This is a genomic window from Acidimicrobiales bacterium, assembly GCA_040219515.1.
In the GTDB taxonomy this organism is placed as follows: domain Bacteria; phylum Actinomycetota; class Acidimicrobiia; order Acidimicrobiales; family Aldehydirespiratoraceae; genus JAJRXC01.
In genome coordinates, this window is record JAVJSI010000004.1 from 170,429 (window position 1) to 281,049 (window position 110,621).

Annotated in this window: 112 protein-coding genes, 3 tRNA genes, 3 rRNA genes and 1 pseudogene (1 of these 119 cut by a window edge); 84 read left to right on the forward strand and 35 right to left on the reverse strand. The window is 71.2% G+C overall.

Annotation, left to right across the window (positions count from 1 at the left end):
* Positions 1-84 carry the final stretch of a hypothetical protein gene (locus tag RIB98_01925; protein ID MEQ8839714.1) on the forward strand. 138 nt of this gene lie to the left of the window's left edge, so only the last 84 of its 222 coding nucleotides appear in the window; the start codon falls outside the window, past its left edge; it ends in the stop codon at positions 82-84.
* Between the two features lie 3 nt (positions 85-87).
* Positions 88-885 carry a hypothetical protein gene (locus tag RIB98_01930; protein MEQ8839715.1) on the forward strand — a complete coding sequence of 266 codons (798 nt, stop codon included), beginning with the start codon at positions 88-90 and terminating at the stop codon, positions 883-885.
* Positions 886-913: 28 nt separating this feature from the next.
* On the opposite strand, the gene RIB98_01935 is transcribed toward RIB98_01930, so the two are convergent.
* On the reverse strand, positions 914-2,578 hold the full coding sequence (locus RIB98_01935) for an HD domain-containing phosphohydrolase (GenBank protein MEQ8839716.1): 1,665 nt from the start codon (positions 2,576-2,578) through the stop codon (positions 914-916).
* A 156-nt stretch (positions 2,579-2,734) separates the two neighbouring features.
* Positions 2,735-3,193, reverse strand: a complete 459-nt coding sequence (locus RIB98_01940; protein ID MEQ8839717.1) for a hypothetical protein — start codon at positions 3,191-3,193, stop codon at positions 2,735-2,737.
* 94 nt (positions 3,194-3,287) lie between these two features.
* Here RIB98_01940 and infC point away from each other — a divergent pair, with 94 nt between their 5' ends.
* The 4 genes from infC (at position 3,288) to RIB98_01960 (ending at position 5,512) form a co-directional block, all read left to right on the forward strand.
* Positions 3,288-4,061, forward strand: a complete 774-nt coding sequence (infC, locus tag RIB98_01945; protein ID MEQ8839718.1) for a translation initiation factor IF-3 — start codon at positions 3,288-3,290, stop codon at positions 4,059-4,061.
* A 13-nt stretch (positions 4,062-4,074) separates the two neighbouring features.
* Positions 4,075-4,266 (forward strand): 50S ribosomal protein L35, encoded by a 192-nt coding sequence (gene rpmI, locus RIB98_01950; protein MEQ8839719.1) that lies wholly within the window; start codon positions 4,075-4,077, stop codon positions 4,264-4,266.
* A gap of 101 nt (positions 4,267-4,367) precedes the next feature.
* Positions 4,368-4,730: a 50S ribosomal protein L20 gene (gene rplT, locus RIB98_01955; GenBank protein ID MEQ8839720.1), complete on the forward strand. Its 363-nt coding sequence runs from the start codon at positions 4,368-4,370 to the stop codon at positions 4,728-4,730.
* Positions 4,730-5,512 carry an RNA methyltransferase gene (locus RIB98_01960; GenBank protein MEQ8839721.1) on the forward strand — a complete coding sequence of 261 codons (783 nt, stop codon included), beginning with the start codon at positions 4,730-4,732 and terminating at the stop codon, positions 5,510-5,512. The genes rplT and RIB98_01960 overlap by 1 nt, the downstream gene beginning before the upstream one ends.
* 39 nt (positions 5,513-5,551) lie before the next feature.
* Here the strand turns inward: RIB98_01960 and RIB98_01965 are convergent, their stop codons facing one another.
* From RIB98_01965 to RIB98_01975, 3 genes are all read right to left on the reverse strand, one after another.
* Positions 5,552-6,643 (reverse strand): hypothetical protein, encoded by a 1,092-nt coding sequence (locus tag RIB98_01965; GenBank protein ID MEQ8839722.1) that lies wholly within the window; start codon positions 6,641-6,643, stop codon positions 5,552-5,554.
* Positions 6,644-6,737: 94 nt separating this feature from the next.
* Positions 6,738-7,037, reverse strand: coding sequence for a GNAT family N-acetyltransferase (locus RIB98_01970; protein ID MEQ8839723.1), 300 nt, complete (start codon positions 7,035-7,037; stop codon positions 6,738-6,740).
* Positions 7,038-7,061: 24 nt separating this feature from the next.
* On the reverse strand, positions 7,062-9,116 hold the full coding sequence (locus RIB98_01975) for an acyltransferase family protein (GenBank protein ID MEQ8839724.1): 2,055 nt from the start codon (positions 9,114-9,116) through the stop codon (positions 7,062-7,064).
* 66 nt (positions 9,117-9,182) lie between these two features.
* Between RIB98_01975 and pheS the strand changes: the two genes are divergently transcribed.
* Together pheS and pheT are read left to right on the forward strand one after the other, a co-directional pair.
* Positions 9,183-10,181, forward strand: coding sequence for a phenylalanine--tRNA ligase subunit alpha (gene pheS / locus RIB98_01980; protein MEQ8839725.1), 999 nt, complete (start codon positions 9,183-9,185; stop codon positions 10,179-10,181).
* Positions 10,181-12,565 carry a phenylalanine--tRNA ligase subunit beta gene (gene pheT, locus RIB98_01985; protein ID MEQ8839726.1) on the forward strand — a complete coding sequence of 795 codons (2,385 nt, stop codon included), beginning with the start codon at positions 10,181-10,183 and terminating at the stop codon, positions 12,563-12,565. Before pheS ends, pheT begins: the two co-directional genes overlap by 1 nt.
* Before the next feature lie 6 nt (positions 12,566-12,571).
* On the opposite strand, the gene RIB98_01990 is transcribed toward pheT, so the two are convergent.
* Complete coding sequence (locus RIB98_01990) at positions 12,572-13,198, reverse strand: GNAT family N-acetyltransferase (GenBank protein ID MEQ8839727.1); 627 nt, start codon at positions 13,196-13,198, stop codon at positions 12,572-12,574.
* A gap of 55 nt (positions 13,199-13,253) precedes the next feature.
* Between RIB98_01990 and RIB98_01995 the strand changes: the two genes are divergently transcribed.
* The 13 genes from RIB98_01995 (at position 13,254) to RIB98_02055 (ending at position 25,538) form a co-directional block, all read left to right on the forward strand.
* A complete protein-coding gene (locus tag RIB98_01995; GenBank protein ID MEQ8839728.1) occupies positions 13,254-14,225 on the forward strand; it encodes an NADPH:quinone oxidoreductase family protein in 972 nt (323 codons plus the stop codon).
* A 33-nt stretch (positions 14,226-14,258) separates the two neighbouring features.
* Positions 14,259-15,488 (forward strand): Ca2+-dependent phosphoinositide-specific phospholipase C, encoded by a 1,230-nt coding sequence (locus RIB98_02000; protein ID MEQ8839729.1) that lies wholly within the window; start codon positions 14,259-14,261, stop codon positions 15,486-15,488.
* A gap of 81 nt (positions 15,489-15,569) precedes the next feature.
* The gene (argC, locus tag RIB98_02005) at positions 15,570-16,604 is read left to right on the forward strand and encodes an N-acetyl-gamma-glutamyl-phosphate reductase (protein ID MEQ8839730.1); all 1,035 of its coding nucleotides are present in this window, start codon (positions 15,570-15,572) and stop codon (positions 16,602-16,604) included.
* Positions 16,605-16,612: 8 nt separating this feature from the next.
* On the forward strand, positions 16,613-17,851 hold the full coding sequence (gene argJ, locus RIB98_02010) for a bifunctional glutamate N-acetyltransferase/amino-acid acetyltransferase ArgJ (GenBank protein ID MEQ8839731.1): 1,239 nt from the start codon (positions 16,613-16,615) through the stop codon (positions 17,849-17,851).
* Positions 17,848-18,753, forward strand: coding sequence for an acetylglutamate kinase (gene argB, locus RIB98_02015; GenBank protein ID MEQ8839732.1), 906 nt, complete (start codon positions 17,848-17,850; stop codon positions 18,751-18,753). The genes argJ and argB overlap by 4 nt, the downstream gene beginning before the upstream one ends.
* Complete coding sequence (locus RIB98_02020; GenBank protein ID MEQ8839733.1) at positions 18,750-19,964, forward strand: acetylornithine transaminase; 1,215 nt, start codon at positions 18,750-18,752, stop codon at positions 19,962-19,964. The genes argB and RIB98_02020 overlap by 4 nt, the downstream gene beginning before the upstream one ends.
* Positions 19,964-20,857 (forward strand): ornithine carbamoyltransferase, encoded by an 894-nt coding sequence (gene argF, locus RIB98_02025; GenBank protein ID MEQ8839734.1) that lies wholly within the window; start codon positions 19,964-19,966, stop codon positions 20,855-20,857. The genes RIB98_02020 and argF overlap by 1 nt, the downstream gene beginning before the upstream one ends.
* Before the next feature lie 28 nt (positions 20,858-20,885).
* On the forward strand, positions 20,886-21,347 hold the full coding sequence (argR, locus tag RIB98_02030) for an arginine repressor (GenBank protein MEQ8839735.1): 462 nt from the start codon (positions 20,886-20,888) through the stop codon (positions 21,345-21,347).
* 38 nt (positions 21,348-21,385) lie between these two features.
* Positions 21,386-22,588: an argininosuccinate synthase gene (locus RIB98_02035; GenBank protein MEQ8839736.1), complete on the forward strand. Its 1,203-nt coding sequence runs from the start codon at positions 21,386-21,388 to the stop codon at positions 22,586-22,588.
* 2 nt (positions 22,589-22,590) lie between these two features.
* Positions 22,591-23,955 carry an argininosuccinate lyase gene (gene argH / locus RIB98_02040; protein ID MEQ8839737.1) on the forward strand — a complete coding sequence of 455 codons (1,365 nt, stop codon included), beginning with the start codon at positions 22,591-22,593 and terminating at the stop codon, positions 23,953-23,955.
* Positions 23,955-24,335 carry a thioesterase family protein gene (locus RIB98_02045; protein ID MEQ8839738.1) on the forward strand — a complete coding sequence of 127 codons (381 nt, stop codon included), beginning with the start codon at positions 23,955-23,957 and terminating at the stop codon, positions 24,333-24,335. Before argH ends, RIB98_02045 begins: the two co-directional genes overlap by 1 nt.
* Complete coding sequence (locus RIB98_02050) at positions 24,335-24,928, forward strand: DNA-3-methyladenine glycosylase (GenBank protein MEQ8839739.1); 594 nt, start codon at positions 24,335-24,337, stop codon at positions 24,926-24,928. The genes RIB98_02045 and RIB98_02050 overlap by 1 nt, the downstream gene beginning before the upstream one ends.
* Before the next feature lie 10 nt (positions 24,929-24,938).
* Positions 24,939-25,538, forward strand: a complete 600-nt coding sequence (locus tag RIB98_02055) for an NUDIX hydrolase (GenBank protein MEQ8839740.1) — start codon at positions 24,939-24,941, stop codon at positions 25,536-25,538.
* Here the strand turns inward: RIB98_02055 and RIB98_02060 are convergent.
* Positions 25,535-26,098, reverse strand: coding sequence for a hypothetical protein (locus RIB98_02060; GenBank protein MEQ8839741.1), 564 nt, complete (start codon positions 26,096-26,098; stop codon positions 25,535-25,537). The genes RIB98_02055 and RIB98_02060 overlap by 4 nt on opposite strands.
* A gap of 3 nt (positions 26,099-26,101) precedes the next feature.
* The gene (locus tag RIB98_02065) at positions 26,102-28,528 is read right to left on the reverse strand and encodes a transglycosylase domain-containing protein (GenBank protein MEQ8839742.1); all 2,427 of its coding nucleotides are present in this window, start codon (positions 28,526-28,528) and stop codon (positions 26,102-26,104) included.
* A gap of 101 nt (positions 28,529-28,629) precedes the next feature.
* Here RIB98_02065 and tyrS point away from each other — a divergent pair, with 101 nt between their 5' ends.
* From tyrS to RIB98_02145, 16 genes are all read left to right on the forward strand, one after another.
* Positions 28,630-29,904, forward strand: coding sequence for a tyrosine--tRNA ligase (tyrS, locus tag RIB98_02070; GenBank protein ID MEQ8839743.1), 1,275 nt, complete (start codon positions 28,630-28,632; stop codon positions 29,902-29,904).
* A gap of 604 nt (positions 29,905-30,508) precedes the next feature.
* Positions 30,509-32,028 (forward strand): 16S ribosomal RNA (locus tag RIB98_02075).
* A 310-nt stretch (positions 32,029-32,338) separates the two neighbouring features.
* A 23S ribosomal RNA gene (locus RIB98_02080) occupies positions 32,339-35,327 on the forward strand.
* A 53-nt stretch (positions 35,328-35,380) separates the two neighbouring features.
* Positions 35,381-35,497, forward strand: a 5S ribosomal RNA gene (gene rrf, locus RIB98_02085).
* Together the 16S, 23S and 5S rRNA genes form the textbook arrangement of a ribosomal RNA operon.
* Before the next feature lie 90 nt (positions 35,498-35,587).
* Positions 35,588-36,844, forward strand: a complete 1,257-nt coding sequence (xseA, locus tag RIB98_02090) for an exodeoxyribonuclease VII large subunit (protein ID MEQ8839744.1) — start codon at positions 35,588-35,590, stop codon at positions 36,842-36,844.
* Positions 36,841-37,101, forward strand: a complete 261-nt coding sequence (xseB, locus tag RIB98_02095) for an exodeoxyribonuclease VII small subunit (GenBank protein MEQ8839745.1) — start codon at positions 36,841-36,843, stop codon at positions 37,099-37,101. Before xseA ends, xseB begins: the two co-directional genes overlap by 4 nt.
* Complete coding sequence (locus tag RIB98_02100; GenBank protein MEQ8839746.1) at positions 37,098-38,273, forward strand: aminotransferase class V-fold PLP-dependent enzyme; 1,176 nt, start codon at positions 37,098-37,100, stop codon at positions 38,271-38,273. The genes xseB and RIB98_02100 overlap by 4 nt, the downstream gene beginning before the upstream one ends.
* Positions 38,274-38,436: 163 nt before the next feature.
* Positions 38,437-39,723: a UDP-N-acetylglucosamine 1-carboxyvinyltransferase gene (murA, locus tag RIB98_02105; GenBank protein ID MEQ8839747.1), complete on the forward strand. Its 1,287-nt coding sequence runs from the start codon at positions 38,437-38,439 to the stop codon at positions 39,721-39,723.
* A gap of 10 nt (positions 39,724-39,733) precedes the next feature.
* On the forward strand, positions 39,734-40,960 hold the full coding sequence (gene hisZ, locus RIB98_02110) for an ATP phosphoribosyltransferase regulatory subunit (GenBank protein MEQ8839748.1): 1,227 nt from the start codon (positions 39,734-39,736) through the stop codon (positions 40,958-40,960).
* An 8-nt stretch (positions 40,961-40,968) separates the two neighbouring features.
* Positions 40,969-41,589, forward strand: coding sequence for an ATP phosphoribosyltransferase (gene hisG / locus RIB98_02115; GenBank protein MEQ8839749.1), 621 nt, complete (start codon positions 40,969-40,971; stop codon positions 41,587-41,589).
* The gene (gene hisD, locus RIB98_02120) at positions 41,586-42,860 is read left to right on the forward strand and encodes a histidinol dehydrogenase (GenBank protein MEQ8839750.1); all 1,275 of its coding nucleotides are present in this window, start codon (positions 41,586-41,588) and stop codon (positions 42,858-42,860) included. The genes hisG and hisD overlap by 4 nt, the downstream gene beginning before the upstream one ends.
* A complete protein-coding gene (gene hisB, locus RIB98_02125; GenBank protein ID MEQ8839751.1) occupies positions 42,857-43,444 on the forward strand; it encodes an imidazoleglycerol-phosphate dehydratase HisB in 588 nt (195 codons plus the stop codon). Before hisD ends, hisB begins: the two co-directional genes overlap by 4 nt.
* Positions 43,445-43,458: 14 nt before the next feature.
* A complete protein-coding gene (gene hisH, locus RIB98_02130) occupies positions 43,459-44,085 on the forward strand; it encodes an imidazole glycerol phosphate synthase subunit HisH (protein ID MEQ8839752.1) in 627 nt (208 codons plus the stop codon).
* Positions 44,082-44,822, forward strand: a complete 741-nt coding sequence (hisA, locus tag RIB98_02135) for a 1-(5-phosphoribosyl)-5-[(5-phosphoribosylamino)methylideneamino]imidazole-4-carboxamide isomerase (GenBank protein ID MEQ8839753.1) — start codon at positions 44,082-44,084, stop codon at positions 44,820-44,822. The genes hisH and hisA overlap by 4 nt, the downstream gene beginning before the upstream one ends.
* A gap of 8 nt (positions 44,823-44,830) precedes the next feature.
* Positions 44,831-45,574 carry an imidazole glycerol phosphate synthase subunit HisF gene (gene hisF, locus RIB98_02140; GenBank protein MEQ8839754.1) on the forward strand — a complete coding sequence of 248 codons (744 nt, stop codon included), beginning with the start codon at positions 44,831-44,833 and terminating at the stop codon, positions 45,572-45,574.
* A gap of 13 nt (positions 45,575-45,587) precedes the next feature.
* Positions 45,588-45,986, forward strand: coding sequence for a Rid family detoxifying hydrolase (locus tag RIB98_02145; protein ID MEQ8839755.1), 399 nt, complete (start codon positions 45,588-45,590; stop codon positions 45,984-45,986).
* A gap of 26 nt (positions 45,987-46,012) precedes the next feature.
* On the opposite strand, the gene RIB98_02150 is transcribed toward RIB98_02145, so the two are convergent.
* A complete protein-coding gene (locus RIB98_02150) occupies positions 46,013-46,264 on the reverse strand; it encodes a hypothetical protein (GenBank protein ID MEQ8839756.1) in 252 nt (83 codons plus the stop codon).
* 37 nt (positions 46,265-46,301) lie between these two features.
* On the opposite strand from RIB98_02150, the gene RIB98_02155 reads away from it, so the two are divergent.
* The 9 genes from RIB98_02155 (at position 46,302) to RIB98_02195 (ending at position 54,722) form a co-directional block, all read left to right on the forward strand.
* Positions 46,302-47,483 (forward strand): hypothetical protein, encoded by a 1,182-nt coding sequence (locus RIB98_02155; GenBank protein MEQ8839757.1) that lies wholly within the window; start codon positions 46,302-46,304, stop codon positions 47,481-47,483.
* Positions 47,480-48,214, forward strand: a complete 735-nt coding sequence (gene pgeF / locus RIB98_02160) for a peptidoglycan editing factor PgeF (protein MEQ8839758.1) — start codon at positions 47,480-47,482, stop codon at positions 48,212-48,214. The genes RIB98_02155 and pgeF overlap by 4 nt, the downstream gene beginning before the upstream one ends.
* Positions 48,211-48,942, forward strand: a complete 732-nt coding sequence (locus tag RIB98_02165) for a YggS family pyridoxal phosphate-dependent enzyme (protein MEQ8839759.1) — start codon at positions 48,211-48,213, stop codon at positions 48,940-48,942. Before pgeF ends, RIB98_02165 begins: the two co-directional genes overlap by 4 nt.
* The gene (locus tag RIB98_02170) at positions 48,943-49,533 is read left to right on the forward strand and encodes a cell division protein SepF (protein ID MEQ8839760.1); all 591 of its coding nucleotides are present in this window, start codon (positions 48,943-48,945) and stop codon (positions 49,531-49,533) included.
* Positions 49,530-50,327 carry a pyrroline-5-carboxylate reductase gene (gene proC / locus RIB98_02175; GenBank protein ID MEQ8839761.1) on the forward strand — a complete coding sequence of 266 codons (798 nt, stop codon included), beginning with the start codon at positions 49,530-49,532 and terminating at the stop codon, positions 50,325-50,327. Before RIB98_02170 ends, proC begins: the two co-directional genes overlap by 4 nt.
* Before the next feature lie 36 nt (positions 50,328-50,363).
* Entirely contained in the window at positions 50,364-50,627 is a 264-nt protein-coding gene (locus RIB98_02180) for a YggT family protein (GenBank protein MEQ8839762.1), read from the forward strand.
* A gap of 352 nt (positions 50,628-50,979) precedes the next feature.
* Positions 50,980-51,513 carry a signal peptidase II gene (lspA, locus tag RIB98_02185; GenBank protein MEQ8839763.1) on the forward strand — a complete coding sequence of 178 codons (534 nt, stop codon included), beginning with the start codon at positions 50,980-50,982 and terminating at the stop codon, positions 51,511-51,513.
* Positions 51,510-52,481 (forward strand): RluA family pseudouridine synthase, encoded by a 972-nt coding sequence (locus RIB98_02190; GenBank protein ID MEQ8839764.1) that lies wholly within the window; start codon positions 51,510-51,512, stop codon positions 52,479-52,481. The genes lspA and RIB98_02190 overlap by 4 nt, the downstream gene beginning before the upstream one ends.
* 144 nt (positions 52,482-52,625) lie before the next feature.
* Positions 52,626-54,722, forward strand: a complete 2,097-nt coding sequence (locus RIB98_02195) for a BTAD domain-containing putative transcriptional regulator (GenBank protein ID MEQ8839765.1) — start codon at positions 52,626-52,628, stop codon at positions 54,720-54,722.
* Positions 54,723-54,740: 18 nt separating this feature from the next.
* Here RIB98_02195 and RIB98_02200 read toward each other — a convergent pair whose 3' ends face one another.
* The gene (locus RIB98_02200) at positions 54,741-55,031 is read right to left on the reverse strand and encodes a DUF4242 domain-containing protein (protein MEQ8839766.1); all 291 of its coding nucleotides are present in this window, start codon (positions 55,029-55,031) and stop codon (positions 54,741-54,743) included.
* A 32-nt stretch (positions 55,032-55,063) separates the two neighbouring features.
* Positions 55,064-55,354, reverse strand: a complete 291-nt coding sequence (locus tag RIB98_02205) for a DUF4242 domain-containing protein (protein ID MEQ8839767.1) — start codon at positions 55,352-55,354, stop codon at positions 55,064-55,066.
* A gap of 298 nt (positions 55,355-55,652) precedes the next feature.
* On the opposite strand from RIB98_02205, the pseudogene rpsB reads away from it, so the two are divergent.
* The 13 genes and pseudogenes from rpsB (at position 55,653) to RIB98_02270 (ending at position 70,243) form a co-directional block, all read left to right on the forward strand.
* Positions 55,653-56,381, forward strand: a pseudogene (gene rpsB, locus RIB98_02210) (30S ribosomal protein S2).
* A 119-nt stretch (positions 56,382-56,500) separates the two neighbouring features.
* On the forward strand, positions 56,501-57,106 hold the full coding sequence (tsf, locus tag RIB98_02215; GenBank protein MEQ8839768.1) for a translation elongation factor Ts: 606 nt from the start codon (positions 56,501-56,503) through the stop codon (positions 57,104-57,106).
* 58 nt (positions 57,107-57,164) lie between these two features.
* Entirely contained in the window at positions 57,165-57,887 is a 723-nt protein-coding gene (gene pyrH, locus RIB98_02220) for a UMP kinase (GenBank protein MEQ8839769.1), read from the forward strand.
* Positions 57,888-58,442 (forward strand): ribosome recycling factor, encoded by a 555-nt coding sequence (frr, locus tag RIB98_02225; protein ID MEQ8839770.1) that lies wholly within the window; start codon positions 57,888-57,890, stop codon positions 58,440-58,442. It abuts the gene before it with no gap.
* 24 nt (positions 58,443-58,466) lie between these two features.
* Positions 58,467-59,240 (forward strand): polyprenyl diphosphate synthase, encoded by a 774-nt coding sequence (uppS, locus tag RIB98_02230; GenBank protein ID MEQ8839771.1) that lies wholly within the window; start codon positions 58,467-58,469, stop codon positions 59,238-59,240.
* Positions 59,241-59,254: 14 nt separating this feature from the next.
* Positions 59,255-60,025, forward strand: coding sequence for a phosphatidate cytidylyltransferase (locus RIB98_02235; GenBank protein MEQ8839772.1), 771 nt, complete (start codon positions 59,255-59,257; stop codon positions 60,023-60,025).
* Positions 60,026-60,049: 24 nt separating this feature from the next.
* A complete protein-coding gene (locus RIB98_02240; GenBank protein ID MEQ8839773.1) occupies positions 60,050-61,084 on the forward strand; it encodes a M42 family metallopeptidase in 1,035 nt (344 codons plus the stop codon).
* Positions 61,085-61,130: 46 nt separating this feature from the next.
* The gene (dxr, locus tag RIB98_02245; GenBank protein ID MEQ8839774.1) at positions 61,131-62,249 is read left to right on the forward strand and encodes a 1-deoxy-D-xylulose-5-phosphate reductoisomerase; all 1,119 of its coding nucleotides are present in this window, start codon (positions 61,131-61,133) and stop codon (positions 62,247-62,249) included.
* The gene (locus RIB98_02250; GenBank protein ID MEQ8839775.1) at positions 62,237-63,358 is read left to right on the forward strand and encodes an RIP metalloprotease; all 1,122 of its coding nucleotides are present in this window, start codon (positions 62,237-62,239) and stop codon (positions 63,356-63,358) included. Before dxr ends, RIB98_02250 begins: the two co-directional genes overlap by 13 nt.
* 52 nt (positions 63,359-63,410) lie before the next feature.
* Positions 63,411-64,649, forward strand: a complete 1,239-nt coding sequence (gene ispG / locus RIB98_02255; protein ID MEQ8839776.1) for a flavodoxin-dependent (E)-4-hydroxy-3-methylbut-2-enyl-diphosphate synthase — start codon at positions 63,411-63,413, stop codon at positions 64,647-64,649.
* Positions 64,650-64,695: 46 nt separating this feature from the next.
* A complete protein-coding gene (locus RIB98_02260; GenBank protein ID MEQ8839777.1) occupies positions 64,696-66,468 on the forward strand; it encodes a proline--tRNA ligase in 1,773 nt (590 codons plus the stop codon).
* A 15-nt stretch (positions 66,469-66,483) separates the two neighbouring features.
* A tRNA-Pro gene (locus RIB98_02265) sits at positions 66,484-66,557 on the forward strand.
* A gap of 176 nt (positions 66,558-66,733) precedes the next feature.
* Positions 66,734-70,243, forward strand: coding sequence for an SIR2 family protein (locus RIB98_02270; GenBank protein MEQ8839778.1), 3,510 nt, complete (start codon positions 66,734-66,736; stop codon positions 70,241-70,243).
* 198 nt (positions 70,244-70,441) lie between these two features.
* Here RIB98_02270 and RIB98_02275 read toward each other — a convergent pair whose 3' ends face one another.
* Positions 70,442-71,239: a ferritin-like domain-containing protein gene (locus RIB98_02275; protein MEQ8839779.1), complete on the reverse strand. Its 798-nt coding sequence runs from the start codon at positions 71,237-71,239 to the stop codon at positions 70,442-70,444.
* 227 nt (positions 71,240-71,466) lie between these two features.
* Here RIB98_02275 and RIB98_02280 point away from each other — a divergent pair, with 227 nt between their 5' ends.
* From RIB98_02280 to RIB98_02305, 6 genes are read left to right on the forward strand one after another with little or no spacing between them, the layout of a single operon-like run.
* Entirely contained in the window at positions 71,467-72,003 is a 537-nt protein-coding gene (locus RIB98_02280; GenBank protein MEQ8839780.1) for a CDP-alcohol phosphatidyltransferase family protein, read from the forward strand.
* 55 nt (positions 72,004-72,058) lie between these two features.
* Positions 72,059-72,319 (forward strand): hypothetical protein, encoded by a 261-nt coding sequence (locus RIB98_02285; GenBank protein ID MEQ8839781.1) that lies wholly within the window; start codon positions 72,059-72,061, stop codon positions 72,317-72,319.
* Between the two features lie 11 nt (positions 72,320-72,330).
* Positions 72,331-72,789, forward strand: coding sequence for an FHA domain-containing protein (locus RIB98_02290; GenBank protein ID MEQ8839782.1), 459 nt, complete (start codon positions 72,331-72,333; stop codon positions 72,787-72,789).
* On the forward strand, positions 72,786-73,511 hold the full coding sequence (locus RIB98_02295; GenBank protein ID MEQ8839783.1) for a MerR family transcriptional regulator: 726 nt from the start codon (positions 72,786-72,788) through the stop codon (positions 73,509-73,511). Before RIB98_02290 ends, RIB98_02295 begins: the two co-directional genes overlap by 4 nt.
* On the forward strand, positions 73,508-74,041 hold the full coding sequence (locus RIB98_02300; protein MEQ8839784.1) for an adenine phosphoribosyltransferase: 534 nt from the start codon (positions 73,508-73,510) through the stop codon (positions 74,039-74,041). Before RIB98_02295 ends, RIB98_02300 begins: the two co-directional genes overlap by 4 nt.
* A gap of 3 nt (positions 74,042-74,044) precedes the next feature.
* Positions 74,045-74,809: an ROK family protein gene (locus RIB98_02305; protein MEQ8839785.1), complete on the forward strand. Its 765-nt coding sequence runs from the start codon at positions 74,045-74,047 to the stop codon at positions 74,807-74,809.
* Between the two features lie 18 nt (positions 74,810-74,827).
* On the opposite strand, the gene RIB98_02310 is transcribed toward RIB98_02305, so the two are convergent.
* Both RIB98_02310 and RIB98_02315 read right to left on the reverse strand, forming a co-directional pair.
* Positions 74,828-75,460: a type 1 glutamine amidotransferase gene (locus RIB98_02310; GenBank protein MEQ8839786.1), complete on the reverse strand. Its 633-nt coding sequence runs from the start codon at positions 75,458-75,460 to the stop codon at positions 74,828-74,830.
* Between the two features lie 107 nt (positions 75,461-75,567).
* Complete coding sequence (locus RIB98_02315; GenBank protein MEQ8839787.1) at positions 75,568-77,061, reverse strand: carboxypeptidase M32; 1,494 nt, start codon at positions 77,059-77,061, stop codon at positions 75,568-75,570.
* 38 nt (positions 77,062-77,099) lie between these two features.
* Here RIB98_02315 and RIB98_02320 point away from each other — a divergent pair, with 38 nt between their 5' ends.
* Entirely contained in the window at positions 77,100-77,366 is a 267-nt protein-coding gene (locus tag RIB98_02320) for a hypothetical protein (protein ID MEQ8839788.1), read from the forward strand.
* Between the two features lie 24 nt (positions 77,367-77,390).
* Here the strand turns inward: RIB98_02320 and RIB98_02325 are convergent, their stop codons facing one another.
* Positions 77,391-78,329, reverse strand: coding sequence for a hypothetical protein (locus tag RIB98_02325; GenBank protein MEQ8839789.1), 939 nt, complete (start codon positions 78,327-78,329; stop codon positions 77,391-77,393).
* Between the two features lie 172 nt (positions 78,330-78,501).
* Between RIB98_02325 and RIB98_02330 the strand changes: the two genes are divergently transcribed.
* From RIB98_02330 to RIB98_02340, 3 genes are read left to right on the forward strand one after another with little or no spacing between them, the layout of a single operon-like run.
* On the forward strand, positions 78,502-79,005 hold the full coding sequence (locus RIB98_02330; GenBank protein ID MEQ8839790.1) for a ferritin: 504 nt from the start codon (positions 78,502-78,504) through the stop codon (positions 79,003-79,005).
* Positions 79,006-79,023: 18 nt separating this feature from the next.
* The gene (locus RIB98_02335) at positions 79,024-79,515 is read left to right on the forward strand and encodes a GNAT family N-acetyltransferase (protein ID MEQ8839791.1); all 492 of its coding nucleotides are present in this window, start codon (positions 79,024-79,026) and stop codon (positions 79,513-79,515) included.
* Positions 79,516-79,566: 51 nt separating this feature from the next.
* On the forward strand, positions 79,567-79,914 hold the full coding sequence (locus tag RIB98_02340) for a PilZ domain-containing protein (protein ID MEQ8839792.1): 348 nt from the start codon (positions 79,567-79,569) through the stop codon (positions 79,912-79,914).
* 32 nt (positions 79,915-79,946) lie between these two features.
* On the opposite strand, the gene RIB98_02345 is transcribed toward RIB98_02340, so the two are convergent.
* Positions 79,947-80,225 carry a hypothetical protein gene (locus tag RIB98_02345; protein MEQ8839793.1) on the reverse strand — a complete coding sequence of 93 codons (279 nt, stop codon included), beginning with the start codon at positions 80,223-80,225 and terminating at the stop codon, positions 79,947-79,949.
* An 80-nt stretch (positions 80,226-80,305) separates the two neighbouring features.
* On the reverse strand, positions 80,306-80,926 hold the full coding sequence (locus tag RIB98_02350; GenBank protein ID MEQ8839794.1) for a J domain-containing protein: 621 nt from the start codon (positions 80,924-80,926) through the stop codon (positions 80,306-80,308).
* Positions 80,927-81,018: 92 nt separating this feature from the next.
* Between RIB98_02350 and RIB98_02355 the strand changes: the two genes are divergently transcribed.
* Entirely contained in the window at positions 81,019-81,444 is a 426-nt protein-coding gene (locus RIB98_02355) for a helix-turn-helix domain-containing protein (GenBank protein ID MEQ8839795.1), read from the forward strand.
* A gap of 25 nt (positions 81,445-81,469) precedes the next feature.
* Here the strand turns inward: RIB98_02355 and RIB98_02360 are convergent, their stop codons facing one another.
* Both RIB98_02360 and RIB98_02365 read right to left on the reverse strand, forming a co-directional pair.
* Positions 81,470-81,667 (reverse strand): hypothetical protein, encoded by a 198-nt coding sequence (locus tag RIB98_02360; protein MEQ8839796.1) that lies wholly within the window; start codon positions 81,665-81,667, stop codon positions 81,470-81,472.
* Positions 81,664-81,903, reverse strand: a complete 240-nt coding sequence (locus RIB98_02365; protein MEQ8839797.1) for a hypothetical protein — start codon at positions 81,901-81,903, stop codon at positions 81,664-81,666. Before RIB98_02365 ends, RIB98_02360 begins: the two co-directional genes overlap by 4 nt.
* Before the next feature lie 163 nt (positions 81,904-82,066).
* Here RIB98_02365 and RIB98_02370 point away from each other — a divergent pair, with 163 nt between their 5' ends.
* From RIB98_02370 to RIB98_02395, 6 genes are all read left to right on the forward strand, one after another.
* Entirely contained in the window at positions 82,067-82,423 is a 357-nt protein-coding gene (locus RIB98_02370) for a DUF202 domain-containing protein (protein MEQ8839798.1), read from the forward strand.
* A gap of 208 nt (positions 82,424-82,631) precedes the next feature.
* Positions 82,632-83,960 carry a DUF839 domain-containing protein gene (locus tag RIB98_02375; protein MEQ8839799.1) on the forward strand — a complete coding sequence of 443 codons (1,329 nt, stop codon included), beginning with the start codon at positions 82,632-82,634 and terminating at the stop codon, positions 83,958-83,960.
* Positions 83,961-83,965: 5 nt separating this feature from the next.
* Positions 83,966-84,232 (forward strand): twin-arginine translocase TatA/TatE family subunit, encoded by a 267-nt coding sequence (locus tag RIB98_02380; protein MEQ8839800.1) that lies wholly within the window; start codon positions 83,966-83,968, stop codon positions 84,230-84,232.
* Positions 84,233-84,372: 140 nt separating this feature from the next.
* On the forward strand, positions 84,373-85,332 hold the full coding sequence (locus tag RIB98_02385) for a YihY/virulence factor BrkB family protein (protein ID MEQ8839801.1): 960 nt from the start codon (positions 84,373-84,375) through the stop codon (positions 85,330-85,332).
* A 101-nt stretch (positions 85,333-85,433) separates the two neighbouring features.
* Positions 85,434-86,615, forward strand: a complete 1,182-nt coding sequence (locus RIB98_02390; GenBank protein ID MEQ8839802.1) for an acyl-CoA dehydrogenase family protein — start codon at positions 85,434-85,436, stop codon at positions 86,613-86,615.
* Between the two features lie 79 nt (positions 86,616-86,694).
* The gene (locus RIB98_02395) at positions 86,695-87,504 is read left to right on the forward strand and encodes a VIT1/CCC1 transporter family protein (GenBank protein MEQ8839803.1); all 810 of its coding nucleotides are present in this window, start codon (positions 86,695-86,697) and stop codon (positions 87,502-87,504) included.
* A gap of 42 nt (positions 87,505-87,546) precedes the next feature.
* Here RIB98_02395 and RIB98_02400 read toward each other — a convergent pair whose 3' ends face one another.
* From RIB98_02400 to RIB98_02435, 8 genes are all read right to left on the reverse strand, one after another.
* Positions 87,547-87,951, reverse strand: a complete 405-nt coding sequence (locus tag RIB98_02400; GenBank protein MEQ8839804.1) for a DUF427 domain-containing protein — start codon at positions 87,949-87,951, stop codon at positions 87,547-87,549.
* A 525-nt stretch (positions 87,952-88,476) separates the two neighbouring features.
* Positions 88,477-89,685, reverse strand: coding sequence for a site-specific integrase (locus tag RIB98_02405; protein MEQ8839805.1), 1,209 nt, complete (start codon positions 89,683-89,685; stop codon positions 88,477-88,479).
* A gap of 11 nt (positions 89,686-89,696) precedes the next feature.
* A complete protein-coding gene (locus RIB98_02410) occupies positions 89,697-89,918 on the reverse strand; it encodes a helix-turn-helix domain-containing protein (protein MEQ8839806.1) in 222 nt (73 codons plus the stop codon).
* Between the two features lie 119 nt (positions 89,919-90,037).
* Positions 90,038-91,153, reverse strand: coding sequence for an AAA family ATPase (locus RIB98_02415; protein MEQ8839807.1), 1,116 nt, complete (start codon positions 91,151-91,153; stop codon positions 90,038-90,040).
* A complete protein-coding gene (locus RIB98_02420; protein ID MEQ8839808.1) occupies positions 91,150-92,049 on the reverse strand; it encodes a bifunctional DNA primase/polymerase in 900 nt (299 codons plus the stop codon). Before RIB98_02420 ends, RIB98_02415 begins: the two co-directional genes overlap by 4 nt.
* On the reverse strand, positions 92,042-92,287 hold the full coding sequence (locus tag RIB98_02425) for a hypothetical protein (protein ID MEQ8839809.1): 246 nt from the start codon (positions 92,285-92,287) through the stop codon (positions 92,042-92,044). The genes RIB98_02420 and RIB98_02425 overlap by 8 nt, the downstream gene beginning before the upstream one ends.
* Positions 92,284-92,682 (reverse strand): hypothetical protein, encoded by a 399-nt coding sequence (locus RIB98_02430; protein MEQ8839810.1) that lies wholly within the window; start codon positions 92,680-92,682, stop codon positions 92,284-92,286. Before RIB98_02430 ends, RIB98_02425 begins: the two co-directional genes overlap by 4 nt.
* A 206-nt stretch (positions 92,683-92,888) precedes the next feature.
* On the reverse strand, positions 92,889-93,281 hold the full coding sequence (locus RIB98_02435; GenBank protein MEQ8839811.1) for a hypothetical protein: 393 nt from the start codon (positions 93,279-93,281) through the stop codon (positions 92,889-92,891).
* A gap of 57 nt (positions 93,282-93,338) precedes the next feature.
* Between RIB98_02435 and RIB98_02440 the strand changes: the two genes are divergently transcribed.
* Positions 93,339-93,875 (forward strand): hypothetical protein, encoded by a 537-nt coding sequence (locus tag RIB98_02440; GenBank protein MEQ8839812.1) that lies wholly within the window; start codon positions 93,339-93,341, stop codon positions 93,873-93,875.
* Positions 93,876-94,070: 195 nt separating this feature from the next.
* Positions 94,071-95,477: a phage major capsid protein gene (locus RIB98_02445; protein MEQ8839813.1), complete on the forward strand. Its 1,407-nt coding sequence runs from the start codon at positions 94,071-94,073 to the stop codon at positions 95,475-95,477.
* A gap of 131 nt (positions 95,478-95,608) precedes the next feature.
* Here the strand turns inward: RIB98_02445 and RIB98_02450 are convergent, their stop codons facing one another.
* From RIB98_02450 to RIB98_02470, 5 genes are all read right to left on the reverse strand, one after another.
* The gene (locus tag RIB98_02450; protein MEQ8839814.1) at positions 95,609-96,679 is read right to left on the reverse strand and encodes a hypothetical protein; all 1,071 of its coding nucleotides are present in this window, start codon (positions 96,677-96,679) and stop codon (positions 95,609-95,611) included.
* A gap of 234 nt (positions 96,680-96,913) precedes the next feature.
* Positions 96,914-96,986: transfer RNA gene (locus RIB98_02455), tRNA-Glu, on the reverse strand.
* 30 nt (positions 96,987-97,016) lie between these two features.
* Positions 97,017-97,087, reverse strand: a tRNA-Gln gene (locus RIB98_02460).
* 44 nt (positions 97,088-97,131) lie between these two features.
* Positions 97,132-98,919 (reverse strand): ABC transporter ATP-binding protein, encoded by a 1,788-nt coding sequence (locus RIB98_02465; GenBank protein ID MEQ8839815.1) that lies wholly within the window; start codon positions 98,917-98,919, stop codon positions 97,132-97,134.
* A gap of 50 nt (positions 98,920-98,969) precedes the next feature.
* Positions 98,970-100,709, reverse strand: coding sequence for an ABC transporter ATP-binding protein (locus tag RIB98_02470; protein MEQ8839816.1), 1,740 nt, complete (start codon positions 100,707-100,709; stop codon positions 98,970-98,972).
* Between the two features lie 11 nt (positions 100,710-100,720).
* Between RIB98_02470 and ftcD the strand changes: the two genes are divergently transcribed.
* From ftcD to aspS, 4 genes are read left to right on the forward strand one after another with little or no spacing between them, the layout of a single operon-like run.
* The gene (ftcD, locus tag RIB98_02475; protein MEQ8839817.1) at positions 100,721-101,722 is read left to right on the forward strand and encodes a glutamate formimidoyltransferase; all 1,002 of its coding nucleotides are present in this window, start codon (positions 100,721-100,723) and stop codon (positions 101,720-101,722) included.
* On the forward strand, positions 101,709-102,131 hold the full coding sequence (locus tag RIB98_02480) for a hypothetical protein (protein ID MEQ8839818.1): 423 nt from the start codon (positions 101,709-101,711) through the stop codon (positions 102,129-102,131). Before ftcD ends, RIB98_02480 begins: the two co-directional genes overlap by 14 nt.
* The gene (hisS, locus tag RIB98_02485; protein ID MEQ8839819.1) at positions 102,128-103,381 is read left to right on the forward strand and encodes a histidine--tRNA ligase; all 1,254 of its coding nucleotides are present in this window, start codon (positions 102,128-102,130) and stop codon (positions 103,379-103,381) included. The genes RIB98_02480 and hisS overlap by 4 nt, the downstream gene beginning before the upstream one ends.
* The gene (gene aspS, locus RIB98_02490; protein MEQ8839820.1) at positions 103,378-105,174 is read left to right on the forward strand and encodes an aspartate--tRNA ligase; all 1,797 of its coding nucleotides are present in this window, start codon (positions 103,378-103,380) and stop codon (positions 105,172-105,174) included. The genes hisS and aspS overlap by 4 nt, the downstream gene beginning before the upstream one ends.
* Before the next feature lie 27 nt (positions 105,175-105,201).
* Here aspS and RIB98_02495 read toward each other — a convergent pair whose 3' ends face one another.
* From RIB98_02495 to RIB98_02505, 3 genes are all read right to left on the reverse strand, one after another.
* Positions 105,202-105,942: a class I SAM-dependent methyltransferase gene (locus RIB98_02495; protein MEQ8839821.1), complete on the reverse strand. Its 741-nt coding sequence runs from the start codon at positions 105,940-105,942 to the stop codon at positions 105,202-105,204.
* A gap of 67 nt (positions 105,943-106,009) precedes the next feature.
* On the reverse strand, positions 106,010-106,309 hold the full coding sequence (locus RIB98_02500; GenBank protein MEQ8839822.1) for a hypothetical protein: 300 nt from the start codon (positions 106,307-106,309) through the stop codon (positions 106,010-106,012).
* Positions 106,310-106,318: 9 nt separating this feature from the next.
* On the reverse strand, positions 106,319-107,188 hold the full coding sequence (locus RIB98_02505) for a LysR family transcriptional regulator (protein MEQ8839823.1): 870 nt from the start codon (positions 107,186-107,188) through the stop codon (positions 106,319-106,321).
* A gap of 121 nt (positions 107,189-107,309) precedes the next feature.
* Between RIB98_02505 and RIB98_02510 the strand changes: the two genes are divergently transcribed.
* Complete coding sequence (locus RIB98_02510) at positions 107,310-108,950, forward strand: AMP-binding protein (protein ID MEQ8839824.1); 1,641 nt, start codon at positions 107,310-107,312, stop codon at positions 108,948-108,950.
* Positions 108,947-110,338, forward strand: a complete 1,392-nt coding sequence (locus RIB98_02515; protein ID MEQ8839825.1) for an aldehyde dehydrogenase family protein — start codon at positions 108,947-108,949, stop codon at positions 110,336-110,338. The genes RIB98_02510 and RIB98_02515 overlap by 4 nt, the downstream gene beginning before the upstream one ends.
* Positions 110,339-110,621 lie beyond the last annotated feature (283 nt).

Here is a 110,621-nt window from a genome sequence, read left to right on the forward strand (position 1 = left end):
ATCGCGCCCGGGGCCGAGGTCGACTTCCTGCTGGTCCCTGGGCATCTCGGGCGATGGGAGGGGCGAGACATCCGTCTCGCCTAGGTGGTGAACGGCGTCGCGGTCGCGCTGGTCCTCAGCTCGGCGTTCTTCCACGCCATCTGGAACGCCAGAGCGAATCGCGGCGACGACCGAGCGGTCGAGTTGGCCATCGCCTACGCCACCGGCGCGGTCGTCCTGCTGCCCTGGCTGGTCATGGACCCCCCGACCGAGGTGCTCGGATGGATGGTGCTCAGCGGGCTGGCCCATGGCGGCTACATCGGCTTCCTCGCGCAGGCGTATCGACGCGGTGGGTTGGCGACGACCTACCCGATCGCTCGCGGGGCTGCGCCGCTGTTCGTGGCGGCAGCGGGCATCTGGCTGCTCGACCAGACCCCGGCGGTCACGACGGTCGCAGGGGCAATCGTGGTCGGCGTGGGCATGTCGGTCATCGGCGGGGTGGCGTGGGGTCAGGGCGAACGCGCCGCAGTGGCGATGGCGCTCGTCACCGGTGGCTTCATCGCCTCCTACACGCTCCTCGACGCCCGCGGAGTGGAGTCCACCGGTGAACTCGGCTACTTCGCCGGTGCCTCGATGGTGGCGGCGGCGGTCGTGCTGTTGACCGAACGGGCCTCGCTCGCGCGGGTTCGAGCCTCGCTGTACGAGGGTCTGCGGATCGGTGCCTTCGCCGTGGTGGCCTACGGTCTCGTGCTGCTCGCCTACACCCGGGCCGACGCGGCTGACATCGCGACCCTTCGGGGGACCTCGATCCTGTTCGGGCTGGTTCTCGTGCGCCGCACGGTCACCGCCCGCTTGCTCACCGGCACGCTGGCGGTCGTGCTCGGGGCAGTGCTCGTCGTGGTGTGAGCCGGACGTGGTCTGAGCCGGCGGCGAGCTACACGACGATGTTGATCGTGACCATGGCAGTGTCGCAGCTGCCGGCCATCGAGCAGATTCGGTAGACGAAACTGTCGGACCCGCCGATCGGGAGGCCGGTGGGGGACCAGGTGATCTCCCCCGTCGCCTGGTTGACGCTCGTCGTGCCCCGCGACGGCCCGGCGACGACCGCCAGCGTCGTGGTGTTCGCACTCGACGTGCCGAAGTCGTCGTTGGCCAGCACAGCAACCGTGCGGCCCACTCCGAGGAGCACGGTCGTGCTGTCGTCGTTCGCCTCGGTGACTGCGGGCGCCAGTGTGGTGGTCGTCGTCGTGGTCGTCGTCGTACCGGTGCTGGCGGTGGTTGTGGTCGTCGCATCGGTGCCGGCGGTCGCTGTGGTCGTCGTACCGGTGCCGGCGGTCGTTGTGGTCGCCGGACTCGCCGTGGTGGTCGGTGTCGGGTCGCTCGGGTCTCGGGTCGTGGCCGGCGCCAAGGGGTCCGCGGCGGTCGTCGTCGGCGTCGGGTCGCCGGCGGTCGTGGTGGCGCGGGGCGTGGTGGTCGTCGGCGCCGGTGCGAGGTCCGTCGGGTCATCCGGAACGGTGGATCCAGGAGCTTCGTCGTCCTCCACCGCCCGTTCGACGGCGAACGAGACCTCCTCCTCCGGGAGCTCGGTGAGAGGCGTGGCGATCACGGCTGCTGCAGTGATGGTGCCGGCGGCCACGACACCGCCGACCGACTGGACGGCGGCGGGGATGGCGGGCAGGCGCAGCATGGTCGGCAGGTGGGCGAGCCAGCCGAGCCAACCCGTGATCATCCGTTGGCGGGGTATCGAGATCTGGAGAAACGATCGGACGAGGGCCGCGTCGAACTGGGTGCCGGCATTGCGAAGCAGTTCGGCGCGAGCCTGGGACGCGGGCTGCGGTCGCTTGTAGGAGCGGGTGGCCGTCATGACATCGAACGCATCGGCGATCGAGACGATCCGGCCCGAGAGCGAGATCTCCTCGCCGGCCAGCCCGTCGGGGTAGCCCTTGCCGTCGATGCGCTCGTGATGCTGGGTCGCACAATCGACCCAGTCTCCGAGCCAGGGCCGCAACGAGCGGACGTACTTCTCTGCGTGGCCGGGGTGTGACTTGAGCACCGTCCACTCGTCGTCGCTCGGTCGACCGTTCTTGTTCAACACCGACTCGGGCACGTGAAGCTTGCCGACGTCGTGGGCGAGCGACGCCCAGTTGAGCTTGATCAGGTCGTTCTTGTTCAACCCGATCTCTTCACCGAGCATCACGGAGAATGCTCGGACCCGCTCGGAGTGGCCGCGGGTCAGTCGGTCGTGGGCGCTGAGGCGCGCCAGCAGCTCGACGAGGTGCTCGGCCGCGGCCTGGTTCGACTCGAACGTCGCAGGGATGGCGACCGAGCGTCCGAGGTCACGACCGGTGTGGGCGCGAAGCGCGGCGCCGAACCTCGACGGTGCGGCGTCCGGGAACACGAGCGACATCTGGAACAGGGCGCGAAGCGGGGCAAGGCGCCGGGTGGCGAAGTTGGCCACCCGCATCCCCGCGAAGGCAGCGGCGACCATGAGCGCGAGCCATGGCAGCAGTAGGAGAAGCGTCTTCGGCTTCGCGACGACGACCATCGAGGCCCAGACGGCGAGGAAGCCGACGGCGGCCGGAAGCAAGAGTGATACCAACCACACGAGCGCACTGATCCCTCGACGCGGCTGCCAGGTGCGCGCGTCGAGAGAGTCGGCTTGAGAGTCGGCGGACCCGCCGGTGGCAGAGGTCCGCTCTGTCGATTGGGTCACCTCCTCCAGATCGGCCTGCGAGAACGCCGAATGAGGAGTGGGTCAGGCGGTCTCGTCCGAAGCCTGGGACTTCAGCTGCACGAAGACCATGCGGAGCTGATCGAGTGCCTCGACCAGTGTTGCCTCGGCCTCGCCGAGACGCCCTTGGAGCTTCTCGACGATGGCGGCGAGGCCGTCGATGGCGACGGTTGCCTCGCTGAAGTTCGGGGTTTCCTGCGACAGGTGCAGGGCGGCCAGTTCGTAGAGCCCCATGCCGTGGTTGGCCACGATCATCGCGGCCGGGGTCTCGAGCAGTCGACCCCGTGCCTCGGTCATCTCTCGCACCATCTCCTCGGCACGAGTCCGTTCCTCGGGGCTGAGATCGTCGAGCTTCACTCCCTCGGGGAGCGCGGCCGCGATCTCGTCGTCGAGGCTGTGGTCGACGGCGGGCGCCTCGGCCTGTGGGGCGGGAGAAGGGCGATCAACGGGGTGTTCGCCCCCAGGTGTCCAGAGAGAACTCATGGCTGGTACCCTAACGGTCACAATTGAATGGCAAGCGGGGCAACCCCCACCTGGCCATCCGGTTCGTGCTCACTCCGGTGGATGCGGGTCGCTGATGCGTCCAGGTCGACCACACGGCAGAATCCTCCGGATTCTTTCGCGGACGTCGGCTCGCCGACGTCCGTTGTTTCGTTTTCGCCGGGTACATGGTTTCCCGGAGATACGGCTCGACGGAGACCCAGCCAACCTACGGAGGTTCCGTGCTCACAAGGATTTCAGAGCGATAGCACCGCAAAACGACGAGCCAAGGATCAATGATCGGATCCGCGCCCGAGAGGTCCGTTTGATCGGACACGACGGCGAACAGATCGGCGTCAAGACGCTGCCCGAAGCGCAGAACATCGCGCGAGCGTCCGGCCTCGACCTGGTGGAGGTCGCCCCCGAGGCGAAGCCGCCGGTCTGCAAGGTCATGGACTACAGCAAGTTCAAGTACGAGGCGAACCAACGGGCGAAAGAGTCCAAGAAGAAGTCCTCGAACCTGTCGGTCAAGGAGATGAAGTACCGGCCCAAGATCGGTCCGGGAGACTTCGACACCAAGACTCGCAAGGTCGAGGAGTTCCTCGGAGAAGGTCACAAGGTCAAGGTCACGATCATGTTCCGTGGCCGAGAGATGCAACACCCCGAACTGGGTCGCAAGATCCTCGATCGGGTCGCCGAGACGGTCGAACACGTCGGCAAGGTGGAGTTCCACCCCCGACAGGACGGCCGCAACATGGTGATGGTGCTCGCTCCCGACAAGCAGGCCCAGGCCCGCCACCAGAAGCAGAAAGAAAAGGAAGAGGCCGAAGCGGCAGCCGCCGAAGCCTCGGAGTCCAACTCCGAATCCTGAGAAAGAAGACAAAATGCCAAAGATGAAGACCCACAAGGGCGCGGCCGCGCGGTTCAAGCGCACCGGCTCCGGCAAGCTCAAGCGCCGGCACCAGGGCAAGAACCACATGATGGAGGGCAAGAGCCCGAAGCGTGTGCGTCAGCTCCGCAAGACGACCCTCGTTTCGAAGGCCGACGAGAAGAACCTGCGCGACCTCGGCGTCTGAGCCGGTCCGTACCCCATTCACCGAGTGCCAGGAGTCGAATCGACTCCCGGCGAGAAGTCCGCACGCCGACGGCGTGAGGCGAAATAGAGAAAGGGAGACTCATGGCACGCGTCAAGCGGTCTGTTCACTCCAAGAAGCGCCGCCGGGTAGTACTCGAGCGGGCGAAGGGCCACTACGGCAACCGCTCACGGACGTTCAAGTCCGCCAACGAATCGGTCATGCACGCGGGCAACTACGCGTTCCGCGATCGTCGGGCCCGCAAGGGTGAGTTCCGCAAGCTGTGGATCCAGCGCATCAACGCCGCGTGCCGTGAGAACGGCACCAGCTACAGCCGGTTCATCGCCGGGCTGAAGGCGGCCGAGATCGAGGTCGACCGCAAGATGCTGTCCGAGATGGCCATCCACGACCCGGCCGCGTTCAGCGCTCTCGTCGAGGCGGCCAACGGGGCGCTCACCGACGCCTGATGGCTCCTGCCGCCGGGTCACATGTGCTCGGGGCACAGAATCCGAGAATCGCTGAACTGCGTCGCCTGATCGGGCGGCGCAGTTCGCGTTCCGCCGAGATCGTGCTCGAAGGGCCGCGGACGGTTCGTGAGGCCCTCGACGCCGGCCATGTCCCGTCGACGGTGATCCTCCCCGAATCCCACGACGATCATCCGCTGCTCGAGGAGCTGCCGGCCGGTGTCGAGGTCATCGTCACCCGCGACAACGTGTTCGAGCGGCTCGCCCCGTCGGTCTCGCCCCAGCCGATGCTGGCGCTGGTGCCCCGCCCGAACGGGGAGGTGCCAGCCGCGTTCGGTGCCGACGACGTCGCGCTGGTTCTGGCCGAAGTGAGTGATCCTGGCAACGTCGGGACGCTCATCCGGGTCGCGGATGCCGTGGGGGCCGCCGCGGTGGTCTGCATCGGTGGAGCCGATCCGTGGGGCCCCAAGGTGGTCCGCTCGTCGGCCGGTTCGGTTCTGCGGGTGCCCGTGGTGCAGCTCGACACGTTCGAGGACGCCTCCGAGCGTCTCCGTGGCGCCGGTGCGAGAGTGATCGGCACCGATGTGCGTGAGGGTGAGCCGCACGACGGGGGAGTGCTCGACGGCCCGGTGGCCATCGTGCTCGGCTCCGAGCCCCACGGGCTCGACCGTTCCATCGCCCCGCTGATCGACGCGTGGGTCCGCATCGACATGCCCGGCAACACCGAATCGCTCAACGTCGCGATGGCCGGCACATTGCTGGCCTACGAGGCCCGTCGACGCTGAGTTGCTACGGCACCGAGAAGGCGACGGTGAATTCGTGGCTCAGTTCGAAGCCGATCCAGCGCCGGGTGTCGTCGAGTCCAGCGCAAGTGCGTCGACCGTCCAGAAGAGGCTGACGGCGATCCATGTCCGACCATGTCCGACCTGTACGGGCTCGGGCTGGAAATCAGTAGTGCCGTCGCCCACCCGACCCCGGTCGTTCTTGCCCCAACACCACATCGAGTTGTCCTGTTGGATCCCGCATGCCGAGCTGGGGCCGGTGTCGACGGTTCGCCACGCGCTGTCAGCGCCCACCCGAGTCGGTATCTCGGCGAATATCTCGTTCGTGAAGAGGAGGCTGCCCCAGCACCACAGACTGTTGTCGATTCTGGTGGCACAGGCGTACGAGTCGGCGAGGCTCACCTCCCGCCAATCGGTCGACGACCCGACCTGGGTCGGGACCGGATACTCGACCTCGGGCCCGGGACCCTGCCCCGTCTCGCCGCTGACGTCGACGCCCCAGCACCAGAGCGTGTGGTCATTCTGTACGCCGCAGCTCGCTCTGTAGCCGGAGTCGACGGAGATCCATCGGGCGTCGCTGATCAGCACCGGGTCGGGACGGTAGTCCCGGGTGCCATCGCCGAGCTGGTAGGTGGTGTTCGCGCCCCAGCACCACAACGATCCATCGACCTTCGTTCCGCACAACGACTCCTGGCTCCCGCCCACGGTCGCCCAGTCGGTGGTGTTGCTTCGCGGTTGCGGCGAGAGCACGAGGTCAGCCGGGTCGGGCGGATAGGTCCCGTCGTTGATGACACCCCAGCACCAGAGCGTGCGGTCGGTCTTCACTCCACAGGTCGACGCCGCCGTCGTGTTGACATCCAGCCAGGTGTCGGTGCCGATGCGAACGAAGTCGTCGGTGGCGACGCCGGTGCCGTCGCCGACCTCACCGAATCGGTTCTCGCCGTGGCACCACAGGCCGAAGTCGACGGCGATACGGCAGGTGTTGAAGGCACTGGCGCTGGTACTCAGCCAACCGGCCGTCTCTTCGGCAGGAGTGCTGGGGCCCTGGTCGTAGCGGTTGCCCCAGGTCCATGCGGTGCAGCTGCTCGCCAGCAGAGCGACCACGAGGGCCGTCGTCAGTTTCTCTCGTAACACCGCTCGCCTCCCCGTCCACCAGGCTGGAGCCGGCCGGGAGCGACCGCAATGGGTCCATTGGCCCATCGGCGGCGATGGGTCGCGGCTGAAGGGTCTACGCCAAGAGGTCCGCGTCGGCGGGATGGTCGCGGATGTAGGCGGCGGCGAACGGGCACTGGGGGACGATCGTCATCTCCCGTTCGCGCAGGTCGTCGAGGAGGCCCCGCATGAGCCGGTCGGCCATGCCTCGGCCTCGCATCGAAGGGTCGGTCTCGACATGGGGCACCACGATGGTCGACCCCGCGGTGGAGTAGTCGGCGATCGACACGATGCGGTCGTCGACGAGCAGCTCGTAGCGCTCGCGGTCGGGGTTGTCGCGAACGACGTGGGAGAGGTCGTCGGCTGGTTCGGTCACGTCAACAGTCTCGCAGACGGTGTGTCACGGGCCGTCGAGGCTGGTGATCGCGGGACCGAGGGGGTCGAGGGCGATGAGCTGTGCACCGAGGCTCGCGGCGTAGGTCGTGGTCATGTGGGACTGGTCGCGGAACACGACCATGTCGTCGACGATGGTGTCGCAGCGGGGGAGTCGGGGACAGGCCAGCGCATCGAGATCGATCGTGAACACCGACGGGTTCTCCGCGGCGATCTCTCGGTACCGAACCTCGAGCGATGTCGGCTCGGCGGTTGCGTCGAACCCGCAGTCGTCGGGGGCCCCTCCGTCGGCGAGACACACCAGCGGATCGGACTCGGGATTGGTCAGCGGCGTGGGCTCGAGGACGACGACGGCAGGGACCTCCTCGACGAGCTGGCCGATCGTGAGGTCGGACGCCGCCAGGAACCTGGGCTCGGATGCGAGGAACGGCCGGGCGGGGTCGAACGTGGCCCGATGGATGAGGACGACGATGTCGGGCGCCAGCGCAGGAACGATCTCGTCGACCCACTCGTGTTGTTGGCGGTAGCACTCCTCCTGGATCTCGGTGCTGATGGCGACCATGGTGTCGAGATGCCATGAGCAGCGACTGACGCTGGCGACCGAGAGCCGCATCCCGGTGGCCTCGGCATAGGGAACGAACGCGGCCTGCCACACCTTGGCGTGGCTGTCGCCGATGAGCAGGACGTGGGGTCCGTCGCCCTCGATCACCGTGCACACCGAGACATCCGCCGCACGACAGTCGGGTGATTCGCCACGGTCGCTGCGCACCTCCTCCCAGTCGAATTCGAGTACGACAGGGCCGGCGGGGGCGGCGGTCGAGACCGTCGGGTCCTCGTCGGCGGCGGTGTCCGGCGTCGGCACGGGGTCCGGGTCGACGGTGATCTCGACCCGAGTCGACGGACTGAGCGCAGCGGGGATGATCGCCAAACCGCCGAGCAGCGAGACCGCCAAGCCGGCGGCGATGACCGGCACGGGAATGCGGTCGAGCCGTCGACCATGCCGGATCGGCCCCTCGATCACCGCGGCGCTGGCCGCGGACAGCGCGATCGACGCAGCGCCGGCGGTGGCCAGCAGCTGGATCGGGGTGAGGTCCCAGCTGTCGCGGAGGACGAACATCGCCGGCAGATGCCAGAGGTAGATGCCGTAGGACAGTCGACCGATCGCGGTGAAGGCCGGCAGCGACAGCAGGCGATCGATGCCGGCCTCGGCGTCGGACTCGAGCACCACGATGACCACGCCGGTGGCGAGCGCTGCGGCCGCACCGCGGGTGACGGCCGACAGCGAGAGGATGTCGGTCGCCAGGATCACGATGGCGCCGACGCCGAGCGCCCCGGCCAGCACCGCCCAGCGCCGGTGGGCGCGGACAGCCACCGCCGGGAGCAACGACAGGAACGCGCCGAGGAGGAGTTGGTACGCCCGGGTGTCGGTGCCGTAGTAGGCCCGGTTGAGATCGCTGGCACCGATGATCAGCGCCGCCGCGAACGACGCCACACCCGCCACCGCGACCAGCACGAGGAGCGCCCGGAGCGGCTGGGCCGTGAACCGCGATGCCACCCGGTGCACCCCCGCGATGACCAATGGCCACACCAGGTAGAACTGCTCCTCGATGGCCAACGACCAGAAGTGGAGGATCGGATTGTTGTCGAGATCGCTGCCGAGGTACTCGGTCGACTCACCGATGAACCACCAGTTCGCCACGTAGAGGAACGCCGCCGCGAACGAGCCGCGGGCCTCGTTGACGACCACCGGCGACGAGAGCGCAGTGAACACCACTGCGGTGAGGACGAGGACGGTTGCGGCCAGCGGCAGGAGCCGCCGGATTCGGCGTGAGTAGAAACGACGGAACCCCACGACGCCGTTGCGGTGCAGCCCGTCGATGAGGATGCCGGTGACGAGATAGCCCGACAGCACGAAGAACACGTCGACGCCGACGAATCCACCGGAGAGCGGAATCCAGTCGGCATGGAATGCGACCACCAGGGCAACGGCGACCGCACGAAGCCCGTCGAACCCGGGTCGGTAGCCCCGCCGTGAGCCGGCCGGTTGGTATGGCGCCCCCATGGCCGGGAGAGTACAGGACCGAATCCCCACGGCACCGTGCCGCCGACGCCCTAGCCTGTGCCCCTGATGATGCAGGAGCTCGAACAGACCGCAGCCGAGGCCAGTGCCCGGCTGGCCGACGTGGCCGACCTCGATGAGCTGGCCGCGATCGATGCCGAGTTCCTCGGCAAGAAGTCGGCGCTCACCACGGCGAAGAAGCAGCTCGGCGGTCTCGAGCCCGACGAGCGCAAGGCTACGGGCCGGGCGGTGAACGAGATCCGCGCTCGCATCGAAGCGGAGATCGCCGACGCACGATCCCGCCTCACGATCGCGGCTCGAGCCGAGCAACTCGAAGCCGAGCGGCTCGACCTCACCGAGCTGCGAGACCCCATCCGTCGAGGCTCGAAGCACCTCGTCACCCAGGCCCGGGACCGTCTCGAAGACGTGTTCGTCGCCATGGGCTTCACCATCGCCGAGGGACCCGAGGTCGAGACCGCCTGGTACAACTTCGAGGCCCTCAACATCCCGGAATGGCACCCGGCGCGCGGTGCGTTCGACACCATCTTCGTGAACCTCGGTGAACCCGAGGAGGTCATGCTCCGCTCCCACACCTCGCCGGTGCAGATCCGCACGATGGAGAACACCGAGCCGCCGATCTACATCGTGGCGCCGGGCCGAACGTTTCGTACCGACACCCCCGACGCCACCCACCTTCCCGCCTTCAACCAGATCGAGGGGCTCGTCGTCGACCGGGGGATCACCCTCGGCGACCTCTCCGGCACGATCGACGAGTTCGTCCGGGCATTCTTCGGTGGCGAGGTGAAGACCCGCCTGCGGCCGTCCTACTTCCCCTTCACCGAGCCCAGCGCCGAGTTCGACATCTCCCTGCCCGACGGGTCCTGGCTCGAGCTGGGGGGCTGCGGGATGGTCCATCCCAACGTCTTGCGCAACTGCGGCATCGACCCCGAGATTTGGCAGGGCTTCGCGTTCGGGTTCGGCATCGACCGCCTGGCGGTCATGCGCTACCAGCTCGACGACATCCGTGAGCTGGTCAACAACGACGTCCGTTTCCTGAGGCAGTTCTGATGAAGGTCACCCTTTCCTGGCTGCGCGAGTTCGCGCCCGACATCGACGGCGATCCGGTCGAACTCGGCGAGACCCTCTCCGCCCTCGGCCTCGCCGTCGAGGAGATGGAGATCATCGGCGACGTCGTCGACGGGGTCGTGCTCGCCCGCGTGCTCGACCTCCGCCCTCATCCCGACGCCGACAAGATCCAGCTGGTCGACGTCGACGCCGGCGACGGGCAGCCGCTACAGGTCTGCTGCGGCGCGTTCAACATGGCCGTCGGCGATCTGATCCCGTTCGCCACGATCGGCACCACGATGCCCAACGGCATGGAGATCGCCCAGCGCGAGATGCGGGGCCAGACCTCCAACGGCATGTGTTGCTCGGGGGTCGAGATCGGTTTCGGGGCCGACGACGAGGGCATCCTGATCCTCAACGACCGCGTGATCGACGGCGCCGAGGTCGGTCAGCCGCTCGGCCAGGCCCTCGGCATCGAAGCCGACGTGTTGTGGGACCTCGAGGTCAACGCCAACCGACCCGACGCGATGTCGGTCGCCGGCGTCGCGCGCGACCTCGCCGCCGCGCTCGGCGTGCCGTTCTCGTTCCCCGACTACGAGCTGCTCACCGAGGCACCCCGCAGCGACGAGCCCGCCACCGAGCTGCTCACCGTCGACATCGTCGACCCGTCGTTGTGCGGGCGCTTCGTCGCCACCGTCCTGCGCAACGTCACCGTCGGCACGTCGCCGGCGTGGATGCAGAACCGTCTGACCCAGCTCGGGATGCGCCCGATCAACTCGATCGTCGACATCTCCAACTACGTGATGCTCGAGCTCGGCCAGCCCAACCACACCTTCGACCTCGCCACTGTGCCCAACGGTCATCTGCGGGTGCGCCGGGCCATCGATGGAGAGACACTCGTGACGCTCGACGATGTCGAGCGCACGCTCACCGCGATCGACGGCGTGATCGCCGACGAGTCCGATCGTGTCGTCTCCCTCGCCGGTGTCATGGGTGGTGCCGCCACCGAGATCTCCGAGTCGACCACCGACGTCCTGCTCGAGATGGCGTGGTGGGATCCGCCGTCGATCTCCCGCACCGTGAAGCGCCTCAACCTGCCGAGCGAGGCGTCCACTCGCTTTCGTCGCGGTGTCGATTGGGGCGAGAACATCGATCGGGCGATGGCGCGATTCGTCCAGCTCGCCACCGAGCAGGGTGCGGTCGCGGTGCGCGGTCAGGTCGACGTCGCCGGGACCACACCCGACCGGACGCCGGTGCGTGTCCGCACGGCAAAGGTCAACGGCCTCGTGGGTATCGACCTGACGGCGTCCGAGATGGCCGATCACCTCACCTCCATCGGATTCGGCGTCGACGTGGTCGACGGCGACCTCGACGTCGTCGTGCCGACCTGGCGGTGGGACACCGCCACCGAGACCGACGTGGCCGAGGAAGTGGCCCGGATGTACGGCTACGAGAACATCGAACGGACCGTGCCCAAGGGCGCCGCGGCCGGTGGGCTCAGCGAGTATCAGCAGGCCCGCCGCCTGGTCCGCGAGGTGTTGCTCGGCGCCGGCTGCGACGAGACCCAGCCGATGCCGTTCCTCGCGCCCGGTGATCTGCTCGCCGCCGGCCTTCCCGAGGAAGGGGTCACCCTCACGAACCCCCTGGTGCACGAAGAGTCGGTCCTGCGCACCTCGCTGCTGCCCGGTCAGCTGAAGGCCATCGCCTACAACCAGTCGCACCGCAGCGACCATGTGCGCTTCTTCGAGATCGACCACGTGTTCCTCCCGTCGCCGGAAGGGCAACTCCTGCCCGACGAGCGCGAGTACCTCGCGGTCGCCCTCGCCGACGAGGAGGCACCGTCGGCGGTCGCCATCCTCGACCTGCTCGAATCCGCGCTCGCGTTGCCCAACGTGCAGCTGAAGGCCGCGTCCCCGCCCGGGCTCCACGCCACCCGATCGGCCGAGGTCGTCATCGCCGGTCGCACCCGCGGCCATGTCGGCGAGGTCGATCCGACGGTGCTGGAGAACTATGGCGTGGCCGGACGGGTGGCGTGGATCGAGCTCGATCTGGGCGCCGTGCTCGACGGACCCCACGGCAACCGGAAGTACACGCCGGTCAGCAAGTACCCGTCGAGCGACATCGACCTGGCGTTCGAGGTGCCTGACGACGTGGCCGCGGCCACCGTCGCCGGCTCACTGCGCAAGGGTGGCGGTGCGCTGCTGCGGGCGGTCGAACTCTTCGACGTCTATCGCGGCGAGGGCGTGGCCGATGGGGCGCGCAGCCTGGCCTACCGCCTGCGTTTCCAGGCCGACGACCGCACGCTCACCGATGCCGAGGTCGCCGAGGCCCGCCAGTCCTGCATCGACACCGTGGCCAAACAATACGGCGCCACCCTTCGCGCCTGAGCAACCTCAGTCGCCGAGGTGGTTCGCGGCAAGGCGGAGGAGGTCGTAGAGCGCACCATCCGTGACCTGCTCGTCGCTGGCCTCGGTGAGTGAAACCGAGATGCGGACCGTGGACCCGTCGACCTCGACATCGACGGGCTCGCCGAGTGAGCGGACCAACGCCAGCATGGGTGCGTTCTCCCGGAGCACCTCGGTCACGAGTGTCGTATAGCCCGCAACCGAGGCGGTGCCGGCGACGACCTGGAGCATCAGGTGGCCGATGCCGCGCCCCTGATAGTCGTCGGTGACGGCGATCGCGGCCTCGGCCGTCGTCGGATCGTCGGCGAGTTCGATCAGCCGGGCCACGCCGACCCCGAGGCCCGGCGGCGTCGCTTCCGGCGCGTCGGGGTCGTAGGCGACCCAGGCCCGATGGGTGCGGTGATCGAGCACACTGAGTCGCTCCACCCACTCGTCGCTGAGCCTCGGAAGCGGCGTGAAGAAGCGGAGGAACCGCGAGCGCTCCGACATACGTTCGAATCCGCTGCGAAGCTGGTCGCCGTCATCGGGCCGGATCGGTCGCAGCACGACCTTCGTGCCGTCGCGAAGTTGACGTATCACCCCGTCCGGCGAGAGAGGAAGGACGAGACGGGCCACCGCGAAACCGTAGTCGCCATCGCGAGCACCCGGGATCGAGGACTAGGTTCGCCGAATGAGAATCTGGCGATCCCACGAACTCGGCCACCCGCTCGACGTCCTGCGCCTCGAGGAGACCGACACGCCCGAGCCGGGCCCCGGTCAGGTGCAGGTGGAGACCCGTGCCGTCGGCCTGACCTTCCCGGATGTGCTGAGCTGCCGCGGCGAGTACCAGGTCCCGACCCGGCTGCCGTACACACCCGGCGGCGAGACGGCGGGCGTGGTGACGGCGCTCGGCGAGGGCGTGGAGGGACTCGAGGTGGGCACCGCGGTGGCCGTCCTGGGCGGCGGTCTGCGCGAGGTGAACGTGGCCGCGGCGAGCAGCGTGTTTCCGTACCCGACCGACGCACTGACGGCCGCGCAGGCGGCGGCGGTTCCGGTCAACTACGGCACCGCGTGGTTCGCGCTCCACGATCGGGCCCACCTCCAGGCCGGCGAGACGGTGTTGATCACCGGCGCCGCCGGCGGCACCGGCACTGCGTGCATCCAACTCGCGCTCGCCGCCGGCGCGACCCCGATCGCGGTCGTGGGAGGCGAGGAGAAGGCGGCGGTGGTTCGTGATCTCGGCGTGACCCACGTCGTCGACCATCGCGAGACTCCGGCGTGGGTCGACACGGTTCGGGAGATGTCGGGTGGGGGAGTCGACGTCTGCTTCGATGCCGTCGGCGGCGATGCCTACCACCAGGCCCGTCGATGCATGGCGTGGGACGGACGTCTGCTGATCATCGGGTTCGTCGGCGGCATCGCCGACGCGCCGACCAACCACATCCTGTTGAAGAACTACAGCGTGGTCGGCGTGCACTGGGGTGCGTCGTTGATGCGCGATCCGGCCGCCGTGGGCCGCCAGATGGCTGCGGTCTTCGACCTGGCCCGCGACGGCGAGGTCGCGCCGCCGCTCTACCCACCGTTCGCGTTCGATGCCGCCGCGCAGGCGCTCCAGGATCTCGCGGATCGCAAGGTCTACGGCAAGGCGGTGGTGACCGTCTGAGCCGCGAGTGCCGGGGCGTGTAGCTTGCGGCTCATGCGCTCCACGTTCCTTCGCGCCACCGCAGCTGTCCTCGGGTTGGCCCTCCTCGCCACCGCGTGCGGCGACGACGGCGCCGAGTCCTCCGCGGCCACGTCGACCTCCACGACGACCGTGGCGGCCATTTCCACGACGACTGAATCGACGACGACGACCACCGTCGGGCCCGAACCCCTGCGGCTCAACGACCTGCAGGTCCTCGGCTCGCACAACTCTTATCACCAGCGCCCGGAGCCCGACGTCTACACCGCGATCGAGCTCGTCAGCCAGGAACTGGCCGAGTCGATCGACTACTCCCATCGAACGTTGACCGAGCAACTCGACGAGTTCGGGGTGCGCCAGTTCGAGATCGATGTATTCGCCGACCCGGACGGCGGTCTCTACGCCTCGAGAGCTGCGCTGCCGGTCGTGGGTCAGCCGGCCGAGTCGGGCCTGCCCGAGCTCGATGAACCCGGGTTCAAGGTGCTCCACACCCAGGACTTCGACTTCGGGACGAATTGTCTGACGCTGCAACTCTGTCTGGGTGAGATTGCGGCGTGGTCCGATGCCAACCCGGACCATCTGCCCTTGATGATCATGATCGAGCTGAAGGAGGAGTCGGTGCCGGATGCCGCAGCGGCGTCGGGGCTCGAGCTGCCCGACCTCGGAATCGCATGGACCCAACCGATCCCGACCGATGTCGCCGTCCTCGACGCGCTCGACGCGGAGCTGGTCGCGGCAATGGGGTCGGAGCGCATCATCCGACCCGACGACGTGCGCGGCGAGCAGTTCACGCTCGAGGAAGCGGTGCTCGCCGACGGCTGGCCCACTGTCGACGAGAGTCGCGGCAAGGTGATGTTCGCGATGGTGAATGGCGGTGACGCCCACGATCTCTACCGAGTCGACCGCCCGTCGCTCGAAGGGCGCGTCATGTTCACCACGTCCACTCCCGGTGAACCCGATGCCGCCTTCCTGCGCATCGACGATCCGATCGCCGGCGCGGCCGACATCGCCCGGCGAGCCGCCGAGGGCTACCTCATCCGCACCCGTACCGACACACCGACGGTCGACGCGCGAACGGGCGACGAGACCCGTCGCGACGCGGCGATCGGGAGCGGGGCCCACTTCCTGAGCACCGACTATTACGCCGAGGACCCGGGGTTCGACACCGGCTATGTGGTCGAGGTTCCGCCCCTCTGCAATCCCGTCACTGCGCCACCGGGGTGCGTGCTCGAACTGGTCGGATAGAGAGTCCGGACCGGACGGGGTACGTGCACATGTTCATGCAGATAGTTGCATAAAGATGCGCGTTCGGAGTAGGGTGCTCGAATGCAACGGGTCGCCATCATCGGCGCGTCGGGATTCACCGGCGCAGAGTTCCTCAGATTGTGCGCCGGTCACCCCGAGTTCGAGGTGGTCGTCGCAACCGGCGAGACCCAGGCCGGCACCCGTATCGGCGATCTCTACCCCAGTCTGGCCGCTGCCTACGGCGAGATGGTGTTTGCTCCCTACGACGAGTCGATCCTCGACGGCATCGACCTCGTGTTCATGGGTCTTCCCCACGGTCACTCGCAGAAGCTCGTGCCGGAGATCAGGGGCAAGGTGCCGCACATCGTCGATCTGTCGGCCGACTTCCGCTTCGACGACCCGTCGATCTACCCCGAGTGGTACGGCGAAGCGCACACCGCCCCCGAACTGCTCACCGACTTCGTGTTCGGCATGCCCGAGCTCTTCCGTGACCGACTTCCCGGGGCCGAACTCGTCGCCGTCGCCGGCTGCTACGTCACCACCGCATCGCTCACACTGGCCCCGTTGCTGGCCGCCGGGCTGATCGAGTCGTCCGGCATCATCGTCGACGCCGCGAGCGGTGCGTCCGGGGCCGGGCGTCCGCCCAAACCCACCACCACGTTCTGCACGGTCGACGAGGACTTCACGGCCTACGGCTTGTTGTCGCATCGGCACACGCCCGAGATCGAGTTCGCCCTCGGTGCCCATGCCGGCACCGGCGCCCAGGTCCTCTTCACCCCCCACATGGCGCCGATGAATCGGGGCATTCTCGCCACCTGCTACGGGCGGCCGGTCGGCTCGATCACGACCGCCGACGTGATGGCGTGCCTGCACGACGCCTACGACGACGAGCCGTTCGTGGTGGTGTCCGAGCGGAGCCCGTCGACCAAGGCGACGCTCGGCTCCAACAGCGTGCACCTCACCGCCCGGGTCGATCAGCGCACGGGCACCGTGCTGGCCATCGGCGCCCTCGACAACCTGGTCAAGGGCGCGTCGGGTCAGGGCGTGCAGTGCGCCAACGCCGTGCTCGGTCTACCCGAAGCCACCGGTCTGGCTGCGGCCGGCCTCTACCCGTAGGCCACCTCATGACCGACATCTCACCACTCGCACCCTCGTCGTTTCCTGTCCTCCCGCCCGTCGCCGGGGTGCGGCTCGCCACCCACGAGGCCGGCATCCGCTACGCCAAACGGGCCGATCTGTTCCTGGCCGAGCTGGCCGAGGGCACCACCGTGGCGGGCACTTTCACGAAGAGTCTCTGCCCGAGCGCACCCGTCGACTGGTGCCGGCGCATTCTCGGAGCGGGAGACGGCTCGGCGCGGGCCATCGTCTGCAACAGCGGCAATGCCAATGCCTTCACCGGCAAGGCGGGCGACACCGCCGCCGCGCTCACCGCCGACCTGGTCGGACAGGCGCTCGGCGTCGACCCCGACACGATCTATCTGGCCTCGACCGGCGTGATCGGCGAGACCCTGCCGAGCGACGCGCTCCGCGCCGGCCTGCCGGCACTGGCCGCGAAGCTCGAAGCCTCCGGCGCCGACGGTTGGGCCGCATCGGCCGGGGCCATCCGCACGACCGACACGTTCTCGAAGGCCGCGTCAGCGGCGGTGCCCGACACCTCCGCGCACATCGTCGGCATCGCCAAGGGCAGCGGCATGATCGCGCCCGACATGGCCACGATGCTGGCTTTCGTGTTCACCGACCTCGCGGTCGCCCCCGATGTGCTCCAACGGGTCCTGTCCGCGTCGGTCGCCGCCTCGTTCAACCGCATCACCGTCGACAGCGACACCTCGACGAGCGACACCGTGCTCCTCTTCGCCACCGGCGCCCAGCCCGACGCGATCATCTCCTCGACGGCCGACCCGCGAGTGCCCGGCTTCCAGGCCGCGCTCGATGGCGTCTTGCTGGACCTGGCCCATCAGATCGTCCGCGACGGCGAGGGGGCCACGAAGTTCGTCGAGGTCCAGGTCACCGGCGCGGCGTCCGCCGACGCGGCCGAGATCATCGCGTTCGCCATCGGCAACTCGCCGCTGGTGAAGACGGCGTTGGCCGCAGAGGACGCCAACTGGGGCCGCATCGTCATGGCCGTCGGCAAGGCCGGCCAGGCCGCCGACCGCGACGAGCTCGAGATCTGGATCGGTCCCGAGCTGGTCGCCGCAAAGGGCGTGCAGGTCGACGGCTACTCCGAGGCCCGAGCGACCGAGCACTTGCGGGGCGACGAGATCACCATCCGGGTCGACGTCGGGGTCGGCGACGGTGCGGCCGCCATCTGGACCTGCGATCTCACCCACGGCTACATCGACATCAACGCGGGATACCGATCATGAGCAGCCCAGACGACATCACGGACCGGACGCCCGATCGCGGCTTCGCCCCCGATCAGCGGGCCGGGGCGCTCGTCGAGGCGCTGCCCTACATCCAGCGCTTCCGCGGTGCCGTCGTGGTCGTGAAGCTCGGCGGCAACGCCATGGTCGACCCCTTGCTGTCGGCGACATTCGCCGAGGACATCGTCCTGCTGCGCTCGGTCGGCCTGAAGCCGGTGGTGGTTCATGGCGGCGGACCGCAGATCGGCGAGCTTCTGGCCCGCCTCGGCAAGGAGACCGAGTTCGTCGATGGCCTGCGGGTCACCGACGAAGAAACGCTCGACGTCGCCCGCATGGTGCTCGTCGGCAAGGTCGGTCGCGACATCGTCGGATCGATCAACGTTCACGGGGCGTATGCGGTCGGGCTGTCGGGCGAGGACGGCGGCCTGATCACCGCGGCCGCACGCGACGCGGCGCTGGGGTTCGTGGGCGATGTGGTCTCGGTGCAGCCGGGCATCATCGAGCGGCTTCTGGCCGAGGACATGATCCCGGTCGTTTCCACCATCGGCTCCGACGCCTCGGGCCAGGCCTACAACATCAACGCCGACACCGTGGCCGGCGCCCTGGCCGGTGCCCTCGACGCCGAGAAGGTCATCTACCTCACCGATGTTCCCGGGCTTCTCACCGACGTCACCGATGCGTCGTCGATCATCGCGCGGGCCGACGTCCCCGACATCGAGGCGCTCATCGCCGACGGCTCCATCAGCGGTGGCATGATCCCGAAGGTGCGAGCCTGCATCGACGCCGTCGAGGCGGGAGCCAAGTCCGCCCACATGCTCGACGGCCGCATTCCCCATGTCCTGTTGTTGGAGCTGTTCACCGACGCCGGTATCGGCACCATGGTCACCGCGAAGGAACACGCATGAGCGCCGAACAAGCCGCGGCGTGGGGTGCCACCGGCGACCACAGCCCGCTGATGAACAACTACGGGTCGCCGCCCCGGCTCTTCGTGAAGGGCCAGGGGGCCGAGCTGTGGGACGACCACGGCACCCGCCACCTCGACTTCCTGTGCGGTCTCGCCGTCACCTCGCTCGGGCACTCCGATCCGGCTGTGGCCAAGGCGATCGCCGAACAGGCCGCCACGCTCACCCACACGTCGAACCTCTTCGCCAACGAGCACCAGGCGCCGGTGGCCGAGCGCATCTCCGAGCTCATCGACTGTGGGTCCGGCCAGGTGCTCTTCCAGAACTCGGGCGCCGAGGCCAACGAGGCCGCCATCAAGATCACCCGCAAGTACCAGGGTCGGGGGCGCCATGTGGTCGTCAGCGCAATGCGGTCGTTCCACGGCCGCACGCTGGCCACGCTCGCCGCCACCGGTCAGCCCGAGAAGCACGAACCGTTCCAGCCCCTGCCCGAGGGCTTCCGGCACGTGGCCTGGAACGATCTCGACGAGCTGGAACGGGCGCTCGGCCCCGAGGTGGGCGCCGTCCTCCTCGAACCGGTCCAGGGAGAAGGCGGGGTCAACGCGGCCGACCCCGCGTACCTCCAGGGCGTGCGGGCGATCTGTGACGAGCGCGGCATTCTCCTCATCCTCGACGAAATCCAGACCGGATTCGCCCGCACCGGCGAGTGGTTCGGCTTCCAACACGCGGGCATCGCCCCGGATGTCGTCACCGTCGCGAAGGGCATCGCCAACGGTATGCCGGTCGGTGCGCTGTGGGCCCGCGACGACGTGGCGGCGGCGTTCGGACCCGGCGATCACGGATCGACGTTCGCCGGCCAGGCTCTGGCTCTGGCCGCCGCCCGGGCCACGATCGAGCGCTACGTCGAGATGGATGCACCGGCGCACGTACGCGACCGGAGTGCGGTGCTGCGGACCCGACTCTCGGCCCTCGACGGCGTCGACCACGTGCGTGGGAGCGGTCTGCTGGTCGGCGTCGAACTCACACCCGGCGCGCTGGCCGGTCGCACCGGTCCCGAGATCGCCCGAGCGTGTCTCGACCGTGGCCTGATTCTCAACGGCATCACACCGACGGCCCTGCGCCTCGCGCCGCCCTTCATCGTGACCGACCAACAGATCGACGAGGCCGTGGGCATCATCGAGGCTGTTCTCTCGACCCCAACGGAGGCCGCCTGATGCGCCACTTCCTCGAGATCGACGATCTCTCCCCGGCCGAACTCGCCCGCGTGCTCGATCTCGCCACCATCCCGGAACCCCCGCGCGTGCTCGCGGGCAAGGGCATGGCCCTGATCTTCGAGAAGCCCTCGGCCCGCACCCGCAACTCGATGGAGATGGCCGTGGTGCAACTCGGCGGACACCCGGTGTACATCCAGGGCGACGAGGTCGGCCTCGACACCCGCGAGTCCGTCGAGGACGTCACCAACGCCATGGCCGGCTACCACGCCGCGATCGGCGCGCGGGTCTTCGATCACGGCGTCGTCGAGCGGATGGCGGGCGTCGATCGGGTCCCGGTGGTCAACCTCCTGAGTGACCAGGGCCACCCCATGCAGGCACTCGCCGATCTGCTCACCCTGCGCCGCGAGTTCGGTTCGCTCGAAGGCCGCAGCGTGGCCTACATCGGCGACGCGAACAACGTCGCCCGCTCGCTGGCGATCGGCGCGGCACTGACGGGCATGCAGTTTCGCATCGCCAGTCCACCGGGCTACACGTTCTCCGACACCGATCTCGACCGGATTCGCGCCAGCGGCGAAGCGCAGGTCTTCGATCGTCCCGACGTCGCGGCGGCCGGCGCCGACGCGATCTATGCCGACACATGGACATCGATGGGGCAGGAGGCCGAGGCCGACAAGCGCCGACGTGACTTCGAGGGTTTCCAGGTCGATGCGCGGCTGATGAGCATCGCGTCGGCCGGTGCGATCTTCCTGCACTGCCTTCCCGCTCATCGCGGTGAAGAGGTGGCCGACGCCGTGATCGACGGCGAACGCAGCCGGATCTGGGTGCAGGCGGCCAACCGCATGCACGCCGCCCGTGGCCTGCTCGCCTTCCTCGTGAACGAGGCACAATCATGAGAAGCGGCACTCCCACGAAGGACGCACCGTGAGCAAGGCTCGCCGCCAACACCGCATCGGGTTGCTGCTCGCCGGCCAGGCGGTCACCAGCCAGACACAGCTGGTCGACTTGCTCGTGGCCGAGGACATCGTGGCGACTCAGGCGACGGTCTCGCGCGACCTCGACGAGCTGGGCGCCATCAAGGTGCGGGTGCCCGGCGGCGAGACCGTCTACGCGATTCCCGAACACCCCGTCGATCGCATCGCCCCCGAGGACCATCTTCGTCGCGTGATGGGCGACTGGGTCGCCGATGTCGGCGTGTCGGGCAACATCGTCATGTTGCGGACGCCCCCCGGTTCGGCCCATGTCGTCGCTTCCGCCCTCGACCGGGCGGGCATCGACGACATCCTGGGTACGGTCGCCGGCGACGACACGCTCATGGTGATCGCGGCTGAGTCCATCAGCGGCGCCGAACTCGCCGATCGCATTCGTGATCTGGCCGGTCTCTGACAAGTCCCCCGAAAAGAACCGAAAGAAGTGGAACTGACATGAAGGTTGTACTCGCCTACAGCGGCGGCCTCGACACCTCGATCATCCTGCGCTGGTTGCAGGAGACCTACGACGCCGAAGTGATCACCTTCACCGCCGACCTCGGTCAGGGCGAAGAGGTCGAACCGGCCCGGGCCAAGGCGCTGCAGATGGGCGTGCCCGAGGACCACATCCACATCGAGGACGTGCGTGAGGAGTTCGTGCGCGACTTCGTGTTCCCCATGTTTCGGGCCAACACGATCTACGAGGGCGAGTACCTGCTGGGCACCTCGATCGCCCGCCCGCTCATCGCCAAGCGGCTCGTCGAGATCGCCGCCGAGCACGGTGCCGACGCCATCAGCCACGGCGCCACCGGAAAGGGCAACGACCAGGTCCGGTTCGAGCTGGGTGCCTACGCGCTGGCCCCCGACATCAAGGTGATCGCGCCGTGGCGCGAGTGGGACCTCGGCTCCCGCGAGTCGTTGATGAACTACGCGGCCGAACACGACATCCCGATCGAGATGAAGCGGGGCAAGAAGTCGCCGTTCTCGATGGACGCCAACCTGCTGCACATCTCCTTCGAGGGCGGCCCGCTCGAAGACCCGTTCACCGAGCCCCCGGCGGAGATGTGGCGCTGGTCGGTCAGCCCCGAGATGGCCCCCAACGAGGCCACCTATCTCGACCTGACCTACGAGCGTGGCGACATCGTCGCGATCGACGGCAAGGCCATGTCGCCGGCCGAGGTGCTCACCGAACTGAACCGTGTGGGCGGGGCCAACGGCGTCGGTCGGCTCGACATCGTCGAGAACCGGTTCGTGGGCATGAAGAGCCGCGGCGCCTACGAGACCCCCGGCGGCACGATCATGCTGCGGGCCCATCGCGCCATCGAGTCGATCACGCTCGATCGCGAGGTCGCCCACCTCAAGGACTCGCTCATGCCGAAGTACGCCGAGCTGATCTACAACGGTTTCTGGTGGAGTCCGGAGCGCGAGATGCTCCAGGTGGCCATCGACCACAGTCAGCAGTACGTCAACGGCGATGTGCGCATCCGGCTCTACAAGGGAAATGTCGACGTCGCCGGGCGCAGGTCCGACGACTCGTTGTTCGACGAGAAGATCGCCACGTTCGAGGAGGACGAGGGCGCCTACGACCAGTCCGACGCCGAGGGCTTCATCAAGCTCAACGCGCTGCGGCTGCGGAACCTCGCGCGGAAGCGGGGCTGATCGTGGCGGACCGGGGCCAACTCTGGCACGGGCGTTTCGAAGGCGGCCCGTCCGAGGCCCTCCAGGCGCTCAACGACTCGTTGCCGTTCGACCGGCGGATGTTCCGCGAGGACATCGCCGGTTCGCGCGCCCATGTCGGGATGCTGGCCGCCGTCGGGCTGCTCACCGAGGCCGAGCGAGACGCCGTGCTCGGCGCGCTCGATCGGGTCGAGGCCGAGATGACCGAGGGCACCTTCGCCTTCGTGGCGAGCGACGAGGACATCCACACCGCCGTCGAGCGGCGGGTGACCGAGCTGGCGCCCGAGGGCGGCAAACTCCACACCGGGCGCAGCCGCAACGACCAGGTCGCCACCGACCTGCGGCTCTGGACCAAAGGTGCGATCGACGAGATCGTCGAGCTCACCGTGCGGTTGCAACGCACGCTGCTGGCCCAGGCCGATGCCGCCGGCGATGCGTACCTTCCCGGCTACACCCACCTCCAACAGGCCCAGCCGGTGGCACTGGCCCACCATCTCCTGGCCCATGGCTGGGCCCTCGCCCGCGACGTGAGCCGGCTCCGCGACGCCCGAGTGCGGGTCGATGTGTCGCCACTCGGCGCCGGCGCCCTCGCGGGATCATCGCTACCGCTCGACCCGACCATCACCGCGGCGGCCCTCGGCTTCGCCGAGGTGTTCGACAACTCCCTCGATGCAGTGAGTGATCGCGACTTCGTGGTCGAGACGCTCTTCGCCCTCTCGCTGCTCGGCGTCCACCTGAGCCGGATGGGGGAGGAGCTGATCATCTGGGCGTCGACCGAGTTCGGCTTCGTCGAACTCGACGACGCGTTCTCGACCGGCTCGTCGATGATGCCGCAGAAGAAGAACCCCGACATCGCCGAGCTGGCCCGGGGCAAGGCCGGCCGACTGATCGGGCACCTGACGGGCCTGCTCACCACCGTCAAGGGCCTGCCGCTCACCTACAACAAGGACCTCCAGGAGGACAAGGAGCCGTTGTTCGATGCCGTCGACACGGTGCGGCTCACCCTGCTCGCCCTCGATGGGATGGTCGCCACCACGACCTACCGCACCGACCGTATGGCCGCCGCTGCGTCATCGCCCTATGCCGCGGCCACCGATCTGGCCGAATGGCTCGTCGCCCGGGGCATGCCGTTTCGCAGTGCCCATGCCGTCGTGGGCGAGCTCGTGCGCAAGGCGCTGGCCGGCGACGGTGAACTCGTCGATCTGGTGACGACCCACGACGCTCTGGGCGCCGAGGCCGCGGCGTTGTTGGCGCCCGGCGTGTCGGTCACCCGGCGCACGACCCGCGGCGGTGGCGCACCCTCTGCGGTGGCCGATCAACTCGAGCGGTTCCGCGCCCACCTCGGCTGATGTCGTCCTACGACTATCGCATTCGCTACGGCGAGTGCGACCAGCAGGGCGTCGTCTTCAACGCGCACTACATGGCCTTCATCGACGACGCGGTCGACTGCTGGGTCCGGTCGCTCGCGCCGGAGTTCGAGACCACCCTCGGGTGGGAGGTGATGGTCAAACGCAGCGAGATCATCTGGGCGGGCCCGGCCCGCTTCGGCGAGACGCTCACCCTCGAGCTCGCGGTGAGCCGGTGGGGAACCACCTCGTTCGATGTCGCCGCGATCGGTCATGTGGCCGGGCGCCCCGTCATCGACTCCGTCACGACGTATGTCGTGGTCGATCACGCGGAGTTCCGCCCCGTGCCGATCCCCGACGAGCTGCGCGCTCACCTGGCCTGATGGGTCGGCGGCTCGGACGTTCGTTCTACTCCCGGCCGACGCTCGAGGTTGCGCCCGAACTCCTCAACAAGGTGCTCGTCGCACCGGGCGTGGCGGGCCGGATCGTCGAGGTCGAGGCCTACCGGGGGAGCGACGACCCCGGATCGCACGCCTTTCGCGGCGCCACGCCCCGCACCGCAGTGATGTTCGGGCCCGCCGGTCACTTCTACGTCTACTTCACCTACGGAATGCACTGGTGCGCCAACGTGGTGACCGACGCCGGGGGAACGCCGGGCGCCGTCCTCCTGCGAGCCGTGACGCCACTGCGTGGCGTCGAAGTGATGCGGCGCCGCCGAACAGCAGCACGGCGAGACGTCGATCTGGGCAACGGACCCGCGAAACTGGCCCAGGCGTTCGATCTCGGACGAGGCCACGACGGCGCCGACCTCGTCCGGGCCGAGCACGGTGTCTCGATTCGTGACGACGGCGTCGATCCGCCGACCCGACCGGCCGTCGGCACCCGCATCGGACTCTCGAAGGGTGGCGATCTTCCGTGGCGATTCGGCGTCACGGGTGCCGTCGAGCTGAGTCGGCCGTTCGAGCCGGGCCGGTAGCGTCGTCGAGATGCCATCGACGACGCTCATCTCCGCCGGCGACCCGAGTCTGACGTCGTCGGCCCGCGTCGGTGATGCCTGGGCGACGATCGCCACGGTCGACGAACCCCGGCTGATCGACACCCGGGCGCGCATGCGGGCGCTGCTCGCCGATCGGCCGATCCCGCTCGACCGGGGTGAGCGCCCCGGCCATCTCACCGGCAGCGCCTTCGTGGTCGATGCCACGGCCGACCGCACGCTCATGCTGTTCCACACCAAGCTGCAGATCTGGGTGCAACCGGGGGGCCATGCCGATGGCGACGCGAACCTCCCTGCCGTGGCGCTGAGGGAAGCCGAGGAGGAGACCGGCATCGAGGGCCTGCGGATCTGGCCGGTACCGATCGATCTCGACATCCATCGGGTCGATCCGCCGAAGGAGGACGCCCACGATCACTACGACGTGCGCTTTCTCGTCCTGGCCCCCGAGGACGCGTCCGTCGCGGCGAACCACGAGTCACAGGACCAGCGCTGGGTCACCGAACCCGAGTTGGACGCGCTCGGGGTCGACCCGGGCCTTCTCCGCATGGCACGACAGGGGTTCGCGCTCGCTCGTCGGTTGACGAACCGTTAGATGTCGCCCGGCACGGAGCACGACGTCATGTCGTTGACCGAGGCGAATCCGTCGATCGTGCGGGTGTACTGACCGCCCGACGACCGCTCGCTGATCGTGAACGCCAGATCACTGCGATTCGCATCGGCCGGCGCGGCCCGCAGCCGAGCGGCATAGGCCTCGCGGTCGGCCAGGTAGGCGTCCCAGTCGGCGAACCAGAACTCGAGCAGCCGGCGGTCGTTCTCGTCGGTCACGGCCGCGGACTCGGCCTTGAGTCCCTCGACCATGGCCGCCGCGAACTCGGTCCCCGTGGTGACGAAGTCGGCCCGCTCGGCGATGGTCGTGTCGGTGGTGGTCGCCGGAATGGCAGCGATGTCGGCAGCCAATGGCGCGCACAACGACTCGGCTCGGGTGGCGAACGAGCGGGTCTCGAGACGGTCGGGGTTGTCCCTCGGCGCCCAGAGGTAGATCCACGCCCACATTGCGATGATGAGGAGCACCACGACGGTGAGGGCGATGCGGGTCGCGCCCCAGTAACGCTCCTCGGTCTCTTCGAACGGCGATTCGTAGGTCGATGTCACCGGTCACTCCCCGCCGTCGGCCGGCGGATTGACCTTGAGTCGGACCGTGTCGACCCCTTCGCGGTCGGTGCCGCCCGGGGGATCCTGGGCCCACACCACGCCGGGAACCACGCCACCGTCGCCGGGGTCCGGGTCGGTCTCGTAGCTGACCTCCTGGAGGAAGCCGTCGCCGGTGAGACTCTGGCGGGCGACGGCCTCGTCGAGCCCGAGCACGTCGGGAACCGGGCTGGTCTGTGGCGAGATGGCGACCCCGACGGTGATGAGGGTGCCGCCGGGGACCTCGTCGCCGGGATCGGGAACCTGCGACACGATCTGATTCTCGGGCACCTCGTCGGTCTCGACCTCGAAGGTGTTCAGGCTGAAGAACTGCGAGGCGAGCTCGGCATAGAGCGCCTCGTCGATCGTGCGGCCTATGAGGTCGGGTACGACCCCGGTGGCCGGCGGAACGGGAATCGTGGTGGTGGTCGAACTCGGCGGCGGCGTCGGGAACTCCTCGACCGGGAGGCCCTCGTGGGCCCGGTCCATCACGGCCTTCCAGATCAGGGCGGGGAACGTGCCGCCCTGCACGCTGGCGCCGTTGAAGTAGTTGGTCATCGGGATCTGTCCCGCGGTCGGGAAGCCGACCCACACCGCCGTCGTCCGCTGGGCCGTGTAGCCGACGAAGGTGGCATCCACGTTGTTCTGCGTGGTGCCGGTCTTGCCTGCCGCGGCGCGTCCGTCGGCCAGCTGGGCCCGTGTGCCGGTGCCACCGGTGATCACGCCTTCGAGCACCCATGTGAGCTGGTGGGCGACGCTCTGGGTCAGGACCGGTACCGGGTCGGGCGAGTACTCGTAGAGCAGGGTGCCGTCGGGGTTGACGACCTCGGTGACCAGCACCGGATCGATTCGGGTGCCGCTGCGGCTGAACGTGGAGAAGACGGTCGCCATCTCCACCATGTTGACGTTCTCGCTGCCGAGGACGGCGGCGCACACCGGTTGCAGTCGGTCCTCGCCGATGCCGAGCCGCTCGGCCCAGTCGACGTAGACCTGAGGGGTCAGGGCCACCATGAGTTGGGCGTAGACCGTGTTGAGCGAGCTACGGGTGGCACGGACGAGGCTGACACTGCCGCCGGTGCCGCCCCGAACGTTCCAGCGACCACCGCAGATCGCCGGCTCCTCGATGTCGATTCGGGACGGCGCGTTCCAGTTGCTGGTGACGGGAGTTCCCGCTTGGAGGGCAGCGGCCAGCGCGATCGGCTTCATCGACGAACCGGCCTGGCGGCCCGTGCCCGTGGCGAGGTTGAGCTTGGCGAAGTCACCATCGCCGAAGAAGTCACGCCCGCCGACCATGGCGAGCACATGGCCGTCGTCGGCCGCCGTGGTGCCCACGGTGACGACCGCGGCGTCGGGGTTCTGGCGGCCGTCGGCGGCGATGTTCGGCAGCTCGCTCGCCACGGCGGCCTCGGCCGCGGCCTGCAGCTCCAGGTCGATGGTGGTGTGGATGTCGAGGCCGCCCTCGAACAGGAGCTTCGTACGATCCTCGCGGGTCTCGCCGAACGCTTCGTTGTCGAGGAACCACTGCTTCACCTCGTCGACGAAGTGGGCCGCCGGATACTGCTCCTCCAACAGAGGAATGTCCTCCACCAGCTCGATCGGCTCCAGCAACGCGAGGTCGTACTCCTCCTCGGTGATGTACTCGTTGGCGAGCATGCGCAGCAGGACGAGGTCGCGTCGGTCCTTGGCGGCCTCGTAGTTCTCGTAGGGGTTGAAACGTCCCGGAGCCTGGATCAGGCCCGCGATGGTGGCGGCCTGGACCAGCGTGAGCTCGGTGACCTTCAGGCAATCGCGATCGTCGTCATCGGCCGCGCTCTGCTGGCGGCTGCAGTCGGGTGGGCCGAAGTACTCGCGCGCCGCCGCCTCCACGCCGTAGGCGCCGTTGCCGAAGTAGACCCAGTTGAGATAGCGCCCGAGGATGAACTCCTTGCTGAAGTTCTGTTCGAAGCGGCGGGCCATGAAGATCTCCTCGATCTTCCGGCTGCCGGTCTGCTCGGACCGGTCGAGAAAGACGTTGCCCACGTACTGCTGTGTGATCGTGGAACCGCCCTGGCTGATGCCACCCGAGCTCACGTTGGAGCGAGCGGCGCGCAGGATCGCCTTGAAGTCCACGCCGGAGTGGTCCCAGAAGCGCTCGTCCTCGATGGCGACCACGGCGTTGAAGACCAGTTCGGGAACCTGCTCGAACAAGATGTCGGTGCGGTTCTGTTCGCCCCGCAGGTCGGTGATGGTGTTGCCGTCGCGGTCGAAGATCCGTGACGACTGGGCCGTCTCGAGCTGATCGACCGAGAAGTCCTCGCCGAAGAGGTCGGCGAAGTCCTGGGTTTCGTAGCTGCACGAGGCGGCAATCGACGCGAAAGCCAGGAGCGCGAGAAGAAGGCGACGAAGTCGGCGCATGACGGACCATTCTGCTCGCGAACGCGCGTCGATCCACGGCAGGGGAGAGGGAACCTTCGAATTCACGATTCGGCGGGGTCGGGCGTGCCTATCCTCGGACGGTGACGACAGCGAGACCAGGTTCCGCCATCCTCGACGACCTCCGTGCGCGCGGGCTCGTGCAGGACATGACCGACGAAACCGCGCTGCGGACCCGTCTCGACGAGGGGCCCATCACTCTCTACTGCGGGTTCGATCCGACCGCGGAGAGCCTGCACATCGGCAACCTCGTACCTCTTCTCCTGCTGCGCCGATTCCAGGACTTCGGCCACCATCCGATCGCGCTGGCGGGCGGCGCCACCGGCATGGTCGGCGATCCCTCCGGCCGTTCCGACGAACGCAATCTGCTCGACTCGGACACGCTCGGCCGCAATCTCGCCGCCATTCGTGCGCAACTGGCCCACGTGGTCGACATCGACGACGGCGCCATGCTCGTCGACAACCGGGAGTGGACGGTCGGGGTGGGCGTGCTCGACTTCCTCCGCGACGTCGGCAAGTACGTCACCGTCAACACCATGCTGGCCAAGGAATCGATCAAGAGCCGTCTCGAGGGCGATCAGGGCATCTCGTTCACGGAGTTCAGCTACATGCTGCTCCAGGCCAACGACTTCGTGGAGCTCCACGAGCGCCACGGTTGCGAGCTCCAGGTCGGCGGATCTGATCAGTGGGGCAACATCACGGCCGGCATCGACATGATCCGGCGGCGCCAGCAGGCACGGGCCCACGGGCTCACGGTGCCCCTGGTCACCCGGGCCGACGGGGCGAAGTTCGGCAAGACGGCCGACGGCGCCGTGTGGCTCTCGGCCGAGAAGACCCTGCCGTATGAGTTCCATCAGTACTTCCTGCGCACCGACGACCGAGATGTCGAGCGCTTCCTGCTCCAGCTCACGCTGCTGCCCGTCGACCGGGTCGCCGCCGTCATGGCCGAGCACGCGACCGCGCCCGAGGCCCGCCACGCGCAAGGGGTACTGGCCGACGAGATCACCGGACTCGTCCACGGCCCGAACGAGGTCACCCGGGCGCGCCTGGCGCAGGCGGCGCTGTTCGGCGCCGGCGACCTCGACGGCGACTCGCTCGAGGCGCTGCGCGGCATCGTCCCCGAGACGGTGCTCGGCGAGCCTCTCGGTGCCGACGAGCCGATGGTCGATCTCCTGGTCGCCACCGGGGTGTGCTCCTCACGGGGCGACGCCCGACGCACCATCGAACAGGGCGGCATTCGCGTGAACGGCGTCAAGGTCGAGACCGGTGGTGAGTCCGTGGACTTCGTCGACGGCCGATTCGTCCTCGTGCAGCGGGGCAAGAAACAGCGCCATCTGGCGGTTCTCGGCCCGGTCTGAGCAGTGTCGGCGCCAGCATGTGACGTGGTTCACACAAGCGGAGGGGCGCGCGACCTGCCTGGCCCCGATAGCGTGCCCCAGCGCTCGAAGGTGTAACCAAGTCGACACGACGAGGAAACACTCGGAAAATCGGGTTGGCGGGGGTTGACGCTCCTGCTCCCTCCCGATAGCGTGACAACTCGCCTCTGTGGGCAATAGCCCCTGGAAGCTTCTGCAAAAGGCACCGACTGAATCGAGTCACCTCGATCGGCGTGCCCGGCACAGTCTCAACCGGACCACTTGGTCTACTCGAGACACGGTGTCGATCGCTCCTTGAAAACGGAAGAGACGGACGCAAAAGCGAGTGCGGGTGACTTTTTGGATTTCGCAATCCAAATTGGCATCTGTCAATTCAAAATGCCGAGGACCCTCAACGGCCTCGGCGAGCCACGCCACTTCATCTCCGGGATTCGTTCCGAGGGTGAGGTGGCAAAACAAAATGGTCACTGCAGCCAGCGGTGGCCGGCTCTCAGTACGCGGTTCCTCCATGCGATCGTCGGGCTTGCCCGATGGTTGGAGGAACGGCAACCCGATTCAAGGACCGGCTTCGGCTGGTCTGGAGATCTCGACGGAGAGTTTGATCCTGGCTCAGGACGAACGCTGGCGGCGTGCCTAACACATGCAAGTCGAACGAGATCCCGGAGCTTGCTCCGGGGGACAGTGGCGAACGGGTGAGTAACACGTGAGAAACCTGCCCTAGAGACTGGGACAACCGTTGGAAACGACGGCTAATACCGGATGCCTTCACATGGCCGCATGGCCGAGTGAAGAAATGCTCAGGCGCTCTAGGAGGGTCTCGCGGCCTATCAGCTAGTTGGTGAGGTAACGGCTCACCAAGGCATCGACGGGTAGCTGGTCTGAGAGGACGATCAGCCACACTGGGACTGAGACACGGCCCAGACTCCTACGGGAGGCAGCAGTGGGGAATATTGCGCAATGGGCGAAAGCCTGACGCAGCAACGCCGCGTGTGGGATGACAGCTTTCGGGTTGTAAACCACTTTCAGTGACGACGAAAATGACGGTAGTCACAGAAGAAGGTCCGGCCAACTACGTGCCAGCAGCCGCGGTAACACGTAGGGACCAAGCGTTGTCCGGATTTATTGGGCGTAAAGAGCTCGTAGGCGGTTCCGTAAGTCGGATGTGAAAACTCAGGGCTCAACCCTGAGACGCCATCTGATACTGCGGTGACTAGAGTCCGGTAGAGGAGCATGGAATTCCTGGTGTAGCGGTGGAATGCGCAGATATCAGGAGGAACACCAACGGCGAAGGCAGTGCTCTGGGCCGGAACTGACGCTGAGGAGCGAAAGCATGGGGAGCAAACAGGATTAGATACCCTGGTAGTCCATGCCGTAAACGTTGGGCACTAGGTGTGGGGTCTTCTAACGGATTCCGTGCCGTAGCTAACGCATTAAGTGCCCCGCCTGGGGAGTACGGCCGCAAGGCTAAAACTCAAAGGAATTGACGGGGGCCCGCACAAGCAGCGGAGCATGTGGTTTAATTCGACGCAACGCGAAGAACCTTACCTAGGCTTGACATGTGCGTGTAAACCCTGGAAACAGGGTCCCTCTTCGGAGCACGTTCACAGGTGGTGCATGGCTGTCGTCAGCTCGTGTCGTGAGATGTTGGGTTAAGTCCCGCAACGAGCGCAACCCCTGTCCTATGTTGCCAGCGGATAATGCCGGGGACTCATAGGATACTGCCGGTGACAAACCGGAGGAAGGTGGGGACGACGTCAAGTCATCATGCCCCTTATGTCTAGGGCTACACACGTGCTACAATGGCCGGTACAAAGAGCTGCAAAGCCGCGAGGCAGAGCGAATCTCATAAAGCCGGTCCCAGTTCGGATTGGAGGCTGAAACTCGCCTCCATGAAGTCGGAGTTGCTAGTAATCGCGAATCAGCAACGTCGCGGTGAATACGTTCCCGGGCCTTGTACACACCGCCCGTCACACCACGAAAGTTGGCAACACCCGAAGCCGGTGGGCTAACCCGCAAGGGAGGCAGCCGTCGAAGGTGGGGTCAGCGATTGGGGTGAAGTCGTAACAAGGTAGCCGTAGCGGAAGCTGCGGCTGGATCACCTCCTTTCTAGGGATAGCGGCGCAATAGCGTCGCCAGGGCTCCGATGGTTCGCCATCGTTGAGCTCCCTCGGGTCACACCGAGCGAGCCAGAAGCCCTAGATCAACGTCGACGACCTGGCTGCCGGCACCGATGTCCGTGTGAACATCCTAATTACAAGGGTTCATGACACGCGGAACACCATCGCGCCGGCTCATGCTGTTCAGTCTTGAGGGATCCGGCCTCCTTTCGGGGGCCCGATCGCTCTTCATCCGTCGCCTCCGGGCGACGGGCGTACCTTGAAAACTGCATAGCGGCAGTAGGTGTGCTCTACATATTGGTCAAGATATGAAGGGCACGTGGTGGATGCCTTGGCGTCAGAAGCCGATGAAGGACGTGGACGGCTGCGATAAGCCGCGGTGAGGTGCTGAACAACCTTTGACCCGCGGATTTCCGAATGGGGAAACCCACGCGTGGTAATGCGCGCGTATCCCCGCCTGAACACATAGGGCGGGTGAAGGTAAGCCGGCGAAGTGACACATCTCAGTAGCCGGAGGAAAGGAAAGAAACCTCGACTCCCTTAGTAGTGGCGAGCGAACGGGGATCAGCCCAAACCGATCAAGTGCCATGCCTGCGGGCTTAGCTTGATCCGGGGTTGTAGGACCAACGTGGTTGCGCCGCAGCGCAACCGGGGAGTTACAAATGCGCATGTTAGCCGAGCAGCTTGGAACGGCTGGCTACAAAGGGTAAGAGCCCCGTAGGCAAAAGTGTGCGCACTCCCTCGTTGGCACCTGAGTACGACCGGGCACGGGAAACCCGGTCGGAATCTGCGGGGACCACCCCGCAAGGCTAAGTACTCTCTGACGACCGATAGCGAACTAGTACCGTGAGGGAAAGGTGAAAAGTACCCCGGGAGGGGAGTGAAATAGTACCTGAAACCACGTGCCTACAAGCGGTCGGAGCTGGCTAGTCCAGTGACGGCGTGCTTTTTGCATAACGAGCCTGCGAGTTGCTCGTATCCGGCAAGGTTAAGCGTAAGCGGAGCCGTAGCGAAAGCGAGTCTGAATAGGGCGCTTTAGTCGGATGCGGCAGACCCGAAACCGAGTGATCTATCCATGGGCAGGCTGAAGCGAGGGTAAGACCTCGTGAAGGGCCGAACCCACGTCGGTTGAAAACGGCGGGGATGACCTGTGGATCGGAGTGAAAGGCTAATCAAACTCGGTGATATCTGGTTCTCTCCGAAATATATTTTGGTATAGCCTCCTGCGTTCAGTCGTGGTTGTAAAGCACTGTTTGGCCTAGGGGCCCTACCAGGTTACCGAAGTCAGACAAACTCTGAATGCCACGACTCCAGAGCAGGGGAGTCAGACTGCGGGGGATAAGCTTCGTAGTCGAGAGGGAAACAGCCCAGACCACCAGCTAAGGGCCCCAAGCGCCGGCTAAGTGGAAAACGTTGTGCGAGTGTACAGACAACCAGGATGTTGGCTTAGAGGCAGCCATTCGTCTAAGGAGTGCGTAATAGCTCACTGGTCAAATGCTCGTGCGCGGATAATGTAACGGGGCTCAAGCCGGCCCCCGAAGCTGTGGGCTTCGTCTTCGGACGGAGCGGTAGGAGAGCGTTCTTCGTGCAGTGAAGCGGTTGCGGCAAGCCACCGTGGAGCGCGGAGAAGTGAGAATGCAGGCATAAGTAACGAAAGAGGAGTGAGAAACTCCTCCACCGTTTGCCCAAGGGTTCCTGAGTAAAGCTAATCTTCTCAGGGTTAGTCGGGACCTAAGCCGAGGCCGATAGGCGTAGGCGATGGATAACAGGTTGATATTCCTGTACCGCGTCTCCAGCGTTATCACCGAAGGGGGGACGGGGAAGGATAGGCGAACCGAGGCGCTGGTAGTCCTCGGACAACCCGGTAGGAGGAGCCCCAGGAAAATCCGGGGCTCATATACTCCGAGAGGGGATGTCGGTCGGCATTAGCCGGCAAGTCGTCGATTCCATGCCTCCAAGAAAAGCCTCTAGGGAGTTGGAACGCGCCCGTACCAAAACCGACACAGGTGGGCAGGTAGAGCATACCAAGGTGATCGAGAGAACCCTCGTTAAGGAACTCGGCAAAATGGCCCCGTAACTTCGGGATAAGGGGCGCCTCGGTAGGGTGATAGGCTTCGCGCCAGGAGCCCGAGGAGGCCGCAGAGAATTGGCCCAACCGACTGTTTACCAAAAACACAGGTCTCTGCGAAGTCGTAAGACGACGTATAGGGGCTGACGCCTGCCCGGTGCCGGAAGGTCAAGTGGAGAGGTTAGCCTTCGGGCGAAGCTTTGAAACCAAGCCCCGGTAAACGGCGGCCGTAACTATAACGGTCCTAAGGTAGCGAAATTCCTTGTCGGGTAAGTTCCGACCTGCACGAATGGCGTAACGAGTTGGGCGCTGTCTCAACGAGGGACTCGGTGAAATTGTAGTATCGGTGAAGATGCCGATTACCCGCCGCAAGACGGAAAGACCCCGTGAACCTTTACTGCAACTTGATATTGGGGTTTGGGACATCCTGTCCAGGATAGGTGGGAGGCTGTGAAACGGTGGCGTTAGCTGCCGTGGAGCCACCCTTGGGATACCACCCTGGATGTTCTGAGCTTCTAACGGGAGGCCGTGATCCGGCTCTCGGACAGTTTCAGGTGGGCAGTTTGACTGGGGCGGTCGCCTCCCAAATTGTAACGGAGGCGCGCAAAGGTTCCCTCAGCACGGGTGGAAATCGTGCGTAGAGCGTAAAGGTATAAGGGAGCTTGACTGCGAGACTGACAGGTCGAGCAGGTACGAAAGTAGGCCTTAGTGATCCGGCGGTAGAGAGTGGAATTGCCGTCGCTCAACGGATAAAAGGTACTCCGGGGATAACAGGCTTATCCTCCCCAAGAGTCCACATCGACGGGAGGGTTTGGCACCTCGATGTCGGCTCGTCGCATCCTGGGGCTGGAGTTGGTCCCAAGGGTTGGGCTGTTCGCCCATTAAAGCGGTACGCGAGCTGGGTTCAGAACGTCGTGAGACAGTTCGGTCCCTATCTGCGGTGGGCGCTGGAGATTTGCGAGGAGTTGTCCCTAGTACGAGAGGACCGGGATGAACAGACCTCTGGTGTATCAGTTGTCGTGCCAACGGCACTGCTGGCTAGCTACGTCTGGACGGGATAACCGCTGAAAGCATCTAAGCGGGAAGCCCACCTCAAGATGAGATCTCCCACCCCTTCGAGGGGGTAAGGCTCCAGATAGACCATCTGGTTGATAGGCGGGATGTGTAAGCGCAGCAATGCGTTCAGCAGACCCGTACTAATCCGCCGAGGGCTTGACCATTTTTTGCACACCGATTTGCCGCTATGCAGTCTTGAGGGTATGCCTCAAGAGTTCCCGGTGGTCTTAGCGAGGGGGAAACACCTCTTCCCATTCCGAACAGAGTCGTTAAGCCCCTCAGCGCCGATGGTACTCCGAGCGAAGGCTCGCGGGAGAGCAGGTCGCCGCCGGGATTAGTTCATGCAGTAGCGTCAGATGGCCACGGATCATTCCGTGGCCGTTTGCGTTTGTGGGGCCGGCGGTGGCGAAGCGGGAGGCGTGGCGTGAAGGTCATCGGGTCCAGGAGGGTCTGGAGCCTGGAGGAGGTCACGGCCGCCGTGGCGGCGCGGTTCGAGGACGTCCGGGCCTTCTGGGTGGAGGCCGAGATCGAGGACGTCCGGCGCGCCGGCTCTCAGGTCTACTTCCGCCTGCGCGGGCAGCATGTGATGGACGCCTCGATGCGGGCGGTCGTTTTCGATCGCATCGTGCCTCGCCCGGGTGAGGGGATGCTGGTCCACGCTCACGGCCGGGTGGAGTTCTTCCGCCAGCGCTCTCGTGTGAGCATGCGGGTGGAGGTGATGGAGCCGGCCGGCGAGGGCCTGCTGCGGGCGCGGATCGCCGAGTTGCGGGCCCGCCTTGTCGCCGACGGCGTGCTGGACCCGGCGCGTCGCAGGCCGGTCCCCGTGCTGGCGCGTGAGATCGGCGTCGTGACCTCCCTGACCGGGGCCGCCCGGGATGACTTCGTGCGCACCGCCGTCGCACGGAACCCCGGCGTGCGGGTGGCCATCGCGGGCACGCAGGTTCAGGGCGACGACGCGCCGGTGCGGATCGCGCGGGCCGTCGCACGCGCCGGCGCGGAGCCGCAGGTGGACGTCGTGGTGGTGACGCGCGGGGGCGGGTCGCTGGACGACCTGATGGCGTTCAACTCCGAGCCGGTGTGCCGCGCGGTGGCGGCGTGCCCGGTGCCGGTCGTTTCGGCGGTGGGTCACGAGCGCGATGTGACGCTGTGCGACGAGGTGGCGGACCTGCGGTGTGCCACCCCCACCGCGGCCGCGGTCGCGGTCACGATTTCCCGCGAGGCGGCCCTGGCCCACCTGGCCGACGCCCAGGCCGCCATGGCCGCGGGCGTGGAGCGGATCGGCGCCGCCGCCCGGCGCGATCTGGGTGAGGCGCGGGCGGGCCTGGCGGACGGGCTGCGTCGTGCCGGCACCGCGGGCCGGGGGCGCCTGGAGGGGCGCTCCGAGCGCCTGCATCGGGGGCTCGCGCGTGCGGCACACACCGCGGGGGAGCTTCTGCCCGGGCGTTCGGCGCGGATGGAGCGGGCGATGGAGAACCGCCTCGCCGCCGCGCGCTCGGGGCTGGCGCGTGCCGAGGGGCTTCTCGGCGCGCTGTCGCCGGCGGCCACCCTGTCCCGGGGGTATGCGATCGTGCGCTCCGAGGGACGGGTGGTGACCGACGGCGCCCCCGCCCGCCCGGGGGACCGGTGGGAGGTCGAGTTGCACGACGGACGTGTGGGCGTGCGTGTGGAGGGGGACAGATGACGGACACTCCCGACGGGGGTGGGCAGGAGGCGGAGCGGACGAGCACCTTCGAGGAGGCGCTGGCCGAGCTCGATGCCGTGGTGTCCCGCCTCGAGACCGGGGCGGTCGGGCTGGAGGAGGCCGTGGCGCTCTTCGAGCGCGGGCGGGTGCATCTGGCGGTGTGCCGCGAGCGCCTGGCCGCGTCGGAGGCCCGTATCCGTGAGCTGACCGCCGAGGACGACCCGGCGCCCGGGGCGGCGCCGGAGGGCCCCCTGTGAGGTTCGAAGAGGACGAGCCGGGCTGGTTGCCCTCGGTCCGCGCCGCCCTGGGGGTCTGCGCCGGCCCGGAGCTGTACCTCAACCACGGGGGCGCGGGGCCGCTGCCCGAGCCCGCGGTGGCGGCGAGCGTCGACGCGCTGCGCCTGGGAGCCGAGCGCGGCCGGGGCACGCTGGAGGCCGTCATGCGCATGGAGGGCGTGGCCGCACGCCTGCGGGCACGGGTGGCCGGGCTGCTCGGGGCCGTGCCCAGGCAGGTGGGGCTGACCTCCAACACCACCAATGGGCTGAACGTGGCCATCTGGGGTCTCGACTGGCACGAGGGCGACGAGGTCATCACCACCGCGCTCGAGCACCCCGGGCTCTCGGTGCCCCTCGGGGTGCTGGCGCGGCGGCGCGGGGTGCGCCTGCACCACATCCCGTCCCGGGAGGCCCACGATGACCTGCCGGGTGCGGTGGCGGCGCTCGTCGGCCCCCGCACGCGCATGGTGGCGCTCTCGCACGTGGCCTACGGCACCGGGGCGGTGCTGGACATCGCCGCGACGGCCGCGGCGATCGCGGGCTCGGGCGCCCTGGTGGTGGTGGACGGCGCCCAGTCTGCCGGCGCGATCCCGGTCGATGTCGGGGCGCTCGGGGCTGACGTCTACGCGGTCCCCGCCCACAAGTGGCTGTACGGCCCCGAGGGGCTCGGCGCCGTGTGGGTGGCCGACGCGGCCCAGGACCGGCTCGATATCGCCTTCTCCGGCTACGAGAGCGGCACCGCGCACACCCCGGACGGCGGCCTCAGCGCCCATCCGGGCGCCCGCCGGTTCGAGATGTCCACGCCCCCGATGCCCCTGCTCTCGGGCTGGGCCGCGTCACTGGACTGGCTCGAGGAGACCGGGTGGCCCGCGGTCCACGAGCGCATCCTCGCCGGCGCGGCGGCGGCGCGGGCGGCCCTGTCGGACATCCCGGGCCTTGAGGTCCTCACCCCCGAGGGCCCCCAGGCGGGGCTGCTGAGCTTCGCGCTCGAGGGTCACGACGCCGCGCGCGCCTGCGCGCGGATGGCGGCGCGCGGGGTGATCGTGCGGTGGCTCGAGCACCCGCCCGCGCTCCGGGCCTCCTGGGGATTCCACTGGTGTCACGGCGATGTCACGCGCCTGCGCGAGGCGGTGGCCGCGGTGTGCGGCTGCTAGTCTCCGCCCCCGGAATCGGCGCGGACCCGACCGCCGTGCCCGCGCTCTCTGCGGCCCGCGCATCCGCCGACCGGCACCGTCCGTGGCGGCCCCGCGCGTCCGCGGTGGGGCAGGGGCCCGACGCCGTGCGAAACCGCGACACAGGACACCGGTCAGCCCGCTCGTGAGCACCGACATGCTGGTCATCCGGGGCGCGCGCCCCCTCTCGGGAACCATCGTCCCGAGCGGCAACAAGAACGCCGCGCTGCCCATCCTCGCCGCCTGCCTCCTCACAGATGAGGAGGTGGTGCTCGAGAACGTGCCGGACATCCTGGATGTGCACGCGATGCTGGCGCTGCTCGACGACCTCGGCGTCGACATCCGCGATGTCGGCGACAACGCGATCTCGCTGCGCGCCGAGCGCGTGCGCACCACGGAGCTGGACCCTGAGCTCTGCCGGCGCCTGCGGGCCTCGCTGCTGCTGGCCGGTCCGCTGCTGGCGCGCTGCGGCTCGGTGGACCTGCCCCTGGCCGGCGGCGACTTCATCGGCCGGCGGCGCGTGGACACCCACATCCTCGCCTTCCGCGAGTTGGGCGCCGTCTGCGAGGTGGAGCGCTCCTACCGCCTGCGTTCCAACGGGCTGTCGGGGGCCGACATCTTCCTGGACGAGGCGTCGGTCACCGCCACCGAGAACGCTCTGATGGCCGCGGTGCTGGCGCCCGGCCGGACGCTCATCAGCAACGCCGCCTGCGAGCCGCACGTCCAGGACCTGGCCAACTTCCTGGTTGAACTCGGGGCCCGCATCGAGGGGATCGGCACCAACCTGCTGATCGTGGAGGGCGTCGACCGGCTGGGCGGCGGCCGCTTCCGCATCGGCCCCGACCACATCGAGATCGCCTCGTTCATCGGCCTCGGAGCCATCACCGGCTCGGACCTGACGATCCCAGACATCCGCGAGGACGACCTGCGGATGATCAACCTGACCTTCGCGCGGCTGGGCATCCGGGTCGAGATGGACGGCACCTCGCTGCGCGTGCCGCCCGACCAGGATCTGCGGGTGGTCTCCGACGAGGGCGGCGCCATCCCGAAGATCGACGACGGCATCTGGCCGGCCTTCCCGGCCGACCTCACGAGCATCGCCGTCGCGGTCGCCACCCAGACCCACGGGACGGTGATGATCTTCGAGAAGATGTTCGAGAACCGGCTCTTCTTCGTGGACAAGCTGGTGGCGATGGGGGCCCGGATCATCCTCTGCGACCCGCACCGCGCGGTCATCAGCGGCCCGGCGACGCTCTACGGGGAGCGGGTGGAGAGCCCCGACATCCGCGCCGGCATGGCCATGCTCATCGCCGGCCTCGCCGCCAAGGGCACCACCACCATCGGCAACGTGGGCCAGATCGACCGCGGATACGAGTCGATCGACGACCGCCTGCGGGCCGTCGGGGCCGACATCGAGCGCATCAGTGACTGAGCCGGTCCCCGTGCCGCCCCGCATCCCGGCGGGCGCGCGCGACATCCTGGCCGTGGAGGCCGAGGAGCTGCGCGAGGTGGCCGACCGCTGGCGCGCCCACGTGGCCCTGGCCGGCTACCGCGAGGTGGCCACGCCGATGCTGGAGTACGCGGAGGCGGTGGACCGCGCGCAGGCCGGCGCCTCCGACGACGCCTACCGCCTGTTCGACGAGGCCGGCCGCGTGATGGTGCTGCGGCCGGACCTCACCATCCCCGTCGCCCGGCTGGTCGCCACGCGCCTGGCCGATCACCCGGGTCCGGTGCGCGTCTCGTACGTGGCCAGCGCCTTCCGGCCCCCGCGGCCGGGCCGCCCGCGCGCCACCGAGCTGCGCCAGGCCGGCATCGAGATGGTCGGCGCCGCCCACCCGGGCGCGGATGCCGAGGTGATCGCGGTGCTCGTCGGCTCGCTGCGCGCGGCCGGGGTCCGCCGGCCGCGGATCGCGCTCGGCGACGTGTCGCTGACGCGGGCGGTCATGGACGGGCTGGGGGTGGACACCGCCACCCGCACCGCCCTCGGGCGCGCCCTGTCCGAGCGCGATCTCGTGGGCTGGCGCGAGCGGGTGGGCGCGGCGGGCCTGGCGCAGGAGGGGGCGGCGCTGCTGGCGGACCTGCCCACCCTCAGCGGCGATGTCACCGTGCTGGACCGCATCCGCGAAACGGTTCCGTCGGCGCGGGAGGCCTGCGAATCGCTCGAGCGCACCGTCGCCACAGCGGCGCGTCACGGCGTCGACCGCGAGCTGCGGGTGGACCTGGGCGTGCTGCGCGACTGGTCCTACTACTCCGGGGTGGTCTTCGAGGCCTACGCCCCCGGCGCGTCCGAGCCCCTGGCGGTGGGCGGGCGCTACGACGGGCTGGCGGAGCGCTTCGGGGCCCCGCGGCCGGCGATCGGCTTCGCCGTGGCGCTGGAGCAACTCCACCGGGCCGTGCTGGAGGTACGGGGCTCGTATCCCGCCCTGCGCGCGGGCGTGGTGCTGGTGGGCGGGCTGGACACCCACGCCGAGCCCGCGGCCGACGCCCGCGCCGCCGGGGTCACCGTGATCGCGCTGGGTGCCGATGACGGCGACCGCGCCGACGCGCTGGCGGCCGCCGAGGGCTGGCGGTACGTGGCACGCCCCGAGTACGGCGGCACCCTCGCCGTGTCCGACCGCGCGTGGGGCGAGAAGCGCATCTGCGCCGACCTGAGGGAGTTCACCGAGTGAGGATCTGCGTGCCGCTCGGAGCACTGTTGGACGGCTCGGTGGAGGTGCTGGAGGCCGCGGGGCTCGACGTGTCGCCCCTGCGCGATGCCGGCCGCCGCCTGGTGGTGGAGGCCGCGGGAGGGGTGACCTACATCACCACGCGTCCCAGCGACGTGCCCACCTACGTGGAGGCAGGCGCCGCTGATCTCGGCATCGCCGGCGTGGACGTCCTGCGCGAGCGCGAGCCCGAGGTGGTGCAACTGCTGGATCTCGGCTTCGGCGGCTGCCGGATGGCCTACGCGACGATCGACGGCCCCGACCCCACTCCGGGGGCCCTGGAGCACCTGGGCGTCCTGCGCGTTGCCACGAAGTACCCGCGCGCGGCGACCGAGTACTTCGCCGGGACGGGCCGTCCGGTGGAGGTGGTGAAGGTCAACGGTTCCGTGGAGCTGGCTCCCCTTGTGGGGCTCTCGGACGGGATCGTCGATCTGGTGGCCACCGGGCGCACGCTGCGTGAAAACGGCCTGGTGGAGCGCGAGCACATCTTCGACTCGACGGCGCGCCTGATCGCCAACCGGGTCGCCATGAGCCTGCGGGCCGAGGAGATCGGCCCGGTGGTGGCGGCGATGGCCGCCGCGGTCGCGAGGTGAGCGCGGCTCCCGGCCTGGTGCGCCGGCTGCGTATGGCGCCCGGTGCGCACGACGAGATGGCGGCCGGGTTGCGGCCGGCCGCGGATGTGGCCGGCGTGGCCGAGGGCGTGGCGGCCGTGGCGGCCGACGTGCGCAGCCGCGGCGACGCGGCCCTGGTGGACATCACGCGCCGCTTCGACTGCCCCGACTTCAGCGCCGGCGCGATCCGGGTGCCCGGCGAGGTGCTGGCCGAGGCCCTCGCCCGCACCACCGGGCGCATGAGCGCCGCCATCACCACGGCCGCCGCCCAGGTGCGGGCCTACGCCGAGGCGATGATGCCCGCCGACCACGAGGTCGTCCTCCCGGCCGGGCAGCGCGTGCAGGCGCGCTGGATCCCCGTGGACGCCGCCGGCTGCTACGTCCCGGGCGGCCGGGCGCCGTACCCCTCGACGGTGGTGATGACCGTCGTCCCCGCGAAGGTCGCGGGCGTCGAGCGGATCGTCGTCGTCACCCCGCCCGGCCCCGACGGGCGCCCGAATGCCGGCGTGCTGGCGGCCTGCGCCATCCTCGGGGTGGACGAGGTCTACGCGGTGGGCGGCCCGGCCTCGGTGGCGGCCCTGGCCTGGGGCACCGAGAGCATCGCCCCGGTGGCCGTCGTCGTCGGCCCGGGGAGCCCCTGGGTGCAGGAGGCCAAGCGCCAGGCCGCCGGGCGGGTGGGGATCGACGGCATCGCGGGGCCCAGCGAGGTCCTGATCATCGCCGACGCCTCGGCCGACCCCCGCTCCGTCGCACTGGACCTGCTGGCCCAGGCCGAGCACGGGCCCGACTCGCCGGCCGTGCTGGTCAGCCCCGCGCCGGCCTGCATCGACGCCGTCGCCGCCGCCCTCGACGGGATGCCGTCGCCCGAGGGGCCCGTGACACTGGTGGATTGCCAGGACCTCGATGGCGCCGTGGCCCTGGCCGAGACCTTCGCCGCCGAGCACCTCGAGATCGCCACGGCAGACCCCCGCGCGGTGGCCGCGCGGATCACGCGCTCGGGGGCCGTGTTCATCGGCGCGAACTGCGCCACCGCCTTCGGCGACTATGTTGCAGGCAGTAACCACGTCCTGCCCACGGGCGGGGCGGCCCGCTACGCGTCGGCCCTGGGGCCGGCGACGTACCTGAGGAGGATGTCCGTGGTGGAGATGACCGACGGCGCCGTGGAGGCCCTCACGCCGGCGCTCGCCACCCTCGCGCGCGCCGAGGGCTTCGAGCAGCACGCCCGATCGGCCGAGGCCCGGGTGGGCTCATGAGCCGCGTCGGCGAGGCGCACAGGGTGACGGGCGAGACCGACGTGCGCGTGCGCATGGACCTGGACGGCTCCGGCGTGGCCACCGTGGCCACCGGCGTCGGCTTCTTCGACCACATGCTGAGCCTGCTGGCCCGGCACGCGCTGGTGGACCTCGACGTGGAGGCGCGCGGCGATCTCGAGACCGGCTCGCACCACACCGTCGAGGACGTCGGCATCACCATCGGCCAGGCCCTGGCGGGCGCCCTCGGCGACCGGCGCGGCATCGAGCGCTACGGCCACTCCCTGGTGCCGATGGACGAGTGCCTGGTCCGGACCGCGATCGACCTGTCGGGGCGGCCCTTCCTGGCGCTGGACCTGCCGTTGCCGGTCGCGGTCATCGGCGGGTTCGAGACCGAACTGGTGGGCGAGTTCCTGCGCGGCGTGGTCAACCACTCCGGCATGACGCTGCACCTGAGCCTGCTGGCGCCCGGCAACACCCACCACGCCATCGAGGGCGCCTTCAAGGGGCTGGCCCGGGCGCTGGCCGCGGCCGTGGCGCCCAACCCGCGCGTGACGGGCGTGCCGTCCACCAAGGGGAGCCTGTGACGGGCCCACCGCGCGTGGCGGTGCTGGACTATGAGATGAGCAACCTCCTCAGCGCCACCAAGGCGCTGGAGTTGCTGGGGGCCGCGGTGTCGGTGGTGACCGAGCCGGTCGACCCCGCCGGCTTCGACGCCGTTGTGCTGCCCGGCGTGGGCCACTTCGGGCAGGCGATGACGCGCATCCGCGCGGCCGGGCTGCACGAGACCGTGACGGCGGCGCCGGCCGCGGGCGTGCCCGTGCTGGGCATCTGCCTGGGTCTGCAACTCCTGTTCGAGGAGAGCGAGGAGGCGCCCGGCGTGGCCGGCCTGGGGCTCCTGGCGGGTACGGTGCGGAGGCTGCGCACCGAGCGCAAGGTGCCCCACATCGGCTGGAGCCACGTGGACTGGGCGCCCGGGTGCGCGCTGGCGCCCGAGGATCCCGCGCCGGCCGCCTCCACCTACTACTTCGTGCACAGCTACGCCTGCGTGCCGGCAGACGCGGGCATGGTCCTCGGGACGGCCGGGCACGGGGTGCGCTTCTGCGCCTCGGCGGGGCGCGACGGCGTGGCCGGGGTGCAGTTCCACCCCGAGAAGTCGAGCGCCGCCGGGCTGGGCCTGCTGGGCCGCTGGCTGACGGATCTGGATCGGGAGAAGGTGAGCGGGTGAGCATCACGTTGTATCCGGCCATCGACCTGCGCGCGGGGCGCGCGGTCAGGCTGCGTCAGGGCGATTTCGACCAGACCACGGTCTTCAACGAGGACCCGGTGGCCCAGGCGCGCGACTTCGCGGGCGGCGGGGCGAGTTGCCTGCACGTCGTCGACCTCGACGGTGCCCTGGACGGCCGGCCCGTCCACGCGGCCCTGGTGGCGAGCATCGCCGCCGCCTTCCCGGGGACCGTGCACATGGGCGGTGGCCTGCGCTCGCGGGCCGCGATCGAGACGGCGGTCGCCACCGGGGTCGACCGGGTGGTGGTGGGCACCGCCGTCCTGGACGACCCGGACCTGCTGCGATGGGCCATCGACCGCCTGGGCGACGGCCTGGTGGTCGCCCTCGACGCGCGCCAGGGCAAGGTGGCCACGCACGGCTGGACCCAGGTCTCGGACCGCGACGCATGGGATGTGGCCGAGGAGTTGGTGAGCACCGGCGTCCGGCACCTGCTCTACACGGACATCAGCCGCGACGGCACGCTGGGCGGACCGAACCTGGCCGCGCTGCGCCGCCTGGCCGACTCGGCGCCGCCGCTGCAGATCATCGCCTCGGGTGGCATCTCGAGCCTGGACGACCTGGTGAAGCTCCGCGACCTGGGGGTGCCCACCATCACCGGAGTGATCGTCGGCCGTGCCCTGTACGAGGGCCGCTTCACGGTGTCCGAGGCCCTCGGAGCGCTGGCGGGCGCCGGATGATCCGCGTGGTGCCCTGCCTGGACGTCAATGCCGGCCGGGTGGTGAAGGGCGTGAACTTCGTGGGGTTGCGCGACGCCGGTGACCCGGTGGAGCTGGCGGCCCGGTACGACCGCGAGGGCGCCGACGAGCTGGTGTTCCTGGACATCACCGCCTCGCACGAGGGGCGGGCGACGATCGTCGAGCTCGCCCGGCGCACCGCTCAGCAGGTCTTCATCCCGTTCACCATCGGCGGCGGCCTGCGCTCGGTGGAGGACATCCGCGCGGTGCTGGCCGCCGGCGCCGACAAGGTCTCGCTCAACAGCGCCGCCGTCCGTGACCCCGGCCTCATCACCGAGGCCTCCGAGCGCTTCGGCGCCCAGTGCATCGTGGTGGCGATCGATGCCAAGCGGCGGGCCGACGGCTCCGGGTGGGAGGTCTACCTCAACGGCGGGCGACTCGAGACCGGCCGCGAGGCCGTGGCCTGGGCCGTGGAGGCCGCCGGGCGTGGCGCCGGCGAGCTGCTGGTCACCAGCATGGATCGCGACGGCACGCAGGTGGGGTTCGACACCGAGTTGCTGTCGTCCATCGCGGCCGCGGTGCCCGTGCCCGTGATCGCATCGGGCGGCGCCGGCACCCTGGAGCACTTCGCCGAGGCCGTCACGGCGGGATGCGCCGATGCCGTGCTTGCGGCGTCGGTGTTCCACGACGGGGTCTACTCGGTGGAGCAGGTCAAGCGGGCGATGGCCGGGGCGGGCGTGCCCGTGCGGCTGTAGTAGCGTCCGGCCGATGAGGATCATCCGCACCGAGGCCGCCCCCGCACCCGTGGCGGGCGCGCCGTACAACCAGGCCGTGGCGGTACCGCCCGGCGAGACCCTGTTCATCTCCGGCCAGGTCCCGGTGGACCCCGCCACGGGCGCCCTGGTGGAGGGCGACGTCGCGGTCCAGACCCGGCGCGTGCTGGACAACCTCCTGGCCATCCTGGAGGCCGCCGGCGCCGGCCCCGGACACGTGGTCAAGTGCACGTGTTTCCTCGTCGACATCGCCGGCGACTTCCCCGCGATGAACGCCGTCTACGGCGAGGTCTTCACCGCCGACCCCCCGGCCCGGTCCACCATCGGCGTGGCCGCGCTGCCTCTGGGCGCGCGCGTGGAGATCGAGGCCGTCGCGGTGCTCCCCGCCGCCTGAGCGGCGGCCCAGCGAGGGTGGGAGCCCTACTCCATCCAGGTGCGCCGCTCGATGTGGGCGTCGATGGCGATGCGGTCGAGGTACCCGGGCCACTCGCGGATGGGGCGGCCCTCGTTGGCGGGGTCCTCCACCCACGCCTTGAAGCGCGCCGTGTGCTCCTCGAAGGCCGCGGTGAGCTCCTGGTAGGACAGGTGCTCGAAGCGCGCGAGGGCCGCCACCAGATCGGGGTCGACCGGCGCGATGTCCGACAGCTTCCGGGTCGTGTCGTCGTTGCTCACGCCGCCGATGATAGTCCGACGAGCGCCCTCCGCGGCCGTGGCTGACCCGCTCGCGGCCACGCTGTACGCCCACCCGCTCCTGGCCCGGGTGCTGCCCGCCCTCGGGGAGGACACCGTGATGGTGGTGGGCGGGGCCGTGCGCGACGCCCTGCTGGGTGTGGCGCCCGGCGACGAGGTGGACCTGGTGGTGGTGGGCGACGCGCCGGCGCTGGCCCGCCGCCTCGGCAGGGCGCTGGGGGCGCCGGTGGACCACTTCCCCCGGTTCGGCACCGCCGAGGTGGCGCTGCCCGAGGGCCGGGTGGACCTGGTGGGGGCCCGCCGCGAGCGCTATCCGCACCCCGGAGCGCTGCCGCAGGTGGAGCCGGGAACGCTGGCCGACGACCTCGCCCGGCGCGACTTCACCGTCAACGCCATGGCCCTGGGCCTCAGCGGCGAGGGGGCCGGCCTCCTGCACGACCCCCACGGGGGGCGGGTCGACCTCGACGCCCGCCTGGTGCGCACCCTGCGGCCGGGGTCGTTCGCCGAGGACCCCAGCCGCCTGGTGCGCGCCGCGCGCTACGTCGCACGTCTGGGGCTGACGCTCGAGGCCGGCACCGCGGCCGAGGCGGCCCTGGCGGCGCCGGCGCTGGACCTCGGGTCGGCCCGGGTGGCCGACGAACTCGGTCGCCTGTTGTGCGAGGCGGTGGCCGGTGGTGCGCTGTCGGTGCTGCACCGGCTGGGCGTGCCCTGGGTGCTACCGGACGCGCCGGCGCGGCTGGAGGCGGTCGACCGGGCGCTGGCCGCCAGGGGCGCGCCCGACCTCGCGGCCTGGGCGGCCCGGCTGGGCGCCGGGGTGCGGGCGGAGGCGGTGGGATCGTCCGCGCTGCCCGGATGGGCGCGCGAGGCCGCGCTGGCCGTCGACGCGGGCTGGTCGGCGGCTCCGGGCCTCGCGCCCATCGGGCGCCTGTCGGAGGTGGACGCCGCCCTGGGCCGTACCCCGGCGGCCTTCGGCGTGGGGGCCCTCGCCGGCGGCGCGGCGGGGGTGGCGCGCTGGTGGACCGACGCGCGCGACCGGCGGGCGGCCATCGACGGCGACGACCTGCGCGCGGCCGGCATCGCGCCCGGGCCCGCCATCGGCCGAGGGCTGCTGGCCGCGCGCGCGGCGATGCTCGACGGGGCCACGCCGGATGCCGCCGGGCAACTGGCCGTGGCGCTGGCGGCGGCGCGGGGTGAGCGGTGAGCGAACACGCATCGTCTCCGGACGAGGTGATCGAGGTGGACACCGGCTGCGCCGCCCGGGCGCTGTTCACCACGCGCGCCGGCGGGGTCAGCGCGGGCCCGTACGCCTCGCTGAACCTGTCGCCGGACGTCGGCGACCGGCCCCAGGACGTGGCGGCCAACCGCGCGCGCCTGGCGGCCCGCGCCGGGCTGGATCCCGCGCGCGTCGTCTCCCTGCGCCAGGTCCACGGGGCCGAGGTCGTCCCCGTTGCCGAGGCCCCGCCCGAGCGCCCCTGCGGGGATGCCGCGGTCACGGGGGCCGAAGGTCTCGGCCTGATGGTGCTGGCCGCCGACTGCGTACCGGTGCTGGTGTGGCGGATGGACGGGACCCGGGTGGGCGCCGCCCACGCCGGCCGGCGTGGCCTGGTGGGTGGGGTGATCGAGGCGGTGGTGCGGGAACTTGCCGGCGGGGAGGGGGTCGGCGCCGCCGTCGGCCCGGCCATCGGGCCCTGCTGTTACGAGGTCTCCGAGGATGTGCGGGAGCCGTTCATCGCGCGCTTCGGCCCGTCGGTGGGGCGCGGCTCACACCTGGACCTGCCGGGCGCCGCGGTCGCGGCACTGCTCGATGCCGGGGTGGATGCCGGCGCGATCACCGTGGTCGACCGCTGCACCCGCTGCAACCCGGACGCGCTGTTCTCGTACCGCGGTGCGGACGGCGTGTGCGGGCGCCAGTGCGGCATGGTGTGGCGATGACCGAGCGCCCCGACCGCCCGCTGGACACCGCCTCGCTGGAGGCCGCCGTGGGGCGGGTGCGCGAGGAGCTGGACGCCGCCGCCCGGGTGTCGGGCCGCGGCGCCGGCGCCGTGGAGCTGGTGCTGGCGGGCAAGTACATCCCGGCCGAGGACACGCCCGCGCTGATCGCGGCGGGCGTCGGCGTGGTGGGGGAGAACCGCCTCCAGGACCTCACGGCCAGGGCGCAGGTGGCCGCCGGCGCCCTCACCTTCGACTTCATCGGCCACATCCAGCGCAAGAAGGTGCGCGACATCCTCCCGGCCGTCCGGCTGATCCACTCCCTCGACTCGGAGAGGCTCGCCGCCGAGATCGCCCGGCGCGCGGAAGGTGAGGTGCGGGTCCTTGTCGAACTCAACATCGCCGAGGAGTCGACCAAGGGTGGTATCTTGCCGCAGAGCGTGCGGGCATTCGTGGAGGACGTGTCGGTCCATGCCGACCTCGTGATCGGTGGCCTCATGGCCATGCCCCCCAAGCAGGACGTCGCCGAGAACAGCCGTCCGTTCTTCGACCGGACCCGCCGTCTGGCCGAGGACCTGCGCACCGAGTGGGCCGGCCGTCACGACTTCCGCGACCTCTCCATGGGCACGAGCCAGGACTATGTCGTGGCCGCCGAGGAGGGTGCCACCATGGTGCGCGTCGGGCGCGGGCTCCTCGCGGACAGCGGAACCACCGGCACGGGGATCTTGTAGATGGCCGTCAGCGACCTCTGGCACCGCACTCTCGTCTACTTCGGCATGGCCGATGAGCCGGACGACTACGACGACGAACTCGACGACGAGGACCGCCGCTACGACGAACGCGGCGAGCGCGAGCGCGACCGGGGGCGCGACCGGGACCGGCGCAGCAGCGCCCATGAGGACCTCGAGCGCAGCTACCGCGAGCGGCCGAACGTGCGCCGGCTGGGGCCGCGCCGGCGCGACAACGACTTCGACGACATCTTCGCCGACGAGGCGCCGCGGGGCCGGGCCCCGGTCATGCGCGCGGTCGAGAACCGCGCTCACCCGTCCGAGGTCCACCTGGTCGTGCCCAAGAGCTTCAACGACGCCCAGCAGATCGCGGACCGGTTCAAGGCCGGCGTGCCGGTGATCCTGAATCTCCAGAGCGCCGAGACCGATCTGGCCAAGCGCCTGATCGACTTCTCCAGCGGCCTCACCTACGCCCTCGACGGCGGGATGCAGCGCGTGGCCGACAAGGTCTTCATGCTGACCCCGCGCAACGTCGAGGTGTCGGCCGAGGAGCGCGCGCGCCTGCTGGAGAAGGGCTTCTTCAACCAGTATTGAGCGACTCGGGCGCACCCACCCTCGGGCTGATCGGCGCTGGCGCCATGGGCCGGGCCCTGGTGGCCGGCATCGTGCGCGGGACGCCCGCCGCGGCCGCCGGCCTGCGGGTGGCCGACGCATCCCCGGCCGCCGCCGAGGGCGCCGTGGCCGAGTCGGGCGGGACTGTGACGGACGCGGCGACCGCGGCCGGGGCCGACCTGGTGTGCGTGGCGGTCAAGCCGGCGGACCTCGGCGCCGTGCTGGAGGCCGTCCGGCCGTCGCTGCTCCCGGGGGCCGTGGTGTTGTCGGTGGCCGCCGGCTGGGACCTGGACCGGCTGTCCGGAGCCCTGCCCGGGGTGGCGCTGGTGCGCACCATGCCCAACCTCGCTGTGCGCCACGGCGCGGGCGTGGTGGCGGTGGCCCACCGCGGCGTGGATGGTGCGGGCCGGAGGATGCTCGACGGCCTGCTGGCGCCCCTGGGCGCCGTGGTGGAGCTGCCCGAGGCCCTCTTCCCGGTGGCGACCGCCCTCGCCGGCTCGGGGCCGGGGCTGGTGGCGGTGGTGGCGGAGGCCCTGGAGGAGGGGGCCGTCGCCGCCGGCCTCTCGCGCGCACAGGCGCGGCCGATGGTGGCCGGGGTGATCGCGGGCACCGCGGCCCTGCTGGCGGGGGGCGACGATCCCGCCACCCTGCGCCAGAGCGTCTCCTCGCCGGCCGGGACCACGATCGAGGGCATCGCGGTGCTGGAACGGGGCGCGGTGCGCGCCCACGTGGCCGACGCCGTGCGCGCCGCGGCCCGGCGTGCCGCCGAGCTGTGATGATGGCTCGATGAAGCCGAAGCGGACGGGCGGGTGATGGATCAGGTCGAGCTCTATGTGAGCGCGCTGTTCACGGTGTTCCTGATCGTGATCTTCATGCGGATCATCCTGTCGTTCGTGCCGCGGCCGCCGGTGGACGGGCCGCTGCGCGCCGTGTGGAACTTCGTCCACCAGAGCACCGATTGGTACCTCAACATCTTCCGCCGCTTCATCCCGCCCATCGGGATGTTCGACCTCTCGCCGATCCTGGCGATCCTGGTGCTCTACATCCTGCGCGGCCTGGTCCTGTCGTTCTTCTAGTCCGAGGACCCGCGACCGTACCCGCCGCACGCGCACAGGACCCCGAGTGGCTCACCCGCACCGCCACGGGCGCGGTCATCGCGGTCAAGGCGGTCCCGCGGTCCCGTGCGACCCGCGCGGTGGGGGTACAGGCGGGGGCGTTGCGCGTCCAGATCGCAGCCCCGCCCCACCAGGGGCGCTCGAACGCCGCCCTTTGCGCCTACCTGGCCGACTGCGCGGGCGTGCGCGCCCCGGCGGTGCGCCTGCGCAAGGGGTCCGGGGGGGCGCGTAAGCTCATCGAGGTGGACGGGGATCCGGCAGACATCGCGCGAGCCGTGGCCGAGTCGCTGGCCGAGTTCACCGGGGGCACCCCATGAGCTCCACCGGCACGCGGGAGGCCATCGGGCGCGCCATCGAGCGCCGCCAGCGGCGCCAGGTCCAGTCGCGCTGGCTGTGGGCGGTCGCGCTTGCGGGGCTGGTGTTCGCGGCCGACCAGCTGACCAAGATCCTGGTGCGCACAGGCCTCGACATGCGCCAGAGCATCGATCTGGTGCCGGGCCTGGACCTCACCCGTGTCAACAACACCGGGATCGCCTTCGGGCTGTTCCCCGGCCGGGCGACCATCGTCGCGGTGCTGACGGTCGTGGCGTTGTGCGCCATCGCCATCGCCCTGGCCGGCCTGGTGTCGCGCAACCCGCTGGTTGCGGCCGGGGCGGGCCTCCTGGTGGGCGGCAGCCTGGGCAACCTGGTCGACCGCGTGCGCCACGCGGCGGTCACGGACTTCGTGGACGTCGTCGGCTGGCCGGCGTTCAACGTGGCCGACGTCGGGATCGTCGTCGGCGCCGGCCTGATCGTGCTGGGGCTGCTGCGCGAAGAGCCCCGTCCCGAGCCCGACCCCGCGGCGTGAGCGACCGCCCGCCCGCGCCCCTGCGGGTGACGGTGGGGCCCGAGTGGGACGGCCGGCGCCTGGACGCCGCCGTGGGAGGGCTCGATGCCGTGGGGAGCCGCGCCGAGGCCCAGCGCCTGATCGAGGGGGGCCGGGTGCGGGTGGACGGCACCGTGCGCGCAAAGCGCCACACCCTCGCGGTGGGCGAGATGGTGGAGGTGGAGCCCCAGCAGGCACCCCTGTCGGCGCTCGTCCCCGAGGCCGGCGTGCCGTTCGGCGTCGTGTTCGAGGATGATCACCTGATCGTGGTGGACAAGCCTGCGGGCGTCGTGGTCCACCCCTCGGCCGGACACGGCGCCGGCACGCTGGTGCACGGGTTGCTGGCCCACGCGGTGGCCGGCGGCGACGACCCCACCCGCCCCGGGATCGTGCACCGCCTGGACCGCGACACCTCCGGGCTGCTGGTGGTGGCCAAGTCCGAGCGCGCCCACCGGCGCCTGCAGCGGATGATGAAAAAGCGCGAGATCGAGCGCCGCTACCTGGTGCTGGTGCACGGGCAGGCCCCCGCGGCGCGCACCGTCGAGCGGCCCATCGGCCGAGACCGGCGCACCCGCACGCGGATGTCCACCCACGTGCGCGAGGGGGAGGGGCGCGAGGCGCTCACCCACCTGCGGCGCATCGAGGCGCTGGCCGACTTCAGCCTGATGGAGGCCCGCCTGGACACCGGGCGCACCCATCAGATCCGCGTGCACCTCGAGGCCGAGGGGCTGCCCGTGGTGGGCGATCCGGTCTACTGCCGGCGCCCGAACCCGTTCGGCCTCGGGCGTCAGTTCCTGCACGCCGCGCATCTGGCGTTCCCGCACCCGGAGACGGGCGAGCCGGTGGACTGTTCGAGCCCATTGCCCGACGATCTGGCCGCGGTGCTGGATGCCGCCCGCGTCCGCGCGGCCGCCGCCGCGGAACTGGCGCCCCCGACCCCCTGGGGCTGAGCCGCGCGGGGGCGCCGCGTTGATCGACGCGCCGGGCGCTGAGAGCATGGGCCGCGAGCCACCGACGGGCGGCATCCCATGGCGACGCATCCCGGTAGTCCGACCACCTCCGAATCCCGGCCGCCGGACCACGGCCCTCCCCGAGTGCGCCTCTTCGGCGAGTTCACGATCGAGGCGGCGGGTCGTGTGGTGGACCTGCCCAGCGGGCGTCCCCGCGCGCTGCTCGCCTGGCTGGCGCTACACCCCGGCAGCCATCAGCGGTCCCGCCTGGCGTCGCGCTTCTGGCCCGACATCCTCGATCGGAGCGCCCGCGCCAGTCTGCGGACCGCCCTGTGGCGGCTGCGGCGCGCACTGGGGGAAGGGGTGGTGTGGGCGGACCGGGAGCGGGCCGGCCTGCACGCCGAGCCCGCCGTATGGGTGGACACCCGGGCCTTCGACGGCCTCCTGGAGCAGGCGCGGCCCGAGGAGGCACTCGCCCTCGTCCGCGGGGAGTTGCTGGCGGGACTCGACGATGACTGGGTGATCGAGGAGCGGCGGTCCGTCGCCGACCGGGTGGCGGCGGCCATGGAGCAGATGTCGGCCCGCCGCGCGCGGGAGGGGGATCCCGCCGGCGCCCTCGACTGGGCGCGGCGCCGGGCGGCGCTCGACCCGCTCGACGAGTCCGCCCAGAGGGCGCTGATGGGCGCGCTGGCCGCCGCCGGCGATCCCGTCGGGGCGACGCGCGCGTACGCGCTCCTGCGCGAACGGCTGCGCGGAGAGCTGTCGCTGGCCCCGTCCGAGCAGACCCGGGAGCTGGCCCGTGCCATCGGCGCGGGCGGCGAGGCGGCCGCGCCGGGTGGCGGGCGCCCGGAGGAGTCGCAGCGCGCGGCGGTGCGGCCCGGATCCCGGCGCGGGGCGGGCCCCGGGCGACCCCGGGCGCTGCCGGCGCCGCTGGCCCTCGCGGGCGAGCGTCCGCTGGTGGGGCGCCGCCAGGAGATCGGCCGGCTGCTGGCGCTGGAGGCCGACACCCGCGCGGGCGGGGCTCGGACCGTCCTGCTCACCGGCGAGGCCGGCATCGGCAAGACGCGCGTCCTGGCCGAGGTGGGCGCGGAGCTCGCGGAGGCCGGCAGCGTGATCCTGTTCGGATGCGCGGGTCGGTCGGCGCGCGCCGCGGGCGCGGTGCTCGATGCGGTCTCGGGCCATCCGGAGCTGGCGGATGGCGGGTCCGGGCCGGGGCAGGGGCCGGCGCTCGACGAGGTGGCCGACAGGGTGTGCCGGCTGGCAGAGGAGACTGCTGTGGTGCTCATGGTGGACGACGCGCACCATGTGGACGGGGCGGGGGCGGTCCTGCTCTCCCGCATGGTGGCGGGCGCCGCCCGGCTGCCGCTGCTGGTGATCTGCGCGGTGCGCCCCGAGGAGATGGCCCCGGCCGGGGACCTGACGCGCCTCCTGACCTCGCTCGAGCGCCCCGACGACCCGGTGGACGTGGCGCTCGGGCCCCTCGACGAGGCCGCGACCGACGAGCTGTGCCGGCGCGCCGGCGGCGACGGGGTCCTCTCGGCCACGATCCAGCGCGCCAGCGGCGGCAACCCGCTGCTGGCCCTCGACATGGCCAGATCCGCGGGGGCCCCACCCGCCGGAGGCGGCACCTCCCGATCGGCGCCGATCGGTGCGCGGGCGCGGGCGTTCGTCGACTGGCGCCTGGCGGCGGTCGGCGAGGGCTCGGCCCGGCTGCTCGCGCTGGCGGCGGTGGCGGGACCGTCGTTCGAGCTGGCCGTGCTCGAGCGTGCGTGGGACCTCCCGGAGGACGAGCTGGCCGGCGGCGTGGAGGACGGCCTGCGTGCCGGGCTGCTGGTCGAGGATCCCGGTTCGCCGGATCGCATCAGCTTCGTCCACGACCTGATCCGTGACGACCTGCTCTCACGGGTCGGCGCCGCCCGGCGCCGGCGGTTGCACGCCCGGATCGCCGCCGCGCTCGACGCGGACGGCACGGGGGACTCGGCCGATGCCGCCCGCCACTGGTGCGCGGCCGGGCCGGCGGGGGACCCGGATCTCGCGGTCGAGCGGGCGAGCGCCGCGGCGCAGAGTGCACGGGCGTCGCATCGCTTCGGTGAGGCCATCGAACTGATCAATGGGGCCCTCGCCCTGCTTGGCCGGGACGACCCGCGCCGGCGCGCGCTGCTGGCGCGCCGGGCGGTCGACTACCTCAGCCTCGAGCACCTCCTGTGGACCCGCCTGTGCGGGGTCCGGGCCGATGGGTGATCGCAGGCCAGCCGGACCTCAGGGGCCGGCGCCCACGTCGGCCGGCGTCACGTCATCGATGATCTCGAGGATGTCCAGCACGGCGTGGTAGCCGAGCACCTCGGCGTGCTCGTGCAGCCGCTCGGCGCTCGGGGCTCGGTAGATGCAGAAGCTCTCGAACTCCCCGTCCCGTCCGATGCACACGTGGCTGTGCTCCCAGGTGAGGTCGGTGAACCGCTCCACCGGAAGCCGTCCAGCGCGGATGTTCACCTCCTGCATCTCCGCCTCGCTGACGCCGGCGAAGCGCCTGTGCACGACATAGCGGGGCATGCGGACCTCCTCCTGATCGACGCCGGCCGAGCCTAGCCGAGACCCGAGGACGGGTCGTCCCGGGCCACGTCGGTGAGGCTCACGCGCTCGACCTCGTGGCACGCGAGGCCCGCGGCCGCCGCGTGTTCCTCGATGGTGCCGGCTCCGTCCGCCTCGTAGACGCAGATGCTGCCCAGCCAGCCATCGCCCTCGTCGAGGATGTAGCTGCGCACCTTGCGCATCCGCGAGGCACGCTCGGCGGCCGCGGCGTTCGATCGTGCGTCGACCGCCTCGATGTCCTCGGCGCGGCACAGGTGGCGCCGGCGGATGGTGAAGAGTTCCATGATGGCCCCCTCTCGGTTCGACTGATGTCACGATCCTCGCGCGGCGGCGTCACCCGGGGTGTCACCGACGGCGTCAAACCCGCGCGGCGAGGACGTCATCGACCCGAGCCGACGTCGATGCGGGCGGATGGACGCCGCCCCGGGCGCCGTGACCGCCGCGGCCGATCCCGGTAGACTCTCCCGTCGGATCATCAACCCTCTCCCCGGCCCGACCACCCGTCGGCGGGTGCCCGCACCGCGCGGGTCCCGACGGAGCGCGCCGGCTCATCACCACACCAAACCGCAGCGAGGAGTCACCGTGCCTACCGTGACCATGAAGCAGCTGCTGGAGTCCGGGGTTCACTTCGGGCACCAGACGCGGCGCTGGAACCCGAAGATGAAGCGCTACATCTTCGGCGAGCGCGCCGGGATCTACGTGATCGACCTGCAGCAGACCATCCAGCTCCTGGATGAGGCGTGCGATGTGGTGCGCGCCATCTCCCAGCGCGGCGGGACGGTCATGTTCGTGGGCACCAAGAAGCAGACCCAGGACGCCGTGGCCGACAACGCCAAGCGGTGCAACATGCCGTACGTGTCCCACCGCTGGCTGGGTGGCCTGCTGACCAACTGGGGCACCATCTCCCAGCGCATCCGCCGCCTGCACGAGCTGCGCAACCAGAAGAAGGGCGGCCAGCTGGAGCTGCTGCCCACGCGCGAGCGCCTGGCCCGCGAGGCCGAGCTGACCAAGCTCGAGACCAACCTCGGCGGCGTGGCCGACATGCAGCGCCTGCCCGACGCGGTCGTGATGGTGGACCTCAAGAAGGAGGCCATCGGTGTGCGCGAGGTCAACCGCCTGGGCATCCCGGTGATCGGCCTGGTGGACACCAACGTCGACCCGGACGACGCCACGTACGTCATCCCGGCCAACGACGACGCCATCCGCTCGTGCAACCTGATCCTGGGCGCGCTGGCCGACGCGGTGCTCGAAGGACGCGGCGCCGTGGCCAACCAGGAGATCGTGGCCTCGGCCGAGGAGATCCCCGCCGAGGAGACCCCCGCGGAGGCCCCGGCTGCCCAGGCGGCCCCCGAGGCACCGGCAGCCGCCGACCCGGCCCCCGACGCCCCGGCCGCCGAGCCCGCCACCACCCCGACCGAGGAGCCCGCATCGTGAGCACAGCCGTCACCGCAGCCATGGTGAAGGAGCTGCGCGAGCGCACGGGCGCCGGGATGATGGACTGCAAGAACGCCCTCACAGAGGCCGGCGGGGACATCGAGTCCGCCACCGCCGAGCTGCGCAAGAAGGGCCTCGCGGACGCCGCCAAGCGCGCCGGCCGCGCCGCCAACGAGGGCCTGGTGGACAGCTACATCCACGCCAACGGCCGCGTGGGCGTGCTGCTGGAGGTCAACTGCGAGACCGACTTCGTGGCCCGCACCGAGCAGTTCCAGGACTTCGTGCACGACCTGGCGCTGCACATCGCCGCCATGAAGCCGCAGTTCGTCTCCATGGACGAGATCCCGGAGTCGTTGGTCGCCTCCGAGCGCGCGATCTACGAGGAGCAGGCCAAGGACGTCCCCGAGAAGGCCCGCGAGAAGGCCGTCGAGGGCAAGCTGAACAAGCAGCTCAAGTCGCTCTGCCTGCTCGACCAGGAGTTCGTCAAGGACGGCGCCGAGAAGAAGCCGCGCACCATCGAGGACCTCCGGGTCGAGGTGGCCGCCGGCCTGGGCGAGAACGTCACCATCCGCCGCTTCGCCGTGTTCGAGCTTGGCCAGTAGCGGCCCGGCCGACGAGGTGGACCACCGCCAGGCCCCCGTCTCCGGCGGGGGCGCAGGCGTGGCCTTCACGCGGGTCGTCCTGAAGCTCTCGGGCGAGGCCCTGATGGGCTCCGAGCCCTACGGCATCGACCCCGTGCGCATCACCGAGGTGGCCCGCCAGGTGTCCTCGGCGTGCGACCGCGGCGTGCAGGTGGCGGTCGTCGTGGGGGCGGGCAACATCTTCCGCGGCCTGCAGGGCGCCTCCATCGGCATGGACCGGGCCACCGCGGACTACATGGGCATGATCGCCACCGTGCTCAACGCGCTGGCCATCCAGGACGCCATGGAGAAGCTCGGGCTCGTCACCCGCGTGCAGTCGGCCATCTCGATGCAGGAGGTCGCCGAGCCGTACATCCGCCGGCGCGCCATCCGCCACCTCGAGAAGGGCCGGGTGGTCATCTTCGCCGGCGGGACGGGCAACCCGTTCTTCACCACCGACACGACGGCGGCCCTGCGGGCGCTGGAGATCGGCGCCGAATGCATCCTGATGGCCAAGAACGGGGTGGAGGGCGTCCTGGACGCCGACCCGCGTGTGGTCCCCGAGGCCCGCTTGATCTCGCGCATCAGCCACATGGAGGCCATCGAGCGCGGCCTCAAGGTGATGGACACCACGGCCCTCACCCTCTGCATGGACAACGGGTTGCCCATCCATGTGTTCAACATGGGCGACGAGCGCAACATCGGCCGGCTGCTCGAGGGCGAGCGGGTCGGCACGATGGTGGTCACCGATCAGGAGGCGTAGATGCAGGAGCTACTGAACGAGGCCAAGCGGCGCATGGAGGGCGCGGGCAAGGCGCTGGCGAACGAGTTCGCCACGGTGCGCACCGGCCGTGCCTCCACCGCGCTGCTGGACCGCGTCACCGTGGAGGCCTACGGGGTCCGCACGCCCCTCAACCAGCTGGCGGGGGTCAGCACCCCCGACGCGCGCCTGATCGTCGTGCAGCCCTACGACCAGAGCATCATCGGCTCCATCGAGAAGGCGCTCATGGAGTCCGACATCGGGCTGAACCCCAGCAACGATGGCAAGCTGATCCGGCTGCCGGTGCCGCCCCTCACCGAGGAGCGACGCAAGGAGATGGTCCGCCTGGTGCACAAGATGGCCGAGGAGGCGCGCGTCGCGGTGCGCAACGTCCGTAAGGACACCCTCAAGGATCTGAAGGCCGAGGAGAAGGAGGGCGGCATCTCCCGCGACGACCTCGGTCGCGCCGAGACGGAGGTCCAGAACCTCACCGACGCCGAGGTCAAGGTCATCGACGACCTGCTGGCCCACAAAGAGGCGGAGATCCTCGAGGTCTGACCGGCCGGCCGCGGCGACCCACCCATGGCGCTCTCCTCGCGCTGGCGCGCGGCCCGGTCGGCCATCGGCTTGGCCCGCGCCCCACGCCCCGCCCCGTCCGCGCCCGGCCCCGCCGTGCCGCGGTCGGTCGCGATCATCATGGACGGCAACGGGCGCTGGGCGCGCGAGCGTCGGCTGCCGGTCGGCGCCGGCCACCGCGCGGGTGCGCGCGCGCTCAAGCGGGTCGTGCGCGCGGCGGGTGACGCCGGCGTGGAGGACCTGACCATCTACTCGTTCTCCACCGAGAACTGGAGCCGGCCGGTCGACGAGGTGGAGGACCTGATGGCCCTCTTCGTCGAGCTGATCGACCGCGAGATGCAGGAACTCCACGCCGAGGGCGTCCGGATGCGCTTCATCGGCCGCATCGACCGCCTGGACGACTCGTTGCGCGACAAGATCGCCCAGGCCGAGGCGCTGACGGCCGGCAACTCACGCCTGCGCCTGTTCATCGCCATGAACTACGGGGGCCGCCAGGAGATCGTGGACGCGGCGCGGCGCTTCGTGGCCGCGGAGGCCCCCGAGGCCGGCATCGAGGACTTCGCCCGGCACCTCTACGCCCCGGACATGCGCGACCCCGAGCTGGTGATCCGCACCAGCGGCGAGCGGCGCCTGTCGAACTTCCTCCTGTGGCAGACGGCCTACGCCGAGCTGCACTTCTCCGAGCGGATGTGGCCGGACTTCGACGAGGAGGGCCTGGCCGAGGCGCTGGCCGACTACGCCGGCCGCGAGCGACGCTTCGGGGGGCGGACGGCATCCTGACCTCGCGCATCCTGGTGGCGGTTCCCGGGATCGCGGTGGCCGTGGCGGCGGTGGCGGTGGGCGGCCCGCTGTTCGTGGCGGCCGTGCTCCTGATCGCCGGCCTGGCCCTCTACGAGCTCTACAACCTCACGGCGGCGTGGGGGCCCCTGCGCTGGGCCGGCTACCTGGGCGCCGCGGCCTGCATCGTGGCCGTCTGGCTGCACGACTTCCCCGAGCACGGTCTGCTGATCGGCCTGGGGATCGGGCTGGGGGCGTGCGCGGTGGCCGGCCTCATGCTGCAGCGACGCGAGGATGTGACCGCGCGGGTGGCCATCACGATGTTCGGCATCTTCTACGTGGGCGTCCCGCTGGCGGTGCTGGTGATGATGCGCGAGCTGCCCGACGGCGCCGGCGCGGTGGCCAACGTGCTGGTGGGGGTGTGGGTGTTCGACACGGCCTCCTACTTCGGCGGGCGCCTGTGGGGCACCCGGCCGATCGCGCCCGTGACCTCGCCCAAGAAGACCGTGGAGGGTGCCGCCATCGGCCTGGTCGTGGCCACCATGGCGGTCTGGGTCGCCGGGCTCTACATGGACTGGATCGACGGCTGGCAGTCGCTGCTGCTGGGCTTGGCGATCTGCCCCGCGGCATTCCTGGGCGATCTGTTCGAGTCGCTGCTGAAACGCGACGCGGGCGCCAAGGACTCGGGCCGGCTGCTGCTGGGACACGGGGGCGTGCTGGACCGCTTCGATGCGATGCTCTTCGGGTCGGTGGCCGCCTACCTGGCCACCATCGCCCTGGTCTACTGACGGTCAACCGACGGGGATGGACAGATGAACCTGGAGCTCCTTACCGAGCTGTGTGAGACCCCGGGCACCTCGGGGCGCGAGGAGCGCATCAGGGCCATCGCCCGCCGCGAGCTCGAGCCGCTGTGCGACTCGGTGGAGGTGGACCCTCTGGGCAACCTCATCGCGCGCCGGGCCGGCGGGGGCGGTCCGCGGGTGATGCTCTCGGCGCACCTGGACGAGATCGGCTTCATGGTCACGCACGTCGAGGACGGCGGCTTCCTGCGGTTCCTGCCGCTGGGGGGCTTCGACGCCAAGACCCTCTCCGCCCAGCGGGTGATCGTGCACGGGCGCGAGGATCTGCTGGGGGTGATGGGCAGCCGGCCGGTCCACATCATGAGCGACGAGGAGAAGCGCCGGCCGCCCAAGCTGGAGGACTTCTATGTCGATCTGGGGCTGCCGGCCGAGCGCGTCAAGGAGCTGGTGCGCCCCGGCGATGTCATCACGCGCGAGCGCGCGATGGCCCGGCTGGGCGATCTGCTCACGTGCAAGAGCCTGGACAACCGCGCCGGCCTGTACGTGATGATCGAGGCGGTCCGGAGCCTGGCCGAGCACGAGTGCGAGGTGGTGGCCGTGGCATCGGTGCAGGAGGAGGTGGGCCTGCGCGGGGCACGGGTGGCCACGGCGCGCGTGAAGCCCGACATCGGCCTGGCCATCGACATCACCCTGGCCAACGACGGGCCGGGCGCCAAGGGCCACGAGCGCATCTCCGCGCTGGGGGACGGGGCGGCCATCAAGGTCTTCGACGCCAGCGCCATCGTCCCCGGCGAGCTGGTGGACCACCTGGTGGCGGTCGCCACCGAGCGCGAGATCCCGCACCAGCTGGAGATCATGACCCGCGGGGGCACCGACACCCGGGAGCTGCAGCTCTCGGGCGACGGCGCGATGGCCGGCTGCGTCTCGATCCCCACGCGCTACGTGCACCAGGTGGTCGAGACCTGCCACCCCGACGACCTGGACGCCTGCGTCGCCCTGGTGGCGGCGTTCTGCGAGACGGCCCACACGTTGGCCCCGGCGCGTTAGCGCGCCGTTCACGGACGCCCGCCGACCCCCCGCTACCATCGATCCTGTGACCCGCGTCCTCGTCCTCGGCTGCACCGGCTCCATCGGCGTCCAGGCCCTGGACGTGGTCGCCGGCTCGCCGGATCTCGAACTGTGCGGCCTGGCCTGCGGCGAGCGCGCCCCGGAGATGGCCGCCCAGGCGGCGGCCCACGGGGTGCGCCACACCGCCTGCGCCGGCGGCGGGGGCACCGTGGCACACGACCCCGATCTGGCGGGCCTGATCGAGGCGGCCGAACCCGACATCGTGCTGAACGCCCTCGTGGGCGCGGCCGGCCTGGGTCCCACGCTGGCGGCGGCCGAGCGCGGGATCGACATCGCGCTCGCCAACAAGGAGAGCCTGGTGGTGGGCGGCGAGTTGGTGCGTGCCGCATGCGCGCGCACCGGCGCCCGGCTGCTGCCGGTGGACTCCGAGCACGCCGCCCTGTTCCAGTTGATGGAGGGCGTCCCCCGCGGGCGCGTGGTGCGCGCCGTGCTTACCGCCTCCGGTGGTCCCTTCCGTGGCCGGGCCGCTGCGGACCTGGAGGACGTGGGCGTGGAGGACGCGCTGGCACACCCCACCTGGTCCATGGGCGCGAAGATCACGATCGATTCGGCCACGCTCATGAACAAGGGCCTCGAGGTGATCGAGGCCCATCACCTGTTCGCCCTCTCGTATGACCAGATCGAGGTCGTGGTGCATCCCCAGTCGGTCGTCCACGCCATGGTGCGCCTGGAGGACGGCAGCGTGCTCACCCACTGCGGCCCGCCCGACATGCGCATCCCCATCGCCCACGCCCTGCACCATCCGGCGCCGCCCCCGCGGCGTCCCGCCATGGACCTGGTGGGGGTGCGGATGGACTTCGACGCCCCCGACGAGCAGGCGTTCCCGTGTCTGGCGCTGGCCCGCGAGGCCGGCCGGGCCGGGGGCACGGCGCCGGCGGTGCTGAATGCCGCCAACGAGGTCGCCGTGGCCGCCTTCCTGGACAGGAGGGTCGGCTTCATGGAGATCCCGCGCACGGTCGCCGACGCCCTGGAGCGGGTCCCCGCCGGCGCGGCCGATGAGCGCGCCGCGGTGATGGAGGCCGACGCGAGGGCGCGCGCGGCGGCGGCGCGGCGGATCGAGGGGGTGGCGGCGTGCTCGGTGTGAACATCCTCCTGTTCATCGGCATCCTGATGGTGCTCGTGCTGGTGCACGAGGCCGGTCACATGGTGGTGGCCAAGTGGTGCGGGATGCGCGTGGAGCGCTTCTCGATCTTCTTCGGCAAGCCCATCGCCTCGTTCACGCGCGGCGAGACCGAGTACGCCATCGGCTGGATCCCCGCCGGCGGCTACGTGAAGATCACCGGGATGACCGCCGCGGAGGAGATCCCTCCTGAGGTGGCCGACCGCGCCTACTGCAACGCGCCGGTGTGGCGCCGCATCGCGACCATCGTCGCCGGGCCGGCGGTCAACATCGTGCTGGCGATCCTGATGTTCGCCGCGATCTTCTGGATCGGCGTACCCACGGCGCAACTCAGCAACCGCGTGGGGAGCGTCACGCCCGACTCGGCGGCCCTCGCCGCGGGGCTGCAGCCCGGGGACACGCTGCTGGCGGTCAACGGCGTGGCGGCCGGCGAGGACCCCGAGGCGGTCCGCACCGAGTTGCGCTCCGGCGAGCCCGGTGACGTGGTGACGCTCAGCATCCGGCGCGACGGCCGCACGCTGGAGGCGCCGGCCACCCTGGACGTGCTGCGCGATCCGCAGGGGCAGGTGCAGACCGACCCCGAGACCGGCGACCCGATCCCCGGCCTGGGGTTCACGTTCGCGGTCATCGACGGGCCCACGGTCCGCTATGGGCCCATCGAGGGGCTGGAGGAGGGCTGGGCCTGGTCGTGGTTCGTGATCCAGGCCAACGTGGAGGTGATCGGGGACCTCTTCACCAGCCAGGAGGCCCGCGAGCAGATCAACAGCGTGGTGGGCGTCGGCGCGGTCTTCAACGAGGTCTCGGACGACGGCTGGGTGATCCTGATGCGCTTCATCGCCGTCGTGAGCCTGGCGCTGGGGGTGTTCAACCTGCTCCCGGTGCTGCCGCTGGACGGCGGTCACATCGTGTTCGCGCTGGTGGAGAAGCTCAAGGGCTCGCCGCTCTCGGCGACGGCCTACGAGCGCTCGGCGATGGTGGGCTTCGTGCTCATCATGCTGGTGTTCGTGTTCGCCCTCCAGAACGACATCGGCCGCATCATGGGGGAGGGTTTCCAGATCGAGCAGCAGCCGTAGTGGTGCGCCCCGGCGACGGCGCCCCGTGGGTGCCTCGGCTAGCCTGAGCCCCATGAGCACGCTCGCATCACGCCGGATCAGCCGTGCCGTCCCCGTCGGCGCCGTCACCGTGGGCGGCGGCGCCCCGGTGGTGGTGCAGTCGATGACCAACACCGACACCGCCGATGCCCCGGGCACGGCGGCGCAGGTGGCCGAGCTGGCGCGCGCCGGCTCGGAGATCGTCCGCATCACCGTGAACAACCGGGCCGCCGCCGCGCGCGTGGCCGAGATCGCGGAGCGGGTGCGCGACGAGCACGGCCTGGAGGTGCCCCTGGTGGGCGACTTCCACTACAACGGCCACACGCTCCTGCGCGAGTTCCCCGACTGCGCCGACGCGCTCGCCAAGTACCGCATCAACCCGGGCAACGTGGGCCGCGGCGCGCGCCACGACGCCAACTTCGCCACCATGATCGCCGTGGCGGTGGAGCACGACCGGCCGGTGCGGATCGGCGTCAACGGCGGGTCGCTGGACCCCGAGCTCATGGACCGCCTGATGGACGAGAACGGCCGGCGCGCGGAGCCCCTCGGTGCGGACGAGGTGATGCGCGAGGCCATGATCCAGAGCGCCCTCACCTCGGCCGAGGCGGCCGAGGAACTGGGGCTTCCCGGGGACCGGATCATCCTTTCGTGCAAGACCAGCCGCCTGCAGGACATGGTGGCCGTCTATTCGGCGCTGGCCGAGCGCTGCGAGTACCCCCTGCACCTGGGGCTCACCGAGGCGGGGATGGGATCGAAGGGGATCGTCGCCACCACCGCGGCGCTCGGGATCCTGCTGCAGGCCGGGGTGGGGGACACCATCCGGGCCAGCCTCACCCCCGAGCCCGGTGGCGACCGGGCGATCGAGGTCCGGGTCTGCCGCGAGCTGCTCCAGGCGCTGGGCCTGCGCGCCTTCCGCCCCGACGTCACGGCCTGCCCGGGCTGTGGGCGCACCACCAGCACGGTGTTCCAGGAACTCGCGCAGGCCATCGAGGCCCATCTGGAGCGGCGGATGGCCCACTGGCGCACCGAGCGCCCGGCCGTGGCCGGCCTGAAGGTGGCCGTGATGGGCTGCATCGTCAACGGCCCGGGCGAGAGCCGTGCCGCGGACATCGGGATCAGCCTGCCCGGCACAGGCGAGCAGCCCCGGGCCCCCGTGTACGTGGACGGCGAGAAGGTGCGCACGCTGGAGGGCCCGACCCTGGCCGACGACTTCATCGCCATGGTCGAGGAGTACGTCGAGAGTCGCTACCCGCGGGTGGCCTCCCCGGTCTGACCCGTGCCCCGGGCCCGCCGGCGCCGGTCTGGCAGAGTTCCCCGCCGTGAGCACCTCAGAGAGCACCCCACCCGCCGGCTGGTCCATGCCCGCCGCCCCGCGCGGCGACTCGTGGCGCATGTCCGGTCGCGTCCTGCCGACCCTGCGCGACGCGCCCACCGACGCCGAGGCCGCCAGTCACATCCTGATGATCCGCGCCGGCCTCGTGCGCCAGCTGGCGGCCGGCCTCTACACCATCCTGCCGGTCGGGCTGCGGGTCATCCGCCGCATCGAGGCGATCCTGCGTGAGGAGATGGACCGCATCGGGGCCCAGGAGGTGCTGATGCCGGTCCTGCACCCGGCCGAGGTCTGGCAGCAGACCGGGCGCTGGCCGCTGGCCGAGCAGTTCCGGCTGAAGGACCGTGCCGGCCGCGACTTCGTGCTCGGCATGACCCACGAGGAGATCGTCACCTGGCACGCCGCGCGCGAGATCCGCTCGTACCGCGACCTTCCCCAGACCTGGTACCAGCTGCAGACCAAGATGCGCGACGAGCCGCGCGCCAAGGGCGGCCTGCTGCGCGTGCGCGAGTTCACCATGAAGGACGGCTACTCGTTCGACGCCGACCGGGCGGGGTTGGACGCCTCCTACCAGGCGCACGCCGAGGCGTACGCACGCATCTTCACCCGCTGCGGGATCGCCTGGTACCAGGTGGAGAGCGACACCGGGATGATGGGCGGCAGCGAGGCGCACGAGTACATGGCCCCCAGCCCCGCCGGCGAGGACGTGGTGGCCCTGGCCGAGGACGGGTCGTATGCGGCCAACGTGGAGCTGGCGGTCTCGGTGGCCCGCGAGCCCGACTTCGGCGAGACCCCCGAGGCCCCCGAGCCGTTCCCCACCCCGGGGGTCGGCACCATCGCCGAGCTGTCGCAGCTCACCGGGCTGGAGCCCGCGCGCCTGTGCAAGAGCGTCGTCGTGGTGCCCGAGGAGGGCCGGCCGGTGCTGGCGCTGGTGCGCGGCGAGCACGCGGTGCACGAGAAGAAGCTGGCGCGCGTGATCGGCCCCCACCGGGCCGCCCACCCCGAGGAGATCGTGCAGTGGTTCGGCGCGCAGGCCGGTTCGCTGGGTCCGGTGGGGCTGCCCGAGGGCTCGCCGATCCGCATCGTCGCCGACCCGACCATCGGGACCGGCCACTACGTGACCGGCGCCAACCGCGACGGCGAGCACCTCCGCGGGGTCGTGATGGGACGCGACTTCGACGCCGAGAGCGCCGACATCCGCGAGGTGCTCGAGGGGGAGGGCGCGCCGGTCACCGGCTCGCCGCTGCGCCTGGAGCCGGTGATCGAGATCGGCAACATCTTCAAGCTGGGGACCAGGTACAGCGACGCCCTCGACGCCACCTATCTGGACGTGGAGGGGCGCGAGCAGACGATGGTGATGGGCTGCTACGGCATCGGGCCGGCGCGCATCGCCGCCGCCGCCATCGAGCAGTTCCACGACGAGGCCGGCATCGCCTGGCCGCGCGCCATCGCCCCCTTCGACGTGCATCTGGTGCTCATCGGCAAGGCGGGCGAGCCCCACGCCGAGTACGCCGAGCGGCTCTACGAGGACCTGTCGGACCTCGGGTTGTCGGTGCTGTTCGACGACCGCCCGGGCACCAAGCCCGGCGAGAAGTTCGTGGAGGCCGAGTTGCTGGGCGTGCCGCTGCGGGTGACCGTGGGCAAGCGCACGTTGCCCGACGGGCCACTGGAGGTGCAGGTGCGCCGCGGGCGCGAGCGCACGGACGTCCCGCTCGACGGGGCCGCCGCCGCGCTGCGCGACATCTGGTCGTCGCTGCGCTAGGATCCCGCTCGATCGCGGGGCGTGGCGCAGTCTGGTAGCGCACCCGGCTGGGGGCCGGGCGGTCGGAGGTTCAAATCCTCTCGCCCCGATTCCATGTGAGGACACCAAGGGCCACCCGAGGGTGGCCCTTGGTGTTGGGGGTTCGCGGCTTCGCCTGCCCGGATGCCGCTTTGGGCGTCCACCCCGCCTTTGGCGCGCGAGGGTGGTCCGCGAGCTCGCGATGTGCGTGGCAGGATCCTCTGCGACCGCGGTGCGGGGGAGCGCTATGTGGATCACCAGCGATGTGGAACTGCCTGAAGCGCTTGTAGCGGCCCAGGCTGCCGGGGAGCTCGTCCTGTTCGTCGGCGCGGGCGCGTCCGTCGACGACCCGTCCGGCCTCCCGTCGTTCGTCGATCTCGCACGAGACTTGGCAGAGCGCGCAGCAGTCCCTTGGCCTCAAGAGGACGAGGAGGGGCGGCATATCCCGATCGACAGTTTCCTCGGTGCGCTGCCTCCGGATTTTGAGACCCACCGGCACGCGGAGGCCCTGATCGATGTGGAGGGCTCCCTGCCGAACGCAACCCACGCTGCGCTGGTGCGGGTCGCCTCTGCCCCCGGCCCGATGCGGATAGTGACGACGAACTTCGACCGGCATCTCTCGGCGGCCGCCGGACACCGCAGCGTGGAAGTGCCGAACCTGTGGTCGGGCCCGGCCCTTCCGCTCGGAGGCGAGTTCTCGGGAATCGTTCATTTGCATGGAGCGATTCGCCGGACGCCAAGGCAGATCGTGCTCACCGACCACGATCTCGGAAGGGCCTATCTCACTGAGGGGTGGGCGACGCGCTTCCTGCTGTCGCTCTTCAACCGCTTCACCGTGCTTTTTGTCGGCTACTCCCACGACGATCCGATGATGAAGTACCTCGCGCTCGGCCTGCCGTCCGGTGGGTCACGTTTCGCCTTGACCACCGAGCAGGACGCCGCACTCGGGAAGTGGAGCCGGCTGGGAATCCAGCCGGTTGCGTACCCCTTGCGTGGCGGAAGCCACACAGCGCTCGTAGTAGCGCTCGATGCTTGGGCGACTCGGTCGAAGATGGGGAGGACCGACCACCGAGCGAGGATTCACGACATCGTCGCGGGCGGACCTCCGCTTTCGCCCGAGGACCGCGACTACGTCCTCGAACGACTGCGTGTCGTCGACGGTGCTCGAGACTTCGTGGCAGCCGTCTCCTCACGGGCGACGACAGGGCAACGTGCGTGGCTCCAGTGGTTGGAGACCGCTCCGAGCTTCGAAGGGGGCTTTCGCGGGGTGGCCGCAACGGATGACGGCGCCGCAGTGCTCATGCACTGGTTCTGCCAGTCGTTCATCGAGGATTCGGCGTTGCACGAAGCCGGGCTTAATGCGGTGCTTCATCTGGGCCACGATTTCAGGGACGACCTCTACGACGCGGCGCTCTGGAGTACTCACAAGTTGGCCGAGACAAACGAGACCAGTGCCGGGCGGTGGAGGATGCTCTTGGCGACCTCCTTGGGGCGGGCGGCACCTCGACGGGCAGGTCACCTGGCGCTGAGGCCCCGAGGGGCGCCTCCGCCCTGCGCGTCATCCCTCCGGGCAATGCTGAGGCCGTTTCTCCGGCTTCGGGAGGCGTTTCGCCTGGCCCCCAACGAGCCCGATGGGCTCACGCTTCCAGATGCCGAGGTTGGCTGGTCCGTCGAGGAGTATGCGCTCAGCGAGTCCATCCAGGAAGCAATCGCTGGAGCGAAACCGGGAGATCCCGCTCTGGGCAACGTCTTGGAGGGGGCACTGCACGCGTCGTACGACCTCCTCGACGCATACTTCGTTGACCGGGGGTGGGACCAGCTCAGCTTGCGAAGGTCGGCTATCGGAGAAGACGCGCGGGATTCGTACAGGCGCCCCATCGACGCAGTCATCGACGGTCTAAGGACTCACGGAGAGCGGGCGCTGCCCCTCGATCCGCGCCTCCCAGAGCGCTGGTGGTCGACCGAACGCGATCTCTTCCGCCGGCTTGCGCTGCATCTAGTCGCCATCGACCGACGTCGATCGCCTGATGAGAAACTCCAGTGGCTAGTCGAGCGCTCGCTACCGGCGGATCATGGCTTAAAGCACGAGGTCTTTGCGGTCCTTGCCGGCGCCTACGGCTTGGCGTCCCAGTCCTCCCGCGATCGCCTTCTCGGGCACGTGATGCGCGGGCCCGACGACTACGAGCGCTACAACGTTCTCGTCTGGCTCCGTACGGTGGCGCCCGACTGCTCGGAGGTGCGCGCAGCTCACGAAGAAGCAGAAACCGCTCACCCCGAGTTCGCGCCGCGAGATCATCCGGACTTCAACTCTTGGGTGGACGTCGGCGTCTGGGGCGGATCGCGGCCTCTTGCCCCAGAGGACCTGATCGAAGCTCTCGATGATGAGGACTGGCCGATCGTCGCCAAGCTGCTCGACGATCCCTACGACGGCGCCCACGGCCTACCGGAGTGGTATGACGCCATCGATGTGGTTCGGGTGACCGCAGAGACGCGGCCCGAGCTGGGGCTGGCACTCATCGAGTTCGTTGACTGGAGGTCGATGGATGATGGCCGGCGCGGAGAGGTGCGCCGCTGCGTCGTCGAAGGGTGGACTCGGGCGGACACGGGCCCGCGCATCAATGAGGTCCTCGCCCTGGTCTCAGCGGAGGCCGCCCGCGTTGAGTCTGCTCGCGCGATCACCCGATTCTTGGCTGAGCAGGTTCGGGCTCGGGTAGGTGAGGCCGAGTGCCCGGAAACCTCCAGGATGAGGAGCATCGCGCAGAGCGTCTGGCAGGCCCACGGCGATTCATTCGAATCCTCTGGAGACCCGCTGTCGTTTGCCCCGCTCTACCTCAACTCTTGGCCCGGAGACCTCGCAGAGTACTGGCTGCTCGAGATAGACCGGCGATGGAGGACGGTGCGGGGGAGCGTGACAGGGCTCGATGATCCCGAGAGAGAGGCCATCGAATCGCTGCTGAGCGGGCCCGCTGATGCGCTTTCGGCGATCCTCCCAGTCCTGACTGGATCGTTGGCATTTCTTTTCGAGGTCGACGAGGAGTTCACATCGGCGTCCGTGCTTCCGCACTTCCGGCCTGGCCCCACGGCACCCCTGGCGTGGTTCTCGTTCCTGAATCGTCCTCGGTACACCGACCGAATCCTTGAAGCGGGACTGCTTGCCAGCTCCCGAGAGGCGTGGGACTGGATCGGGACTCCCTCTTTCGATCCAGACCGGACACGGCAGTTCTACCGGTTCGTATCGTCGATTCTGTCGTTCGCAGGAGTCTCTCCCGGCCAGCGACGGGACCTACTGGCGAACAGCGTGAAGGGGGCGGACGGAGCTCACGCGACAGCATTCGCGCAGACGGTCGTGGACTTCCTCCGCTCGGACGATGTTGACGGTGCTGCGGTTTGGGAACTCTGGCTCGGGGACCACATCTCGAGGCGACTCGACGGGCTACCCAGGGTTGCGTCGGCCGACGAGCTTGCCGCGTGGGCAGACGCCGTGCCTCTTCTCGGCATCTGCATCGCCGCAGGGGCTGATCTCTTGAAGGGGCACGGGATCGGCTTCGGAGAACGGGTCTCCGTGCCGGACATCGAGTTGGTGTTCGACGAGATCGCCGACTTCGTAGCCGAACGCGTGAGCAACTCCTCGCCCGAGACGTCGCCCCAGATTGGCTTTCACGTTGATCGGCTCCTGCAAAGCGGCCGCACGTCGCTCGGGGACGTTCGAGCTGAGGCCTTGGTCGAGGCGGCTCGCGATGCGGGGTTCGTGGACTAGGCCGCTGGGCTCGCCATCCGGTGTCGCGCGCTGGCGAGACTCCGAACCGCTGCTTCTGCCAGAGAAGCAGCGGTTGGGCGGTCCGCAGCCGGCCCGCGCGGCCGGCCCGCGCACCCCGATCGATGCGGGTACATCAAGGGCCACCCGAGGGTGGCCCTTGATGCGTACCGGGGCCCGAGGGCTCCCGGCGCCGCGGCCCTACTGCGGGGCGCGGGTGTTGACGCCGGGCGGGTTCGGGGTGCGGCGCTTGATGGCGTCGAAGTTGTAGAACCGGCCGGGGGCGCTGGAGCGCTCGCCGAAGCCGAAGCCCGCGGCCTGCAGCAGCGCGGCGGCGCGGAGGATGTCCGTGAAGCCCTGGTCGCCGCGGTTGGGGGCTCCCGGAGCGGTCTCACGCCCGTTGTACTTCATGTAGGCGCGGTCGTTGCCCAGCTTGCCCAGCGACTGGCGGGCGGCGGCGCGGTGCACGGCCTCGACGCCCATGAACTCGGCGGCGATCCGCGCCAGTCGGCCGTCGCCGGCCTGGCCGAAGGCGGTCACGCCGATGAGGTAGGCGTTGACGAAGATCTGGTCGCCCACCTCGAGGGTGTTCAGGAAGTTGGTCCGGTTGGCGAACACCGCGTCAGGCACCCAGATCTTCTTGGTGAGCGGCCGGGCCCCCAAGCTGGTGAGCGTGTTGTAGTGGATCAGCTCCTGCCGGGCGGCGGCGGCGATGTTGAAGCGGGTGGTGCGGTCGCCACCCAGGCCGCGGACGTGGCCGACGGTGTTGACGATCGTCGCGAGCACCTCGGCGGTGGCCGCGACGGTGAGGATGTTCTCCGGGGTGTTGTTGCCCGCGGAGCCACCGCGCTGGGCGGAGGCGATCCCCGGGACCGCCAGGAGGCTCATGCCACCCACGAGGGCGGTGGTCTTGGTGATCAACTCGCGCCGGGTCTGGGTCGACTCGTGCGCGTTGTCCTCATCGATTGCGCGATGGATCAGGTCCATGGCGTCCGACATGAGCGGGGTCCTTTCGTGGGGCCGTCACTGGAGAGTGGGCGCGTGCGGCGGGCGCAGCGTCGATGGGGTGTTCGCGCGGGACGGCGTTCTGGATCAGCACCCGGGGGGTATCGGTGTGGCCGGCCCCTGGCCGCCCGGGCCCCTGCGGCCCCGGGCGGGCGGCGGACTGGCAGGATGCGCCCGTGGCAGAGGTCGGGGTGAAACGAGCGCGGATACCGTGGCTGCGCTTGCTCCCGAACGTCCTCACCACCGCTCGTCTGGGAGCCCTCCCGGTGCTCGCGGTCGTGCTCTGGCAGGCCGACGGGCCCACCTCGCGGCTGGGTGCCCTGATCTTCGGTCTCGTGGCCGCGACGGACCTCCTGGACGGCGTGCTGGCTCGCGCCCTGCGTGCCGAGTCGCGCTACGGGCGGCTGCTGGACCCCCTCGCCGACCGCCTCCTGGTGGGGGTGGGGCTCGTGGGGGTGATCCTGCTCGACCGCGTGCACTGGAGCGCGCCGCTGATCCTCATCGCGCGGGATGTCACCCTGGTGGGCGGCTTCCTGGCCATGGCGCGCCGGGGCTTCGAGATGCGCGTCGACCTGGCCGGCAAGGCCTCGTCCGCCCTGACGATGTTCGCCACGGCCGGGTGCATCCTGCTGGCCGACGGCTGGGTGGAGGTGCTGATGTGGGTGGCGGTGGTCATGTCGCTCGTGACGCTGGCCCGCTACTGCCTGGGGGCCTCGCGGGCCCTGCGCAGCCACGAGCGAGGCTCACTCTCCGCCTGAGGGTGGAGGAGCGCGTCGGCTAGACTCCGTGGCTCTACACCGACGAGGAGTGGCGATGGACGCCCAGCCGGACCTGACGCAGCTGTCGGACGGGGAGCTCAAGGAACTCATCAAGCGCCTCACCGAGCAGGAGCGTGAGGTCTCCCGCCAGCGCCGGATGCTGCACGGCCGGATCGACATGCTGAAGACCGAGCTGGTGAGCCGCCTCAAGGGGCGCGACGACGGGGAGTTGTCGGTGGTGGACGTCGATGCGCTCAGCCGCATCCTCGCCGGCCGCCTCTCGGACATGGACCGACTCACCGGCGACGACGAGTAGCCGGGGGCGCGGTGTTCTGCCCCGAGTGCGGCTTCCACCAGAGTGATGCGCACCGCTTCTGCGGCAAGTGCGGTGCACGCCTGATCGCCGAGGGCCAGGGGACCAGCGAGATCACCGGCCCGCTCGCGGTCCCCGACGAGGCCGCCGAGTCCGGCGCCTGGTCCGGCCCCTCCATCGACGGGCCGGCGCTGGCGGTGCGTTCCGGTGGTCCTCCGGGGGCGATGTTCCGGCTCGGCACCGAGCGGGTGCGCCTCGGCCGCGAGCCCGAGTGCGAGGTCTTCCTGGACGACGTGACCGTCTCGCGCGTGCACGCCGAGGTGGAGCGTCACGGCCGCGCGGTGGTGCTGCGCGACCTGGGCTCGCTGAACGGCACCTACGTGAACCGTCGCCGCATCGAGGGCGATGAGGAGCTCGAGAGCGGCGACGAGATCCAGGTCGGCAAGTTCCGCCTGGTGTTCCTGACCGGATGAGCGATCCGGCCCCGGAGCCGGCGCCCGCCGCCGAGCGCGCGGAGGACGAGGAGGCGCTCACCATCGGTGCGGTGCGCGACCTGCTGGCCGCCGACTTCCCATCGGTCTCGATCTCCAAGATCCGCTACCTGGAGGACCAGGGGCTGATCGCGCCCAAGCGGACCGCCGGCCGGTACCGGCTGTACTCGCCGCTGGAGGTGGAGCGCCTTCGCACCATCCTGCGCCTGCAGCGCGACGAGTTCCTGCCGCTGCGGGTGATACGCCAGGAACTGGAGTCGTCCACGACGGGCGCGTTCAGCGTGGCCAACCAGGCCAAGCAGCTCAAGCGGGCCCACCTCGCCGAGCCCGCGCCCACCCGCCGGTACGCCGCCGAGGAGGTCCTGGCCTCCACGGGGGCCCCGGCCACGCTGCTGCGCCAGCTGGAGGAGTACGGCCTGGTCGATACCCGAGACGGGGGCTACGACGAGACCGACCGCGAGGTGGTGCAGACCGCCGTCGAGCTGGGCGCGTTCGGGGTGGAGCCCCGGCACCTGCGCATCTTCCGCGTGGCCGCGGAGCGTGAGGCCGGGCTGCTCGAGCAACTGCTGGCGGCCGGCCTGCGCTCGCGCAACCCCGAGCGCCGCCGCGAGGCCCTCGAGTCGCTCGAGACGCTTGCCGCACTGGCCTCGCACATGCGCCACCTGATGCTGGTGGCCGAGCTGCGGGAGATGGCCGGCACGTGAGAGCCCGCATCGATGCGGCCATCCGGCGGATCCCCAACCACCCCCAGCCGGGGATCCTGTTCTACGACCTGATGCCGCTGTTCCAGGATCCCGCCGGGCTGGAGGCCTGCGTGGGTGGGCTCGCCGAGTGGGCGCGGCCCCTGTGCCCGGATGTGGTGGTCGGCATCGAGGCCCGGGGGCTGATCCTGGCCGGGGCGCTGGCGCGCGAGCTGGGCGTGGGCATGGCCGCGGCGCGCAAGCCCGGCAAGCTGCCTGGAGCGCGCGTCAGCGCGGCCTACGAGCTGGAGTACGGCACCGACACGCTCGAGTTGCACAGCGATGCGGTGTCGGACGGGGCCCGGGTGATCGTGCACGACGACCTCCTGGCCACGGGCGGCACCGCCGAGGCCGTGTGCGGCCTGGTGGAGGGGCTGGGCGGCACCGTGGTGGGCGTGGGCGTGGTGGTCGAGCTGACCTTCCTGCCCGGCCGCGAGCGGCTGGCGCGCTATGGGGTGCACTCGCTGGTGGACTACGACTCCGAGGCGCTCTGAGGCGTGGAAGTCGCGCGGGCGATCGGCGTCGACATCGGCGGCAGCGGGATCAAGGCCGCGGTCGTCGACGTACGCACGGGTGTGCTGGTGGGGGAGCGGGTGCGGGTGCCGACGCCGCAGCCCTCCACGCCGGACGCTGTCCTGGCCGCGGCGGCCGCGCTGGTGGAGCAACTCGGTGCCGGTCTGCCGGTGGGTGTCGGGGTGCCCGGCGTGGTGCTCGGTGGCGTGGTGATGAGCGCCGCCAACATCGACGCGGAATGGATCGGCTTCGACGTGCGGGACGCACTGGCGGGACGCTTCGGGGTCTGTTCGGTGCTGAACGACGCCGACGCAGCCGGCCTGGCGGAGATGCGGTTCGGGGCGGCCGCCGGCCACCCCGGCGTGGTGCTGATGCTCACCCTCGGGACGGGCATCGGATCGGCCCTGTTCGCGGGCGGGCTCCTGGTGCCCAACACCGAGTTCGGCCACATCGAGATCCGGGGCAAGGACGGCGAGCGCCGGGCCTCGGCGGGCGCCCGTGAGCGCAGGGGGCTGTCGTACAAGCGCTGGGCGCCCCTGCTCGAGGAGTACCTGCGGCGCATCGATGCCCTGGTCTGGCCGGACCTCATCATCCTGGGCGGGGGCGTCTCCAAGCGGGCGGACCGCTTCCTGGGGCTGATCGACGTGCGCCCGCCCGTGATGCCCGCGGCCCTGCTCAACGGGGCCGGGATCGTCGGCGCGGCCGTGCGGGCGGCCGAGCAGGACGACGGGAGCCCGGGGGTCACCTGAGGCCGGTGGCCTGCCGGGTCAGGTGCCGGCGCCGGCCCTGGCGCGCATGAGCCCGGCCAGATGCTCGAAGCCCGGCGCGGACCGCGCCACCAGCGCCGGCCCGTGGGCGGTCGCCCCCCGGCGGAGCAGCGCGGGTGCGCCGGCGCCGAGCGCCGCCCGCGCCTCGGTCTCCATCGCCGGCTCCGCCAGCCAGCGCTCCACCAGGTCGCCGTCGGCCTCGGCGTGGAACAGGAGGCCCCATGCCGGGTGGTGGCGGAACGCCTGGCAGCCCGTGAGCGCGGAGGAGGCCAGGGCGTGCGCGCCGGGCGGGGTGGGGAAGACGTCCCCGTGCCAGTGCAGGACGGTCGACCGGGGTCCCAGGGCGCCCACCACCGGGTCGCGGGGCTCGATCACCTCGATGGGGAGCCAGCCGATCTCCGGCCGCGGCCCGGCGCTCACCGCGGCGCCCAGCGCCCGGGCGATCAGCTGGGAACCCAGGCACACGCCCAGCATCGGCAGGCCGTCGGCCAGCGCCCGCTCCACCCAGGCGCGCTCGTCCGCCAGCGCCGGATGGCGCGCGGTGTCGTCGACGTTCATCGGGCCGCCCATGATCACCGCACCCGCCACCTCGGCCGGTGCGGGCAGTCGTCCGCCATCCAGGGGGGCGCACACCTCCGGGACGAGGCCGGCTCCGCGCAGGGCCTCCGCGATTCGGTGCGGCCCCTCCCACGGCACGTGCTGGATCACCAGCACCCGCCCGCGGGCCCCCGCGTCCGCGCTCACCCGGTGTGGGTGCGGCCCAGGTGGGCGATCAGCGCGTCGGCCGAGAGCGTCCGCCCGGTGGCCCGGTGCATCAGCTCCGGAGTGGGCACCGTGGCGCCGTGGCGATGGATGCGGTGGCGCATGACATCGAGGATCTCGCGGAAGCGCCCCTCCTCGACGGCCTCCTCCAGGCCGTCGAGCACCTGGTCGGCGGCCTCGGCGAGCTGCGCGGAGTAGAGGCTCCCGAGCGTGTAGGTGGGGAAGTAGCCGAACAGCCCCTCGGCCCAGTGGATGTCCTGCATGGCGCCCTCGGCGCCGGTGGCCGGGCGCACGCCCAGCAGGCGGTCCATGCCGTCGGAGAAGGCGCCGGGGAGGTCGGTCACCGCCAGATCGCCGCGGACCATCGCCACCTCGAGTTCCGTCCGCAGGACGATGTGCAGGTGGTAGGTGACCTCGTCGGCCTCGACGCGGATCGGCGAGGGGCGCACCACGTTCGCGGCGCGGTGCATCAGATCGGCGTCCACACCCTCCATCGCTTCGGGGAACAGCCGGCGCATGGTGGGCTCGATGCGGTTCCAGAACGCCCTGGTCCGGCCGACGTGGTTCTCCCAGAAGCGCGACTGGGACTCGTGGGCCGCCAGCGAGGGCGCGTCGTGCAGCGGGGTCCGGTCGAGGTCCTCCGCGAAACCCTGCTCGTAGAGCGCGTGGCCCACCTCGTGCATCACGGCGCCGATGCTGCTGATGGGCGAGGCGGGGTCCACCCGGGTGGTGAACCGGACATCGCCGCGGTGGGTGGTGCTGGTGAACGGATGCACCGAGCGCGCGATCACGCCGGCGCGCAGGTCGAAGCCCACCATGTCGGCCAGCTCATGCGCCAGGCGCACCTGGGCGTCGGTGTCCCACTCGCGGGCCGGCAGCCGTGCTTCCGGTCGGCGGCCCGCCTCCTCCACCAGCGGGCCCAGGCGCTCGCGCAGGTCGGCCAGGACGGGCTCGATGCCGGCCACCCGGGTGTCGGGCTCGAAGGCGTCCAGCAGCGCGTCGTAGGGCTCGTCGCCCACCTCGAGCGCGTCCGCCTCCTGGCGGCGAAGGGCGAGCACCCGCGCCAGCGGGCCGGCCCAGTGGGCGAAGTCGTCCCGCTCGCGCGCCTCGGTCCAGGCGTGGACGCTCTCGGCGCACGCCTCGCTGGTCTCGCGCACCAGCGACTCGGGCAGCCTCACCGCCCGGTCGCGCATCCGCGTGGCCACGCGGACGAACGCCGCCACGTGCGGGTCCTCGGCCAGGTCCGGCCTCCCGGAGAGGCGTGCGAGGGCCTCGCCGGCGTCGGCGCGCACCGTCTCCCGGTGATGGAGGGCGGCCAGGGTGCCCTGCTGGCGCGCGCGCGCCGCCGAGCCGGCGGGCGGCATCAGCGTCTCGCGATCCCAGGCCGACAGGGCGGCCGCCGAGGACAGGTCGCCGACGGTGCCCGCCCACTCGCTGACCAACGTCCATTCCTGGCTCTCGCGCACGCTCACCGGGCCAGTCTACGCGGGCCCCGGGCTATCCTGAGCGCATGAGCAGCCATCCATCCGAGCGCCCACGACCCGCTTGGCTGACGCGCTGGGAGGACCTCCACATCGTTATCCAGGTGCTCCTGGTCAGCCCGGTGTCGGTCGCCCTGTTGTTCGTCGTGCACATCGGCCTGATGAACCAGCCGCTGTGGCGCGGGCTGTCGTACGGGATCTTCTGGGGCGCGCTCGTCACCGCGGCGGTGGTGGGCGCCTCGCGCTCGGAGCGGGCCCGGCGCGACCAGGGGGGCGTGAACCCCCCCGGTCGGTGACCCTCCTCGGGCCGGCGGTCCCTCTCAGCCCACGTTGGTGGCGGCCCCGCTGAAGTCCTGCAGCGCCTGGAGGACGTCGGGCAGCAGCGCCTGGACCGCGTCGTTGTCGCCGCTGGCGGCGGCGTCGACGAAGCGGCGCAGCACATCGCTGACCTGCGGCCCCTGGGCCACCAGGCCGGCGCGCTGTCGCTCGAGCTGGGCGTCCTCCATCGTGTACCCGTCCATGCGGGCGATGGCGGCGTCGAAGTCGTCCAGGATCCCGGAGATGTCGTCGGTGCGCGCGGCGAGGTCGTCCGGGCCCGACAGCGACTGCAGGGTGGTGCCGAAGCTCGACAGGGCGCCCGCGGCCGCCTGTGCGTCCTCGAGGTACTGGTCGATGGTGCCGGTCTCGCCCGACGGGGCGGGGTCGACCGGCGGCTCCTCCGGGTCGTCGAGGGTGGTGACGTCGTCCGAGGTGGTGGTCGGCTCGGTGGGCTCGGTGGGCTCGTCGTCGCCGTCCTCGGAGCCACAGACGCTCAGGCCCAGCTGCTGGGCCAGGTCGTCCAGCTCGTTGCTGGCGGACTCGGCCTCGGGGCCGACCTCGTTGAGAACCGCCTCGGGGTCCTCCCCGCCCTCGATGCGCGAGATGGCGCCGTTGATCAGCTCGAGCTGCTGCTCGTTCAGCGCCACCGCCTGATCCCACAGGTCTGCCAGCTCGTCCGGCGGCTCGAGCTCCTGCAGTCGCTCGAGTCCGTCCTGGTTGGCATCGCGAGTCGCCTGGAGGAAGCCGAGGAGATCGTCCGGCGAGGTGGGGTCGGCGATGCTCTCGGTGGTCGCGTTCACATCGGTGCAGATGGCGTCGGCCTGGGTGCGCAGCTCGTCTGCGCTCAAGGCCGAGGACTCGTCGCCACCACAACCGGCGGCGAAGGCGACGGCGCCGGTGGCCACGAGGGCGGCGGCGGTACGGCGGAACCCGCGCGTCATATGACTCTCCTAGGCGGAAAAGGGGACGGCCGAGCCGCCCGGCGGCGCGGCGTTCCCGCACTCGGAGCGCGGGAGTCTGACAAGACTAACCCGGCGTCCGGACCGCGGGGAAGGCGTCGGACCGCGGGAATCGGCTCTAGAGTGTGGGGCCCACCCCACCCGAGGAGCGACCATGGCCCTGGAGAGCACCGTCGACGCGGCCCTCAACGCACAGATGGGACGCGAGTTCGAGGCCCACATGCAGTATCTGGCGATCTCGAGCTGGTTCGACGGGGAGGGCCTGCCCGAGCTCACCCGGTTCTTCGCCGAGCAGGCCGCGGAGGAGCACGGCCACGCCATGAAGTTCCTCGACTACATCCAGGACGCCGGGGGCACGGTGGCGATCCCGGCCATCGCCGCGCCGAGGGGTGGCTTCGAGAGCGCGCAGGACGCTGTGCGGGCCGCGCTGGAGTCCGAGGAGGACGTGACCGCCCGCATCGACGAGTTGGTCGATGTCGCGCGGGGGCGGTCGGACCACGCCACGGAGGTCTTCCTGCAGTGGTTCGTCACCGAGCAGGTCGAGGAGGTGGCGACCATGACCGAGTTGCTGCAGATCGTGCGCCGCGCCGGCGAGGCCGGCCTGCTGCTGGTGGAGGACTACATCGCACGCAAGGGGCACCCCGAGGCGGCGGGCTAGGCGGATCGGGGCCCCGACGTGACCGATCCCGACGCCGGTGGGCGCCTGCGGGCGCCCCGTGAGCTCCGGGCCGGCGACTACGACCGCGCGCGGGCCGTGGTGGACGACTGGTTCGGGCACCCGGTGGGTCTGGTGATGCACCGGCTCTTCTTCGACCAGCTCGGCCCGTCGGGAGTGTGGATCGAGGATGCGGCCGGCCGGCCCGCCGGCTTCCTGCTGGGGCTGGTCTCGGAGGCCGAGCCCGACTTGGCGTACGTCCACATGCACGCCGTGGCGCCGGCCTGGCGCGGCCGGGGGGTGGGCGAGGGCCTGTACCGGGCCTTCGGGGGGCGGTGCGCCGCCCGGGGCTGCGGGCGCATCCGCGCGCTGGTGGGGCCGGGCCGCGAGGCCTCGGCCCGCTTCCACGAGCGCCTGGGCTTCGTCCCCGCCTGGCGCCCCGGATATCTCGGCCCGGGGGCCGACCGGCACGTCTACGAGCGCGCGCTACCGCTCGACGGGCCGCAGGGCTGAGGGCGGCCGGCGCGAATCAATCTCCCGAGGACCACGATCGAGGGCGGGCAGATGAGCACTGAGGAATCCCAGGACGACCGCCGCGCGCATCCTCGCCGGGATGTCGAGCTCCCGGTGCGCGTCACCGCCGGCGACGCCGTGGTGGAGGCCGTCAGCGTCAACCTCTCCGAGGGCGGCGCGCTGATGGCCGGCGACGACTTCCCATCGGCCTCGCAGGTGCGCGTGGAGATCGAGCTGGCCGAGCTGGGCTGGCACGCCATCGACGCCGAGGTCGTGCGCCACGGGACGGACGACGACGGGAGCGAGTCGCTGGCGGTGCGATTCGCCGAGGCCGCAACCCACGGCGGACGCGAGGCGATCCGGGACTTCTTCCGCGCTCGCCTGGGCGGCGAGAAGTAGCAGCCGGCGCACCGGCGACCCGGTGCGAGCGCTCAGGCGCTCAGGTCGATGTGACGCCGCGGCCGGTCGGGCTCGCCCTCGCTCCCGCCCGCGTCGTCGTCGGAGTGCCCCTCGCGGTGGCGCTCCTCCTCGGCGCGGTCGTCCATGCGCTCGATCCGTTCGGGCGGTGGCACCTTGGCGGAGCGCACCCGGTCGGCGCGCTCGCCGGCGGAGGCCAGCACGGCCATGTGGGTCTCACGCTGCATGACCATCTGCGCGATGCGGTTGGCCTCGCTGAGGCCGGCCTTCTGGATGGCGGGTACGTGTTCCACGACGCTCCCGGCGTTCGGGTGGCGCTGTCCGCATCGGCAGGCGGCCCCCCGGGCTTGAGCGGTGCGCACCGGATGGCCCCTCAGCGCACCCGCCAGCCCAGGTCCAGGCCTCCCTCGTCGTGCGCGATGGTGTAGACGGGCCGGCCGCGCGTGGGGTGGAAGACGATCGATACCAGCTCGCCTTCGGACAGCGCCAGCTCGATGGGGAGCTTGCGAAAGGTCACCGTGTCCAGCGCGCCGCGCGCACTGGCCACCACCATGCGGTGACGAAGCGACATCCAGCGGCGCTCCAGATGCGCGCGCCCCACCACCCGGGCTCCCACCAGAGCCGAGAAGCCCTGCCCGCAGCCCGGGCAGCGCAGCGACACCACGATGCCGCCCGGGTCGTCGACGGCGACACGGCTGGCACAGCCCGGGCACGGGACGCGGCGCACCGGGGGCGCCGGCGGGCCGGGCGGCGGGGCCTGGGGCCCCGAGCGGCGCAGGCGGTCGTAGCGGGAGCGCTGCACCGGGTCGCCCAGCACCTGCCAGGCCTCGTTCGCGCGCTGGGTGAGCTCCTCGGCCCGCCGGCGCTGGTCCTCGTCGCGGAAGCGGTCCGGGTGGAAGGCGACCAGCCGCAGGCGCCATGCCGCCCTCACCTCCGCGGCGCTGGCGTCGGGGGCCACATCGAGGGCGGCGTAGTGGTCCGGGCCGGCGCTCACTGCCCCGGAGCATGACCGATCGGCCGCCCGGAGGACGCCGCGGGACGACCGCCGTCCGACGCGACGGCCCCGCGGCCCATAGGCTGCCTCCGGTGAGCTCACCGACCCTCATCGGCAACACGTTGCGCGAGGCCCGCATGAGTCGCGGCCTCGACATCTCCGAGTGCGCCGAGGCGACCTTCATCCGCGCCCGCTACCTGGCCGCGATCGAGGACGGCCGCTTCGACGATCTACCCGACCCCGCCTATGTCGCGGGCTTCGTACGCTCCTACGCCGAGCACCTCGGGGTGGATCTCGACGGGCTCGCGGAGCCGGACCGCGATCTGCCGGTCCGCCGCGAGCCCGAGCACGCCGGGCGCCCCGTGTACCTCCAGGTGAGTCGCACCCGCACCCGCGCCCGGGGCGGCGCGGGGGTCGCCTGGGCGAGCTGGGTGGCGCTGCTGGTGCTCGTGACGGTCGCCATCATCGCCCTCGCCCTTTGGCTCGGGGTGTTCGACGCCCCGGCCATGACCCCCTAGGCCCCGCTCCGGGAGCAGGCGCAGCTCAGCCGGGCGCGCGCTCCTGCTCGCGCGCGCTCGCGCTGCCCGCCGCGACCGCGTCGGCACGGGAGTCCTCGGCCATCGCCACCGCGCGTCGCGTGGTGCGGCCGTCCATGATCGCCCCGTAGACGATCAGGGCCAGCGCGGCGGCCACGATCAGCGTCACGACCGCGCCCATGATGAACAGCTCGGGCGTGTTCACCGGTCGGCCCTCCGCGGCAGCAGGAACGCCCCGAGGGCGATGATCGAGGGCACCCAGATGCCCACGAAGACGCCCTCCATCTCGTTGCCGGCGAACCACAGCGAGACGGAGAGGATGAACGAGACGAACGCGGCCAGCAGGATCAGGCCTCGCGCGATCGTCTCGCGGCGCGCGCGCCCGGCACGACCCTCGGCGCCTGTGGCCGGCGCTGCCGGGCCGGGTGAGATGGTCGGCACGGAGTCCTCCTCGACGTGGGTGTCGGGAGGCGGATGCCCGCCCCCTCGGGTGTGGGTACGGCGGCGGGGCGTGGTGCGGATGGCGGCGCCCGGCTCCGGGTCGGCGCCCGTGCGAGGCTTGCGGGGACGGCGCGACGCGAGTGGGGGCGACAGGGTGGGGGAGATGGACGACGAGCAGGTGCCGGCGCAGCCCACCGATCCCACGTCCCGCGTGCGCGATCACCTGGCGAACGAGCGCACCTTCCTGGCGTGGCTGCGCACCGGGGCCACGGTGATGGTGCTGGGGCTGGCGGTGGCCCAGTTGCTCGAGCCCGGCGATCGCTCCGCCACTGTGGCGGGGATGCTGCTGGTGGGCGCCGGCGCGGTGGCCGTCGTCCACGGGGGACTGCGCTTCCGGCGCGTCCACCGCGGACTCGAGTCCGGCCGCTTCGCCGGGCCCGAGGCCGTCCGCGGCCCGCTGGTGGCGGCCGTCCTCCTGATGGTGGCCGTGGGGGCGGCGCTGATCCTGTTGCTCCTCTGACCGCCGCCGCGGTCGCCCCGTGACACCGCGGTGAACTCGCACCGCGCGGGCTTACGCCGTTCGCCCGCTCGGCGGCGGCGGATCGGCCGCATCGTCGCCCGTGACAGCGCGGTGAAGACCCCTGTAACCGGGTTGGATGGGCCGCACCGGTGGGCGACCGTCCGCGCCACAGGGCCGAGCCGATGCGGCCCCGAGACGGAGGCATTCGATGGCGACGATCGATCGTTCGACGTTCCTGCGGCGCGGCGCCGCCGCGGCGGCGGGGCTGACGGTGGCGGGCCCCCTGTTCGCGTTCCAGAGCCGGGTCGCGGCGGGCAAGCCGCTGGCGGGACCCGGCTACGGGCCCCTGATCGACCGCGGCGAGCTCGCCCTGCCGCGCGGTTTCACCTACAAGGTGGTCTCGCGCGAGGGCGAGATGATGAGCGACGGCAACCCCACCCCCGGCATCTTCGACGGCATGGGCTCCTTCCCCGGGCCCAACAACACCACCATCCTCATCCGCAACCACGAGAACCGGCGGCGCTCCGGCGAGTCGGCGGTCGTGGTCCCGGAGGAGTTCCGCTACGACCCGGACCCCGCGTACAACGGCGGCTGCACCAAGGTCGTGGTGCGCCGCAGCGGCGAGCTCGTCACCAGCTTCGCCATCCTGGGCGGCACCACCACCAACTGCGCGGGCGGCGTCACCCCCTGGGGCACCTGGATCACCTCGGAGGAGGCCGTCGACGGCGCCGGCGTCCGCCACGGCTACAACTTCGAGATCGACGCCTACGCGGCGGGTCCGGTGGCGGCCGAGCCCATCCGGGGCGCGGGGCGCCTGGTGCACGAGGCCGTCGGCTGGCTGGCGGGGGCGCTCTACCAGACCGAGGACCGCGGGACGAACGCGTGCCTGTACCGCTACGTGCCGAACGCCACCCCTCGCCGGGCCGGCGACCTGGCCCGTTCCACCGGGGTGCTGCAGGCGCTCGCCATCGAGGGCATGCCCAACCTCGACACCTCCCAGGGGCTCCCGGTGGGCGAGCCGCTCCCCGTCTCCTGGGTGACCATCGACGAGCCCGAGCCCGCCACCGATACGGTGCGCATCGAGGCGGCATCGAAGGGCGCGGCCGCGTTCGACCGCCAGGAGGGCTGCTGGGTCGCCAACGGGCGCTTCTACTTCTGCTGCACGCTCGGCGGGCCCCAGAACCTGGGCCAGGTCTTCGAGTTCGACCCCAGCGCCGGCACCCTGACCCTCATCTACGAGTCGCCGGGCCCCGAGGCGCTCAAGAACCCGGACAACCTGGTGGTGACGCCGGACGGTGACCTCCTGCTGTGCGAGGACGCCGACGAGCCGCAGTTCCTGCGGCTGCTGACCACCGACGGGCGCATCTCCGACTTCGCGCGGGCCATCGACGCGCCGGGCTCGGAGTTCTGCGGCGCCTGCTTCGACCCGTCCGGGAAGACCCTGTTCGTCAACCAGCAGGGCGACCGGGCCAGCGGGCCGGGCAAGGTCCTGGGCCGCACCTACGCGATCACGGGCCCCTGGGCCCGGCTGCGGTAGGCGCCGTGTTCGACATCTCGCCCCTGCAGATCGGGATCGTCCTGCTGCTGGCGCTGCTGGTGTTCGGCCCCCGGCGGCTGCCCGAGCTGGGGCGGGGGCTGGGGTCGGGGATCCGCGACTTCAAGGAGGGCCTCACGGGACCCTCCGAGAGGGACGCGGCCGAGCACCCCGCGGCCGCGGCCGTGGATCCGGAGCCGGCCGCCGCGTCGCGGGTCACTCCCGCGGCCGACGCCGCCCCGGAACCGGTCCCGCCCGCGGCAGGCGGGAGGTAGCGCGGGCGCCCTCTCCCGGCCCGCGGCCTCGCGCGGCGGGCGGGAGGGCGGCCGCCCGGCGTTTGGCCGTGCGCCGGCGGGGTATGCGAATCTCAGGGCCATCCATGGCCCCGCCCCTCGGCGACCGGTACCGGAGGATCATGAGCAGCGGCGAGACCCGGCGACCCCCGACGCCCCCGCAGCCCACGGGCACGGACACCTTCACCACGCCCACGGCGACGGCGCGCCGCACCCTTCTCGAGTTCCGGGACGACGGCATGACCGACTGGGCGGCGGCCCTGACCTACTACGGGCTGCTGTCGCTGTTCCCGGCGCTGCTGGCGCTGTCCTCGCTGATCGGCCTGATCGCGGACCCCGAGACCATCACCGACGTCATCCTCGAGCTCGCGCCGGCCTCGGCGGCCGACACGCTGTCCGGGCCGATCGAGTCGATCACCTCCAACACCGGCGCCGCCGGGCTGGGGCTGGTCTTCGGACTGGCGGGCGCCCTGTGGGGCGCGTCCGGCTACACGTCGGCCTTCGCCCGGGCCTCGAACGTGATCTACGAGATCCGTGAGGGCCGCTCGTTCTGGCAGCTTCGCCCGATGCAGGTCCTGATCACCCTGATCAGCATGCTGCTGCTGGTGGCGGCCGTCGCGGCCGTGGTCCTGTCGGGGCCGGTCGTGGAGGCCGTGGCCGATCCGCTGGGGGTGGGTGACACCGCGGTGACCGTCTGGCGCCTGGCCAAGTGGCCCATCCTCATCGCCGCCGCGGTCGTGCTGCTGATGCTGCTGTACGGCGGCACTCCCAACGTGCGCCAGCGGCGCATCTGGGCCGTCATGCCCGGCGCCGCGGTGGCGCTGGTGCTGTGGGTGGTGGCCTCGGCGGGCTTCGCGCTGTACGTCTCCAACTTCGGCAGCTACGACCGCACCTACGGCACCCTGGGTGGCGTGGTGGTGCTGCTGGTATGGCTCTGGATCACAAACGTGGCCCTGCTGCTGGGGGCCGAGTACAACGCCGAGCGCGAGCGCACGTACGAGATCTCCCACGGGGTCAGCGGGTCCATCCGGGAGATCCAGCTCCCCCCGCGCGAGCAGCCCGAGCCACCGCGTACGAGGTAGGGACGGGCCGGCGCGCGGCGAGCCGCGCCGACGCGCTGCGGGGTCGTCGCGACCGCTAGCGTGGCTCGCACACGCCCCCCGTACCCGCGCCGGAGAACCGCATGCTCACGCCGGATCGGCACGACCTGTACCTCACCGACGCGCTGCTCGACGACCGCGACGCGGCCCTGCGCGAGGCGGTGCGCCGCTACTGCGACGAGGAGGTGCGCCCCATCATCAACGGATGCTGGGAGCGGGCCGAGTTCCCCGTCGCGGCGCTGCCGGGGCTGGCGCGCCTCGGCATCGTGGGGGGCACCATCGCCGGCCACGGGGCGCCCGGGCTGTCGGCGCGCGCGGCCGGGGTGGCGGCGATGGAACTGGCCCGGTGCGACGGCAGCCTGTCCACCTTCTTCGGCGTGCAGTCGGGGCTGGTCATGCGCGCCATCCATATGCACGGCAGCGAGGAGCAACGCCGGCGCTGGCTACCGGGGCTGGCGCGGCTGGAGCTGATCGGCTCCTTCGCGCTCACCGAGCCCCACCACGGCTCGGACGCGGTGGCGCTCGAGACGTCCGCACGGCGCGACGGTGCCGGCTGGCGCCTGAGCGGGCACAAGCGCTGGATCGGCAACGCGACCTTCGCCGACCTGCTGGTGGTGTGGGCGCGCGACGAGGCCACGGGCGAGGTGGGCGCGTGGGTGGTGCCAGGCGGCGCCGAGGGCCTGGAGGCCCGCCCCATCACCGGCAAGATCGGCAAGCGGGCCTCGGTGCAGGCCGACATCGTGCTCGACGGGGTGCCGGTGGCCGACGAGGACCGCCTGCGGGGCGCCGACGGGTTCGCCGCCGCGGCCGCGGTGCTTACCAAGGCGCGCTCGGGAGTGGCCTGGGCCGCACTCGGCCACGCCAGGGCCGCGCTGGAGATCGCGATCGAGCACACCTGCCGGCGCAGCTCCTTCGGCCGGCCGCTGGCGGGTCACCAGATCGTGCAGGCGACCCTGGCGAAGATGACCGCGACGGTCACGGGCATGGCGCTGATGTGCCACCGGCTGGCCGAGCTGGAGACCGACGAGCCGGCGGACGCGGCACGGGCCTCGCTGGCCAAGATGCACAACGCCGGCGCGGCGCGCGAGGTGGTGGGCGCCGCGCGCGAGCTGCTGGGCGGCGATGGGCTGCTGCTGGAGAACGACGTGGCCCGTCACCTCACCGACGTCGAGGTGACGGTGACGGTGGAGGGCACCGAGGCCATCCAGGCTCTGATCGTGGGCCGCGAGCTGACGGGGCTCTCGGCCTTCGGCGGGGCCGACTGAGGACGGCCGGTCCCGGTCCCGGGGGTCCATGCACCGTCGGGCCGGCCGCGCGCACCCATTGGCAGAAGGAGAGGGCGGGATGGCAGACGACGAGGAGCACCACCCGGACACGGGGCAGGGTCGCGGGGAGGCGCGCGCGCCCCACGATGTCCACCTGCTGCAGCGGGAGCACACGCCCGAAGCCGTCCGCCGTCGTCTCGCCCGGCCGAACGGTGGAAGCCATCTGCGCGACTTCGTGTACGGGGCCATCGACGGGACGGTCACGACGTTCGCCGTCGTCTCCGGCGTGGCGGGTGCGCGGCTCAGCGCCACGGTGGTCGTGATCCTCGGTGTGGCCAACCTCGTGGCCGACGGCTTCAGCATGGCCGTGAGCAACTTCCTCGGCTCGCGGGCGGAAGAGCAGCAGCAGGCGCGAGCGCGGCGCGAGGAGCAGCGGCATCTCGACCTCGTCCCCGAGGGCGAGCGCGAGGAGATCCGCCAGATCTTCGCGGCCAAGGGCTTCCGGGGCGAGCAGCTGGAGAGGACCGTCGAGGTCATCACCGGCGACCGTCGCGTGTGGCTCGACACGATGATGACGGAGGAGCTCGGCTACGCGCAACGGTCGTCGAACCCTGTGCGCGCCGCGGCGACGACGTTCGTCGCCTTCGTCGCCGTCGGCAGCCTGCCGCTCCTCGTCTTCCTCTACGACCTCGCGTTCACCGTCGAGGTCGCCCACCCGTTCGCCTGGAGTGCCGGCATGACCGCGGTCGGCTTCTTCGCGGTCGGAGCGCTCAAGTCGCGCTTCGTCGATCAGCGATGGTGGACGGCCGGGCTCGAGACCCTGGCCGTGGGTGCGGTCGCCGCCGGGCTGGCCTTCGCGCTCGGGGCGGCCCTGCAGGGTGTCGCCTGATCACCACTCGCTCCGGACGCTATGCCGCCCGGGACCCGTCGCTCACCAGCCCAGGGTGCCCCGGGCGCCCTTGAACGGCCCCACGATCTCGTCGGTGATCCAGCCCCCGTAGAAGTCGCCCTCCTGGGCGCGCACCTGCTCGTCCCCGACCAGACACGAGTCCATCTGCCCGGGGTAGAAGGCGACGTGTCCGAGCAGAGCGCCGTAGGCCGGTACCGGATCGGGGTAGTGCCAGGCGGCGCGCGCCGCGACGAGGCCTCCGCCGACCACGTCCTCGTAGGCCGCGGTGCCCTTCCACTCGCAGAAACTCGCGCCGCGCGCCGGACGGAGGGCCCCCTCCGCGATGTCGGTCCGCGGCAGGTAGAAGACCGGCGGGTGGCTGGTCTCCAGCATGCGCAGCGCCCGCGTGGTGTCGGCGATCGTCTCGCCGCCCAGGATCACGCGCACCCGGCGCCCGTCCGTCTCCAGGCGCGGCGGGCGCGGGTAGTCCCAGACGGACTCCTGCCCCGGTCCCGGCGCGGGGTGATCAGGCCGTCTCATATCGCTCCTCCGGCCAAGAGAGCCCGGCCCGACGGGAACTCCTGGGCGCATGGCGCCGGCGTCGACACCTCGACCTCGCTCCTCGTGGGCCTCACCATGCCTCTGACCCTACGCCACGCCGCTGTCCCTGGACCCGTCGTACCGCCGCGGGGGGCGGGCGACTCCCGGTGGTCCGCCTACGACGTCCCGTCCTGGACCGATCCGCCTCCACCTACCTCCGGCTCATCCAGGTTGCGAGAGCGCGATACGGAGACCGGTCGCGAGTCCGCCGCCATACGGCGCAACGACAGAACCCCGCCGGGGCGGGGTTCTGTGAGAGGTAGCGCATACGGGATTTGAACCCGTGTTACCGCCGTGAGAGGGCGGCTGCATGGTGCCCATTTGCAGGGAGAACGTGGGAACATGGTCACGCCGTGACCACCACGTGACCATTCAGCCCCCGTGCGAGGCGCGCCAGGTGGCCAGCAGCTCGGCCGCCCCGGCGGTCTCATCGGGCAGGGCGTGGCGCCCGTACCGGCGGTGGACCATGCCCACGTCGGCCCAGCCCCCGAGCTTCGCCACGGCCTCCGGCCGGACGCCGGCCCGCAGGGCGAAGACGCACCAGGTGTGCCGCAGGTCGTGGATCCGCGGGGCGGGGGACACCTCGGCCATCGCCACCAGCCGGCGCCAGGTGCGGGAGGGGTCGCCGGTACCCAGGATCGGGGCGCCGGCCACGCTGAAGACCAGGGCGCCGTCGTCGGGCCTGCCGGTGGCCAGCCGATGGCGGCGCATCATCGCCACGTCGTCGGTGCCCATGGGCACCTCCCGCACGCCCGCCCGACTCTTGGGCGGCCCCACCTTGATCTCGCGCGTCACGCGGTCGCGCTGGCGGTCGAGCGACCAGCGCACCCGCACCACTCCGTCATCAAGGTGCAGACCACCGTCATCGCCGTGGTGGGGCGCCCAGCGAAGCGCCAGGGCCTCGCCCAGGCGCAGGCCGGTCGCCAGGATCAGCCCGAAGAGCGGCACCGCGAGACTCCGGCCGCGGGCGGCATCGTCGCGGGCCGCGGCGTGGAGGATGCGCGACGCCTCGCCCGGGGTGAGCGGCCGAATGGAGGGCCCGGATCCGGACTGCTGGGGGACCCTGATCCCCTCCACCGGAGACCGCTCGATGAGGTCGTCATCCTCGGCCAGGCGCATCACCGCGGCCAGGGCGCCGCGGGCCTTGCGCGCGGTCTCGGGGCCCTTCTCGGCCGCCAGGGCGTCCACCATCCTCTGCACGTGCTTGCGGGTGAGCGAGACCGCCGGGGTGGCGCCGATGCGCGGGAGGACGTGCAGGCGCATCAGCGACTCGATCCGGCGAGATCCCGATGGCGTGTAGGTCCGGCCGTCGCGGGCCCGCACGGTCCCGGCGCGGATGCCGGCGCCGAAGGCGCGCGCCAGGTCGGCCACGCTCACCGGCGCGGTGGGCGGCGGGGGAGGGGCCAGGGGCCCGGGAGGCTCGGCGCCGGCCACCAGGGCGTCGTGGGCGTCGTCGCGCCAGCGCACGGCGGCCCCCAGCGTGGCGAAGGTGCGCGCCACGCGCCGGCCGTCAACGGCGGCCCGCGCGCGGTAGCGGCCGCTCGGCAGCGCGTCGATCCCCGATGGCAGGTTCTCACCCATCGGGCCGACTCTCACCAGAGCGGCCCGGTCACGTCCACACCTGCCACCTGACATACGTCACGCCGCCGGCCGGCGGCCAGGCGCTCCACCTCGGCCAGCGGCACCAGGACACGGCGCCCGATGACCACCTCAGCCAGCGCCCCGGCGGCCCGCAGACGGTCGATGGTCGGCACGCTCACGCGCAGCGCGCGCGCGGCCTCGGGGCGCGTCAGCAGGTCCGCACCAGTGCCCATAGGCGCCCCATAGATGCCCTCGCGGGTCATCTATGTGAGACCCCGCTCCACAAGAGGGATGTGGGGTGCCCGAACGTCCATAGATGCCCTCTCCCCACGGGTATAGGGGGCGAGGGCATCTACGCGGCCTCCACCTCGTCGTCGGGGAGCGTCCAGACCCACGGCGCGCCGGGGCCGAACCCGTCCTTACGGGGGACGATCCCCAGCCGCTGGCGGGCGGTGCGGAGCGGCTTCTCGGGGATGCCGTTCTCGGCTGCTTCCTTCTGCACCTCGCGCGCCGGCCGCGGGCCGTCGGCCAGGGCCGTGCGCAGCCATGCGGCCGCATCGTCGGTCGCGGTGCGCTCTTCCTCGTCCACCAGGGGGCCGACCAGGTGGTGGGCGCTGATCCCGGCCACCTCGGCCCCCAGGACCGGGTGCACCCGCTCGGGGTCGTCCGGGTGCGGCTCCAGTCGGAACGCCAGCGCGTGCGGGTAGCTGCCGATGTTGGACTTCTCCACCAGCATGAACCGCTCGGGCGTCTCGCGGGGGTCCTGCCCCGGGGGCGCGCCCACCAAGAGCACCAGGCGCGGGGCGTTGCGCCATGCGGCGCCGCCCATCATGCGCTGGCCGGAATCGGCGCCGGTCGCCTTGTTCAGATGCGCCAGCACCAGCACCAGGGCGCCGTGGGCGTGCGCGATGCGCTGCAACGGCACCAGGAACCGGCGGATGTGCTCTTCCCTGTTCGTATTCAGGTCCTCGTCCATCACCGTGCTGGCGGGGTCGATGATGACGAGCCCGATCCCCAGCTCGGCCACGACCCCCTCGAGCTGGTGCTCGTCGCGGGGCAGGCTCAGGCCGGCGCCATCCGGGTCCAGGTCGTGCACCCGGTTCAGGTCGGCGCCGAGCAGCCGCAGGCGGGGCCGCACGACCACGCTCGACTTCTCCTCGGGGCTCACCACCAGCACCCCGCGCGGGCCGTCGATGGTGCCTCCCCTCGGGGCCTCGCCGCGGGTCACCCCGGCGGCGATCAGCGCGGCCAGGGTGCTCTTACCCACGGCACCGTCGCCGGCCATCACCACCACCTCGCCCCAGGGCAGGCGGCGGGGCCAGTACCAGGACACTCGCTCTTCGTCGATGTCGGCCAGGCACCGGGTGCGCAGCGCGGGCCCGCCACCCCGCCGGTTGGCCGGCGTGTCTCCCGTGGGAGACAGCGGCACCACCTCGGCCGCCATCGCATCGAATCGGTCCGGGGTCATGCGGCCTCCATTCGGCCCACGAGCGCGCGAGCGCGCGGGCGGTGCTCGTCGGTGCTGCCGCCCCAGGCGCCGGCCAGGGCGCTCGCGAGCGTGGTGGTGGTCTCGTCGTCATCCAGGCCGGTCTCGATGGCGCAACCGGCCACCGCGGATAGGGCGGAATCGGGGTCGGGAAGGTGACCATCACGGTGAAGGTCGAGGACCCGACGCGCGGCGGCGTAGGTGCTCCGGTTCCGCTGCCCCCGGGTGCTGCCGGCCAGCTCGCGCAGCACGCCGGCCACGGCGGCCCGGCCGTAGGGCGTGCCGTGCACCTCGTCGCGCACCGGGGCCACTCTCACCGGCGGCGCCTCGGCCGGCTTGTCGATCAGGAACTCCACCCAGGCCGGCGCGAGCACGGGCACCTCGGCCGGGGGCTGGTTGTCGAGCCAGCGGTACGGGCGCCCCGATGGATGGATGGACGGCGGCCCGACCACATAGCTCGCCCCGGCCCGCACATCGAACCCGGGGCGCACCCCGGCCCGCGGGCGCAGCTCCACCCCGGCGGGCGCAGCGAAGTACAGGTGATAACCCCTCCCGGTCACCACCCCCGCGCCGTCGATCAGCCAGGGCGGCATGGACGGCCCGGGCGGCCCCAGCTCGCGCAGGAGGTAGCCGTACGAGTCGGCGCCGGTCGTGCCGTCCAGATCGATGATGAGCAGCCCGCTCGCCCCGGCGGCGATGCCGACGTTCGCGGCCGGCCAGCGGCGCCACCAGGCGCGGATGGTGTCCGGGTCGGCGCTGGCATCGAGCACGCCGCGCCCGGCGCCCGCGGGGACCTTGCCGCGGGCCGCCAGGGGCAGGACGTGCCAGCCGCGCTGGGCATACCCCAGCGCGGCGGCGCGCATGTCGGGGCTACCCACCGGCGCCCCCGGGGTCGTCGTCGAGCGCTCGGCGCAGCTCGTCGGGGTCGACGGCCGCCATCTCGGCGGCCTTCTGGTGCGCCCAGGCGCCGGCCATCGCGCAGGCCTCGGCCAGCTCGCGGACGGTCGCTTCCATGACGTGGCCGGCCGGGCAGGCGTCGAGGGCCTCCTGTCCGGCGTCCGCCAGGGCGGACACGGCGACCAGGAAGCGGTAGGCGTCGGTGTCGATGAGGCTCACGACGGCACCTCGCTACCCAGGGCGGCGAGCACCCGCCGGGCGTTCGCCGCCAGGTCCCGCCAGGCCGCCGCTTCGTCGGCCTCGTAGCTCTCGGGGTAGCGGGCGCATTCCCTACCCTGCTCTTCGGCGACTTCGAGAGCCTGCTCGGCCGCCCATGTCAGGCCGGCGGCCTCCTCCGCGCTGAAGCGGATGCTCCAGTCGTAGGCCGGCAGGCCGCACCAGCGATGCAGCGCCGAATCTGCCTTGACGACCCTCTGCAACTGGTCAAGGTGACGCATGTGGTCGGCCAGGGATGCGCACTCGTCACCGATCAGGCGCGCCACCGCTTCCTTCATGCCCCAGGTGGCGACGACGGCGGCCGTCCGCACGTCCGGGGCGGTGATGTCAATGCTCATGATGCGTTCTCCTCGTGTGAGGAGACCGCCAGGGGGGGCGCTATGCCAGGAGCACGGGCAGGCGGCGCCGGCCGGTAGGCGGCGGGCCTTCTCGGTACCATGCGTCGCGCATCGGACCCTCCAGCGGTCTCGGTGCCACGCCCTCGGCCGTTTGCGCGGCGCGGGGGCACTTTCGTTGGTGAGCGTACACCCGCGGGCGGTAGCCGTCATCGGTCCACCGTCCGCAGCAGGTCGCGGGCGGCCTCGGTGCCCACGGGCACCACGCCCGGCCGGCCGTCGGTGACGGTGACGAGGTAGGCGGCCTCGGGGGCCGGCGCATCGCTCGCCCAGACACGGGCGCGGGCCTCGTCGAGGCGCCGCGCGAACCGGCGGGCGGCGGGGGTGTCAGGACCCGCACCCCGGTCTAGAAACGCCGTGTAGGCGCTCTGAGAGCGTCGGCGGGTCACGGCGCCCACCCCGAGAGGCCGGAACGGGCCGCGGTGCGCGGTCGCAGGCCACCACGGCGTGATGCGCGGCGGCGCCAGCGCGCCCACCAGGAGCGCCACGACAGGGAGGCGCGGGGCGCGATGCGGTGTGGTGTATCCGGGTACATCGTGCACCAGAGTACACGCGGTGCTATGCTTTCCGCAAGTCAGCGATCACCAGGAGGGCGCGCGATGCCCAAGAAGTCGACCACCAGCCGAAAGTGGCTCACCGTGCGCCAGACGGCTCGCCGGCTCGGAGAGACCGAGGAGGCCGTCCGCCGGATGATCCGCGCGGGTGACCTTCCCGCGCAGAAGGCGACCAGCAGCGCACGCGCGCCGTGGGTTGTTGACGCGCTCGCCCTTGAGGATCAGATCGCGGAGGACGAGCAGCTCGCCAAGCGGCGCGCGCGGATGGCCGGCGTGGTCGTCGGCTATGGCGAGGACTTCCATCGCCAGGTGGCAGAGGCGCACCCCGACACCACCGTCGACGGCTCTACGAAGCTCAGCGAAGAGCTGCGCGCCCGTGACGGTCGGTTCCGAGCCCTTGAGCAGCTCGACGACGTGCTGCGCGTGAGCGGCGCCTACGAGGCGTTCGAGTCCGCCGCGGACCAGGCGGACGCCGATGAGGCGCGCGCGCGGGCCATCGCTGCCGAGTACGTGCGGCGCGAGCGCATCCTCCGCCGCGCGCACGAGCTGGTGGACGACGAGCTGGGGCCGGCGGATTCCTGAACGGTCCGTCAAGTAAGCGCGCTACACTTCCATCAGCACCTCACCACGAGGGCGCCGCTGGCCAAAGGGTCACCGGCGCCGCGGTCTCGTCGGTGACGCCGCTACCCCGCACCACGACGGCGAGCGCGCTGCCCCAGGGGGGCACCGCCGTCAGCGCCGTCAGCCCATCAGCTGACGACACCAGAGGTAGCACCGATGCGAGAGAACGACCTTCACCGCGAGATCGACGCCCTTCAGCAGGAGCTGAGCGGCCTCGCCGGCAGGACCGACCAGGGCGCCGTGGAGCGCCGCGAGAACCTGAAGCGGGGCATCGACGCCCGCACGGATGAGCTGCGCACGCTCACCGGCCAGCGGGCCGCCGTGCGCTCGGCCGCGAGCAACCCGGCCAACATCGAGGCCGGCACCGGCTTCACCGAGGACGACGAGCAGGCGCGCGGCACCCGCTCGCGCTTCCGCCGCCCCATCGACGAGGCGCGCGACGCGGCCCACCGGGCCATCGAGCGCTCGTGCCGGGGCATGCGCACCGATGCCGGCGACCGGCTCGTGGAGCTGGTCGAGCGCGACCAGGTGGGCGCGGACGCGCGGTACATCACCGCGGTCAGCGACCCGGCCTACGCGCGGGCGTTCGCGAAGAAGCTCGCGATGCCCGAGGGCGCCTCCCAGGCGGTCGAGCCCGACGAGGGCGAGGCGATGCTCATGGTGGGCCGCGCGATGGCCGAGCGCTCCATGCTGGCCGGCACCGGCTCGGCCGGCGGGTTCGCCCTGCCCATCGAGATCGACCCCACGATCAACCTCGACAACGACGGGCAGATCAACCCGCTCCGGCAGATCGCCCGGGTGCGTAGCACGACGTCGTACGAGCTGCGGCTCATCACGAGCGCGGGCACCACGGCCAGCTTCGGCGCCGAGGCCTCCCAGGTCGATGACGGCACGCCGACGCTCGCCCAGCCGGTCGCGACGCCCCAGCGGGCGACGTGTTTCGTCCCGTTCTCATTCGAGGTCGGGATGGACTGGCCGGGCATGGCCGCGGAGCTGGGCCGGATCATGGCCGATGCCAAGGACGTGCTGGAGGCTGAGAAATTCCTGCACGGCGCCGGGTCCGGCAGCGACGAGCCCGCGGGTCTGATCGCCACGCTCGACTCCGGGTCGATCATCGACACCGACCAGGGCGGCAGCACCCCCGGCCTCATCGCCGCGGATGACGTGTACTTGGTGCAGGAGTCCCTGCCGGCCCGATGGTCGGGTCGGGCGGTGTGGATGAGCGGCCTGCCCATCGCGAACACGATCCACCGCTTCAGCGGCCCCGGCGGTGACGAGCCGCCGCTGTTCGACGAGGCGCGCGGGCGGCTGCTGGGCAAGCCGTGGTGGGAGGCCTCCAACATGGCCGGCGACCACGAGGACGACGGCCTGCTGCTCTACGGCGACATCGGCGCGGCGTTCCAGATCGTGGACAGGATCGGGATGTCGATCGAGCTGGTGCCCCATCTGTTCGGTGCGGACCGCCGGCCCACGGGTGAGCGCGGCCTGTTCGCCTGCTGGCGCACCACCTCGATCGTGGTGGTGCCCGAGGCGGTCCGGCTGCTGGTGGCCGGCACGAGCTAGCCGAGCGCCATCAAGCTCCCGCACGCGCTTCTCGGGTCGCGCGCGCGGGATGGTCGGCCGGGTGTCCTCCATGCGCTCGGCCGGCCACCAGGCGTCCGCCGTCCTCTCCGTGCGGCGGGCGCCTGAGTGTCTTAGGCCGCGCTGAAGACGCCGTACACCTTGTGTGCATCCGGCCATCCCAGTGCCTGAGCGGCCACGAGCAGCATGGTGAGATGCACCACGAGGGCTACTCCCCACGGCCCCTGGTCCTTTGGGTGGAAGTAGGGCCCGCCAATCTCAACCCCCGTCCCACCGGAAGCGAAGCGCGCGTGCTTGAAGGTCGAGGCCAGCCCAGCATGGGTTGCCATTGAGAAGCTGCTGTAGACGACGTTGTAGTGGAGCGCGAGTGGATGTTCCGCGAGTCCGGGGATCACTGAACGCCACGCGTTGTCGGCTTGGATGCATCTCTCCAGCAGCCCGGGCATGGTCGGGCCTCGTGCGAGCCTTCTGGTCTCCTCCCATCTCTCATCGACGATCGCGGGTTCCGGGAACGCTGCGTTGATGGCCCCTCTATAAGACTCCCGCTTGCGAAGGTCCTCGATCCTGTTCCGGAGTTTCTCCCGTTCCCGGTACTCGCTCGCCTCCCACAACGGTAGGCGCACGTCTGGCTCCGCTGCGAGCCATGCGAACGTCGCGACCTGCTCGAAGAGTGTTCGCGTCAGGACCTCAGCGGCGGTGAAGCCAGCGGGCGGCGGAAGGCTGTGGATGGCTAGAAGCGTGTCTGTCGCCCGGACGACCAAGACCGGCCCAGCAACTCGCCAATCATTGAACTCGCCCGTTGCGTCAGGCACGACGAGGGGCAACCTTTCCGCGACCAGGGCCGCAGCGTGCTCCGCAACGCGAGGACGGTAGTCCAACTCGATCCCCCGGCCCTTGTCTGTGCTCGACGAGTCGAACCCTACGCCGCGGGGATCATCAGGAGTCGCTTCGCGGCCGGCGCCGCTAGACATGCCGGGACCGACTGCCCGGGGCGGGTAGGGGGGCAGGGGGGCGACGAGAACCACCAGGCGGCCGCCTATACCAACCCCCCTTTTTCGCAGCATGTACGGGTTGCGGCGGTGCGGGTCCGGCCCATAGATGCCCCATAGGTGCCCTGTGTCTCCTGAGAGGGCATCTATGGAGAGAGAGAACTCTCTCTCCTCTCTCTCCATAAGGGATCTCACATAGATGCCCTCGGCCGATTCGGGAGGGCATCTATGGAGGGCCAGGGCATCTATGGTCGGAAGGGCCGAACGTCCGTTCCGAATGCCGCTTCACATTCTGAAGCCACGTGACCACCACGTGACCATTCAGGGGGTCTCCTGAGGACTCCTGACGACCCGCGTGACCACCGCCAGGGCGCCACCAGGGCACAGAAAAGCCCGCTTTTCCAGGGAAAAAGCGGGCTTCTCAGCAGGTAGCGCATACGGGATTTGAACCCGTGTTACCGCCGTGAGAGGGCGGCGTCCTAGGCCCCTAGACGAATGCGCCGTGGGTGTTTCGGTCCGCGCGGTGAAGGAACTGGGGGAGGAGGATTCGAACCCCCGCTACTGGGGCCAGAACCCAGCGTCCTACCGCTAGACGATCCCCCATCACCGTTCGGACGGCCGGGATCCTAGCAAACCGTCCGCCGGCCTCAAGAGGCGTTGCCGTCGCCGCGCGTCCAGTCCTCGTACAGGCCGGCGTACCGGCCGCCGGCCGCCACCAGTTCCTGGTGGGAGCCCTGCTCCACCAGGCGCCCGTGCTCCATCACCACGATGCGGTCGGCGGCCCGGATGGTTGACAGGCGGTGGGCGATGACGATGGCCGTGCGGTCGGCCAGCAGGGTCCGCATGGCGTGCTCGACGGCGGCCTCCGAGCGCAGGTCCAGGGAGGAGGTGGCCTCGTCCAGGATCAGCAGGCGGGCGTCGGTGACGAACATGCGCGCCAGCGACATCAGCTGGCGCTGGCCGGCCGAGAAGGCCGCCCCGCGCTCGGTGATGTGCGTGTCGAGCCCCGCCGGCAGGGCGTCGATCATGGGGCCGGCGCCCACGACCTCGACCGCCGCACGGATCTCCTCGCGCGTGGCCTCGGGGCGGCCGAACGAGAGGTTGTCGGCCACCGTGCCCGTGAAGAGCTGGCCCTCCTGGGGCACGATGCCCACCTGGGTGCGCAGCGAGCGCTGGGTGACCTGGCGCACGTCGTGCCCGTCGATGAGCACCGCGCCCTCGGTGGGGTCGTAGAAGCGAGCGATCAGCTTGGCCAGCGTGGACTTGCCGGCCCCGGTGGCGCCCACCAGGGCGACGCTCTCGCCGGGTGCGATGTGCAGGTCCAGGCCGCTGATCACCTCGGCGCCCGTGGCGTACGAGAACGAGACCCCCCGCAGCTCCACCTCGCCGCGCACATCGCTCAGGTCGTGCGCCCCCGGCACGTCGGCCAGCGCCGGCTCCACGTCCAGCACGCCGAAGATCTTCTCCAGCGCCGCGATGGCCGACTGCACGGTGTTGAACAGCTGGGAGAGCTGCTGGATGGGGTCGAAGAAGCTGGACAGGTAGGCGAGGAAGGCCACCATCACGCCCACGGTCAGATCGGCGTCCAGCACCCGGCCCGACCCGTACCAGAGGATGATCGCGGTGCCGACGCCGGCCAGCAGCTCCACCCCCGGGAAGTAGGCGCCCGAGAGCCTGATGGTGGCCATGTTGGCCCGGCGGTACTCGTCGTTGACGCCGGCGAAATCGCGCTCGGAGTCGCTCTGGCGGGCGAAGCCCTGGACCACCCGGATGCCCGAGAGGTTCTCCTGCAGCCGCGCCAGCACGTCGGCCACGCGCTCGCGGGTGCGCCGGTAGGCGATGGCCGAGTAGTAGCGGAACGCCACGGTGGCGGCGATCAGCGCCGGAAAGATGATGAAGGCGGCCAGCGCCAGCTTCAGGTCGTAGACCATCAGGATCACCAGCACCCCGATGAACGTGAGCCCGTTGACCACCAGGTTGGTGATGCCCTCGGTCACCAGCTGGGTGAGGGCCTCCACGTCGCTGGTGAGGCGGCTGACCGAGCGCCCGGTGGGGGTGCGCTCGTGATAGCCCAGCTCCAGCCGCATGAGGTGGTGGAACGTGTCGGTGCGCAGGTCCAGCAGCATCCGCTCGCCCACCCAGCTGGACATGTAGGTCTGGAAGTAGCCGGCCAGCCAGCCCACGCCGGCGGCGACCACGAACAGGCCCACGGCCAGCGCGAGGACCCCCTTGTCGCCCTGGTTGATGCCGCTGTCGATGCCGAACTGGGCCAGCGCGGGCGCCGAGAGCGTGGCCCCCGTGACCAGCAGCATCAGCAGCACGGTCACCACGGCCCGGCCACGGTAGGGGCGCAGGTACGGCAGCAGTCGCCGAAGGGTCTTCGGCGGGCGCGCGTCGTCGGCGCTCAGGCCCCCGCGGCGCGCCTCGGGCCGCATCAGGGCCCCTCCGGGCCCTCCCGGGGGCCCGCCGGCCGCGTGGGTGCCCATCAGGCCACCGGCGCCGTGGCCACCAGGCCACCGTCGTGGATCTCGCGGTAGATCGGGCTGCTGTCGTACAGCTCCGCGTGGGTGCCGCGCGCCACCACCCGGCCGGCGTCCAGCACCACCAGCTCGTCGGCCAGCGCCAGGGTGGAGAGCCGGTGGGCGATCACGATGGTGGTGCGACCACGGGTGGCCGAGGCCAGCGCGGCCTGGATGGCGGCCTCGGTGGAGGCGTCCACCGAGGCGGTGGCCTCGTCCAGCACCAGGATGCGGGGGTCGGCCAGCAGGGCCCGGGCGATGGCCACCCGCTGGCGCTGCCCGCCCGAGAGCGTGAATCCGCGCTCGCCCACCATGGTGTCGTAGCCCTCGGGCAGGCGGTCGATGAACTCCTCGGCCTGGGCGGCCCGCGCGGCCGCGCGCACCTCCTCGTCGGTGGCCCCGGGCTTGCCGAAGGCGATGTTCTGGCGCAGGCTGGCCGAGAAGAGGAAGGGGTCCTGGGGGATGATCCCGATGGCCCGCCGCAGCTCGTCCAGGCGCACGTCGCGGATGTCGGCCCCGTCCACCAGGATCCGCCCGGTGCGCGGGTCGTGGAAGCGCGGCAGCAGCTGGGCCAGGGTGGTCTTGCCCGACCCGGTCGGGCCGATGAGGGCCACGGTGCGCCCGGCCGGCACGTCCAGATCGATGCCGTCCAGCACGTCGGGGCCCTCGGGGCTGAAGCGGAAGCGGACGTCCTCCAGTCGCACGGCGCCCCCGCCGGCCGGCAGCGGCCGCGCGTCGGGAGCCTCGGTGACCTGGGGCTCCGAATCGAGCACCTCGAAGATCCGCTGACCGCCGGCCACGGCCTTCTGCGCGTTGCCCAGCAGCATCCCCATCGAGCGGAAGGGGGCCATCAGCATGGTCAGCCACAGGAAGAAGGCGACGAACTCGCCCAGTTCCATCTCGCCGTCGATGGTCAGCACCCCGCCGTACAGCAGCACCACCGCCAGGCCCACGCTGGGCAGGAAGCCCATCAGCGGCTGGTAGAAGGCGCGCAGCCGGGCGGCGTCCATGCTCCGGTCGAAGGCCCAGCGCGCGCGCCGTCCGAACAGGTCGGCGCTGAGGTCCTCGCGGCCGAAGGCCTTGATCACGCGCACGCCGGCCACGCTCTCCTCGGCCATCTCGGTGACCTCGCCCACCCGCTGCTGCACGTCCACCAGCACCGGGTGGGATTGGCGGCTGTAGCGCCAGGCCACCGCCAGCAGGCCGGGGCCCATCAGCAGCGCGAGGATGGCCAGCTTCCAGTTGGTGATCATCAGCAGCACCGTCAGCAGCGCCAGCGTGAACACGTGCATGAACAGGAAGATCAGCCCGTAGCCCAGGAAGAAGCGCACGGTCTGGAGATCGGAGGTGGCGCGCGACATCAACTGGCCCACCGGCATGCGGTCGAAGAAGCCCAGCGACATCCGCTGGAGGTGGGCGAACATGGCCGAGCGCATGTCGAACTCGACCGCCAGCGACACGGTGCCCGAGACCCAGCGGCGCACCACCGCCAGCACCGCCCGCACCAGCGAGACCACCAGCACCAGGCCCACCAGGGGCGCCAGCGCGTCCCGGTCGCCGGCGGTCAGGACATCGTCGATGATCCGCCCGGTCAGGTATGGCAAGGTGACAGAGCACGCCATCAGGCCCGCGGCGCTGAGCGCGGTGACCGCCACCTTCCTCAGGTGGGGGCGCAGCAATGCAAGCAGGCGCAAAAGGACGTTCACGGTGAGACCCGGTGGATGAGGTGAGGGCCCTGAGCGGGCGCGACAGGCAGACGGACGCCGCCTGGCAGGGTGACATGCCCCCTGCGCTGGCCGCCCCGATCGCCTACGCCGTGCCGAACGTCAGCGAGGGGCGCGACCCGGCCACGATACGCGCGCTGGTGGACGCCTGCCGGCTGCCGCGCGTTGGGGTGCTCGATGTCCACTCCGACGCCGACCACGACCGCACCGTCATCACCCTCGCCGGCGAGCCGCTGGCCCTGCAGGACGCCCTGGTGGAGCTCGCGGGGGCCTGCATGGACCGCATCGACCTGCGGCGCCAGCGCGGGGTCCACCCGCGGGTGGGGGCGCTGGACGTGCTGCCCATCGTGGCCCACCGCGACGACGACCTGGACCTGGCCAAGGAGGTCGCGGTGGGCCTGGCGGCCCGCATCGGCATGGAACTGGCCCTGCCGGTGTTCCACTACGGCGAGATCGCGGCCAGCCCCGAGCGGGTGCTGCCGCGCGACTTCCGCCGGGGCGGCCTGGATGCCATCACCGAGGCCGTCGACGAGGGGCTCTGGGTGCCCGACGACGGCCCGGCCCACGTGCACCCCTCCGCCGGGGTGGTGCTGGTGGGGGTCCGCCGGCCGCTGATCGCGCTGAACGTCTGGTTGCCCGATGCCACGATCGCCGACGCGCGCGCCATCGCCGACCGCGTCCGCGAGGCCGGCGGAGGGCTGCCCGGGGTGCGCGCCCTCGGCCTCTACCTTCCCGAGGCCGGGATGGTGCAGGTGTCGATGAACATCGAGGACTACGTGGCCAGCCCGGTACCCGCGGTGATCGCCGCGGTGCGCCGCCAGGCCGAGCGCCTGGGCATCGGCTCGGGCGACGCCGAGCTGGTGGGCCTCATCCCGCGCGCCGCCCTGGGCGGGCGCACGCCGGCCTCGCTCGGCATCGCGGGCTTCCGGCCCGGCATGATCGTGGAGACCCAGCTCACGGACTCAGGGAGGGTGCCGACGCATGGCACGACGTAAACCGCGCAAGAACGCCGGCCCCCAGCCGCACCACAACCCCAAGCGGGCCGCGGCAACCTCGGCCTCCTCGTCCGGGGGCGCGAAGGCGGTCAAGCCTCGCCGGCGCCCCGGCGAGCCCCACCCGCACTCGTTCAAGGGCGTGGCCATCCGCGCGGGCATCGTGTCGGCACTGTTCTACCCGTACCTGATCTACGTCCCCAAGAACACGCCCGCCGAGGCGCTCATCATCACCGGCATCGCCTTCGCGCTGATGCTGCCGCTGGGGATGGTCATGGACCGCTACCGCTACAAGCGCCAGCTGGCCCGCTTCCAGGAGCGCACCGGGGGCGGCCGGCCCAAGGCCAAGACCCCGCCGCCGCCCCCCAAGGCCCCCGCGGCCAGTTCCTCCGGCCCGGCCGACCCCGAGTGAGCGAGACGCGCGCGGCGGCGCCCCGCGGGACGCGGGATGTGCTGCCCGAGGAGGGCCGGCTGCGCCGGCGCATCGTCGAGGTGGCCACCCGGGCCTTCGAGCGGCACGGGTACGGGCCCATCGTCACCCCGACCTTCGAGGAGACCGAGGTCTTCGTGCGGGGGGTGGGCACCAGCACGGACGTCGTGCGCAAGGAGATGTACACCTTCGACGACCGCTCCGGGCGCAGCCTCACCCTGCGTCCGGAGGGGACCGCGCCCGTGATGCGCGCCTTCGTGCAGCACGGCATGCACAAGCTGCCGCTGCCGGTGAAGCTGTGGTACATGGCGCCGATGTTCCGCTACGAGGCGCCCCAGGCGGGGCGCTTCCGCGAGCACTGGCAGCTGGGGGCCGAGGCCATCGGCTCCGACGATCCGCTGCTGGATGTCGAGGTCATCGCGCTGCTGCACGGCATCTACACCGAGCTGGAGCTGCCCGGGCTGGAGTTGCTGGTGGGCAACATGGGCGACCCCGACAGCCGCGGGCCGTACCGCGCCCTGCTGACCGAGTACCTCGAGCGCCACGCCGGCGCCCTGGACGCGGACGCCCTGGACCGCATGCGCGACAACCCTCTGCGCCTGTTCGACACCAAGGACCCGCGCGTGCGCGAGGTGATGGAGGACGCGCCCCGGCTGCTGGACCACCTGTCGCCGGCGGCCGCCGCGCACCGCGAGGCGGTGCTGGACGGGCTGACGCTGCTGGGGATCCCCTTCACAGAGGACCCCACCCTGGTGCGTGGCTTCGACTACTACACCATGACCGTCTTCGAGTTCACCAGCACCCACCTGGGCGCCCAGAGCGCGGTGGGGGGCGGCGGGCGCTACGACGGTCTGGTGGAGCAGTTGGGCGGCCCGCCCACGCCGGGGATCGGCTTCGGAACCGGCATCGAGCGCATCACGCTCGCCCTGCAGGACGTGGGCGCGGTGGCCGGCCCGGCGCTGGACGTGTACCTCGCGGTGCCCGACGCCGGCCTGCGGCGCACCATGCTGCCGGTGCTGGCCGGGCTGCGCGCGGCCGGGCTGCGCTGCGAGAGCGACCTGCGCGGGCGCGGGATGAAGGCGATGATGAAGCACGCGGCCGGCCTCGGGGCCCGGCGCGTGGTGATCGTGGGGCCCCGGGAGTACGAGGAGGGCGTGGCGAGCGTGCGTGACATGGAATCGGGCGAGCAGACCAAGGTGGCGCTGGGCGAGCTGGTGGAGGCGCTGGCGTGATCGGGGCCCCGCGCTACCGCTCGCACGCCTGCGCCGACACCGTGCGGGTCACCGGCGAGCGCGTGCGCCTGTCGGGCTGGGTGCACCGCCGCCGCGACCACGGCGGCGTGGTCTTCATCGACCTGCGCGATCGCTCGGGGCTGGTGCAGCTGGTGTTCCACCCCGAGGGCGAGTTCGCGGCCGCGCACGCCGCGGCAGGCAACCTCAGCCCCGAGGACGTGATCTGCGTGGAGGGGGTGGTGGTGGACCGTGACTCGGCCACCGTGAACCCCGCACTGCCGACCGGCTCCATCGAGGTGCGCGCCGAGTCGGTCGAGATGCTCTCCGAGGCCGACCCGCTCCCCTTCTCGGTGGAGGACGAGACCCAGGAGCCCTCGGAGGAGCTGCGGCTCACCCACCGGTACCTCGACATGCGCCGGCCGCGCCGCCTGGCGGCTCTCGAGCTGCGGGCGCGCATCGTGCGCGGCATGCGCCGGGTGCTGGACGACGCCGGCTTCCTGGAGGTGGAGACCCCGGTTCTCACCCGCTCCACGCCCGAGGGCGCGCGCGACTTCCTGGTGCCCAGCCGTCTGCAGCGCGGGTCGTTCTACGCCCTGCCGCAAAGCCCCCAGCTGTTCAAGCAGATCCTCATGGTGGGCGGCATCGAGCGCTACTACCAGGTGGTGCGCTGCTTCCGCGACGAGGACCTGCGCGCCGACCGCCAGCCCGAGTTCACCCAGCTGGACATCGAGGCCTCGTTCGTGGAGCCGGGCGACATCCAGGCGCTGGTGGAGGAGGTCCTGCGGGCCTCGTTCGCCGAGGCGGGCCAGGAGTTGCCCCAGCCGATCCCGGTGATCGGCTATGCCGAGGCCGTGCGGCGCTTCGGCACCGACCGCCCCGACCTGCGCTACGCGATGGAGATCCAGGACTGGACCGAGCAGGCCTCGCGCTCGGGCTTCGGCGTGTTCGAGGGCGCCATCGGCGCCGGCGGGGTGGTGCGCGGGCTGGTGGTGCCCCAGGCCGGCGCGGCGGTCAGCCGCAAGGTTGGCGACGAGCTGATGGCCGAGGCCCGCGAGCTGGGGGCCAAGGGGTTGGTGTGGGCCGCGGTGGAGGACGACGGCTCGCTGCGCTCGCCCGTGGCCAAGTTCCTGGGCGGCCTGGCGGCCGACCTGTCGGCCGAGCCGGGCGACCTGATCGCCATGGTCGCCGACGCCGAGCCCGTGGCCCAGAGCGTGCTGGGCGCCCTGCGCACCCGCTTCGCCGAGCGCAACGACCTGGTGCCCGAGGGGATGTGGGCGCCGTGCTGGGTGGTCGACTTCCCGCTGGTGGAGTGGAACGCCGACGAGAGCCGGTGGGAGGCCCTGCACCACCCCTTCACCGCGCCGCGCCCCGAGGACCTGGAGCGCATGGAGGACGACCCGGCCGGCGTGCTGTCGCTGGCCTACGACATCGTCCTCAACGGCATCGAGGTGGGCGGGGGCAGCATCCGCATCCACGACCGCGACGTGCAGCGGCGCGTGTTCACCCTGATCGGGCTGGGGGAGGAGGAGGCGGCCGAGAAGTTCGGCTTCCTGCTCACCGCGCTCAAGCTGGGCGCACCGCCGCACGGCGGCATCGCCCTCGGCCTGGACCGCCTGGTGATGCTCCTGGCCGGCGAGCGCTCCATCCGCGACGTGATCGCCTTTCCCAAGACCGCCACCGGGGTCGACCCCATGAGCGGGGCGCCCGGCTCGGTGGACGACCCGCAGCTGCGCGAGCTGGGCGTGGCGCTGCGCCCTCCGGCGCCGGCGCCGGGGAACACGGCCCCGGCCTGATGGACGGGACGGCATGGGCTCCGCCCATCACACGTATGCCACCACCGCGGTGGCGGGCAGGTCGTGGGGCGGCAGGGAGAAGGGCTCCTGGGGCTCCACGCGCGAGAACCCCGCGTAGCGCAGCATGTCGCAGAGCGCGCGGGTGGTGAACTTCCAGTAGGTGATGTTCTGCCCCGGGTGCTCCTCGGCGTCGAGCACGCCGAACTGCATCACCGGCCGGTCGGGGTGCGCCTCCTCCAGCTCGTGCTCGCGCACGGTCTCCACGACGGCGAGGCGTCGCGTGACCGAGCGGATGGCAAGCAGTGCACCCATGGGGTTCTGCAGGTGCAGCAGCAGGTCGCCGCAGAAGGACACGTCGAAGGTGCCCACGCGCTCGGGCGACAGCTCGTAGACGCTCATCTCCAACCGCTCGGCCGCGGACCCGCGGCGCTCCTTGGCCAGGGCGAAGCGCCGGGCCAGGCCGGTGTCGGCCAGCACGGCGGGGTCCATGCGCTCGCGCGCGCCGGCCAGCACGTCGGCGTGCGCCAGGCTGGGGATGTCCACCGCGGTCACCGGGCCGGCGCCGCGCCGCTCCATCTCGAAGGCCCAGAACCCCTCGGCCGTGCCCACATCCAGCGCCGACAGGCCGGCCAGCGAGTCCGGCAGGCCGTAGCGGTCCATCACGCCGCGGTGGTCGAAGTAGCCGCGGCTGGCGAGGCCCTCACCGAGGTCGATGGTCTGGTACCAGGCCGCCAGGAGCGGGTCGTCGGGGCCCGAGATCGGTGGCACGGCGGCTCCTTGCGTGGTGTGGTGGGGCGGCGCCACGCTATCCGGGCGCCGGCGGGCGCTCAACCGCTCAGCCGCCGAACAGGCGCCGGGCGTCGCGGCGCAGGTCGTCGCCCAGTGTCAGCTCGGCCGCCCCGGCGCCCACGCCCTGGGGCCAGGACACGGCCACGACCCCGCGCGCCTCGAGGTCGCCCAGCGCGGCCATCAGGGCCAGCAGGCCGGCGCGCCCCTCCTCCAGGTCCAGTTCCTCGCACGTCTCGCGCACATCCAGCGGCACCCGGCCGTGGTCCGGGCGCCCGTCGTCGAGCCACCGGGCGACGGTGAGCATCTCCAGGCGGCCGGCGACGCTCTCGGGATCGGAGTCGCTCACGGCGGCAGGCTACCCGCCGGCGAAGCGCTCGCGGGCGGTCGCCAGGAACTCCGCCGCCGCGGGCGCCAATGCGCCGCGGGCGCGCCATGCCAGGGCCGAGGTGCGCGTGAGGGTGGGGGCGAGGGTCGCCACCGCCACCGGGGGCCCCTGTTCGTCCGGGAGTGAGCGCGGCAGCAGCGCCACGCCCAGGCCCCGCGATGCCAGGGCCCGGGCGGCGGTGAAGCCCATGGCCTCCACCACGATGCGGGGGCGGAAGCCCTCGGTGGCGCACGCCTGCTCCACGATGCCGCGCATGGCCGACCCGGGCGGGAACATCACGAACGGCTCGTCGCGCAGGTCGCCCAGGCGCACGCGACGCCGGCGCGCCAGCATCCCGTCCGGCGGGCCGGCCACCACCAGGGGCTCTGTCAGCACCGGCTCCACGGTGACCTCGGACAGGTCCAGGACCTCGGCCAGGATCACCACCGCGATGTCCAGATCGCCGGCGCGGACCATGTCGAGCATCTGGGCCGCGGTGTGCTCGCGCAGGAGGATCTCCACGCCCGGGTGGCGCCGGGCGAACTCGCGGACCACGCCGGGCACGTCTGGGGCCGAGGAGTGCCAGGCGCCCACGCGCACCGTGCCGCTCAACGCGCCGGCGTGGGCCTGCATGTCCAGGCGCACGGCCTCGGCCTCGGCCAGCATCCGCTCGGCCCGCGCCAGCAGCGCCCGGCCGGCCGGCGTGGGGGTGATGCCGCCCCGCCCGCGCTCCACCAGGGTCACCCCGAGTTCGGTTTCCAGCCGGCGCACCTGGTGGGAGATGGCCGGCTGGGAGACGTGCAGCACCGCGGCGGCACGGCGGAACCCGCCCTGTCGCACGACCTCCACCAGGTATCGCAACTGACGCAGGTCCATGATCACGGATCACTATCACCTCGATCCGCAATGCGTCTTTGACACGATCACCAGGCCCGGGGAGACTCCTCGCGTCCCGCAGCATCCCGAGAGGATCCGCCACGTGGTGAGCACCGCCCCCGTCCGCGCCGAGTGGTCCGACTGGTACGCCAGGGAAGACCCCACGACGTGGGTGCTGCCGCGCATCCTGCGCGCCCGCGCCGAGGAGCACCCGGACCGCGACTACCTGCGCTTCGCCGACGGGGAGTGGCTGAGCTACGGCGAGGTGAACGCCCGCGCCAACCGGATCGCCAACGCCCTGCTGGCCCGAGGCCTGCGGAAGGGCGAGGCCGTCTCGTGCCTGATGCCCAACAGCGTCGACAACGTGGTCGTCTGGTTCGGCATCCAGAAGGCCGGCGGCGTGCAGTGCCCGGTGAACCTGGCCTACAAGGGCGACTTCCTGTCGTGGGTGCTCAACCTGCCCCGCTCACGGTTTCTGGTGGTCAGCGACACCCACCTGGCCGAGCTGGCCCATGTGCAGGACGAGTTGCCCCATCTGGAGCGGGTGATCGTGCGCCAGACCGGTTCCCCGAACGGACCCGAGCCGAAGGTCACCTGGGAGCCGCTGTCGCTGCTGCTGGAGGAGGGCTCCGAGGGCGAGCCCGGGGTGGAGGTCACCTGGACCGACGATGCGCGCATCATGTTCACCTCGGGGACCACGGGGCGCTCGAAGGGCGCCATCAAGCAGCAGGCCTCGGACTACTTCTCGGGGCGCAGCTACATCAACGTGTGCCAGGTCACCGCCGAGGACACGGTGTTCTCGTGCCTGCCGCTGTTCCACAGCAACGCGCAGGTGCTGGCGACCTACCCGGCGCTGATCGCCGGCGCGCGCATCTGCTTCGCCGAGCGCTACTCGTCGGGCCGGTTCTGGGAGCAGGTGGTCGATGCGGAGGCGACCGTCCTCAACACGGTCAGCGCCATCAACTACTTCATCTGGAACACGCCCCCCGGCGAGCTGGACCGGGCGCACCGGGTGCGGCGGATCATGGCGATGCCGGCGCCCAAGGACATCTACCACGAGTTCCAGGAGCGCTTCGGCATCCGGTTCATCGAGGGCTACGGCCTCACCGAGACGGGGATGGTCACCTACCATCCGCCGGGGGCGCCGCCGCGCCCGGGCTCGTGCGGCATCGCCACGCCCGGCTTCGAGGTGAGCGTGGTGCAGCCCGGCACCGACCTCCCGCTGGCGCCGGGCACCCCGGGCGAGATCGTGGTGGACATGAAGCTCCCCAACATCGTCATGCGCTCCTACGCCGGGATGCCCGAGAAGACCGCCGAGGACTTCCGCAACCTCAAGCTCCACACCGGCGATCTGGGCCGCCTGGACGACGAGGGCTACCTCTACTTCCTGGACCGCGTGAAGGACTACATCCGCCGGCGCGGCGAGAACGTCTCGTCGATGGAGGTGGAGCAGACCCTCACCAAGCACCCCGACGTGCTGGAGGCCGCCGCCATCGGCGTGCCGGCCGGCGAGGGCGCATCGGCCGAGGACGAGATCATGGTCTGCCTGGTGCCCCGCGAGGGGTGCACGATCGACCGCGCCGCGCTGCTCGACTGGTGCGAGGAGCGCATGCCCTACTTCGCGATACCGCGTTTCGCCCGTGTGGTGGAGCACCTGCCGAAGACGCCGACCGAGCGGGTGCGCAAGGTGGAGTTGCGCGAGGCCGGCATCACCGCCGACACCTTCGACCGGGAGGCCCCCCGATGAGCGACGCCCCGCGCCACGCCCTGCTGATCGGCGACTCCCGGGTGGAGGGGGACGGGTGGATGCCCGTCGTGTCGCCCCTGGACGGGGCCACCATCGCCGAGGTGGCCGCCGCCGGCCCGGGCCACGTGGACGCCGCGGTGGAGGCCGCGCGCGCGGCGCTGCCCGGCTGGGCCGCCACGCCGCCGCTGGAGCGCGGCCGGCACCTGGCCGCCTACGCCCGGGCCATGGACGCCGCCGCCCAGGACATCGCCGAGCTGATGCACCGCGAGATGGGCAAGCCCATGGGTGAGGCCCGCGCCGAGGTCGACCGCGCGTGCGAGGTGGTGCACCACTTCGCCGCCGAGGCCGAGCGCGTGTGGGTGCAGCAGCTCCCGGGGTCCTCGCTGACCACCGGCAGCACCATCCGGCCCGACCCAATCGGGGTGGTGGCCGCGATCACCCCGTGGAACTTCCCGGTGGCCCTGGTGATCTGGAAGCTGGCGCCGGCGCTGGCGGCGGGGTGCTGCGTGGTGGTGAAGCCCGCCCAGGAGGCCCCGCTGGCCGCCCGGCGCGTCTGCGAGCTGGCCATCGAGGCCGGCATCCCGCCCGGGGTGGTGGGGTGCATCACCGGCGACGGCCCGCCGCTGGGCGAGGCGCTGTCCACCCATCCGGGCGTGGACAAGGTGGCCTTCACCGGGTCGCGCCGGGTGGCCGAAATCATCGCCGGCTGGGCGGCCCCCCGCCTGAAGGCCCTGTCGCTGGAGCTGGGCGGCCACGGACCGCTGGTGGTCCTGCCCGACGCAGACCTGGACGTGGTGGCCGAGGTGGCCACCGTGCAGGGTTACGCCAACGCCGGCCAGGCCTGCTATTCGGTGAACCGGGTCATCGTGCCGCGCGAGCTGGCGGGCGAGGTGACCGAGCGCATCCGTGCCCGTCTGGGACCCATCACCCTGGGCCCCATGGCCACCGAGCGCGGCCTCGAGCGCCACCGGATGCTGATGGACGACGCGCGCGCCCACGGCGCCACCATCGAAGGCGGCGACGAACTGGGCGGTGGCCGGCTGGCGCCGGCGCTCTTCACCGGCGTCGGCCCCGGCGTGCGCGCCGTGGACGAGGAGCCCTTCACGCCGATCGTCAGCATCGTGCCGGTCGACGACGTGGCCGGCGCCGTGGCCGAGGCCAACCGGCCCGACTACGGCCTGGTGGGCTACGTGTGCGGCCGGGACTACCGGCGCACGCTGGAGGTGGCCCAGGCCGTCCAGTGCGGCACCGTCGTGGTCAACGGGTGGCGCGTCGTCGTGCCGTATGCCCCCTACGCCGGCTGGCGCGGCTCGGGCGTGGGGGCCGAGCTGGGCCGCCCGGGCATGGAGGCCTTCATCCGCTGGCAGCACCTGCGCGTGCTGGCCTGACGGCGAGGAGACAAGGCAGTACGCCGGCAAAGCCGGCGCGAACCAAAGAAGCAGTACGCCGGCCCGAAAGGGCCGGCGCGAAGTAAAGAAGTAGTACGCCGGCCCGAAAGGGCCGGCGCGAACTGAAGAAGGAAACGACCCCCGCGCGCCACGCACCCGGCACCCACCGGATGATCGGCCGAAGGCCGACTCTCATCCGGTCGACCGGCAGAGGTCGACTCAGCCGGCCCGCCCCGCCGACCGCAAGGGAGGCGGTGCCGGCGACCGCATCGGGCCCCGGCCA

Excerpts from the sequence above, each read along its gene's own strand:
- uppS (MEQ8839771.1), top strand. The coding sequence starts at position 58,467 with ATGGCGCTCTCCTCGCGCTGGCGCGCGGCCCGGTCGGCCATCGGCTTG.
- frr (MEQ8839770.1), top strand. The coding sequence starts at position 57,888 with ATGCAGGAGCTACTGAACGAGGCCAAGCGGCGCATGGAGGGCGCGGGC.
- RIB98_02370 (MEQ8839798.1), top strand. The coding sequence starts at position 82,067 with ATGGACGACGAGCAGGTGCCGGCGCAGCCCACCGATCCCACGTCCCGC.
- argF (MEQ8839734.1), top strand. The coding sequence starts at position 19,964 with ATGCGCCACTTCCTCGAGATCGACGATCTCTCCCCGGCCGAACTCGCC.
- RIB98_02415 (MEQ8839807.1), bottom strand. The coding sequence starts at position 91,153 with ATGACCCCGGACCGATTCGATGCGATGGCGGCCGAGGTGGTGCCGCTG.
- RIB98_02200 (MEQ8839766.1), bottom strand. The coding sequence starts at position 55,031 with ATGCCCCGCTATGTCGTGCACAGGCGCTTCGCCGGCGTCAGCGAGGCG.
- RIB98_02180 (MEQ8839762.1), top strand. The coding sequence starts at position 50,364 with ATGGATCAGGTCGAGCTCTATGTGAGCGCGCTGTTCACGGTGTTCCTG.
- argB (MEQ8839732.1), top strand. The coding sequence starts at position 17,848 with ATGAGCAGCCCAGACGACATCACGGACCGGACGCCCGATCGCGGCTTC.
- xseB (MEQ8839745.1), top strand. The coding sequence starts at position 36,841 with ATGACGGACACTCCCGACGGGGGTGGGCAGGAGGCGGAGCGGACGAGC.
- RIB98_02390 (MEQ8839802.1), top strand. The coding sequence starts at position 85,434 with ATGCTCACGCCGGATCGGCACGACCTGTACCTCACCGACGCGCTGCTC.
- RIB98_01960 (MEQ8839721.1), top strand. The coding sequence starts at position 4,730 with ATGGCTCCTGCCGCCGGGTCACATGTGCTCGGGGCACAGAATCCGAGA.
- RIB98_02385 (MEQ8839801.1), top strand. The coding sequence starts at position 84,373 with ATGAGCAGCGGCGAGACCCGGCGACCCCCGACGCCCCCGCAGCCCACG.
- lspA (MEQ8839763.1), top strand. The coding sequence starts at position 50,980 with ATGAGCTCCACCGGCACGCGGGAGGCCATCGGGCGCGCCATCGAGCGC.
- pheS (MEQ8839725.1), top strand. The coding sequence starts at position 9,183 with ATGATGCAGGAGCTCGAACAGACCGCAGCCGAGGCCAGTGCCCGGCTG.
- RIB98_02285 (MEQ8839781.1), top strand. The coding sequence starts at position 72,059 with ATGGACGCCCAGCCGGACCTGACGCAGCTGTCGGACGGGGAGCTCAAG.
- RIB98_02295 (MEQ8839783.1), top strand. The coding sequence starts at position 72,786 with ATGAGCGATCCGGCCCCGGAGCCGGCGCCCGCCGCCGAGCGCGCGGAG.
- rpmI (MEQ8839719.1), top strand. The coding sequence starts at position 4,075 with ATGCCAAAGATGAAGACCCACAAGGGCGCGGCCGCGCGGTTCAAGCGC.
- infC (MEQ8839718.1), top strand. The coding sequence starts at position 3,288 with ATGCGTCCAGGTCGACCACACGGCAGAATCCTCCGGATTCTTTCGCGG.
- RIB98_02340 (MEQ8839792.1), top strand. The coding sequence starts at position 79,567 with ATGAGCACTGAGGAATCCCAGGACGACCGCCGCGCGCATCCTCGCCGG.
- RIB98_01940 (MEQ8839717.1), bottom strand. The coding sequence starts at position 3,193 with ATGAGTTCTCTCTGGACACCTGGGGGCGAACACCCCGTTGATCGCCCT.
- RIB98_02395 (MEQ8839803.1), top strand. The coding sequence starts at position 86,695 with ATGGCAGACGACGAGGAGCACCACCCGGACACGGGGCAGGGTCGCGGG.
- RIB98_02000 (MEQ8839729.1), top strand. The coding sequence starts at position 14,259 with ATGCGCTCCACGTTCCTTCGCGCCACCGCAGCTGTCCTCGGGTTGGCC.
- RIB98_02270 (MEQ8839778.1), top strand. The coding sequence starts at position 66,734 with ATGTGGATCACCAGCGATGTGGAACTGCCTGAAGCGCTTGTAGCGGCC.
- RIB98_02325 (MEQ8839789.1), bottom strand. The coding sequence starts at position 78,329 with ATGACGCGCGGGTTCCGCCGTACCGCCGCCGCCCTCGTGGCCACCGGC.
- RIB98_02165 (MEQ8839759.1), top strand. The coding sequence starts at position 48,211 with ATGACCGAGCGCCCCGACCGCCCGCTGGACACCGCCTCGCTGGAGGCC.
- RIB98_02035 (MEQ8839736.1), top strand. The coding sequence starts at position 21,386 with ATGAAGGTTGTACTCGCCTACAGCGGCGGCCTCGACACCTCGATCATC.
- RIB98_02405 (MEQ8839805.1), bottom strand. The coding sequence starts at position 89,685 with ATGGGTGAGAACCTGCCATCGGGGATCGACGCGCTGCCGAGCGGCCGC.
- RIB98_02440 (MEQ8839812.1), top strand. The coding sequence starts at position 93,339 with ATGCCCAAGAAGTCGACCACCAGCCGAAAGTGGCTCACCGTGCGCCAG.
- RIB98_02045 (MEQ8839738.1), top strand. The coding sequence starts at position 23,955 with ATGTCGTCCTACGACTATCGCATTCGCTACGGCGAGTGCGACCAGCAG.
- pheT (MEQ8839726.1), top strand. The coding sequence starts at position 10,181 with ATGAAGGTCACCCTTTCCTGGCTGCGCGAGTTCGCGCCCGACATCGAC.
- rplT (MEQ8839720.1), top strand. The coding sequence starts at position 4,368 with ATGGCACGCGTCAAGCGGTCTGTTCACTCCAAGAAGCGCCGCCGGGTA.
- RIB98_02515 (MEQ8839825.1), top strand. The coding sequence starts at position 108,947 with ATGAGCGACGCCCCGCGCCACGCCCTGCTGATCGGCGACTCCCGGGTG.
- RIB98_02445 (MEQ8839813.1), top strand. The coding sequence starts at position 94,071 with ATGCGAGAGAACGACCTTCACCGCGAGATCGACGCCCTTCAGCAGGAG.
- RIB98_02205 (MEQ8839767.1), bottom strand. The coding sequence starts at position 55,354 with ATGGAACTCTTCACCATCCGCCGGCGCCACCTGTGCCGCGCCGAGGAC.
- RIB98_01975 (MEQ8839724.1), bottom strand. The coding sequence starts at position 9,116 with ATGGGGGCGCCATACCAACCGGCCGGCTCACGGCGGGGCTACCGACCC.
- RIB98_02055 (MEQ8839740.1), top strand. The coding sequence starts at position 24,939 with ATGCCATCGACGACGCTCATCTCCGCCGGCGACCCGAGTCTGACGTCG.
- RIB98_02170 (MEQ8839760.1), top strand. The coding sequence starts at position 48,943 with ATGGCCGTCAGCGACCTCTGGCACCGCACTCTCGTCTACTTCGGCATG.
- hisB (MEQ8839751.1), top strand. The coding sequence starts at position 42,857 with ATGAGCCGCGTCGGCGAGGCGCACAGGGTGACGGGCGAGACCGACGTG.
- ispG (MEQ8839776.1), top strand. The coding sequence starts at position 63,411 with ATGAGCACGCTCGCATCACGCCGGATCAGCCGTGCCGTCCCCGTCGGC.
- RIB98_02465 (MEQ8839815.1), bottom strand. The coding sequence starts at position 98,919 with ATGCGGCCCGAGGCGCGCCGCGGGGGCCTGAGCGCCGACGACGCGCGC.
- RIB98_02275 (MEQ8839779.1), bottom strand. The coding sequence starts at position 71,239 with ATGTCGGACGCCATGGACCTGATCCATCGCGCAATCGATGAGGACAAC.
- RIB98_02065 (MEQ8839742.1), bottom strand. The coding sequence starts at position 28,528 with ATGCGCCGACTTCGTCGCCTTCTTCTCGCGCTCCTGGCTTTCGCGTCG.
- RIB98_02375 (MEQ8839799.1), top strand. The coding sequence starts at position 82,632 with ATGGCGACGATCGATCGTTCGACGTTCCTGCGGCGCGGCGCCGCCGCG.
- argJ (MEQ8839731.1), top strand. The coding sequence starts at position 16,613 with ATGACCGACATCTCACCACTCGCACCCTCGTCGTTTCCTGTCCTCCCG.
- RIB98_02320 (MEQ8839788.1), top strand. The coding sequence starts at position 77,100 with ATGAGCAGCCATCCATCCGAGCGCCCACGACCCGCTTGGCTGACGCGC.
- argC (MEQ8839730.1), top strand. The coding sequence starts at position 15,570 with ATGCAACGGGTCGCCATCATCGGCGCGTCGGGATTCACCGGCGCAGAG.
- RIB98_02020 (MEQ8839733.1), top strand. The coding sequence starts at position 18,750 with ATGAGCGCCGAACAAGCCGCGGCGTGGGGTGCCACCGGCGACCACAGC.
- RIB98_02410 (MEQ8839806.1), bottom strand. The coding sequence starts at position 89,918 with ATGGGCACTGGTGCGGACCTGCTGACGCGCCCCGAGGCCGCGCGCGCG.
- RIB98_02050 (MEQ8839739.1), top strand. The coding sequence starts at position 24,335 with ATGGGTCGGCGGCTCGGACGTTCGTTCTACTCCCGGCCGACGCTCGAG.
- RIB98_02145 (MEQ8839755.1), top strand. The coding sequence starts at position 45,588 with ATGAGGATCATCCGCACCGAGGCCGCCCCCGCACCCGTGGCGGGCGCG.
- RIB98_01995 (MEQ8839728.1), top strand. The coding sequence starts at position 13,254 with ATGAGAATCTGGCGATCCCACGAACTCGGCCACCCGCTCGACGTCCTG.
- RIB98_02430 (MEQ8839810.1), bottom strand. The coding sequence starts at position 92,682 with ATGAGCATTGACATCACCGCCCCGGACGTGCGGACGGCCGCCGTCGTC.
- RIB98_02240 (MEQ8839773.1), top strand. The coding sequence starts at position 60,050 with ATGAACCTGGAGCTCCTTACCGAGCTGTGTGAGACCCCGGGCACCTCG.
- RIB98_02480 (MEQ8839818.1), top strand. The coding sequence starts at position 101,709 with ATGGCACGACGTAAACCGCGCAAGAACGCCGGCCCCCAGCCGCACCAC.
- RIB98_02330 (MEQ8839790.1), top strand. The coding sequence starts at position 78,502 with ATGGCCCTGGAGAGCACCGTCGACGCGGCCCTCAACGCACAGATGGGA.